The 115,343-nt window shown below is 69.9% G+C and carries 83 protein-coding genes and 1 pseudogene (2 of these 84 running past the window's edge); 55 read left to right on the top strand and 29 right to left on the bottom strand.

Annotated elements, in window-relative coordinates:
• Positions 1–1,245 carry the 5' portion of a DNA polymerase II gene (locus WMF11_RS31285; protein WP_437973341.1) on the bottom strand. Its footprint begins 1,092 nt before the window's first position, so only the first 1,245 of its 2,337 coding nucleotides appear in the window; its start codon is at positions 1,243–1,245; its stop codon lies off the left edge, out of view.
• Between the two features lie 483 nt (positions 1,246–1,728).
• Here WMF11_RS31285 and WMF11_RS31280 point away from each other — a divergent pair, with 483 nt between their 5' ends.
• Positions 1,729–2,364 carry a DUF4142 domain-containing protein gene (locus WMF11_RS31280; RefSeq protein WP_437973340.1) on the top strand — a complete coding sequence of 212 codons (636 nt, stop codon included), beginning with the start codon at positions 1,729–1,731 and terminating at the stop codon, positions 2,362–2,364.
• Positions 2,365–2,397: 33 nt separating this feature from the next.
• Here the strand turns inward: WMF11_RS31280 and WMF11_RS31275 are convergent, their stop codons facing one another.
• Together WMF11_RS31275 and WMF11_RS31270 are read right to left on the bottom strand one after the other, a co-directional pair.
• Positions 2,398–3,567 carry a zinc-dependent alcohol dehydrogenase gene (locus tag WMF11_RS31275; RefSeq protein WP_437542407.1) on the bottom strand — a complete coding sequence of 390 codons (1,170 nt, stop codon included), beginning with the start codon at positions 3,565–3,567 and terminating at the stop codon, positions 2,398–2,400.
• A 2-nt stretch (positions 3,568–3,569) separates the two neighbouring features.
• Positions 3,570–4,307 carry a hypothetical protein gene (locus WMF11_RS31270; protein ID WP_437902890.1) on the bottom strand — a complete coding sequence of 246 codons (738 nt, stop codon included), beginning with the start codon at positions 4,305–4,307 and terminating at the stop codon, positions 3,570–3,572.
• A 382-nt stretch (positions 4,308–4,689) separates the two neighbouring features.
• Between WMF11_RS31270 and WMF11_RS31265 the strand changes: the two genes are divergently transcribed.
• The 3 genes from WMF11_RS31265 to WMF11_RS31255 all read left to right on the top strand — a co-directional run bounded on the left by WMF11_RS31265 (position 4,690) and on the right by WMF11_RS31255 (position 8,405).
• On the top strand, positions 4,690–5,562 hold the full coding sequence (locus tag WMF11_RS31265; protein WP_437973339.1) for a CIA30 family protein: 873 nt from the start codon (positions 4,690–4,692) through the stop codon (positions 5,560–5,562).
• A gap of 222 nt (positions 5,563–5,784) precedes the next feature.
• Positions 5,785–7,308: a sugar ABC transporter ATP-binding protein gene (locus WMF11_RS31260; protein ID WP_437902887.1), complete on the top strand. Its 1,524-nt coding sequence runs from the start codon at positions 5,785–5,787 to the stop codon at positions 7,306–7,308.
• Positions 7,305–8,405: a sugar ABC transporter permease gene (locus WMF11_RS31255; RefSeq protein WP_437542402.1), complete on the top strand. Its 1,101-nt coding sequence runs from the start codon at positions 7,305–7,307 to the stop codon at positions 8,403–8,405. The genes WMF11_RS31260 and WMF11_RS31255 overlap by 4 nt, the downstream gene beginning before the upstream one ends.
• 60 nt (positions 8,406–8,465) lie before the next feature.
• Here WMF11_RS31255 and WMF11_RS31250 read toward each other — a convergent pair whose 3' ends face one another.
• The 4 genes from WMF11_RS31250 to WMF11_RS31235 all read right to left on the bottom strand — a co-directional run bounded on the left by WMF11_RS31250 (position 8,466) and on the right by WMF11_RS31235 (position 17,009).
• Positions 8,466–10,397, bottom strand: a complete 1,932-nt coding sequence (locus WMF11_RS31250) for an ABC-F family ATP-binding cassette domain-containing protein (protein WP_437973338.1) — start codon at positions 10,395–10,397, stop codon at positions 8,466–8,468.
• Between the two features lie 250 nt (positions 10,398–10,647).
• Positions 10,648–13,929: a CARDB domain-containing protein gene (locus WMF11_RS31245; RefSeq protein ID WP_437973337.1), complete on the bottom strand. Its 3,282-nt coding sequence runs from the start codon at positions 13,927–13,929 to the stop codon at positions 10,648–10,650.
• A 300-nt stretch (positions 13,930–14,229) separates the two neighbouring features.
• Positions 14,230–15,081, bottom strand: coding sequence for an ABC transporter ATP-binding protein (locus WMF11_RS31240; RefSeq protein ID WP_437542397.1), 852 nt, complete (start codon positions 15,079–15,081; stop codon positions 14,230–14,232).
• Positions 15,082–15,224: 143 nt separating this feature from the next.
• Positions 15,225–17,009, bottom strand: coding sequence for an SUMF1/EgtB/PvdO family nonheme iron enzyme (locus tag WMF11_RS31235; RefSeq protein WP_437973336.1), 1,785 nt, complete (start codon positions 17,007–17,009; stop codon positions 15,225–15,227).
• A gap of 102 nt (positions 17,010–17,111) precedes the next feature.
• On the opposite strand from WMF11_RS31235, the gene WMF11_RS31230 reads away from it, so the two are divergent.
• The 4 genes from WMF11_RS31230 to WMF11_RS31215 all read left to right on the top strand — a co-directional run bounded on the left by WMF11_RS31230 (position 17,112) and on the right by WMF11_RS31215 (position 22,078).
• Positions 17,112–17,900 (top strand): aldo/keto reductase, encoded by a 789-nt coding sequence (locus WMF11_RS31230; RefSeq protein WP_437973335.1) that lies wholly within the window; start codon positions 17,112–17,114, stop codon positions 17,898–17,900.
• A gap of 10 nt (positions 17,901–17,910) precedes the next feature.
• Positions 17,911–18,885 carry an NAD(P)-dependent oxidoreductase gene (locus tag WMF11_RS31225; protein WP_437973334.1) on the top strand — a complete coding sequence of 325 codons (975 nt, stop codon included), beginning with the start codon at positions 17,911–17,913 and terminating at the stop codon, positions 18,883–18,885.
• Positions 18,886–19,007: 122 nt separating this feature from the next.
• Positions 19,008–21,110: a sensor histidine kinase gene (locus tag WMF11_RS31220; protein ID WP_437973333.1), complete on the top strand. Its 2,103-nt coding sequence runs from the start codon at positions 19,008–19,010 to the stop codon at positions 21,108–21,110.
• A complete protein-coding gene (locus WMF11_RS31215; protein ID WP_437973332.1) occupies positions 21,107–22,078 on the top strand; it encodes a Shedu anti-phage system protein SduA domain-containing protein in 972 nt (323 codons plus the stop codon). Before WMF11_RS31220 ends, WMF11_RS31215 begins: the two co-directional genes overlap by 4 nt.
• A 273-nt stretch (positions 22,079–22,351) precedes the next feature.
• Here the strand turns inward: WMF11_RS31215 and WMF11_RS31210 are convergent, their stop codons facing one another.
• Positions 22,352–23,083: a hypothetical protein gene (locus WMF11_RS31210; RefSeq protein WP_437973331.1), complete on the bottom strand. Its 732-nt coding sequence runs from the start codon at positions 23,081–23,083 to the stop codon at positions 22,352–22,354.
• A gap of 136 nt (positions 23,084–23,219) precedes the next feature.
• Positions 23,220–24,440, bottom strand: coding sequence for an RNA polymerase sigma factor (locus tag WMF11_RS31205; RefSeq protein WP_437973330.1), 1,221 nt, complete (start codon positions 24,438–24,440; stop codon positions 23,220–23,222).
• A 331-nt stretch (positions 24,441–24,771) separates the two neighbouring features.
• On the opposite strand from WMF11_RS31205, the gene WMF11_RS31200 reads away from it, so the two are divergent.
• From WMF11_RS31200 to WMF11_RS31190, 3 genes are all read left to right on the top strand, one after another.
• Positions 24,772–25,710: a hypothetical protein gene (locus WMF11_RS31200; protein WP_437973329.1), complete on the top strand. Its 939-nt coding sequence runs from the start codon at positions 24,772–24,774 to the stop codon at positions 25,708–25,710.
• Between the two features lie 31 nt (positions 25,711–25,741).
• Entirely contained in the window at positions 25,742–26,869 is a 1,128-nt protein-coding gene (locus WMF11_RS31195; RefSeq protein ID WP_437973328.1) for a hypothetical protein, read from the top strand.
• 115 nt (positions 26,870–26,984) lie between these two features.
• Complete coding sequence (locus WMF11_RS31190; protein WP_437973327.1) at positions 26,985–28,097, top strand: hypothetical protein; 1,113 nt, start codon at positions 26,985–26,987, stop codon at positions 28,095–28,097.
• 45 nt (positions 28,098–28,142) lie between these two features.
• Here WMF11_RS31190 and WMF11_RS31185 read toward each other — a convergent pair whose 3' ends face one another.
• A complete protein-coding gene (locus WMF11_RS31185) occupies positions 28,143–28,340 on the bottom strand; it encodes a hypothetical protein (RefSeq protein WP_437973326.1) in 198 nt (65 codons plus the stop codon).
• On the bottom strand, positions 28,334–28,630 hold the full coding sequence (locus WMF11_RS31180) for a hypothetical protein (RefSeq protein ID WP_437902874.1): 297 nt from the start codon (positions 28,628–28,630) through the stop codon (positions 28,334–28,336). The genes WMF11_RS31185 and WMF11_RS31180 overlap by 7 nt, the downstream gene beginning before the upstream one ends.
• A gap of 533 nt (positions 28,631–29,163) precedes the next feature.
• Here WMF11_RS31180 and WMF11_RS31175 point away from each other — a divergent pair.
• From WMF11_RS31175 to WMF11_RS31120, 12 genes are all read left to right on the top strand, one after another.
• The gene (locus WMF11_RS31175; RefSeq protein WP_437973325.1) at positions 29,164–29,571 is read left to right on the top strand and encodes a hypothetical protein; all 408 of its coding nucleotides are present in this window, start codon (positions 29,164–29,166) and stop codon (positions 29,569–29,571) included.
• 80 nt (positions 29,572–29,651) lie between these two features.
• Positions 29,652–30,656: a hypothetical protein gene (locus WMF11_RS31170; protein ID WP_437973324.1), complete on the top strand. Its 1,005-nt coding sequence runs from the start codon at positions 29,652–29,654 to the stop codon at positions 30,654–30,656.
• A 372-nt stretch (positions 30,657–31,028) separates the two neighbouring features.
• Positions 31,029–32,648 (top strand): tetratricopeptide repeat protein, encoded by a 1,620-nt coding sequence (locus WMF11_RS31165; protein ID WP_437973323.1) that lies wholly within the window; start codon positions 31,029–31,031, stop codon positions 32,646–32,648.
• Positions 32,645–33,685: a sialate O-acetylesterase gene (locus WMF11_RS31160; RefSeq protein ID WP_437973322.1), complete on the top strand. Its 1,041-nt coding sequence runs from the start codon at positions 32,645–32,647 to the stop codon at positions 33,683–33,685. The genes WMF11_RS31165 and WMF11_RS31160 overlap by 4 nt, the downstream gene beginning before the upstream one ends.
• 9 nt (positions 33,686–33,694) lie before the next feature.
• On the top strand, positions 33,695–35,152 hold the full coding sequence (locus WMF11_RS31155) for an MBOAT family O-acyltransferase (protein ID WP_437973321.1): 1,458 nt from the start codon (positions 33,695–33,697) through the stop codon (positions 35,150–35,152).
• 21 nt (positions 35,153–35,173) lie between these two features.
• The gene (locus tag WMF11_RS31150; RefSeq protein ID WP_437973320.1) at positions 35,174–36,469 is read left to right on the top strand and encodes an alginate O-acetyltransferase AlgX-related protein; all 1,296 of its coding nucleotides are present in this window, start codon (positions 35,174–35,176) and stop codon (positions 36,467–36,469) included.
• A gap of 1 nt (position 36,470) precedes the next feature.
• Entirely contained in the window at positions 36,471–37,430 is a 960-nt protein-coding gene (locus tag WMF11_RS31145; RefSeq protein WP_437973319.1) for an NAD-dependent epimerase/dehydratase family protein, read from the top strand.
• Entirely contained in the window at positions 37,431–38,474 is a 1,044-nt protein-coding gene (locus WMF11_RS31140) for a TolB family protein (RefSeq protein WP_437902866.1), read from the top strand.
• Positions 38,471–39,550 (top strand): NAD-dependent epimerase/dehydratase family protein, encoded by a 1,080-nt coding sequence (locus WMF11_RS31135; protein ID WP_437973318.1) that lies wholly within the window; start codon positions 38,471–38,473, stop codon positions 39,548–39,550. Before WMF11_RS31140 ends, WMF11_RS31135 begins: the two co-directional genes overlap by 4 nt.
• The gene (locus WMF11_RS31130; RefSeq protein WP_437973317.1) at positions 39,547–40,266 is read left to right on the top strand and encodes a glycosyltransferase family 2 protein; all 720 of its coding nucleotides are present in this window, start codon (positions 39,547–39,549) and stop codon (positions 40,264–40,266) included. The genes WMF11_RS31135 and WMF11_RS31130 overlap by 4 nt, the downstream gene beginning before the upstream one ends.
• Positions 40,253–42,295, top strand: a complete 2,043-nt coding sequence (locus tag WMF11_RS31125) for an alginate O-acetyltransferase AlgX-related protein (protein ID WP_437973316.1) — start codon at positions 40,253–40,255, stop codon at positions 42,293–42,295. Before WMF11_RS31130 ends, WMF11_RS31125 begins: the two co-directional genes overlap by 14 nt.
• Before the next feature lie 20 nt (positions 42,296–42,315).
• A complete protein-coding gene (locus tag WMF11_RS31120; RefSeq protein ID WP_437542380.1) occupies positions 42,316–43,146 on the top strand; it encodes a transglutaminase family protein in 831 nt (276 codons plus the stop codon).
• 237 nt (positions 43,147–43,383) lie between these two features.
• Here WMF11_RS31120 and WMF11_RS31115 read toward each other — a convergent pair whose 3' ends face one another.
• Positions 43,384–43,929, bottom strand: coding sequence for a hypothetical protein (locus WMF11_RS31115; RefSeq protein ID WP_437973315.1), 546 nt, complete (start codon positions 43,927–43,929; stop codon positions 43,384–43,386).
• Between the two features lie 891 nt (positions 43,930–44,820).
• Here WMF11_RS31115 and WMF11_RS31110 point away from each other — a divergent pair.
• Positions 44,821–47,001, top strand: coding sequence for an FG-GAP-like repeat-containing protein (locus WMF11_RS31110; RefSeq protein WP_437973314.1), 2,181 nt, complete (start codon positions 44,821–44,823; stop codon positions 46,999–47,001).
• Positions 47,002–47,329: 328 nt separating this feature from the next.
• Positions 47,330–49,420 carry an FG-GAP-like repeat-containing protein gene (locus tag WMF11_RS31105; RefSeq protein ID WP_437973313.1) on the top strand — a complete coding sequence of 697 codons (2,091 nt, stop codon included), beginning with the start codon at positions 47,330–47,332 and terminating at the stop codon, positions 49,418–49,420.
• A 239-nt stretch (positions 49,421–49,659) separates the two neighbouring features.
• Here WMF11_RS31105 and WMF11_RS31100 read toward each other — a convergent pair whose 3' ends face one another.
• Positions 49,660–50,877 (bottom strand): RNA polymerase sigma factor, encoded by a 1,218-nt coding sequence (locus tag WMF11_RS31100; protein ID WP_437902859.1) that lies wholly within the window; start codon positions 50,875–50,877, stop codon positions 49,660–49,662.
• 233 nt (positions 50,878–51,110) lie between these two features.
• Here WMF11_RS31100 and WMF11_RS31095 point away from each other — a divergent pair, with 233 nt between their 5' ends.
• The 5 genes from WMF11_RS31095 (at position 51,111) to WMF11_RS31075 (ending at position 56,047) form a co-directional block, all read left to right on the top strand.
• Positions 51,111–52,181 carry a hypothetical protein gene (locus WMF11_RS31095; protein ID WP_437973312.1) on the top strand — a complete coding sequence of 357 codons (1,071 nt, stop codon included), beginning with the start codon at positions 51,111–51,113 and terminating at the stop codon, positions 52,179–52,181.
• A gap of 31 nt (positions 52,182–52,212) precedes the next feature.
• On the top strand, positions 52,213–53,325 hold the full coding sequence (locus tag WMF11_RS31090; RefSeq protein WP_437902857.1) for a hypothetical protein: 1,113 nt from the start codon (positions 52,213–52,215) through the stop codon (positions 53,323–53,325).
• Positions 53,326–53,443: 118 nt separating this feature from the next.
• The gene (locus WMF11_RS31085) at positions 53,444–54,556 is read left to right on the top strand and encodes a hypothetical protein (protein WP_437973311.1); all 1,113 of its coding nucleotides are present in this window, start codon (positions 53,444–53,446) and stop codon (positions 54,554–54,556) included.
• Positions 54,557–54,819: 263 nt separating this feature from the next.
• On the top strand, positions 54,820–55,785 hold the full coding sequence (locus WMF11_RS31080) for a hypothetical protein (protein WP_437973310.1): 966 nt from the start codon (positions 54,820–54,822) through the stop codon (positions 55,783–55,785).
• Complete coding sequence (locus WMF11_RS31075; RefSeq protein WP_437973309.1) at positions 55,775–56,047, top strand: hypothetical protein; 273 nt, start codon at positions 55,775–55,777, stop codon at positions 56,045–56,047. The genes WMF11_RS31080 and WMF11_RS31075 overlap by 11 nt, the downstream gene beginning before the upstream one ends.
• A gap of 274 nt (positions 56,048–56,321) precedes the next feature.
• Here the strand turns inward: WMF11_RS31075 and WMF11_RS31070 are convergent, their stop codons facing one another.
• From WMF11_RS31070 to WMF11_RS31055, 4 genes are all read right to left on the bottom strand, one after another.
• Positions 56,322–58,127 carry an FG-GAP repeat domain-containing protein gene (locus WMF11_RS31070; protein ID WP_437973308.1) on the bottom strand — a complete coding sequence of 602 codons (1,806 nt, stop codon included), beginning with the start codon at positions 58,125–58,127 and terminating at the stop codon, positions 56,322–56,324.
• A gap of 554 nt (positions 58,128–58,681) precedes the next feature.
• On the bottom strand, positions 58,682–59,167 hold the full coding sequence (locus WMF11_RS31065; protein WP_437973307.1) for a hypothetical protein: 486 nt from the start codon (positions 59,165–59,167) through the stop codon (positions 58,682–58,684).
• Between the two features lie 151 nt (positions 59,168–59,318).
• The gene (locus WMF11_RS31060) at positions 59,319–59,825 is read right to left on the bottom strand and encodes a hypothetical protein (RefSeq protein ID WP_437973306.1); all 507 of its coding nucleotides are present in this window, start codon (positions 59,823–59,825) and stop codon (positions 59,319–59,321) included.
• 36 nt (positions 59,826–59,861) lie between these two features.
• Positions 59,862–60,347, bottom strand: coding sequence for a hypothetical protein (locus WMF11_RS31055; RefSeq protein WP_437973305.1), 486 nt, complete (start codon positions 60,345–60,347; stop codon positions 59,862–59,864).
• A gap of 394 nt (positions 60,348–60,741) precedes the next feature.
• Here WMF11_RS31055 and WMF11_RS31050 point away from each other — a divergent pair, with 394 nt between their 5' ends.
• Positions 60,742–62,403, top strand: coding sequence for a hypothetical protein (locus WMF11_RS31050; protein WP_437973304.1), 1,662 nt, complete (start codon positions 60,742–60,744; stop codon positions 62,401–62,403).
• 72 nt (positions 62,404–62,475) lie between these two features.
• Here the strand turns inward: WMF11_RS31050 and WMF11_RS31045 are convergent, their stop codons facing one another.
• Complete coding sequence (locus WMF11_RS31045) at positions 62,476–63,693, bottom strand: MFS transporter (protein ID WP_437973303.1); 1,218 nt, start codon at positions 63,691–63,693, stop codon at positions 62,476–62,478.
• Here WMF11_RS31045 and WMF11_RS31040 point away from each other — a divergent pair.
• The 8 genes and pseudogenes from WMF11_RS31040 (at position 63,673) to WMF11_RS31005 (ending at position 70,887) form a co-directional block, all read left to right on the top strand.
• Positions 63,673–64,743, top strand: a complete 1,071-nt coding sequence (locus WMF11_RS31040; protein WP_437973302.1) for a hypothetical protein — start codon at positions 63,673–63,675, stop codon at positions 64,741–64,743. The two genes, WMF11_RS31045 and WMF11_RS31040, sit on opposite strands and share 21 nt — an antisense overlap.
• A 462-nt stretch (positions 64,744–65,205) precedes the next feature.
• Entirely contained in the window at positions 65,206–65,589 is a 384-nt protein-coding gene (locus WMF11_RS31035; RefSeq protein WP_437902855.1) for a hypothetical protein, read from the top strand.
• A 123-nt stretch (positions 65,590–65,712) separates the two neighbouring features.
• Positions 65,713–66,531, top strand: a complete 819-nt coding sequence (locus tag WMF11_RS31030; protein WP_437973301.1) for a PP2C family protein-serine/threonine phosphatase — start codon at positions 65,713–65,715, stop codon at positions 66,529–66,531.
• Between the two features lie 79 nt (positions 66,532–66,610).
• Positions 66,611–67,474: a helix-turn-helix transcriptional regulator gene (locus WMF11_RS31025; RefSeq protein ID WP_437973300.1), complete on the top strand. Its 864-nt coding sequence runs from the start codon at positions 66,611–66,613 to the stop codon at positions 67,472–67,474.
• 301 nt (positions 67,475–67,775) lie between these two features.
• Positions 67,776–67,898 (top strand): hypothetical protein, encoded by a 123-nt coding sequence (locus tag WMF11_RS31020; RefSeq protein ID WP_437902852.1) that lies wholly within the window; start codon positions 67,776–67,778, stop codon positions 67,896–67,898.
• Between the two features lie 356 nt (positions 67,899–68,254).
• Entirely contained in the window at positions 68,255–69,442 is a 1,188-nt protein-coding gene (locus tag WMF11_RS31015; protein ID WP_437973299.1) for a DUF6544 family protein, read from the top strand.
• A gap of 157 nt (positions 69,443–69,599) precedes the next feature.
• Positions 69,600–69,917 (top strand): annotated as a pseudogene (locus WMF11_RS31010) (RNA polymerase sigma factor); the annotation flags it as partial.
• Between the two features lie 502 nt (positions 69,918–70,419).
• Complete coding sequence (locus tag WMF11_RS31005; protein WP_437973298.1) at positions 70,420–70,887, top strand: hypothetical protein; 468 nt, start codon at positions 70,420–70,422, stop codon at positions 70,885–70,887.
• A gap of 70 nt (positions 70,888–70,957) precedes the next feature.
• Here WMF11_RS31005 and WMF11_RS31000 read toward each other — a convergent pair whose 3' ends face one another.
• From WMF11_RS31000 to WMF11_RS30985, 4 genes are all read right to left on the bottom strand, one after another.
• Positions 70,958–72,916 (bottom strand): sugar-binding protein, encoded by a 1,959-nt coding sequence (locus WMF11_RS31000; protein ID WP_437973297.1) that lies wholly within the window; start codon positions 72,914–72,916, stop codon positions 70,958–70,960.
• 168 nt (positions 72,917–73,084) lie between these two features.
• Complete coding sequence (locus WMF11_RS30995) at positions 73,085–75,907, bottom strand: cation-translocating P-type ATPase (RefSeq protein WP_437973296.1); 2,823 nt, start codon at positions 75,905–75,907, stop codon at positions 73,085–73,087.
• 13 nt (positions 75,908–75,920) lie between these two features.
• Positions 75,921–76,757 (bottom strand): PspA/IM30 family protein, encoded by an 837-nt coding sequence (locus WMF11_RS30990; RefSeq protein ID WP_437542370.1) that lies wholly within the window; start codon positions 76,755–76,757, stop codon positions 75,921–75,923.
• 53 nt (positions 76,758–76,810) lie between these two features.
• Complete coding sequence (locus tag WMF11_RS30985; protein ID WP_437542369.1) at positions 76,811–77,200, bottom strand: hypothetical protein; 390 nt, start codon at positions 77,198–77,200, stop codon at positions 76,811–76,813.
• A 400-nt stretch (positions 77,201–77,600) separates the two neighbouring features.
• Here WMF11_RS30985 and WMF11_RS30980 point away from each other — a divergent pair, with 400 nt between their 5' ends.
• Together WMF11_RS30980 and WMF11_RS30975 are read left to right on the top strand one after the other, a co-directional pair.
• Entirely contained in the window at positions 77,601–79,202 is a 1,602-nt protein-coding gene (locus WMF11_RS30980; protein ID WP_437973295.1) for a serine/threonine-protein kinase, read from the top strand.
• 1 nt (position 79,203) lies between these two features.
• Positions 79,204–80,595 (top strand): sigma 54-interacting transcriptional regulator, encoded by a 1,392-nt coding sequence (locus tag WMF11_RS30975; RefSeq protein WP_437542367.1) that lies wholly within the window; start codon positions 79,204–79,206, stop codon positions 80,593–80,595.
• A gap of 38 nt (positions 80,596–80,633) precedes the next feature.
• Here the strand turns inward: WMF11_RS30975 and WMF11_RS30970 are convergent, their stop codons facing one another.
• A complete protein-coding gene (locus WMF11_RS30970; protein ID WP_437973294.1) occupies positions 80,634–82,436 on the bottom strand; it encodes a monovalent cation:proton antiporter-2 (CPA2) family protein in 1,803 nt (600 codons plus the stop codon).
• 44 nt (positions 82,437–82,480) lie between these two features.
• Between WMF11_RS30970 and WMF11_RS30965 the strand changes: the two genes are divergently transcribed.
• The 3 genes from WMF11_RS30965 to WMF11_RS30955 all read left to right on the top strand — a co-directional run bounded on the left by WMF11_RS30965 (position 82,481) and on the right by WMF11_RS30955 (position 87,963).
• Positions 82,481–83,884 carry a B12-binding domain-containing radical SAM protein gene (locus WMF11_RS30965; protein WP_437902841.1) on the top strand — a complete coding sequence of 468 codons (1,404 nt, stop codon included), beginning with the start codon at positions 82,481–82,483 and terminating at the stop codon, positions 83,882–83,884.
• 465 nt (positions 83,885–84,349) lie between these two features.
• Positions 84,350–85,855, top strand: coding sequence for a hypothetical protein (locus WMF11_RS30960; protein WP_437973293.1), 1,506 nt, complete (start codon positions 84,350–84,352; stop codon positions 85,853–85,855).
• A 545-nt stretch (positions 85,856–86,400) separates the two neighbouring features.
• Positions 86,401–87,963 carry a hypothetical protein gene (locus WMF11_RS30955; protein ID WP_437973292.1) on the top strand — a complete coding sequence of 521 codons (1,563 nt, stop codon included), beginning with the start codon at positions 86,401–86,403 and terminating at the stop codon, positions 87,961–87,963.
• Positions 87,964–87,996: 33 nt separating this feature from the next.
• Here the strand turns inward: WMF11_RS30955 and WMF11_RS30950 are convergent, their stop codons facing one another.
• Positions 87,997–88,518 (bottom strand): hypothetical protein, encoded by a 522-nt coding sequence (locus tag WMF11_RS30950; protein ID WP_437973291.1) that lies wholly within the window; start codon positions 88,516–88,518, stop codon positions 87,997–87,999.
• Positions 88,519–88,968: 450 nt separating this feature from the next.
• Here WMF11_RS30950 and WMF11_RS30945 point away from each other — a divergent pair, with 450 nt between their 5' ends.
• Both WMF11_RS30945 and WMF11_RS30940 read left to right on the top strand, forming a co-directional pair.
• Positions 88,969–93,834, top strand: coding sequence for a hypothetical protein (locus tag WMF11_RS30945; RefSeq protein ID WP_437973290.1), 4,866 nt, complete (start codon positions 88,969–88,971; stop codon positions 93,832–93,834).
• A 492-nt stretch (positions 93,835–94,326) separates the two neighbouring features.
• Positions 94,327–95,457: a protein kinase domain-containing protein gene (locus WMF11_RS30940; protein WP_437973289.1), complete on the top strand. Its 1,131-nt coding sequence runs from the start codon at positions 94,327–94,329 to the stop codon at positions 95,455–95,457.
• Between the two features lie 151 nt (positions 95,458–95,608).
• On the opposite strand, the gene WMF11_RS30935 is transcribed toward WMF11_RS30940, so the two are convergent.
• On the bottom strand, positions 95,609–96,850 hold the full coding sequence (locus tag WMF11_RS30935) for a glycosyltransferase (RefSeq protein WP_437973288.1): 1,242 nt from the start codon (positions 96,848–96,850) through the stop codon (positions 95,609–95,611).
• 833 nt (positions 96,851–97,683) lie between these two features.
• Complete coding sequence (locus WMF11_RS30930) at positions 97,684–100,017, bottom strand: collagen-like triple helix repeat-containing protein (RefSeq protein WP_437973287.1); 2,334 nt, start codon at positions 100,015–100,017, stop codon at positions 97,684–97,686.
• A gap of 585 nt (positions 100,018–100,602) precedes the next feature.
• On the opposite strand from WMF11_RS30930, the gene WMF11_RS30925 reads away from it, so the two are divergent.
• Positions 100,603–101,133 carry a GNAT family N-acetyltransferase gene (locus WMF11_RS30925; RefSeq protein WP_437973286.1) on the top strand — a complete coding sequence of 177 codons (531 nt, stop codon included), beginning with the start codon at positions 100,603–100,605 and terminating at the stop codon, positions 101,131–101,133.
• A gap of 50 nt (positions 101,134–101,183) precedes the next feature.
• Here the strand turns inward: WMF11_RS30925 and WMF11_RS30920 are convergent, their stop codons facing one another.
• Together WMF11_RS30920 and WMF11_RS30915 are read right to left on the bottom strand one after the other, a co-directional pair.
• The gene (locus WMF11_RS30920) at positions 101,184–101,654 is read right to left on the bottom strand and encodes a formyltransferase family protein (protein ID WP_437973285.1); all 471 of its coding nucleotides are present in this window, start codon (positions 101,652–101,654) and stop codon (positions 101,184–101,186) included.
• Between the two features lie 59 nt (positions 101,655–101,713).
• A complete protein-coding gene (locus WMF11_RS30915; RefSeq protein ID WP_437973284.1) occupies positions 101,714–102,100 on the bottom strand; it encodes a hypothetical protein in 387 nt (128 codons plus the stop codon).
• Between the two features lie 197 nt (positions 102,101–102,297).
• Between WMF11_RS30915 and WMF11_RS30910 the strand changes: the two genes are divergently transcribed.
• The gene (locus WMF11_RS30910) at positions 102,298–103,092 is read left to right on the top strand and encodes a transposase (protein ID WP_437973283.1); all 795 of its coding nucleotides are present in this window, start codon (positions 102,298–102,300) and stop codon (positions 103,090–103,092) included.
• Positions 103,093–103,755: 663 nt separating this feature from the next.
• Positions 103,756–105,036: a phenylacetate--CoA ligase family protein gene (locus WMF11_RS30905; RefSeq protein WP_437973282.1), complete on the top strand. Its 1,281-nt coding sequence runs from the start codon at positions 103,756–103,758 to the stop codon at positions 105,034–105,036.
• Between the two features lie 361 nt (positions 105,037–105,397).
• Here the strand turns inward: WMF11_RS30905 and WMF11_RS30900 are convergent, their stop codons facing one another.
• Positions 105,398–105,823: a glycosyltransferase gene (locus WMF11_RS30900; RefSeq protein ID WP_437973281.1), complete on the bottom strand. Its 426-nt coding sequence runs from the start codon at positions 105,821–105,823 to the stop codon at positions 105,398–105,400.
• A 163-nt stretch (positions 105,824–105,986) separates the two neighbouring features.
• Between WMF11_RS30900 and WMF11_RS30895 the strand changes: the two genes are divergently transcribed.
• The 6 genes from WMF11_RS30895 to WMF11_RS30870 all read left to right on the top strand — a co-directional run.
• Positions 105,987–107,474, top strand: coding sequence for an oligosaccharide flippase family protein (locus tag WMF11_RS30895; RefSeq protein WP_437973280.1), 1,488 nt, complete (start codon positions 105,987–105,989; stop codon positions 107,472–107,474).
• 321 nt (positions 107,475–107,795) lie between these two features.
• The gene (locus WMF11_RS30890) at positions 107,796–108,869 is read left to right on the top strand and encodes a glycosyltransferase family 2 protein (protein ID WP_437973279.1); all 1,074 of its coding nucleotides are present in this window, start codon (positions 107,796–107,798) and stop codon (positions 108,867–108,869) included.
• A 575-nt stretch (positions 108,870–109,444) separates the two neighbouring features.
• Positions 109,445–109,747 carry a hypothetical protein gene (locus WMF11_RS30885; RefSeq protein ID WP_437973278.1) on the top strand — a complete coding sequence of 101 codons (303 nt, stop codon included), beginning with the start codon at positions 109,445–109,447 and terminating at the stop codon, positions 109,745–109,747.
• A gap of 909 nt (positions 109,748–110,656) precedes the next feature.
• On the top strand, positions 110,657–112,246 hold the full coding sequence (locus tag WMF11_RS30880; RefSeq protein ID WP_437973277.1) for a hypothetical protein: 1,590 nt from the start codon (positions 110,657–110,659) through the stop codon (positions 112,244–112,246).
• Between the two features lie 129 nt (positions 112,247–112,375).
• Positions 112,376–114,634 (top strand): hypothetical protein, encoded by a 2,259-nt coding sequence (locus WMF11_RS30875; protein ID WP_437973276.1) that lies wholly within the window; start codon positions 112,376–112,378, stop codon positions 114,632–114,634.
• Between the two features lie 95 nt (positions 114,635–114,729).
• Positions 114,730–115,343: the beginning of a HEAT repeat domain-containing protein gene (locus WMF11_RS30870; protein ID WP_437973275.1), read on the top strand. 1,297 nt of this gene lie beyond the right edge of the window; the window shows 614 of its 1,911 coding nt (coding positions 1–614); its start codon is at positions 114,730–114,732; the stop codon falls past the right edge of the window.

The following is a 115,343-nucleotide window of genomic DNA, read 5'->3' as shown; positions in this document are numbered from 1 at the left end:
GTAGAGCCCCGGCAGCGAATCGAGCACCAGGCCGCCGGCGATCTCCGCCCCTCCCTCCGGCCCCTCCCTCGACACCGAGGGCGCGACCTTGCCGCGGGCGCGGAGCGCGGGCAGGTAGAGCGAGTCGATCGCGGCGATCTGCGCCCCCACGCGGTCGACCTGCATGCCGGTGAGCAGGCTCCTCCGCACCGAGAGCTCGATGAGCCCCGTCTTCTCCAGCAGATCCCGGACGAGGCGCGCGTCCTCGAGGTTGTACTCCGCGAGCCGCGCCGGGTCGTCGCGGTACGACGCCTCGATCTGCTCGCCCCGGTCGTCTGGCCCGAACAGCTTGCCGCGCCCGAGGATCGTCCGAGCGGCGGTCTCGAGGCGGTAATCGTCCAGCCGCAGGAAGGCGCCGCGGAGGAGCGCGAGGCCGTCGAGCACCACCCGCCCCGGCAGGACGGCGCGCGCCTCGCGCGAGAAGCCCGGATCGCGCAGGATCGCGATCTCGTCATCGCCCCTCCCGAGCGCGCAGAGGAGCCCGGCGCGCCGGCAATAACGCTGGAGCGCGGGCAGATCGAAATCCGGGATGTTCCAGCCGGTCAGGACGTCGGGGTCCGCCTGTGCGACGAGCTCGAGGAAGCGCTCGAGGAGCGTCCGCTCGTCAGGGAAGCGCTCGACGAAGGCGGGGAGCCCGCCGGGCACCGGCGCCTCGCGGACGAGGAGGCAGCGCTCGCCGCCCGCCCCCGCGAGGCTGATCGCATAGAGGTGCTCGCCGTCGAGGCTCGTCTCGATGTCGAGCGAGAGCACGCGGAGGCGGGGGACGAAGCTCGCGGGGACGAGCGTGGGATTGCGGTACACGCGCCCGACGCCCGGGTGGAGCTCGAAGGGCCCGGAGACCGCGAACGCCCCGCGGATGCCGCGATCGATGAGAAAGCGGTAGGGAAAGCGCACGTCCGCCTCGAGGGCGTCGGCGCCGGCCTCGGCCAGCCTGTCGCGCAGCGCCGTGACGTCCCGCGGGAGCGCGGCCTCGACGCGCAGGACCGGCTCTCCGTCGAGCGTCTCGAGCGCCTGCGGAGAGACGCGGCGATCCGCGAGCCGCCGCGCGACGTCCTCGTCGCGGGCGCGCACGAAGAAGTAGGGCCTGAACCTGTCCTCGATGACGAGCGCCGGTGCGCCGTCCTCCATCACCGCGTGGAGGTGGATCTCCGGGCACCCGGCGACGACCCGGGTCGTGGGCGTGAGGATGAAGCCGCGGTCAGGCATGTGCGAATTCGCGGAGGCCCCCGGGCGAGCTCTTCGCCAGCGCGCGAGGCGGCACGGGGGCCGCTCCACGCTTCACTTGACCACCGGGACCCGCGCCCCGCAAGCCCCTCCCACCTCGGGGGGCAGGGGATTTCCCGGAGGAGCGCGATTGCCGAGGGAGCCGGGCCTCCGCCGGAGAGCGCGCCTTTCGTGGAGGCGAGCGCCTTTGGCGGGTTGCACGCTCGATTCAACGGGGGATGGCAAGCTTGATGGGTTTGACGTGGAATCCCGAGATGCGGCGGGGACGACTCCCCGGGTGTGCGTCGATCGCCCCGCGAGCGCGCCCGCGCGCAGCGCCATGAGCAGGGCAGTCCCTCGGTCTACGTCGAGAGTTACGTCGAGAGCGGGTCCGCGGCTTGCTTGACGTTCGAGACGTCGTGAGCCGCGGGCATCCACGGATCGGCCGGTGAAGCGCGCCGCGGAAATCCAGGAAGGGAATCCACCATGATGCACCATCATTTCAAGCATCGCGTCGCGGTGATCGCCGCGCTCGCCGCGAGCGTCATCGGCAGCTCCGCGCACGCGGGTGGGCGTGGAGGTCACGTCCATCAGGGCGCGCAGATCTCCCAGCTGCAGCAGCGGCTGGAGGAGGCGAGCCCGCGGTCCGAGGAGACACAGGTGTCGGACGGCGCCCTCGCCAAGGTGATCTCCGTGGCCAACAAGGTCGAGATCTCTCTTGCGATGATCGCCCGCAAACAGGCGCGGTCGCGCGAGGTGAAGGATTTCGCCAGGGAGATGCTCGAGGCCCACACCCAGGGGAACATCCGCCTGAGCGCGCTCCTCCGGCGCCTCCGGATCAAGGCGGAGCCGACGCGGGCGAGCGCGATGATCGCCGGGCACTCGGCCATCATCGCGGCGTACCTCCAGCAGCAGCCGGCCGAGAAATTCGATCAGACGTACATGGCCATCCAGGTGAGGATGCACGCCCATGCCCTGCGGATGCTGGACGAGCAGGCCATCCCGAGGGTGAAGAACCAGGAGATGAAGCGGGAGCTCCAGCGCATTCGCGACGAGACGGCGAGCCACATGAAGCGGGCGCAGGCCATCCAGGCGACCCTGGCGAAGGGGCAGGAGCGCTAGCGCTCGCGGTCGGGGGCGGCGGCCTCGCCAGGGTCAGGGGGCGAACACCGCGCGCACGCACGCCTCCGCGCGCGCCTCGAAGAGGCGGTATCCGCGCGGCCCGTCGTCGAGGCACATCCGGTGCGTCAGGAGGTACGACGGATCGATGTCGCCGCGCTGGATGTGATCGAGCAGCCGCGGGATGTACCGCTGTCCGTGCTGCTGGCCGGTCCTGACGATGAGCGCCTTGTTCATGAGCGCGCCGAGCGGGATCTTGTCGGCGAACCCGGAATAGACGCCCACGATGGACACCGTGCCGCCCTTGCGGCAGGCCAGCATCGCCTCGCGCAGCACGAGCGGGCGGTCGCTCTGCATCCGGAACGCCTGCTTCACCCGATCGACCGCGTGCTGCAGGCCCGTCCCGTCGGCTTCCATGCCCACCGCGTCGATGCAGGCGTCGGGGCCGCGCCCGCCCGTCATCTCGCGGAGCGCCTCCTGGACGTCGACCTCGGCGTAGTTCACGGCGTCGGCGCCCCCGTGCGCCCTCGCCATCGCCAGGCGGTCCGCGATCCGGTCGATCGCGATGACGCGCTCGGCGCCGAGGAGATAGGCGCTCTTGATCGCCATCTGACCGACGCCCCCGCACCCCCAGACGGCGACGACCTGGCCCGGGCGGATGTCGCAGAGCTCCGCCGCCATGTAGCCCGTCGAGAGCGCGTCGGAGGCGAACAGCGCGCTCTCGTCCCGCACCCCGTCGGGGACCTTGAACGCGCCGTGATCCGCGAACGGCACGCGCACGTACTCGGCGTGGCTCCCCGCGAAGCCCCCGAAAGCATGCGAGTAGCCGAAGATCGCGGCCGTCGTGTCGCCGAACACCCTGTCCGTCACCACGTGATGAGGATTCGAGTTCTCGCAGAGCGACCACAGCTCGCGCTGGCAATACGCGCACCGCCCACACCCGATGATGGACGACACGACGACCCGATCGCCGCGCTGCACCCGCTTCACCTCGGCGCCCGTCTCCACGACCTCGCCGAGGAACTCGTGCCCGAGGATGTCGCCCTGCTTCATCGTCGGGACGTACCCGTGGAGCAGGTGCAGATCCGAGCCGCAGACCGACGACAGCGAGACGCGGACGATGGCGTCGTGCGGGCTGATGAGCTTCGGCTCGGGCACCGACTCCACGACGATGTCATCCACCCCATTCCAGCAGATCGCGCGCATGGTCACTCCCTCTCACGGTCTGCCCGGCCGGACGGCTGCCCCGCCGTCGTCGGGATCTCGCCGATCTCGATCCATTGCCTCAGGCGCCGCAGCTCGCCCCGCAGCTGCCGCCTGGGCAGCTCCGCCAGCAGCTCGCCCGCCGCGCGCGCGAGCCGCCCCCGCGGCCGCGCGCCCGGCAACACCACCTTGATCTCCGTGCCCCCGTCGCCCGGCGCGGTCGCGAGCGAAACGACCCCTGCCGGCGTGCGCTCCGGGCCACCCGCGCGGGCCGCCCGGATCGTCGAGGCTTGCCTCTTCGCGCCGGCCTCCACGCGCCCGATGCTCGGCAGGAGGCGCCGCACGCCCGCCGCGTCCTGCAGCGCGTGCAGGACCGCCGCCCGCGCGCGGCTCACCGTGACGCTGCTCACGACCCGCGGGGCGCGGGCCCCGAGCGCCCGCAGCGCCGACGCCGCGAGCTCGACCCCGAGCGCCGGCCGCTCCTCGGACAGCCCGGCGACCCGCTCGTAGATGCGGTATGCCGCCGTCTCCAGCCGGCTCAGGAGCAGCCCCGCGATTCCCCTCCTCCCCGGCAGCCGCGCGCAGCTCGCGCGCTGCGCCGCGGCGCTCTGCCGCTCTCTCCGCGGGGCTCTCTCCTGCTCCGTCGGGGGCGCGCCTTCACCGCCGCTCTGCTCCCGGTCCGCGCTCTGCGCGCTCCTCTGCGCCGCGGCGCGCGCTCGCCGGCCAGCCTTCGCCCGTGCCATCTTTCCTCCTTCGAGCCTCGCCGAGAGAGCCCGCGAAGGCGCCTTGCAAGCAGGCGGCCACTCGCGCTGATCCAGGCGCTCACGTCTCAACGACGCTCCGAACATGCCACCGCCGTTGCGAGCGGCCCCAACAAGGACATTCGCGCGAGGCTCGCTTCCAGGGCGAACGACGGCGAACGATGGCGAACGATGGCGAACGATGGCGAACGATGGCGAACGATGGCGAACGATGACAAAGATGGATTGCAGCGAGGAAAGAAGAAGGTTGCAGGGCCTGAGCTTCCAGGCGATACTCGCCGCGCCAGGACGCTCCTCGATTCAATTGACGTCCGGCCCAGAGCGAGCGCTGATTAGAATAACGTAGATACGGAGATGTGAACGTATGACAACTAGAATTTTCCTGCGTGCTTTTAACTTGGTGGTCTGTGGACTGGCTGTCGCGGCGTTCGCCGCGTGCGGCGACGACGACGGTGGCGGGAGCGGGAGCGGGGGCGCGGGCGGCGCCGGCAGCGCCGGCAGCACGACCTCCGCGGGCACCGTGGACCCGACGACCACGACGACGAGCACGGGGAGCACCGACACCTCCACGGCCTCGACGGCCGCGAGCACCTCGGCGTCGACGGGCGCGGGCGCCGGCCCCCAGACGATCGAGATGATCGATGACATGGAGGACAACGACAACGCCATCCTGGCCGACGGCGGGCGTGTTGGTTACTGGTACACCTTCAATGACGCGACGGAGGGGGCCACGCAGACCCCGCCGCCCGATCCGGAGGGGACCGGGGCAGAGCCTTTCACGATGACGGCGCTCGAGCCGGCGCGCGGGCAGAGCACGTACGCGGCGCGCTCGTGGGGGACGGGCTTCACAGAGTGGGGCGCTGGCTTCGGCTTCGATCTGAACAGCCCCGAGGGGGTCAAGGCCACCTATGACGCCTCGGCGTACACCGGAATCACCTTCTGGGCGAAGCTCGGCCCGGGCTCCGGCACGAGCGCGACCGTCATGATCTCCGACCCGGGGACGGATGCTGCCGGCGGTGCCTGTTCAGACAAGTGCGACGCGTGGCAGAAGACCTTCGCTGCCACCGAGGAGTGGCAGCAGTTCACCATTCCCTTCGCGGAGCTGAAGCAGGGCGGCTGGGGCGATCCGGCGGGCACCGAGCAGATCGACGCGGCGAAGCTCTACTCGCTCCAGTTCCAGATCGGCAAGGCACCCAAGTTCGACCTCTACATCGACGACCTCGGCTTCTACAACTGAGCGCCGTCGCCCGGGTCGCTCCGGGATCACTCTCCGGGGGCTCTCATACATTCTTCGCCCCCCGCACCTCCCAGGAAACACGCGTGACGCGTGACGCGTGACGCGTGACGCGTGACGACCTGCGCGCCTGGATCCTCTGCGCGCTTCCAACAAAGTGCTTGCATCGCAGCCCCCTCCCAGGCGAACGTGGCCGCGCGCTGACGCCCCCTTGCGCCCAGGACAATGCCTCTCCTCGAGCTCGCATCGATCACGAAGCAGTTCCCCGGTGTGAAAGCCCTCGATGGCGTCTCGTTCGACCTCCAGGAGGGCGAGATTCACGCCCTCTGCGGCGAGAACGGCGCGGGTAAGAGCACCCTCATCAAGATCCTGTGCGGCTACTACCCCGCAGGCACGTACGGCGGCGAGATCCGCTTGAACGGCGGCGTCGTGCAGTTCAGCAGCATGCGCAGCGCCGAGGAGCACCGCATCGCGCTGATCGCGCAGGAGCTCGCGCTCGTGCCCGATCTCAGCGTCGCCGAGAACCTCGTGCTCGGGCGGGAGCCCGTCCGCGGTGGGCTCATCGACTGGGACGCGGTGCGGGCCCTGGCGCGGGAGGCGCTCGCGCGCGTCGGGCTCGACATCGATCCCGAGCGCCCGATCAAGGAGCTGGGCATCGGCCAGCAGCAGATGGTCGAGATCGCGAAGGCGCTGCTCAAGGACGCGAAGATCCTCGTCCTCGACGAGCCCACGGCGGCGCTCACCGAGTCCGGCGTGAAGACGTTGCTCGGCCTGCTGCGCGATCTGCGCGCCCGCGGCGTCTCCTGCATCTACATCAGCCACCGGCTCGAGGAGGTCTTCGAGATCGCCGACCGCATCACGGTCCTCCGTGACGGGAAGTCGATCACGACCCAGCCGCGGACGGCGCTCTCGCCCGACAACGTCATCTCGTACATGGTCGGCCGCGAGGTGACGAACCTCTACCCCTGCCCCCCGCCGCCGGAGGGCCCCGTCGCGATGTCGGTCCAGGGCTGGTCGGTCGAGGACGGCGGCCACCCCGGGCGGTTCGTGCTGCGCGACGTGAGCTTCGAGGTGCGCGCCGGCGAGGTGCTGGGCATCGGCGGCCTCATGGGCGCCGGCCGCACCGCGCTCCTCTCGACGATCTTCGGCGCTGCGACGAGCCGCGTCACCGGCGCGATCTCGGTCCGAGGCGGGCCCGCGACGCCGCCGTTCAGGGCGCCCGAGCAGGCGATCGACGCGGGCATCGCGCTCGTCAGCGAGGATCGCAAGCGCTACGGCCTCGTGCTCGAGGCGACCCTCCTCGACAACATCACGCTCGCGACCCTGCGGCGGTTCGTGAAGGGGCTCTTCCTCGATCACGCCGAGCGAGAGGTCACGGCGGTCGAGCAGATGAAGGCGCTCAGGACGAAGGCGTCTGGGCCGCTCGCGCTCGCGAACCAGCTCTCGGGCGGCAACCAGCAGAAGATCGTCATCGGCAAATGGCTGATGACGGGGCCCCGGGTGCTGCTGCTCGACGAGCCGACCCGGGGAATCGACGTCGGGGCGAAGGCGGAGATCTACCAGCTCATCCACAAGCTCGCTTCGGATGGGCTCGCCGTGGTGCTCGTGTCCTCTGATCTGCCGGAGCTGCTTGGCATGAGCCACCGCGTGCTGGTCCTCAACCAGGGCAGACCGACGGCCTGCCTCGACCGGAAGGACGCGACCGCGGAGCGCGTGATGGCTGCTGCAACGAGGAAGGTGACGGAATGAGCGAGGCCAAGCTTCGCGTGCGTATCCCCTGGCGCGCCCTCTCGATGGTGGGCTCGCTCATCGCGATCTGGATTGCCTTCTCCATCACGACCGATGGGACGTTCGTGACGCCGCGCAACCTGACGCTCCTCGCGCGGCAGATGTCGGTGACGTCGATCCTGGCCATCGGCATGGTGATGGTCATCGTCGCGGGGCAGATCGATCTCTCGGTGGGCGCGCTCGCCGGTCTGCTCGGCGCCTCATCGGCGATGATCTACGTGAGCCTCGGCTGGCCGCTGCCGGCCGCCTTCATCCTGCCGCTCCTGCTCGGGGCCGTCCTTGGCTTCGTGCAGGGGACCCTCGTGGCGCGGCTGCGGATTCCCCCCTTCATCGTCACGCTCGGCGGGATGCTCATCTTCCAGGGATCCATCCTGGGCTTGACAGGCGGTGTGTCCATCTCGCCGGCGCGTCCTTACCTGTTCGTGGGCCAGGCGTACGTGCCGCACACCCTCGGCTGGGCGGGCGCTGGCATCCTCTGCGTCGGGCTGCTGTACAAGGCGGCGCGCGCCACCGGCACGGCGCGCTACCCGTGGATCGGGCTCGCCGTGTTCTCCCTCGCGTTCGCCGCCCTGATGAACTCCTACGAGGGTGTCCCGTTCCCCGTGCTGGTCGTGCTCGTGCTCGCGACCGCGTTCACGGTGCTCGCGAAGCACACGACGTTCGGGCGGCACCTCTACGCGATCGGCGGCAACCGCGAGGCGTCCTTCTACTCCGGCATCAACATCGATCGTCACCTCATCGCCGTGTTCACGCTGATGGGGGTGATGGCGGGCATCGCGGGCGTGGTGCTCACCGCCCGCGTCGGCTCCGCGACCTCGGACGCCGGCCGGATGATGGAGCTCGACGCGATCGCGGCCGCCGTCATCGGCGGCACGTCGCTCCTCGGCGGGCAGGGCACCATCTGGGGCGCGCTGCTCGGCGCGCTCGTCATGGCCTCGCTCGACAACGGGATGAGCCTGATGAACACGGAGAGCTTCTGGCAGCCGGTCATCAAGGGCATCATCCTCATCCTGGCCGTCGGCATCGACATGGCCAGCCGCAAGACAAGAGGGCATTAGGCGAGCCCCCGCGCCGCGCGGCGGACCCCCTCTCTCGGGGCCGGGCAGCCCGGCAAGACCTCACTGCGCCTGGACCGCCCCGAGCTCCGCGATCTCCTGCTCGATCTGCTCCCACTCCGCCATGAGCGCGTCGATGCGCGGGCCGAGCGCCTCATCCTCGGCCTGGAGCGCCGCGATCTCGGCCTGTCCGGTGCGCTCGAAGAAGCCGTCGCTGCAGTAGAGGTCGTGGATCGCCTTCTTCCGCGCCTCGGCGGCCTCGATGGACGCGAGCACCTTGTCGCGCCGCGCGGGCAGCTCCTTCTGCCGGTTGCGACGCCGCTTCTGCTCCTCCCAGGAGCCGCCCGCCTCCGCAGGCGCGGACGCCTTCTGGTGCTCGCGCTTCGCCTTCAGCACCACCGTGTCGGCGTCGAGGTGATCGTCGCCGCAGCCGGCCAGGTACTCCTCGTAGGTGCCGGGGAAATCGCGCGGCCCGCTCGGCGTGACCTCGAGGATGCGCGTCGCCAGCTCGGAGACGAAGTAGCGATCGTGCGAGACGAAGAGCACCGTCCCCTCGAACGCCTTGAGCCCCTCGACGAGCCCCTCGATCGCCTCGAGGTCGAGGTGGTTGGTCGGCTCGTCGAGCACGAGCACGTTGGGCCGCTCGACGATGATGCGGCAGAAGATGAGCCGCGCCGCCTCACCGCCGGAGAGCGAGCCGACGCTCTTCTCGACGTCGTCGCCCGAGAACAGCGCCCTGCCGAGCTGGCCGCGGACGTAGCTCGGCGACTCGTCGGGGCACGCCGCCCACAGGAAGGAGAGCGGCGTCATCGATCCGTCGACGAGCAGCTCGCGGTGATCCTGGGCGAAGTAGCCGACGCGGGCCTCGTGCCCCCACGACGCGCCGCCCGCGTCGGCCGCGAGCCGGCCCACGAGGATCTTGAGCAGCGTCGATTTGCCTAGCCCGTTCGGCCCGATCACCGCGACCCGCTCGCCCCGCCGCACCGACAGCGACACGTCGCGCAGCACCTGCTTCGCGCCGTACGACTTCGAGATCCCCTTCGCCTCGAGCACGTCGCGCCCGCTCGGCCTCTGGATCGCGAACCGGAACAGCGGCGAACGCCGCGACGTGTCGGCGAGCTCCTCGACCTCGATCTTCTCGATCTGCTTGAGGCGGCTCTGCGCCTGGCGCGCCTTGGTCGCCTTCGCGCCGAACCGCTCCACGAACGCGCGCTTGTCCGCGATGATCTTCTCGGCGCGGGCGATCTCGGCCTGCTTGCGCTCGCGGATCGACCGCTTCTCGACGACGAAGGCGGCGTAGTTGCCCGTGTAGAGCGTGATGGTCTCGTAGTCGACGTCGAGGATGTGCGTGGCGACGTTGTCGAGGAAGCGCTGGTCGTGGGAGATGACGACCGCGCAGCCCTTGTAGCCGGCCAGGAACCGCTCGAGCCAGCGGATGGAGAGGATGTCGAGGTGGTTCGTGGGCTCGTCGAGCAGCAGCACGTCCGCGCCGCCGAGGAGCACCTGCGCGAGCAGCACGCGCAGCTTGAAGCCGCCCGAGAGCGTGGAGAGCGGCCTCCGGTGCGCCTCGACGGGGATGCCGAGCCCCTCGAGCACGGCGCTCGCGCGCGCCTCCAGCGTGTAGCCGTCGTGGGCGCGGATGCGATCTTCGAGGTCCGCCACCCGGCCGGCGTCGCCGCCGTCCTCCGCGAGGCGGCGCGACTCGACGAGCGCCTCCCACACGACGCGATCGCCCATCATCGCGAGATCCAGGATGATCTGGTCGTCGCTGAGGAACCGATCCTGCCGGAGCACACCCACGCGGGCGTCCTTCGGGATGCTGACGCTCCCGTCGCTCGCGGGCTCGTCGCCCGCCACGATCTTCAGGAAGGTGGTCTTCCCCGAGCCGTTCGCGCCCACCAGGCCGTAGCGGGATCCGGGGTTCAGCTTGAGCGAGACGCCCTCGAAGAGGGTCCGATCACCGAATGATTTCGAGAGGTTCGAGGTTCCGAGCATGGCGCTGTGGGGGCTTGGGTCGCGGCGCGTGGGGCGCGGGGTGCAGCGCGCCGGGGCGGCGCGCCTCGCGGGGCGCCGCCAGCGGCGCGGCGGGGCGCACAGGCATAGCACCGCGCCCCGGGCGGGAGCCGGTGAACGTGCGTCAGCGCGCGTCAGCGCGGCGCGCGGCGCGCGGCGCCGGCGTGGCGCGCGGCGCCGGCGTGGCGCGCGTCCGGCTGGCGGGGAGGCCCGCCGGCCGGACGCCGGCGCGTCAGTTGATCTCCGGGCACAGGAGCTTGTCCGAGGCCGCGTCCTTGTTGTTCCCGTCGTTGCACTCGTCGATCGCCCCGTCCGGATCGACGAGGGCGTAGATCAGGATCGACAGGTTCGACGGGAACTTCTCGATGGTGGCGGTGCGGTTCACGCTCGCCCCGGGCGCGATCGGCCCCGGGATGATCTCCTCGTGGAGCGCCGTCCCGCCCTGGCCGGGATCGCCCGCGTAGTACCGGATCCGCACGTCGCTGGCCGGCGCGGAGCCGGCGTTGGTGACGGTCGTCGGGACGTCGACCTGCTTCACGGCGCACTTGTTGGTGTTCACCCGGCCGATCTCGATCTGGAGGTCCGGGCGCGCGCTGCCGGCGTCGAGGGGCGCGGTGAGCGCGTTGTTGTCCTCGTGGCACTCGCGCTCGACGGCGTCCTCGTCCACGACGGCGCGCACGCGGGCGGGCAGCGTCTGCTGCGCGTTGTGCGCGGCGTTGTAGTGCACCGTGAGGAGCAACGAGCTGTGCGGCTCGATGCTGCTCTGGAGGACAAACTTCAGCGGGGCGAGGTCGTCACCGTAGAGCGGCTCATCAACGTCCGGCGTGTCCCACTCGCCGTAGAAGTTGATGGCGACGCCGGGGCCCACGCGGAGATCGCCGAGGTTCTCGACGCGCACGGTGATGGCGACCTCGTCGGTGAGCTCGCCGCAGGTCGCGTCCGGGGACGAGACCTGGATGCCGCTCAGCGCGAGATCCGGCGCGATGCCGTACGACCGCGGGTTCGAGCGGTAGGTGTTGTAGGCGCGGCCGCCGTACGCCTTCCAGCTCTCGGGCTCCTTCAGGGGGATGCCGCCGCTCTCGAGCACGTTCGTCACGTGGTAGCTGTGCTGGTTCCAGATGCGGCGCGCCGAGACCCAGAGGTCGTTCTGCGCGCCCCAGACCTCGAGGCCGTTGTTGTAGTCGGTGCCTTGCGAGCAATGCGTCGATTCGTTCGAGGTGCCGAACACGATCTCCGCGTTGCCGTCGTTGTCGACGTCGGCGACGATCGGGTACTCGGACCGGGTGCGGCTCGGCGAGGGCACCTTGAACAGGACGTCGGCCGTCACGCCGTCGTAGATGCGGAAGTAGCACTCGTCGTTGTAGATGACCTCGGCGGCGCCGTCGCCGTTGAAGTCGAACACGCTCGACCCGGTGGTGCGGCTCGAGTCGTCCTCGGTCAAGCGCTGCCAGCCGTTGTGGTAGCAGACGCAGGTGCCCCGCTGCTGGTTGCACGTCGCCGCGCCCGGGGCGCCGCATTCCTCGTCCGTTGTGCACGGCTTCCCGTTCGGGGTCCGCTCCGGGTTGCCCTGCAGCCCCGTGCCCGCGTCGGTGAACGCGTTGGGCCACGCCGGGCACTCGGCCGTCGGCGCCTGGAGATCGAACATCATGTAGCGGAGGCCGAACGCCGTGCCGACCTCGGGGAAGCCGTCGCCGTCGAAGTCGTCCACGTTCGGGGCGCCGCCGTCGAACGTGGTGCCCTCGGCCGTCATCACCTGGCGGCGCTTGATGGTGCCGTCCTGCCCGTTGAGCACGAAGAAGTACCCGTTGTTGAACAGGATCACCTCCGGGGCCTTATCGAGCGGGTTGCTCGGCCCGGGCGCGTCGTCCTGGTCCTCGCCGAGGACGTCGGCCACGGCGCAGAGGCCGTCGCGCTGCGCGTTCGGGATCCCGGCCGTGCCGTTGACGGCCTGCCCGTCCCAGAGCTCGAGGAGCTTGCCCTCGCAGAACGCCGTCGCGTCCTTGTCGGTGTAGGGCGGCGCGCACCCGGCCCTGCTCGTCACGCCGGGCGGCGGGCGGGGCAGAATATAGGCGGTGCTGCCCGCGACGATCTCCAGCCGGGGGTCGTCGTCGAGGTTCGCGACGCACGCGATGGGCCCGAGCCGGTTCTGCGGGTTCGTCGGAGACCCCTGTATCCCTTGAGCCTTGTCGCCCTTGAAGTGGTCGACGATGGAGAGCTCGCGGGTCGCCTCGTCGACGCGCAACGTGAACACGTTCGGCCCGACCACGATCTCCGGGAGCCCCTGTCCGTCGATGTTGGCGAGCGCGGGCGACGGCTCGTTGTAGCCCGTCCAGATCTCGTTCACGAGGACCCTGGTCTCGCCCGTGTTGCTGAAGATCTGGAGCCCTGTCTTCGTCACCTCCGTGGCCCCAGACCCCGTCACGACGGCGGTGATCGCGACGATCTCGGGGACGCCGTCGCCGTCGAGATCGCCGACGGCCAGCCCGGCGGTCGGCATCAGCGTCGCGTCGGCGCAGGCGTAGGGCGCGTCGATGGGGTCGCCCTCGTGCCAGACCTGCGCGCCGAGCACCGCGAAGTAGTTCTCTCCCTTGCGGGGCCCGCCGCCGTGGATCGCCCGGAGGACGCCCTGCTTGCCGAAATTCGAGCCGCAGAACGTCGTGAAGATGATCTCGGGGAAGTCGAGCTCGTTGATGAGCCCGTCGCCGTTGTCGTCGTCGAGGTTGGCGACGAGCGGCGTCATGACGGTCTGCGCCGAGGTCTTGAACGGGCTGTTGGCGGCGTCGGAGTTGGCGCGGTTCTCCCCTCCCCACTGGATCTCGTTCTGCGGCAGGGCGCCCGCGAACGGCTCCGGCGGCAAGAGGCACGTGGGCGCGGCGCCCGTGCCGGAGCAGGAGCCGACCTCGCAGGAGGCATAGGTGGGGCAGTCCCAGTCGTCCTCGCAGGGGCAGCTGGCGGTCCCGGCGCCGTCGTCGGTGCACGTGCTCTCGAAGTAGGCCGATCCGCCGCACGTGAAGAGCTCGCTCGCGGTGCTGCCGTTCGACACGCACAGCTGGAGGCTGTTGCCGTCGCACGTCCGCTCGCCGGCCGTGCAGGCATCGACGACGCAGATGGTGCCGTTGCAGAACTGGTTGAAGGCGCACTGGAGGTCGCTCTCGCAGGCGATATCGACGCAGCGCGCGCCTGCGTCCGGGGGCGTCTCGCACACCTCGGTCGCGTCGCAGGTGAGGTCGTCGCACGTGTTGTTGACGCAGGTGCCTTGTCCGTCCTCCTCCTCGCAGTGCTGGTCCGCCCGGCAGCTCACGCCCTCACAGCCACTTTCGCCGCCCGCGCCGCCCGAGGCGGCCATCGACCCGACGAACCCGCCGCCTTCGCTCGAGCTGCTGCTCGTGCCGCCGTCGCCCCCGCCGCCGTCGCCGGGTGGCAGGGCGGCATCCGGATTATCGCCGCAGGCCGCTGCAGCGAGCAAAAACCAAGGAAGGGCGCGGGGAAGCAACCGCCGGGGGCGCGTGGGCATGAGGCGATTGTACGAGCGCGCTGTCGGCATGGAAGCGCGTTCGCGCGCGGGATCGTGCGGCGAGTGGGAGCTCTGCCCACGATGGGCGTTGCGCGCGGCAGCGGTCAGCGGCAAGCGGGGGAGAGGGGGTGCGGGCCACGCGAGCCGTGGGGACGGCCGCGGTGGGGGCCGAGAGCTCCGGCGCACGGACGCTGTTGGAGGTGACCTGGGTGCGAGTGCCGATCGCGCTGCCCACGCTCGATAGCGAGAGTGTCGTGCAGCGCCGGAGTCCGACAGCGCGCTTGTTCTACCCGCGGGGCCTCACGCCCCGCCGCTCTCCAGCGCCTCTTGCAGCGCGCGCACCTCGCGGGCGAACGCGGGCTCGGTGCGCAGCGCGGCCGTCCGCTTGTCCGGCAGCGAAAGCGTGCGGTCGGCGACGACGCGCGCCGGCCGCGGGGACAGGACGACGGCGCGCTCGGCGAGGTAGGCGGCCTCGGTGATCGAGTGGGTCACGAAGAGCACCGTCATGCCGAGCTCGGCCCAGAGCGCGCGGAGCTCGTCGTCGAGCCGGCTCCTCGTGAGCTCGTCGAGCGCGGCGAACGGCTCGTCGAGCAGGAGCAGCCGCGGGCGCGTGACCAGCGCGCGGGCGAGCGATACGCGCATGCGCATGCCGCCGGAGAGCTCGGCCGGGTACCGCGCGCCCGCGTCGGCCAGGCCGACCTGGACGAGCGCGGCCCGCGCCGCCGCGCGGCGCTCGTCGAGCGGCGCGCCGGCGAGCTCGAGCGGCAGGGCGGCGTTCTCGAGGACGCTCCGCCAGGGCAGGAGGTGGGCGTCCTGGAAGACATACGCGAGGGGCGCGCGCACACCGCCTGCGCCGCCCGCGCGGCGTTCGCCGCCCGGCGCCTCCTCGGCCTCCACGACGGCCGCGCCGGCGTCGGCGCGGTCCAGCCCGGCGACGAGCCGCAGCAGCGTGGATTTGCCGCACCCGGAGGGCCCGAGGAGCGCGACGAACGCGCCAGGCGCGATGTCGAGATCGATGCCGTCGATCGCGATCACGCCGGGGGCGCCGTCCCCCGGCGCGCGGCCCGCGTCGTCCAGCACCGGGAAGACGCGCCGGACGCCGGTCAGCCGCACGCGGACGCCGCCGCTCGCCCTGGCCCTGTTCGTCTGCATCTGCGCCCGGCGTTCTATCCGCGCCGCCGCCGGTTGACCAGGCGCTCGTGCGCCGCGCGCCCCCGCCGAACAGCCGAGCCTGCGGAGCCGCCGAGCCCGCGCCGAGCCGCCGCACGTGCGCCGAGCAGCCGCCGCCCGCGCCCTCAGCTCGACGAGGCCGTTCGCACGCAGCGGAAGCCGCCGCCGGCGAAGCGGTAGTGCGCCTCGAAGCTCGTGCGCGCCCAGGTGCGGAGCGACTGCGCGCCGTACATCCACGAGCCGCCGCGCATCACGAGCAGCGGCCGATCCGAGGGCCGCGTGTTGCGCGGGTTGTGGGAGGGGCCGTCCGCATAGAAGTGCGGATCGTCGTAGTCCTCGCACCACTCCCACACGTTGCCGGCGAGGTCGAGGATGCCGTAAGGAGAGGCGCCCCCCGGCAGCGAGCCGACGGGCACCGTCCCGCCCTCGCGGTTGTCGTAGTTCGCGCGCGTGGGCCCGGGCTCGGCGCGCCCCCACGGGTATTTCCGGCCGTCGGTGCCGCGCGCGGCCTTCTCCCACTCGGCCTCGGTCGGCAGGCGCTTGCCGGCCCAGTTGGCGTAGGCCCGCGCGTCGTCCCACGACACGTACACAACGGGGTGGTCCTCGAGGCCCGCGGGGATCTCGCCGCGCCTGAAATGGGTGAGGAGCCGGCTCGCGTCGTCGTCGTCGGGGCGGTACCCGGTCACGTCGAGGAACGCCTTGAACTGGCGGTTCGTGACCGGCGTGCGATCCATGTAGAACGCGTCGACGTGGACCTTCCTGCGCTGCTGCCCGCTCAGGAACGGCCCGCCGGGGACGAGGATCATCTGCTCGCCGGTCTTCTCGCGGACCGTCGGCGCGAGCTCGCGCCCGTCGGACGAGGGCCGCGACGGGGCGGGCGAGAACTCCGAGAGCGCCTCGTCGAGCCGCGCCCGGAACTCCGCGCACGACGCCGGCCTCCCCGCCGGATCCTTCGAGAGCGCGTCGAGCACGAGCCGGTCGAGGGCCGGCGGGATGTCGGGGCGCAGCGACGAGGGGGGCGCCGGGGCGTCGGCGACGTGGGCCATCATCACGGCGAAATGGTTGGGGCTGTCGAACGGCACCTGCCCTGTCGTCAGCTTGTAGAGCGTCACGCCGAGAGAGTAGATGTCCGAGCGCCGATCCGCGGCGTGGGGGCTCTTCACCTGCTCGGGCGACATGTAACAGCACGTCCCGAGGAACGCGCCGCTCAGCGTGTACGTCGTCCCCTCCAGGATCTTGGCGATGCCGAAGTCGACGATCTTGGGGGAGAGGCCGTCTTTCCCGGTCGTGACGAGGATGTTGTCGGGCTTGAGGTCGCGGTGGATGATGCCCATGCGGTGCCCCTCGTCCATCGCGTCGAGCACGCCGCCGAACAGCGCGCGGATCTCCTGGAAGGGGATGCGCCCGCGCCACCGCTCGAGGTGCCGCACCAGCGTCGACCCGTCGACGTACTCCATGACGATCGCGAGCAGGTGATCGCGCTCGACGAAATCGTAGACGGCGACCACGTTCTCGTGGCTCCAGGAGCGGAGCACCCGCGCCTCCCGCGCGAACCGCCGCCGGATCTCCGGGTTGCCGCAGAGGTTCGAGTGCAGGCATTTGACGGCCACGACGCGCTCGCGCGCCCGGTCGTGAGCGCGGTAGACGACGCCCATGCCGCCCTCGCCGAGCGTCGACTCGATGCGATAGACGCTGATCTCCGTCCCGGGCAAGAGCCGCACCGGCGGCAGCGGCAGGGAGGTTGGCGGCAGCCCGACGGCGCCGAGCTGCGTCGCGGGGAACGCCGTCGCGGCGAGGGCGGGGCTGGGATCCGGCGCGGTGACGAGCTGGCCGCACGAGGGGCAGAAGCGGGCGTTCTCCGGGAGCGGAGCGCTGCAGCCGGCGCACCGGGGAGGGGAGTCCTGGCCCATCGGTGGCCCGGGAGTCTCGCACAGGTCGGGGCGGCCGTGGGCGGCGAATGTGCGGCGCGCGGGAGCCGGTGACGCCGACGGAGGTGATGTAAGATCCGCCCCATGATGGACGACTGGCTCCACCGCGCCCCGACCGCCCTTCGCGGCAAGCGCATCTTCCGGCTCGGGCTCGCGGCGAGCTACGGCATCGACGAGGACGGCGTGCGCGCGGCGATGGACCGGGGGGTCAATCTCTTCCTCTGGACGATGCGCTCGGGCGGGCTCGGCAACCCGCTGCGCGAGGCGCTGAAGGGGCGCCGCGACAGCGTCGCGGTGGTCGGTTACGCGCAGCTCGGCTGGTTCGGATGGGGCGTGCGCCGGGGCGCCGAGAAGCTGCTCCGGGAGCTCGGGACCGATCACCTCGATGTCTATCTGCTCAGCTGGCTCGGCGTCGGCTCTGCCTGGACGAGCGCGACCGAGCGCGAGCTCGTGCACCTGCGCGAGAGCGGCAAGGTGCGGGCGCTCGGGGTGAGCATCCACGACCGCCCGCGGGCGGGCGGCCTGGCCGAGTCGTCGCCGCTCGACCTGCTCATGATCCGCTACAACGCCGCGCACCCCGGCGCGGAGCGTGACATCTTCCCGCACGTGCGCGAGTCGAAGCCGAGCATCCTCGCCTACACGGCGACGGCGTGGCGCCGGCTGCTGAAGCAGCCGAAGGGCTGGGATCGCCCGGCGATGACGGCGGGCGACTGCTATCGATTCCAGCTCTCCAGCCCGCACGTGGATCTCGCGCTGACGGGGCCGAAGAGCCGCGCCGAGGTGGAGGCGAACCTCGACGCGCTCGCGAACGGGCCGCTCACCGCGGACGAGCAGGCCTGGATGCGGGAGTTCGGGCGCGCCGTGCACGGGTGAGGAGGCGCCGGTGGATCGGCTGATCATCGCGAGCACCGTCGTTCTGCCGGCGGAGGCCGCGCGCTCGCTCTCGGAGGGCGTCGCGCCGCACGCGCTCGACCTGGCCGCGGCGCGCTCCGCGAAGAACCTCGCCGTCGTCGCGCCGGATCCGCTCGTCCTTGGCGCCGAGGTCGTCTTTGGCCAGCCGCACCCCGACGACGTGTGCGCGGCCCCGCGGCTCCGCTGGGTGCACCTCAGCACCGCGGGGTATGCCCGCTACGACGTGGCGGCGGTGCGCGCCGCGCTCGCCGCCCGCGGCGCCGCCCTGACGACGAGCAGCGGTGTCTACGCCGATCCCTGCGCGGAGCACGCGCTCGCGTTCCTGCTCTCGGCCTCGCGGCGGCTGCCCGAGTGCCTCGAGAACCAGCTCGGCCCGCGCGGCTGGCCCGACGCGCACGTGCGGTCGAGGAGCGCGCTCCTGCGCGGCCGGCGGGTGCTCCTCCTCGGCTTCGGCGCCATCGGCCGCCGCCTCGCCGAGCTGCTCGCCCCGTTCGAGGTGGATCTGCGCGTCCTGCGCGCCCGCCCCCGCGGCGGGGAGCCCTTCCGCGTGGCGGTGAGGGAGGAGCTGGGTGACGCCTTCGCCTGGGCGGATCACGTGGTCTCGAGCCTGCCCGAGGCCGAGGGCACGCGGCGGCTGGTCTCGGCCGCGCTGCTCGCGCGGATGCGGCCGGACGCGTGGTTCTTCAACGTCGGCCGGGGCGTCACGGTGGACCAGGCCGCGCTGCTCGAGGCGCTCGAGGCGCGCCGGATCGCGGGCGCGTACCTCGACGTGACGGATCCCGAGCCGCTCCCGCCGGAACACCCGCTCTGGCGCGCTCCGGGCTGCACCATCACGCCGCACACGGCCGGCGGGCGGCGCGAGGAGCCGATGGCGCTGGTGGAGCATTTCCTCGCGAACCTGCGGCGGTTCGAGCGGGGGGAGCCGCTTGCGGACCGGGTGATCTGAGGGGACGCACGGACGTCCTCGCGCGGGGGAGGCGACCTCTCCTGCACCTCGCTTGATCGGCTCTCGGCACGCGGGGGTGTTGCGCATCCGAGCGCGTGCGTGCCATGGAAGGCGCGCAGCCCATGAACAAGGACGAGCACGCGCCCATGGTGGCGGGCGAGGAAGCGATCGCCGGCCTGTTCGAGGCGGCGGATTACGAAGTGTCGCAGGCCGCCGGTCGCGAGCCGGGCAGCGTGGATTGGTTCGCGACGCCTCGGAAGGGGCTGGTGCGGCCGAGGACGTACTTTCGCGTGTGGACGCGCTGCCCTGATGACATCGACATGGCGCTGGCGGAACTCGACGACAAGCGTCGGGCGACGGCGGCCGAGCGCGCGCTCGGGGTCGTGGTGGAAGGTGGCTTGCAGCCTGGCTACACCGCGGACCTGCGGGCAGATCTCTGCGCCGTGCTCACGTACCGCCGACTGGCGCTGGAGGTATTGGGGATTGCAGACAGCGTGCGCGAGCACGTGCTGGCATATACGGCACGTGGCGAGCCAGCGAGGTACTTGCCGCGGCGTATCGACGATCGTGAGCGGGCACATCCCGACGCTGTAGGTTGGATCAAAGAATGGGTGCGTAGCAGGCCGAGTTCCCCCATCATCTTGCTCTCGCGCCACGAGACCGACCGCTCCGCGGTCGTCGAACAGGTGATCTACGAGATCGGCGCGCGGTTCTTGCGCGAGCCGGACGACACGGTGGTCCTTTCGAGACAGGCTCCAGTCGGCGCGGCGAACCTGGCTTACACGCATGGATTTGCCGTACTGGTGCACGAGGACATCCGGCATCTGGAGAAGCACCAGCCGTCGTTGGCCTGTCTCGATCGTTTGGCGATCAAGGACCACGAAAAGGCCGTTCACAACCATCTGCCGGGAAAATATGTAAGACTGTCGACGCCGTTGTCGATCGATGTTGAGTGCTGGTTTGAGAGCCATCTGGGCTCGCCGGCCTTGAACGCTCGGTTTCTCTCCGCTCGTGAACGTGAGCCTGAGTTCAAAAGGCTGACCGATGCGTCTGCGAACGTGCAGCGAATGCTGGACTCCGTGCTCGATTCCCGGGGTGTCCCGTCGAGCGGCATCGCGCAATGGATAGCGTACGTGGTCCACGACTACATGTCCACGATCTTGCATGAAGCTATTGGGGAGGAGACGGCTTCCATGGCCCAGCTCGTGCCACTCGAAGAGGCGGCGCTGACCCAGTTCTCGCTCGGGTGGATCTCCATCGAACCTGGACGCCAGCTCGTCTCGCATCCAGCATGGGGACCTCTGCGAGAGCAGATCTGGGCGTGGTATGAGGAAGGCAGTCATGGCCGCTTCCTGATGAATACGCTGATTCGCGATTATTTTATCGCATGGAGGCTCGCGCGCGAGATCCTTGCCGGTAACGTCGGTTCTCTGAGTCGACACCAGTTCCCGAGAGAATACGTGTTCTTGTTTCTGTCGATCCTCTCCCCGGAGGCGTCGGCGCGGTTCGCGGAGGGGCGCGGCGCGGAGGTTCGAGCCGAGATCGAGGCCGAGGTAGAGCGCCGCCTCCAGCTCACGCTTGCTCATCAGCTCAAGCGCTCCGTCGGCGCGATCTTAATGAACGTGCGAAACATCCGGGAGAACCTCGGCACGGCAGACGTGGCGAAGCTTGAGTACGAGTTCCGTCGCATCGACGAGGAGCTCGCCTTCCAGTCGGCGCTCGCCGAGCAGACCGGGCGGTGGCAGGAAGTCCCGAACGATCCCCTGGAGGGCCTCGCGCTCCACGAGATCGTGGTCGACGCCGTCGCGCCACTCCAGCAGAAGTATCCGGATGTCGCCTGTGCGATCGCGGTCTCCGCGTCGCTCAGCGTGCGGGCCAACCGCGCGGGGCTGCGCGAGATTCTCCATTGCCTGATGGAGAACGCGTTTCACGCGGTCGCGCCCACCCCCACGCCCCGCGTATCGATCCGCGCGGTCTCCGAGGGCGACACCGTCCGCCTTGACGTCGTCGACAACGGTCCTGGCATTCGCACCGAGGATCGGGAGCGCATCTTCGAGCCGTACGTGACGACCAAGAAGGGCGGCGACCAGCCGCTCGGTACGGGGCTGGGGCTTGCCATTGCGCGGCGCTATGCGGTCCGGCTCGGCGCCTACGTGGGGCTTGACCCCGATCGCGAGGGAACCTGCTTCTTCGCACGGTTTGTCACGTGGAGGGATGCATCATGAACGAAAAAGGCGCTCCGAAGGTGCTTCTCGTCGAGGATAACAAGGCCACTGCCGGTGATTTCCTGCGCCTGCTCCAGCTCAACGGGTTCACCGCCGAGCACGCCCTCGACGCGGCAGACGCGCTGAGCAAGGCCGCCACATTCTCCCCCGACGTGGTCTTGCTGGACCTGCAGATCCCCTCTGCCCCGGGCCTCTCCGACGAGGACGTCGAGCACGGCTTCCGCGTGCTCGACGCGCTCCTCGCCGCTGACCCGTTTCGCCCCGTGTGCATCGTGACCGCCCACAACCAGCCCGAGCTCATCCGCCGCGCGATGCGGCGGACGCACGGCGCTCCGTTCGTCTTCAAGGACGACGATCTCCGCCGGGCCGTGCCGAGGGCTGTGAACGTCGCCCTCGCCAGCCCGGCCTTCAAGATGAGCCGCACCGTCCGCGAGTTCCGCGATCTCGTCGACCGGAACGAATCCGAGGACGCCTATCGCAAGTTCATCCATCAGCACTGGGGTGCGATCCTCGGCCCCGAGTACCAGGACGTCCGTTCGCCGTACCCGATCACGCGCGGCGGGGAGATCGATCTCCTCGCGATCCGCTGGGACGGCTTCCCCGACCTCTGGGAGCTCAAGCGTCCGAGCGATCCCGTGTTCAAGGACTACAACGGTTGGCTCCATCACAGCCTGGAGTGTGCCCGGGCCATAGGCCAGCTCATGTCCTACTACGATGCGGCGGAGAAGGAGCCCCGCGGGCCGCTCGGGTACGACGGGCGCCGGGGCATCACCGTGCACCTCCAGCGCCCCCGCGGCTTCGTCGTGATCGGGCGCTATCAGAGCGACGCCGAGCGCGAGCGCCTTCGCCTCGAGAACGGCTTCCTCGCCGGCCTCGCCATCCTGACGTACGACGATCTCATCGAGCGGGCCGAGCAGTTTCTCACGTTTCTCCAGCAGCACCGGAACGGCGACGATTCCCCCGCATAGCCCACTCTCTGCGTCGGCGACGCCATCCGCGGCTTGAAATCGCCTTCCCCGGCGCACAGTCACCCGCTTCAAGGCTTGAAATGCCCGACTCGGTCGCCGAGTCGGGCATTTCAAGCCTTGAAACGGTTCTCTCGGCCGCCGAGTCGACCGTCTCAAGCCTTGAAACGGCCCGCTGGGCCGCCGAATCGGCCGTCTCAAGCCTTGAAACGGCCAACTCGGCGACCGAGTCGCCCGCTGCAAGACTTGCATCAAGCCTTGCAGCGGGCCGCGGGCTCACGCGTCCGGCGAGGCCCCCGGCTGGGCGGACGGCGCGGGCGGCGCCGCCGGCTGGCCCGGCGGGAGGGCGTCGCTCACGCCGGTCGTGCGGTGGACCTCGGCGAGATCGTCGAAGATGTGCGGCAGGAGCTCGGGCTTGCCCAGGTGGGCGAGCAGCCCGCGCACGAGGCTCTTGTTGGCGTTGTAGACACCCAGCCAGGCCTCGCGCGCGGTCGACACCTCGGGGCCGAGCTCGACGCGCTCGACGCGCGTGGCGCGCTGCTGCCGCTCGACGATCCCGAGCTTCTCGTGCACCTCCCTGAGCTCGGTCAGCCATGCGTCCGCGCCCCGGACCTTCTCGCGCTGCCTCTCGAGCTCGTCGGCGATGTGCCCGACGGCGGCGGTGAGCTTGGTGATCCGCCGGCGCGCGAGGACGCTCGGCATCTCGCCGCGGAAGAACAGCCTTGGATCGACCGGCCTCCCCTTGAGCGAGTCGAGGTACGAACCGAACCGCACGATGACGTCTCGCGCCTCGTCGAGCACCTCGGCGGTGTCGAGCTCCGGCGCCGGCTTGGGCTGGCGATCGAGGACGTCGGACATCGCCTGATCGGCGAGGAGCTGCTTGCCCATCGCGAACTCGACCATGCCGTCGAGGGCAGCGACCTTGCCCATTAGGACCGCGGCCATCTGCTCGCGCGCGAACTTGCCATAAATGTTCGTCTCGAAAGGATCGATATAGGGGTCTGCCATAGGCGCCTCCTTGGGTTGAGCAAAACGCGCTGATGTTGGCAGAGCCCGAGGGGCCATGGCAACGCCTGACGGACTCAACGGGACGGAATGGCACGAATCGGACGCTCTCCGCGGCTGACCGGGCCGCGGCCGCGTATCAGTCGCGGTGCGCCGCCGCCCGCAGCCGTCGCAGGAGCTCTTCGCGGTCTCCTGCGTAGGCGCCTCGCGGGAAGTCGCGCCGGTGCTGCTCGAGCAGGAGCCGCACGGCGTCGTGGCGACCGGCGGCGAGCCCCGCGAATGCCTGTCGGATCAGCCGGACCTCGGAGGAGGGCAGTTGGATGCCTTCACCCCGATGAGGGCCGGGCGGGTATCGCGGGCTCGCCGGGGCACGGCGCGCGGTGGTGAGGGCGCCGCTCACGTCGCTTTCGGCCCGCTCCTCCGAGGGCACCTCCGGGCCGGAGGGGATGGCGCTGCCGCGCTGAGCGGGCCATGCGGCCTGCGGGGAGCGAAGCGCGACCGCATGGGCGCTCGGCGGCGGGAGCTCGCCGCGCCCGCCGGGGGCCATCAGGACGAGCGCGCCCGCCACGACGCCGGCTGCGGCGCTGGCCGTCGATCGGCGGACGGCACGTGGGGGTGCCAGCGACGCGTTCCACGAGCTCGCCGGCAGGCTGGCCGCGCCGTGAGACGGCGCGCGCCGGAGGGCGCGGCGAGCCAGGTCGAGCAGCCGCCGCAGCCGGCCTCCGTGGAGCGGCCCCGACGAGGCGCGCGCTTCGGTCGCGCCGAACGCGAAGGCGAGCGGCGCAATCAGGGCGCCACGGCCGCGTCTCCGCGCCCGCCAGCGCCGCGCGGCGGCGTCGAGGCTCAGCCGCGCGAGCCGGAGGTCGTTCCACACGGTATTGCGCGGCATCGCGAGCTCCTCGGCGATGTCCTGGACCGCCTCCTCCTCGAGGTCGTGCGCGACCAGGATCACGCGGCGTCGCGGAGGGACCTCCTGGAGCAGATCCGCGAGGATGTCGCTCTGTTGCGCCTCGATGAGCCGTGTCTCGGAATCCGGCGCTGCGCTGGAGAGGCCGTCCAGCGCCTCCTCCGGCCACAGCTCTTCGTGCCGGCGATGGGCGCGCTTGCGCTCGTTGGAAGTCAGGTTGAACGCGATCCGCAGGAGCCAGGTGCGCACGGTGGCGATGCGGGGATCGAACCGGGGCAGCGACCGCGAGGCGCCGTGGAAGATCTCCTGGACCAGGTCGTCCCGATCCGGGCCGCGGAAGCCCTGGCGCTCCACGTAGCGGCGGACCGTCTCCAGGTGCTCGGCCATGATCGCCTCGATTGTGAGCGGTGCTTCCTTGGCGGTGCTGTCGGTCGTGCGAGACGATTTCCCCATGCCTGCGTAGTTACCTGGCGAGCTCGTTCGACATTTGAAAATCGGCATGTCGGGCTGAGCCGAGGCAGGCCTGTGGCGTGAGCGCTCGGCGCGCCGCGCAGCAGGGCGAGCATCCTCGCGGCGCGACCAGAGTTGCCTGACAGTCGAGTCGATTCCGTCACTTTCTCCGGACCAAGGCGGCTTGACCGAAAAGAGACTCGTCACGTAATATGCCGCGGAAATGGCGTCCACAGGTCGGTTGCTCCTCGCCGTGGTCGCCGCAGCTGTCGTGTTGAGTCGCGCGGCGGTGGCCGTCGGGGAGGAATCTTCTGCTGGACTGTCCGGAGCGGCCATGATGCGCTCCGAGGCCGAGGAGGCGTTCGCGCGGGGCGAGAGGGCGCGGCGCGCGGGGCGGTGGCAGGATGCGGAGGCGGCGTATCGCGCGGCGTGGAAGTCGGATCCGCGGCCGGAGTTCGCGGGGGAGCTGGGGCTGTCGGAGCTCGCGCTCGGGCGGTCCCGGGACGCGGCGGAGCACCTGCGGGAGTCGCTGCTGGTTCCGGAGACGCTCCAGCCGGCGGTGCAGCGGCGTTTCCGGGCGGGGCTCGAGAAGGCGGAGCGCGAGGTCTCGTCCGCGACCGTCGCGGTGAGCCGGCCCGAGGCCGAGGTGTTCATCGACGGCCGGTCGATCGGCCGCGGACAGGGGATGTACTTCGTCTATCTCGATCCGGGGCGGCACGAGGCGCGCGGCAAGCTCGAGGGGTATGTCGACGACGTCTATCCGTTCGAGGCGCAGCGGGGGAGGGAGTCGATGATCGGCCTTCACCTGGAGCCCAAGCCCCCGCCGCCGGTTGCGCCTGCGCCGGTTGCGCCTGTGCCGGTTGCGCCTGTGCCGGCCGCTGCGCCCGGGGGTCCGTCGGCGGGAACGGTGTTCCGCGTCGGCGGGATCGCGCTCGCGTCGGCCGGGGTTGTGCTGGGCACGGGCTTCGCCGTGGCAGCGGCGGTGCGCGGCGGGGAGGCGGAGGCGCAGGCGGCCCAGATCCGCGAGCGCAACGGGGCGGCGGCGTGCTTGTCCGAGGCATATACGGAGCCGTGCGGTGTGCTGCTCGAGATGATCGACGCGCGCGACACGTTGAAGGCCGCCGCATGGGGGAGCTTTATCGGCACCGGCGTCGTCGGCGCGGTCGCGCTCTCGTCGCTGCTGTGGGCGCCGGAGCCAGGAAAGCGCGCTGTGCGCGCGGCGCCGCTCGCGACCGCGCAGGGCGGTGGCATCATCTTCTCGGGCAGCTGGTGAGGTTGCGCCGGAGCCGGAAGGAGCGGTGCTGATGCGGAGCGTGCGGCGGAGAGGGCTGGCAGGGCTTTGGCTCCTCGGCTTCGGAGGGGTGGCGGCGGCCAGCGGGTGCGGCGGCGCCGGGGGGTACGACTGCGCGGAGGCGGTCGCGTGCGAGATCCGGAACGACGACGGCACCAGCAACGGGCACTGCTGGGGGCAGTGCGTCCACGCGCCGCCGGACTCCTTCGGCGCGCCGGAGCTCGTCTGGACGGGGCCCGAGGTGCTCGCGCCGGCGTCGTGCGCCGAGCTCGTGCGGATCGTCCCCGGGACCGGCGAGCGAATCCCGTTCGGTGGCGCCACGCGGACGCTCTTCGCGCGGGCCATGCCGGAGCCAACGCACGGCTGCCCCGCTTGCGCGTGCACGGCGCCTGCGTGCGCGCTCCCGAAGACCGTGACGACGACGTCGATCGAGGCGTGCGGCGACGGCAGCGCAGGGACGCAGACGTTGTTCCTTCCGCCGGCAGGCTGGGACGGCTCGTGTGTGTCGCCCGGTACGGTGACGGCGGAGCAGCTCGGCTCGCTCTCGATCGGCCCGGCGATCTGGGAGCCGTGCACGCCGATCGTGGCCGACGAGCCCCCGCAGCCTCTCGCGGGAGGCGTGGGCGAGATCGCCGTCGCGTGCGACAGCGTGGTGGAAGACGAGCTGTGTCCGGGGCAGGGGGAGCTCTGCATGCTCGAGCAGCAGCCGGCTCATCTGCCCGACGGGTGGCGCCATTGCATCATCGGGGCGGGGAATCTCGGCTGCCAGCAGCCCGAGGGAGGGGCGGACCCTCGGAAGATCTTCTCGGACAAGCTGGGGGTGTTCTATGTGAACCTGGAGACCACGCCGGGTTGCTCGCCGTGCACCTGCGAGGCGCCGGCGACGAGCCGGTGCGAGGCGCTCGTGGTCGCGTGGGAGGACGGCGCCTGCAGCGACGTGCTCGTCGGCATCGATGTGAACGAGAGACAAGGGATCTGTGTCGATCCTGTGTCGGGCTCGACGTTGAGCAGCGTGAGTTCGACGTGGCTCTCGAACGAGCCCGGGACGTGCAAGCCGAGGGGTGGCGATCCCATCCACGACAAGGTGGTCGGCGACGCCAAGACGGTCTGCTGCCTGCCGAAGGCGCTGGAGGCGCCGTGATGGCCTGGTCGAGAACACCGGCGGGCGGCGGGCGCGCCGCGCGCGGCAGGAACCAACCGGAAGTACTGCGTGCATGGGCTCCTCGGGAGCACGCGGGGAAGGCGGTGAGGTCGCGATGATTTGGAACAGAAGGCGGTGGCTCCTGCGCGCGTTGATCTCGCTGTCGCTGGGGGGCCTGGGCGGCGTGCTGGTCATGGGCGGCTGCGGCAGCGCGGAGCCGCCGTGCGGCCTGCCGGGGAATCTCTGCCACATCACCAACGAGGACGGCACCAGCAACGGCGTCTGCGCCGGGAGGTGCGTGATACGACCGATGGTCGGTTTTTACGATCCGGTGCTGCTGTGGATCGGAGACCCTGACGAGCCCGAGCCGTCGTGCGGAGACCTCACCGGATACGACCTTCAGCGTCGCGACACGCAGAAGATCGCTCCGACGGTATTCTCCCGGCTGCGGTCGTTGCGGCCGGGCGAGGAGCCCTGTCCCAAGTGCGGATGCAGCGTTCCACTCTGCTACATGCCGGAGCTGGTTGCGGCGCACTCGCACGCCTCGTGCGAGAACACCCCGGCGGAGACGCTTCGGCCGTTCAATCCGCCCCGGAACTGGCGAGGCGAGTGCACGTCTCCAGGGACCGTGCCGGCAGACGAGTTCAGCGCAATCTGGATCGCGCCGGGGCCGGATGGTTCGTGCACGCCGTTCACCGTGGACGAGCCCTCTCCGCCGGCGGGCCCTGCCACGATCGCGATCGCGTGCAGTGGCGGGGTGGCAAACTTCGAGTGTCCAGTGGGCGGGGATGTCTGCATGCTCAACCAGCAAGAGGCCAACGTGCCCCCCGGGTGGCGCTACTGCATGATCGGGTTGGAGGGGGATCGCGGATGCTACCCGCCCGCCGCTCCGGGGGAGCCGCCCGTGTTCTCGGAAAAGTTCATCTTCTATAACCGGGACCTCACGCGGAGCTGCGAGCCGTGCGTCTGCGTGCCCAGCCGCACGCCGAGGGAGTGCGTCGCGCGGGTGAGCGCCTACTCGGATCGCGCGTGCAGCGAAGACGCGCTCCTCGGGACGACGACGGTGACTGCCGGCGAGGTCGATCGCTGCCTGCTTCCCGAGGAGGATGGTGCGGCGCTCGGCAGCATCCGCGCCGAATTGGAGGTCAATCATGTGGGGTTCTGCGACCCGGCCGGCGGCGAGGCGCGCCCGACCACCGTCTGCTGCCTGCCGGAGCCCGAAGGATGACGCGGCCGTGAACGGCAACGGCCACGCGGACGCGGTCCTCTTCAATCACCCCAGGCTGCACGCGGCGGCTTCCCCGGCCGCTTCAGGGGTTCTTGCTGGTGCGTCTTTGCCGAACCTTGAAGAGCTCTTGTCCCATCTGTCGGCATGGGTCGCGATCTCGAGCGTCCAGAGATGGACGGTGTCACGACGCAGCCTGGCATGGGCGATCGGGTCCGCTTCAGGACCCGACTCGATGATCACCATCTGGGGCGGAAGTCCGGGTCCGGGCTGTGCAGCCACAGCCGGACGCGATGCGGTCGGAGGCTCGCTCCCCGCAGCACGCGCCAGATCTCGGTGCGGCTCAGTTCTACCTTGGTCTCGAGCTTCAGGGCCTTCGCCAGCCGCTCCAGAGTCCAGACCTGTTCGAACGGGACCTTGTGCTCATCGGGGCGACTGCAGGCCGACTTGATAAGGTCGTAGTGCACTGTGGTGGCCACGCGCGGCGGTCGGCCCCTGCGCATCCTGTCCTGCAGCACCGCCTCGTCAGCAAACACGCGCGTGAGACCTGCCGAAGTGGCGGGACCGCGAGCGTCGTGACGCCTCGTTCATGGGTCGAAAGAGCGGGCCCCGGCCGGCGCGGAGTGAGACAAGGGGCGCGTCGGCATGCCGCGGGCACACGTCGCCCTCCGGGCGTTGATCTGGCCCGGGATGTTGCTGCGATGCGCTACGCGGCGTCGCCGAGCGCCTTTGGCGCAGGACTGTGCTCTTCCAGTACGACGGTCCCCGGTCGGGTGAGCGACCAGGAACGTCGGTCGGCTCGCCGAGCGCGGAGAGGAAGCAGGCGGTGCTGCTCAATTCAGTCACCATGGCGGCTCTCGTCTCGCGCACCCCGCCGTAAACTACCAGCGGTAGTGCCGCTCTCACGGTGGCCTCACAGTGGAAAGATGCCGACAGCCTGCAGCGAGCTCCGGTGTGGGTTGCTTGATTTCGAGGATCGGTGCTTGCCTTGTTGCAAGATCGACCTTTCTTGCCCTATTCTGCGACGATGATTCAATCAAGCCGACGCCACTTTGGTCGCCAAGTGTTGATGAGCGTGCTGCTGCTCGCGATAGCCGGTGTCGAGCGGAGCGCCCGGGCGGACGCGGGTGAACCCCTGGAAGTGACGGCAAAGCTCGTTGAAATTCCCTCCAAGATGCCCCCCGATGACCTGTACGATTACGCCTACGTGATGCGCTACCAGGTCGAGGGCGGGGCGCTCGACAAGCAGTTCATCCTTGTCGCGCACTACAAGCCGCTCGTGCCGCGCTCCAAGATCAAGGACAAAATGAAGGAGCAGGTCGGCGGAAAGCTGCGCAGCTTCAACCAGGGCGACGTTCACAAGCTGAAGTTGAAGGCCGATCTGAAGGCCATCTGGAAAGGTGCGCTCGTGGACGAATATGCCGCTACGGATCGCGGGAGCGTTCGCTACTGGTGCCTCCAGGTCGACCCGGCTTGACCTTGCGCTTGGGAGAGACTCGCTTGAACTTCAGACGACTACGTGCCCCGGGCGCCTGGCTGGTAACATGTAGTTTGGCCGTGGTCGCCAGCTTTCCGTTCATTGCGGCCGAGCGCGCGGCGCGGCAAAACGATGTGCGAGTGGCCCGCCTGGAGGCGACCCTCGGCGAGCGAGGCGACGCGCTCGCCGAGCTTGGACCAGCGCTGTCTTTACGAGTTTCACGGCTGGAAGGCCTGCTTTCGAGCTGGGAGACGATCGGCGGCTGCGGAGCCGGCAGCTCCACGGGCGCGGGGGGCGGAATCAAGTGGATCGGCCACAGCGTGACCGGGGGGCTATTCGAGCTGCAGACGCTCGGCACGTACACGCATCTGGGCGACGGCTACAACCTCAGCTTGAGTCCTCAAGTCTCGCGCAATTTGAACGAGAAGTGGAATGTGGGGCTCGTGGTCCCGCTGCTCTACAAGTACTACCGCGACTACTACGGCCTGCCCGTGGACGTCTCGAACTCCGGCGTGGGTGACGTCGCGGGGTTCGTCACGCGGCGCTTCGGCGAGATCAACTCCACCAGCCTGACGTTGCAGGTCGGTCTCCCGACCGGCGTGCACGACGCCCAGTACAAGAACGACTATCTCACGCAGGAAAAGCAGCTTGGCCTTGGCAAGGTGAGCGGCAGCCTGACGCTCGACCATACGATCGACAAGACGTGGGGGCTGATCGTGCTGGGCGGCTCGTTCGGCTACCGCGGCGGGGAGAACGAGCTGGGCAACTACCGCGCACCGGCGGCCGCGATCTACGGCTACTCGGGCTATTTCTGGGGGCCGCTCGTGCCGTCGCTCGGCCTGTCGCTGTCGCATTTCTTCGGTGCGGATCGTGACCGTGGGCTCGACCAGGAGGTGCAGCTGTGGGCAGTCACCGGCACGCTGGCCGTGGAGTGGTCGAACGCCTGGCTGGCGATCCTGGGGGGCGTGTCGCTGCCGCTCGGCTGGGACAAGCGCGGAGTCGTCGACGGCGCCGAGAGCAGCAGCCCGAGCGTGGGCCTGCAGCCGTGGACGGCAGGCATCGGCTTCACCGTCTCACCGTTCTGAGACGTGGTCATGTTGCCCGCCGCCGCCCTGCTCCGCCATCGCACGCCGCTCGTCGCGGCGTTGCTCGGCCTGGGTGCGGCCTCGACGGGGCTCGCGCCTTCGGCCGACGGTGACATCTGGTGGCACCTCGCGGCAGGCCGCGAGATGGTCGCTCGGCGTGGGCTCCTGTTCACCGATCCCTTCTCGGTCAGCGCGCAAGGGCGTGACTGGGTCGACGTGCACTGGCTCTTTCAGCTCGCGGTGTACGCGGTGCACCAGGCGGTCGGCCTCGTCGGGCTCGTTCTGGTCAAGTGCGCGCTGATCGGCCTGGGCGCGGGCTTCCTCTACTTCGCGCTCGAGGCGCGGCGCGGCTCGTGGGCGAGGGGGCTCCTCGTGACGTCGCTGGTCGCCGGGCTCCTGGCGGCTCGCTCGCTCTTGCTCGTCCGGCCCGTGATAGGCACGCTCGTCCTGCTCGCGTTCTTCTTGTTCGCGCTCGAGCGCTATCGGCGCGACGGCCGGGTCCGGTACCTGCTGCTATTGCCCTTGGCGCAGCTGGTCTGGGCGAATTTCCAGGGCCTTTCGGCGCTTGGCCCCGCGGTGATCGCGGCGTACGCGGTGGCGGCGCTCGGCTGGGCGAGCTTTGGCCAGACGCGTGCGTGGCCGTTTGCGCGCGAGCACGCCGGTGCGCCGGCGCCGTGGGCGCGGGTACAGCAGCTGTTCGTGACGCTCGGGGGGTGTTTGCTGGCGACGTGTCTCACGCCGTTCGGCTTGCGCGGCGCAGCGTTGCCGGCGCTGCTGCTCGGGCGCTTGTTGCCCGGCGAGCACCAGATCTTCGCCCACGACGTGGCGGAGAACCTGCCGCCCTTCGAGCTCGAACGCCTGTCCGACGGCGAGTTCTGGCACTTCAAATGGTGTTTGGCCCTGCTCGCTCTGTCCGTGCTCCTGGCCGGGCGCCGCTTGAGGCTGAGCCATGCGCTGCTGCTGCTCGGCTTCGCGGGGCTGGCCTTGATGAGCAACCGCAACGTGCTCCTGCTGTACTGGGTCGGGGCGCCGATCTTCGCGGTCAATCTGGCCCCGGCGCTCCGGCGGCTTTGCGTCTCGAGCTTTCGCCGCGCGGGCTTGCGCGTGGCGGTGGGTCTCAACGCGGCGCTCCTGAGCGCGCTGCTGCTCGTCTCGGCGTCGGCGGCGGCGCGCGAGCCGCCGCTGGCGGATCCGAGCCCGTTCCGGGTGCCGGCCGAAAGCGCTGTGCGCCTCGACGCGCTGCCCGGGGGCGACGTCTTTGCGGCCGATCATTACGGAGGCTACCTGATCTGGCGGCTCTATCCGCGGTTTCGGCCCTACATCGACACCCGGCTCGTGCTGCGCACCGCCGACGAATTTGCCGAGTACCTGAGGCTCGCGGACGAGCCAGAGCGTTTCGAAGCGTTTCAGGCGCGTCACTCCTTCGCCTACGTGGTCTTGCCGGTGATGTTCCCCGAGCGCTACCAGCGCTTGATTGGCCACCTCTACGCGAGCGCTGACTGGAAGCTGCTCTACACGGACGGGTCGGAGGTGCTGTTTGCTCGCCGCGACCTCACGCCCGGCGTCGCGGAGCAGCCGCTCCGTGAAGCCAGCGAGACGGACCGCACCTTGGTCCAGCTGGGGCAGCGCTTCGCGGACTCCCCGAAGGTGCACGCCGCGGCACGCCTGAGCCTGGCCACGTTGCACGGCGTGCTCGGTCAGCTCGAGCAAGCGGAGCGTACGCTCGCGAGCCTCGACACGCCGCAAGCCCGAGCCCTCGAGGCGCGTCTTCGCTTTGCAGCGGGTGAGCTCGATGCCGCCGAGCGGCTCGCCCGGCAGAGCCTGGTTTCCCAGCACGACGACGTCGGGAGCCTGAACCTCATGGCGTTGATCGCCCTGCGAAGGGGCGAATCGGCGCAGGGCCTGGGCTTTCTACGGCGTGCCTTGCGCGTCCGGCCTTTCGACCCCGAAGCGACGCGGATCTTGGTTAACTTGGAGGAGAGTCGACGATGAAAACACGTCTCAACGTGAGCCTGTCCAGGTCTCGGTGGGCGCTCGTTTCCTTGTTCGCGCTGGGCGGCGGGCTCGCCTGCGGGGTCGTCGAGCACCCGCACGACACGCAGGCCGCCGGGACGGGTGACGACTTCGGGCCTTCGAGCGGCGCTGGAGCGGGGACCACCACGGGTGGAGCTTCGGTCGGCGGCGCGATGACCGCGGGGAGCGGCAGCGGCGGCGGCGGGAGCAGCGGGACCGGCGACGCGGGGTCCGGCGGTGGGCCGGCGCCTTCGGGCGTGACCATCAACCTTGGAGGCGTCGACGTCCCGAAGGAGCGCGCGATCGCCTTCATTCACATCGGTCACTCCAACATGGCCGGTCGCGCCACGAGGCCCCAGAGCTCACGCCCGTACCATTTCACGGAGACCCATCCGCACGCCTTCATGTACCACCCTGGCTCGGCGCCGGAGCTCGCGATCGAGCCGAAGACCGCGGGTGACACCGCCGCCGGCGGGCCGGGTACGGCGCTGGTCAAGGAAGCCGCGATGCTCGCGCCCGACAACTATTTCATCTCGCTCGGGTTCGGGTGGCCCTCGGCCTACTGCTCCCAGTTCATCCCGGGCGGCCTCTACTACGACCAGCTGATCGCCGCGCCGAAGGCCATCAAGGGGCGGGTGACCTTCGGCGGTATCTTCATCTATCTCGGGATCACCGAGCGACACGGCACTGCCGCCGATCGCACCGGTTTTCCCGACTGCATCAATACCCTCGTGACCGCCATTCGCAACGACGTCGGCGAGCCAACGCTGCCTGCGTTGATGAACGACTACGAGGTGGAGAGCTCGGGCGAGTTCGTGGTCGGCGGCGCCGTGGCGAACGCCATCCGTCCCGAGATCGAAAGGTGCCCGAGCGTGGTGTCGAACTTCGCGCTCGTCTCGGCCGAGGGCGTGGGCATGCAAGACGACCATCACTTCAATCTGGACGGCCATCGCACCTGGGTGCAACGAGCGCTCGAGACGATGAAGGACAAGGGCTGGCGCCCGTGGGCCCCGTGAGCCGCTGAGATGGTCTTCTCCAGCCATATCTTCCTGTTCTACTTCTTGCCGCTGGTACTGGCCGCGTACTACGCCCTGCCGGGCCGGGCCCGCACGGCCCTCATCGCCGTGTCGAGCTACGTATTTTACGGCTGGGCGAACCCGAGCTGGGCCGTGATCATGTTCTTCGGCTCGAGCGTCGACTACGTGTGCGGCCTCTTGCTCCTGAAGATGTCACGGCTGCCCGACGTCGACGGCCTACCGCCCGTGATTGGCCCCGAGGTCGTGCGGACCCGCCAGATGAAGCTGGTGCTGGCGATCTCCATCGTCACCAACCTCGGGCTGCTCGCGGCGTTCAAATACACGGGCTTCGTCGCCGAGAACATCAACGCGCTCGGGGCGCTCTTCGGCAGCTCGACGCAGATCGTGCCGGTCTTGCACGTCGTTTTGCCGGTGGGCATCTCCTTTTACACGTTCAAGGCGATGAGCTACGCCATCGACGTGTACCGCGGCGACGCCCGACCGATGCGGCGCTTCACGGACTACATGTGTTTCGAGGCCTTCTTCCCCGACCTGGTGGCGGGCCCCATCATCCGATATGCGGCGATCGAGGAGCAGATGCGCGTGCGCCAGCACACGCTCGAGAAGTTCGCGCGCGGCGTCGCGTTCTTCTCGCTGGGAATGGGCAAGAAGATCCTGCTGGCCAACCCGATGGGGCACATCGCCGATACGGCGTTCGCCGGTGGAGCCAAGCACTTCTACGACGCGTGGTTCGGGCTGGTCGCCTACGCGTTCCAGATTTACTTCGATTTCTCCGGCTACTCGGACATGGCCGTGGGCTTGGCGCTGATGCTCGGCTTCGTGCTGATCCAGAACTTCGACTCCCCCTACAAGTCGCGCAGCATCACGGAGTTCTGGCGGCGCTGGCATATCAGCCTGTCCACGTGGCTGCGCGACTATCTGTACATCCCGCTCGGTGGCAACCGCAAAGGCCCCCTGCGCACGTACGCCAACTTGATGGCTGTCATGTTGCTCGGCGGGCTCTGGCACGGCGCCAGCTGGAACTTCGTGATCTGGGGCGGCATTCACGGTGGCATGCTCGGGGTGGAGCGCAGGCTCGGTAAAGCTCACCCGCTGCGCCGCCTGCCACCCGCTGTCGGCGTCGCCTTCACCTTCTTGATCGTGTGCTTGTCGTGGGTGTTCTTCCGCGCCAAGACGCTCGAGCAGGCGGTGACCTACCTGGGCTCGCTGTTCGGGCTCGCCGCCGTTTCGCCGGCGGCGGACGTCGTGGCGGGCGCATTCCACCAGCGGTACTACGTGGGGCTATTCGCCTTGGCCGCGGTCGTGATCTTCGGCATGCCCAACAGCTGGGAGCTCACGCGGCGCTTGTCCTTGCCCCGTACCGCGTTCGTGGCGGCCACGATGGCGCTCGCGACGTTGATGATGTGGACGCAGACCATCAACCCGTTCCTTTACTTTCAGTTCTGAGGCCGCGCGATGCAAAGTACCTTGCCTCCCTCGTCCTCTGCCATCGAACGCAGCGGCGGTCCGACCGACCCCACAGGCGACGAGCAGCTGCGCCGCGGTATCATCGCGACCGACGTGAGCCGCGGCGCGGCCTGGCTGCTCACGCTGCTGTTTCTGGGGGCGATCTACGCTGTTCCGCTCGCGCAGGCCTACCTCGAGAAGCGCGAGGATGAGGAGTCGCCTCTCGTGGATCTGGTGCGCCGCCCACCGACGGCCGAGAACCTGCGTCAGATCGAGAAGGGCATCGAGGATGCCTCGTACGCCAAGTCCTGGGTCCAGCCCCGCGTGCAGCTGCTGCTCACCCGTCTAGCTCGTGTGGGCAACAAGCTCGCGGTCGTCGGACACGGCGGCTGGCTCTATTATACGCCCGGTGTGCAGCACGTCGGCGGGCCCGGATTCCTGGAGCCCGAGGTGCTGCGGGGCCGCGCCAGGGAAGCCCTCGACGCAGGCCAGGAGCCCATCCACCCGGATCCGCGACCCGCCATCTTCGCGTTCCAGCAAGCGCTCGCGCAACGCGGGATCCGCCTCGTGCTCCTGCCGATGCCGGACAAGGCTGGGATCGAGCCGGGTCCACTTCTTGGGCGTGATGGGCGCGTCGAGATGGCGCAGAATGTCGACTACGACCGCTTCCTGAGCGAGCTTCGAGCAGCCGGCGTGGCCGTGCTCGACGCGCGCCGCAGCGTGCCCGAGCCCCGTACCGAGCCGCTCTTCCTGGCTCAAGATACGCATTTTACGCCCGGCTACATGGAGCGCATCGCCGCCGACCTCGGCCAGCTCGTGATCGGGCTTGGGGTATTGCCAGAGCTGGCAGAGAAGCCCGTGCTGCGCGGCGCTCCGCAGCCGGCTTCGCGCGTCGGTGATCTTGTCGACATGCTCAAGCTGCCCGACGATCAGAGCCTGTTTCAAGCGGAGAGCGTGGTCGTGCACCAGGTGCAGGACGCGGCCGGCACGCCCTGGGAGCCTGACGAGAGCGCCGACGTGCTCCTGCTCGGCGACAGCTTCACCAACATCTTCACGCTCGAGGGAATGGGCTGGGGCAACGCGTCCGGCCTGGCCCCGCACCTGGCCCTGGCGCTTGGTCGCCCCATCGACGTGATCGCGCAGAACGACTCCGGCGCCTTCGCTACGCGCCAGGCGCTCGCGCGCGCGCTGAACGCCGGCCAAGATCGCCTGGCGGGCAAGCGCGTGGTGGTCTGGGAGTTCGCTGCGCGCGAGCTGTCGGTCGGAGACTGGATTCCGCTGGATTTCCCGACTCCCAAGCCTGCGGGGGCTCCGTAGGATGCCGACAGCCCTGGTCACTGGCGCCGCCGGCGTGATGGGCGCCCGCTTGACGGCGCGGCTGCGCAGAGCGGGCTGGCAAGTGCGAGCGCTCGTACTGCCCGGTGATCCGTCGCGGGCGCGCGTGGATGCGCTGGGCTGCGACGTGCGCGAAGGCGATATCAGCGATCCGAGCACATTGGCCGGCGTGTGTCGCGGCGTCGACCTCGTCTACCACCTGGCCGCCATCATCATTACCCACGACCCCACGATGTTTCAGCGCGTCAACCGCGACGGCACGGCGCACCTTGTTGCGGAGGCGCGAAGAGCGGGGGTGCCGCACTTCGTGTACGTCTCGTCGGCCTCCGTCGTTTACCCCCGTCGGACGCGCTATGCCGAGTCCAAGCTCGAGGCCGAGCGTCTCGTCCAGGGCTCAGGGCTCGCCTACACGATCGTGCGGCCCACGCTGGTTTACGAGCAGGGCGGCGGTCAGGAGCTCCTGATGTTCCTCGACTACCTGCGGCGGTTTCCGGTCGTGCCGTTCATCGGCGCCGGTGGCGCGCTCAAGAGGCCCGTTTGGGCCGAGGATGTCGTCGACGGCCTCGTGCGGCTGGCCGATGCGCCGATCGCGCACGGCAAGACCTACAACTTCAGCGGCGCGGAGGTGATCTCGATTCGCGAGCTCGCGGAGCTGCTGCTGCTTCATCACGATCGGCCTCGGCCGTTCTTGCACCTGCCGGTGTGGGCGTGCCGGGCGCTGGCGGCCGTGCTCCCCGCGTTCATGAGGCGGCCCCCGCTCACCTCGAGCGCGATAGCCGGCATCGTCAACGACGCCGATCTCGACCCGACCGAAGCCATGAACGACCTCGGCTACGCGCCGCTCGGCGTGCGCGCCGGGTTGCGTCGCTGTTTTCCTTCACCCGCCGTCGAGGCGGCCACGCTCGCACCCCGCGCGAGTGAAGCTCGAGAAAGGACAATTTAGATGAGCCTGCGTTTCCCACTGCAGCAAATTGGTACTCTGTGCTGCTCGGCTGTGCTCGGATGCTCGGCCTTTTCGGGCGAGCCCCCGAAGGGGGCCGACGAAGCCCCGCCCGCGGAGGACGTCGCGCTGATGCGCGAGGTCGGCGGGAAGGCCAGCGGCACCATCGTCTGGTCCAGCTCCCGCGTGGGCAATCACGACCTGTTCACGATGAAGACCGACGGCTCGGACGTCAAACAGATCACCAAGGGCGACGAGGTCGACTGGTTTCCGAGGTTCTCTCCGAGCGGCGAGCAAATCCTGTTTTGCCGCAGCAAACAAGGCTGGGTGAGCGAACGCGACGCCAACGCCAGCGACAAGTGGGACATCTACACGGTCAAGCCTGACGGCGCCGAGCCGAAGAAGGTCGTCGAGGGCGCGAGCTGGGGGAGCTGGATCTCGGAGGATGAGATCCTGTTCGTGCGCGGCACGAAGGTCTTTCGCAGCAAGCTCGGCAGCGGCGAAGAGACGCAGTTGATGGACAGCGAGGGCGTATCCGATCTGGACGGCGCCTTGCTGCAGCAGCCGGAGATTTCGAGCGACGGCAAGTACCTCGCCATCACGCTGCGCGGCTCGAAGCGCGAGACCGGCATCTGGAACATCGCCAAGAAGGCCTGGACCCAGACCGGGCTGGGCTGCCAGGTGAACTGGACGCCGGATCAAACGGCCATCTACTGGGTTCACCCGACCGGGAACGGCGATAGCCGGGTGCTGCGCATGCCGATCGATGACGGCACGCCGCCGAAGGACGTCGACCTGGACAAGCTCCAGTTCATGGACCTGCCGGGTCGCCGCTCGCACGAGTACTTCCCGCAGCTGTCGCGCGACGGAAAATGGATGGTCTGGGGCATCACCCAGCGCGGTCACGACCACGACACCGCCGACTACGAGATTTACCTGTGGGAGGTGGGCACGCCGCCCGAAAAGGCCGCGCGCCTCACCTACAACTCGGCCAATGATCGCTGGCCCGACGTCTTCATTCCGTCCGGCGGGAGCGGCTCACCGTGAGGGAAACGCGCATCGCCGTGGTCGGCGCGGGCGGCTTCATCGGCTCGCACCTGGTGCCGGCTTTGCTTGAACGCTTCGCCTGCCAGGTCGACGCCGTCGACGTGGATCTGACCAAGCTCGAGTGTTGGGACGCGCGCGTACGGCGCATCGAGGCGCGCGTCGAGGCGCCGGGGCTCGTCGAGGACGTGACCGAGCGCTGTCAGGTCGTGATCTCGCTCACGGCGCTTTGCAACCCAGCCCAGTACTCGACCATCCCGCTGGAGGTCATCGACGCCAGCTTCACGCACCTGTTGCCGCTCGTGAAGCGCTGCGCGGAGCGCGCCGTGCGCTTGATTCATTTCTCGACCGCCGAGGTCTACGGGCGCGCCGCGCTGGACGCGCAGGGGCAGCCGGCCGCGCGTATGCACGAGGATGACTCGTGCTTCTTGCTCGGCCCGGTGGGGCGCGAGCGCTGGACGTATTCGTGCGCCAAGCAGCTGCTCGAGCGGGTGATCTGGGCGCACGGCCAGCACGGCGCGCTGCCGTTCACGATCATCCGGCCCTTCAACACCATCGGCGCGCGCATGGACTTCCTGCCCGGCATCGACGGGGAGGGGACACCCCGCGTACTGGCCAGCTTCATGAGCGCGCTGCTGCGAGGGGAGCCTTTGCCGCTCGTGGGCGGCGGCGCGCAACGGCGGGCGTTCATGGACGTGAGCGACATGGTCGAAGCCGTGTGCCGCGTGCTCGAGCGGCCGAAGCAGAGTAGAGGTCAGATCTTCAACATCGGTAACCCGGACAATGACGTCAGTATCGCGGAGCTCGCTCGGCTGCTGGCCGACGCCTTCGCTGAGCGGTTACCCGAGCGCGCGCCTGCCCAGTTTCGCGCGGTGTCGGCCGCCGAGTTCTATGGCCCCGGCTACGACGACACGCAGGAGCGCGTCCCCGACGTTCAGAAGGCGCAGCGGCTGCTCGGCTGGAAGCCCCAGCGACGCCTGGCTGCCTCCTTGCCGCCGATCGTGAACGACTACGTCGAGCGCTACGGCGGTCGCGTCGCCGCGGCATCCTCGCTCTCGCAGCTCGCGAGCTCCGCATGAAGGTGACGGTCGTCATCCCTGCGTACAACGCTGCCCGGCACATCGAGTCGGTGCTGGAGCGCGTCGGCGGCCTGGCCTCGTCGGGGCTCACCCACGTGGTGGTCGTCGACGACGGCAGTCGCGACGACACGGCCCGTCGGGTCGAGCGCTACAGCTCGCCGGCCTTTCGCCTTAGCTTGCTCCGGCGGCGCAGCAACGGCGGTTACGGCGCGGCGATGAAGGACGGTCTGGCCAAGGCGCGCGCCGATGCGCCGGACCTGGTCGCCTGTATCCACGCCGACGGTCAGTATGCGCCCGAGGCCTTGCCTGGGCTGATCGGGGAGCTCTCGCGTCGCGGGCTCGATCTGCTGCAGGGCTCGCGCATCGCCGCGGGCACGGCCTTGCAGGGGGGTATGCCCCTCTACAAGTACGTCGGCAATGCGCTGCTGAACCGCATCGAGAACCGGACGCTGTCGCTTTCGATGACGGACTACCACAGCGGCTACCTCCTCTATGGGCCGCGCGCGCTGGCGCTGCCGTTTCACGGCCTGTCTGACAGCTTCGATTTCGATCTGGAAGTCATCGCCTCGGCGCGGGCACGTGGGCTTTCGGTCGGCGAGGCGCCGGTGCCCACGCACTACGGGGACGAGGTCTCGCACCTGAACCCGCTGACGTACGGGCTCCGGGTGCTTCGCGTGATGTGGAACTACCGTCGAGGTCGCTATGACGCAGCGTAAGCGCGCGCTTGGGGTCTGGGGCTCGCTCGCCGCATCGGCGCTTGGCATTGTCGCTTGTCACGCCGGGGCTGCGAAGTTTCCCTGGGGTGATGCGACAGCGGGCACGCGCGTCGAGCACGCTCACGTCCGTACGCTGAACGAAGGCTATGCGCGAACGCGCTCGCAGATCTGGGTGCGTGAGGTGGCGCGCCCGACGCGCGCCGCGCTGGACTACGCCGCCTATCACAGCAACTTCATGATCGCCGACCCGGAGCCAGAGACGCCCATGTCGGCCGCGGGCACGCCCGATACCTCGCGCGCGTTCGCGGGGCAGCTCGACCAGGGCAGCCTGACGAGCGATCTCGCGAAGACGCCGCTCTCGCCGGCCGAGCAGCAGCAAGCGCTGGCCTTCGCGCCGCTTTCGGAGTTCTTGCAAGCGCGCAAGGTAGCGGGGGCCGAAGCGCTGGCCGAGGTTGGCTCAGCCGTGCGCAGCGAGCGGTGGGGCCTGCAGTTGCCGCCCGGCACCTCCGGCCAGCTCCTGAGCGAGGTGTTCGTTCATCAGGCCGCGTCGGGCGCGGTGGAGCTGTGGGCCAAGGTGGAGTTTCAGCCTTGGTTCAAGCCCTTTGCGGGCTCCGCCGATCAGGACGGGGACGGCTTTCCCGAGATCTATGGCCGAGTGGCGCCTGGCGTCGTCACTCCCGTGCTCGTGGCTGCGATTCAGAAGGACTACGTGGCGCCGGTGCTGTCGCCGAGCGAGGTGAAGGCCTGGGCGAACCAGCTCTCGTCGTATTGGTACCCGTCCTTCAACACCGATCTCATGCCGGTGGGACCGAGCTTTCCGGACGCGCAGACCGAGCCCTACATCAAGCAAGAGCTGGGCGGGCGCGCTTTTCCGGCGCCGACCATCGTGCTGCGCGGCAAGCCGCAAGGCAAGGCCACGTACAACGTCTTTCTGGTGCGTGGCGAAGGCGCGGCGCTCGCGGCCGCCGCGCCCGCGAAGCCGGCGCTTCGGCTGAGCAAGACACGTCCGTCGCCGAACCCCGCGCCGGGGCTCGAGACGGTGCAGCGCGAGCTGGCCGAGGCGGGCGGCTCTTGGCCGACGTGGATGGCCAAGCTCAGGCCGACCCATGACGCCCTGAAGAAGCGGCTCAAGGGCATGCCGCCGAAGGTCAAGGCGCTGGCTGGGCGAGATGGCTTTCTGTTCTACCGCAACGACCTCGAATACGTCAGCGGTGGTGATCTCGAGCAGCAACGCAAGGGAAAGAACCCGCTGCCGGTGATCCTCGAGTTCAAGAAGCTGCTCGACGAGCAGGGGGTCGACTTCTTGTTCGTTCCGGTCCCGACGAAGCTCGAGGTGTATCCGGAGAAGTTGGACCCCGCTTTCACGGCGCTCTCGGGTCAGGTCATCAATCCGGCTTTCCGCAAGCTGATCGAGAGGCTCGGCAAGGAAGGCGTGGAGACCGTGGACCTGCTGCCGGCGTTCCTGCAGGCGAAGGTCACGAGCGCAGCGGAGCCGCTTCTGTTCCAGCGCCAGGACACGCACTGGACCGACCGTGGGCTGCGCTTGGCCGCGGACCTCCTGGCCGCCCGCGTGAAGAAGTACCCCTGGTACGCCGAGCTCGCCAGGCAGAAGCGCGCTTACGACTTGCGCGAAGCCAGCTTCACCCGTTTCGGCGATCTGCATTCGCGACTGCCGGAAGCCGAGCAGAAAAAATACGCGCCTGAGACGCTCGTGGCGCACCAGGTCGTCGCCGACGGCAAGCCGTACGACGACGACCCGGAGAGCCCGGTCGTGCTCTTGGGCGACAGCTTCACCGCCGTCTATCAGCTGACGGACGCCGAGCACGCTGGCGTCTCGGCGCACCTCGCGCGTGGCATCGCCTATCCGCTCGACCTGGTCATGAGCTACGGCGGCGGCCCCAACGTCCGGCAAAAGCTGCTGCGCCGCAGCGTCGAGGCGCTCGGCACGAAGAAGCTGGTCATCTGGATGATGACGGCGCGTGATCTCTACAACTACTGGGAAGACTGGGAGCCGCTGAAGAAGCCATGAAGCGCCGCGCGCTCCTGCTCTTGCTCGCGGGCAGCGGCTGCTTTCGCGCTCCGCGCCGAGAGCTCGCGTTCGGCCGCGCCCTGATCGGCCTGGCCCGTGACACCGCGTTCGTCGACGAGAGCCAGGTGACCTGGAGCCTGACGGAGCTCTCGCGCCTCGTCGACGAGGCGGAGAGCGCGCTCGCTTCGTCTCCCCGGCGCTCACCTGCTACGGTGTTGAGCGAGCTCTTGTTCGGTCGTTGGAGCTTCGTGCGCGAGGTGGCCGACACGAATCTGGCCTTCGTGTGCCTGCCCGGCGTGCTCGAGCGCCGCCGCGGGAGCTGCGTAGGCCTTGGTACCTTGTTTCTCGCGCTGGCTGACGCGCTCGGCCATTCGGCGTCCGGGGTGATGATGCCTGGGCACTTCTACGTGCGGGTGCAGGAGCAGGGCGGCGCGCGCAACGTGGAGCTGCTGCGCGCCGGTGAGGCGATGCCGGACGCGTGGTACGGCCAGCGCTTTCCGGTGCCGGGCGGCTCGGCGCGCGAATACGCGCGTCCACTCAGCCAGTCCGAGGTCCTGGGCGTCGTCGAATACAACGTCGGCAACGAACGGCGCCGGCAGCTGCGGCTGACCGAAGCGCGAGCTGCCTACATCCGCGCCACCGGCTTGTTTCCGGAGCTGTCCGAGGCCCACGCCAGCCTCGGCGCCGTCGAACAGCTGCTCGGTAATCTCGAGAGCGCGGAGGCAAGCTACCTTCGCGCTTGCAACGCCAATCCGCACTTGCCCGGCATCGAGCAGAACCTTGCGCTCTTGGCAGCGGAGCGCACGACCGCGACGACCCCGCGGGCGTGCCCGCTGCCGCCGAGCTACTGATAGGCAGGGGAATCTCGCTAGTACCGCGTCGCCTAGGTTCCTCCCTGGTTCCGTGCGTCTGAAGCTGCGGATCGGCACAGAGGGGGCTGGGCAGCGGACAGGAGGCGCGCGGGCGCGCTCGCGAGGTTGCGGCGCACGGCAAACCGCAGAGAACAAGGTCCTGTCAACCCAAGGCAGGTTCCTCCGTGGGGGCGTGACGTCTCCGACCGGTTCGGGGTTCCTTCTTCCCGCGTGCGATCATTGGGTGAGCACGATGCTGTCGACCAGGCCTGTGGTGTTGCTGATGGGCGTGCCGAGCAGGCATCCAACGACGCTGCCGACATAGCTGACCCCGGAGGTGACCTTGGTGGCAGAGTCTCCGGCGTAGCGCCCGGCGGTGACCGTTCCGGAGAAGAGGGCGGTCTGGCCGACGACGGTGGGGGCTGACCAGGTGATGGTGCTGGTGCCGCCGGTGGCGTCGTTCCAGGTGACCGTCTCGGTCTCCGGCGGACCCGCGGTGACGGGCACGCAGCTGAGGGATACATTGATGGCGGCGGCGCCGGTGGCGCTGGGGCCGATCACGCAGGTGTCGTAGTCGAAGGCTTCGGTCACCGTGACGTTCTGCGGGGTGGCGGTGACGGCCGGGCTGAAGGCTCGGCTGAAGGATCCCACGCATTGAACGTCGATGATCGCTGCGCGCGCGGGCGCAGCGAGGGTGAAGCACACCGGGACTGCGGCGGCCATGAGGGTGGCAACGGTGAGCTGGGCGATTCGAAGCGCGTTGATCTTCGTGTTGCGGAGCATCGGTCATCCTTCCTGTGAGAATCGGGGAGAGCGGCGCGCCAAACGTGCAAGCTCATGGCGCCCTGCGAGCGCAGGCCGGCACACTACGCGTTGTCGCCGCCGCGAGCAAGGCGCCGAGGCCATAGCTCACTGACGCGTTGTACGATCCCCGGTCACGAGCCGCCGCGGAAGGCGAGCCGATGTGGTATCTGCTCACGGAGGTCGCTCCCGTCCCTCGCAGGCCGGCTGGACCAACGCTGTGGCGCCGTTCGGAGCGGAATCGCGTTCGGTCACCCGGGTCGGTTCAGCGTTCAGCGATATGTTGAGAGTCGTGTCGCCTATGCACCGACGTCACCGTCGGTGCAACCTACAAATGATGGTGCCTCTCCACGAGTGTGAATCACAGGTGTGAATCACAGGTGTGAATCACAGGTGTGAATCACATGGGCTGACGCGTTTTTTTATTTACGTGACTCGCCCAGTCCGTAGTATACGGCGGGCACTCTGCCGTCGTTCTCGACAGAGTGGTCGCCGTCGGTCACGACAGTGAGGGGCGCGGTCCGCGGCTGAGGCATTCAGGCAGCAGCAGTAGCAGCAGCGGAGCTTGACTGGGCTCGGGGCTGTTCGTGTCCGGTATCGAGGTGTGTGCGAACCCGTGCAAACGGGCCCGATGTGGCGGTGTTCCCGGCTTTTGGCGCGATTTCAGCGCGGGAGCCGGTGGCTCATGCAGCGGCGCGCGCGAATCGCGAAAGATGCGCAGGGGCATGCCTCGACATCACCTCCGCAAGGCGGCGTACTCACGCTGGCATCGATCTTGAACTGTTGAAGTGCATGACCTGAGGTTTCTTCAGCCAGCGCCGGCTCGGCATCGCGCGGCACCACTCCCGCTTGAACCAAAACAGAGGACAAACCATGCGCTCTCTCAAGAGCTCTCTTCTCGGCTACCTGGCGATCCCGGCTTTCTCCACCCTGCTGCTCGCGAGCTGCACCAGCGCGGGCCCCTCCGCGGACGACGGCGCTGACGACGAGGCCGCCGGCGAAGCCCATGGCGCTCTCACCCCCGACCAGTGCAACTACTTCGACGTCAACGGCACGGTCCAGCTCTGTCACAGGACCGGCTCCGCGAAGAATCCGTACACGATCATTCGCGTCAGCGAGCAGGCGTGCGTCAACGCGCACAGCGCCCACGCCGGCGACTATGTCACCAGCCTCGACCCGAGCTCGCCGACCTACGACCCGACCTGCGGCGGCCAGGGCTGCCTGGCTGTGAACGCGCCGTGCGACCCCACGGTGCCGTGCTGCGACGGCCTCACCTGCCAGAGCGGCATCTGCACCGATATCAACGAGTGTGCCCTCGGCACCGACAACTGCGACGCGAACGCTGCGTGTACCAACACGGCGGGCTCGTTCACCTGCGCCTGCAACGCCGGCTACTCCGGCGACGGCGTGACGTGCACGGACGTCGACGAGTGCGCTCTGGCTACCGACAACTGCGATGCGAACGCAGCGTGCACCAACACGTCGAGCTCGTTCACCTGCGCCTGCAACGCGGGGTACTCCGGCGACGGCGTCACCTGCACGGACGTCGACGAGTGCGCCGCCGCCACGGCCAACTGCGACGTGAACGCGACGTGCACCAACGCGGCGGGCTCCTCTACCTGCGCCTGCAACCTGGGGTATTCCGGCGACGGCGCCACGTGCACGGAGATCGACGAGTGCGCGCCCAACCCGTGCCAGAACGACGGGACCTGCACCGACGGTCTCAGCAGCTACTCCTGTGAGTGCTTGCCCACCTACGAGGGGACCAGCTGCGAGGCTTGCGAAGGCAGCCTCGCGGACTGCAACGGGCTCACGTCCGACGGCTGCGAGGTGAACCTCCAGAGCGACGCCTCCCACTGCAGCGCCTGCAACAGCGCGTGCGCGGCCGGTGAAATCTGCTCGAACGGTGGCTGCCAGACCCCGCCCTCCGGCCAGGTCCCCGGCACGCCGATCAGCGTCTCCGTGCCCCACAACCCGCTGGCTCCGGCGGTCGCGGATGTGAATGGCGACGGCAAGCTCGACGTCCTGGTGGCCAACGCCGAATCCGGGTCGTTGCTGTTCCCCTCCGGGTCGCTCTCCGTTTTCCATGGCAATGGCGACGCAACCGTCCAGTCGGAGCTCTACACCACGGGCGCCCCGCTCTCCAGCAACGCCGTCGTGGCGGTGGACGTGGACGGCGACGGGTGGCTCGACGCCGTCACCGTCGACGGCCAGACCAACCTGCCCCTCATCAGCGGAAGCATCAGCGTCTACCGAAACCTGGGCCCGAGCGCGCCCGGGACCTTCGGCGCGCCGACGAGCTTCACCACCGGCACCCCGGGCTCCGTCCACCTCTGTGCCGGGGACTTCGACAACGACGGGGTGGCCGACATCGCCACCACCAGCGTGACCCTGAACCAGGTGAGCGTGATCATGGGCACCGGCACGGGCAGCTTCGGCGCGCCCACGCTCACCACCATCGCGGCCACCGGCGGCGTGCAGTCGACCATCGCGTGCCGCGATCTGAACGGCGACGGCTTCTCCGATCTCGTGGTGACGAGCCCCGGCTCCGCGCGCCTGTCGATCCTCCTCAACCAGGGCAATGGCTCGTTCGCCGCGCCGGCCGCCTACACCAACTCCGCCAACGGCCAGACGGCGGGCATCGCCTTCGGCGACGCCGACGGCGACGGCACGCTCGACATTCTCTCGAACGGCGCGGCCGGCCGGTTCCTCTTCTTCTTCAGAGGGAACGGCGACGGCACGTTCGCGAGCGGCGTTCAGTCCACCGCGTCGTCCAGCGCGATCGCCAACTCGGCGCTGGGGGTCGTGGCCAGTGATTTCAACGGCGATGGGAAGCTCGACGCCTACATCCTGGTCACCACCTCATCGGGCGGCGTCCGCCCGATGACCGGCAACGGCAACGGGACGTTCTCCGCGGGCCCGGTCGTCCCGACCGGCACCTCGCCCGGCCCCAACGCCATCGCCGCCGCGGATCTGGATGCCGATGGGTACGACGATCTCGTCCTGACCAACAGGGGATCCGGCACCCTCACCGTGATCCCCAACGGACTCTGACCCGCCTTTTCGCCCTTTTTTGTTTACGTGGCTCGCCTGGTTGGAGCATCCTACGCGAGCTGAAAACTCTCCATCGACGGCGGATCGTGCGCAGTCGTTTCGCACGATGAGGGGCGCGCTCTGCAGCTGAGGCATTCAGGCAGCAGCAGTAGCAGCGGAGCGCGCCTAAACCCGGGGGGCTGCTCGTGCTTGAACCCGTGATGTGCGCGGTACCGGGCAAACGGGCCCGATCAGGTGGTGTACGCTGATTTTCGCGCGAGCTCAGCGCGGGATCCGGTGGCTCGCGCGGCACTCCCCCGGGGCTTCAACAAAAAACAGAGGACAAACCATGAGCTATCGCAAGAGCTCTCTTTTCAGCTGTCTGGCGATCCCGGCATTCTCCTGCCTGCTGTTCGCGAGCTGCACCAGCGCCGGCCCCTCCGTGGCCGACGGCGATGACAACGGGGACGCGGGCGGCCAGGGCTGCCTGGCCGTGAACGCGCCGTGCGACGCCACGGTGCCGTGCTGCGACGGCCTCACCTGCCAGAGCGGCATATGCACCGATGTGAACGAGTGCGCCCTGGGCACCGACAACTGCGACGCGAACGCTGCCTGCACCAACACGGCGGACTCCTTCACCTGCGCTTGTAACGCAGGGTACTCCGGCGACGGCGTGACGTGCACCGATGTGAACGACTGTGCCCTGGGCACGGACAACTGCGACCCGAACGCAGCGTGCACCAATACGGCGGGCTCGTTCACCTGCGCCTGCAACGCGGGCTACTCCGGCGACGGCGTGACGTGCACGGACAACGACGAGTGCGCCCTGGCTACCGACAATTGCGATGCGAACGCAGCGTGCACCAACACGGCGGGCTCGTTCACCTGCGCCTGTAACGCGGGGTACTCCGGCGACGGCGTCACCTGCACGGACGTCGATGAGTGCGCCGCCACGGCCAACTGCGACGTGAACGCGACGTGCACCAACACGGCGGGCTCCTATACCTGCGCCTGCAACCTGGGGTATTCCGGCGACGGCGCCACGTGCACGGAGATCGACGAGTGCGCGCCCAACCCGTGCCAGAACGACGGGACCTGCACCGACGGTCTCAGCAGCTACTCCTGTGAGTGCTTGCCCACCTACGAGGGGACCAGCTGCGAGGCTTGCGAAGGCAGCCTCGCGGACTGCAACGGGCTCACGTCCGACGGCTGCGAGGTGAACCTCCAGAGCGACGCCTCCCACTGCAACACCTGCGACAGCGCGTGTGCGGCCGGTGAAATCTGCTCGAACGGTGGCTGCCAGGACCCGCCCTCCGGCCAGGTCCCCGGCACGCCGACCAGCGTTTCCGCGCCCCACAACCCGCTGGCTCCCGCGGTCGCCGATGTGAACAAGGACGGTGAGCTCGACATCCTGGTGGCCAACGCCGAATCCGGGTCGTCGACGACCCCCTCCGGGTCGCTCTCCGTGTTTCACGGCAACGGCGACGCGACCGTCCAGCCGGAGCTCTACACCACGGGCGCCCCGCTCTCCAGCAATGCGGTCGTGGCGGTGGACGTGAACGGCGACGGGTGGCTCGACGCCGTCACCGTCGACGGCCAGACCAACCTGCCCACCAGCAACGGGAGCATCAGCGTCTACCGAAACCTGGGCCCGAGCGCGCCCGGGACCTTTGGCGCGCCGACGAGCTTCACCACCGGCACCCCGGGCTCCGTCCACCTCTGCGCCGCGGACTTCGATCTCGACGGGGTGGCCGACATCGCTACCACCAGCGTGACCCTGAATCAGGTGAGCGTGATCATGGGCACCGGCGGCGGCAGCTTCGGCGCACCCACGCTCATCTCCATCGCGGCCACCGGCGGCGTGCAGTCGACCATCGCGTGCCGCGATCTGAACGGCGACGGCTCCTCCGATCTCGTGGTGACGAGCCCCGGCTCTGCGCGCCTGTCGATCCTCCTCAACCAGGGCAATGGCTCGTTCGCCGCGCCGGCCGCCTACACCAACTCCGCCAACGGCCAGACGGCGGGCATCGCCTTCGGCGACGCCGACGGAGACGGCAAGCTCGACATCCTTTCAAACGGCGCGGCCGGCCGGTACCTCTTCTTCTTCAGAGGGAACGGCGACGGCACTTTCGCGAGCGGCGTTCAGTCCACCGCGTCGTCCAGCGCGATCGCCAACTCGGCGCTGGGGGTCGTGGCGAGTGATTTCAACGGCGACGGCAAGCTCGACGCCTACATCCTGGTCACCACGTCCTCGGGCGGCGTCCGCCCGATGACCGGCAACGGCAACGGGACCTTCGTCGCGGGCCCCGTCGTCTCGACCGGCACCTCGCCCGGCCTCAACGCCATCGCCGTCGCGGACCTGGATGCCGATGGGTACGACGATCTCGTCCTGACCAACGGGGGATCCGGCACCCTCACCGTGATCCCCAACGGACTCTGATCCGCCTTTTCGCCCTCACGCTGCGGTTCGTCCTGTAAGTCACCTGACGAGACCGGCCGGACTGGCACGTCACGAAGCAATCCCGGAAGCTCGACGGAGCGACTCACGGTCTCCCCCGCCAGCCGGCACGTTGTAGGATGTCTGTGAGGCGGGGGGAGAAGGGGAGGGGATCGCTTCCTGGACACCCGCCGCGCGGAGGCCGTCAGGGGCTCGCCTTCGCGCGCCGGCCTGCTTCGGCGTCACTCGTAGCGCGCAGCGGCCGATAGGCGCCGCAGGAGCTCCTCGCGCTCGCCCCTGTAGATACCCCGGGGGAACTCGCGCCGGTGTCGCTCGAGCAGGAGCCGCGCAGCGTCGTCTCGGCCGGCGGCCAGCATGGATATGGCCCGCCGCATCAGCCGGTGTTCGGACGTCGACAGCGCGCCGCCGCTCTTAGGAGCTCCGGGCATCGAGCGCTGGTTTGTCGGGTCGCGGAGAGCGGGTTCGAGAGCGCCGCCTGCGGGGCCGACCGCCGGCTTCTCCGACGGCAGCTCCGACGCGGAGGGGAGCGTCTGGCCTCCGTGAACCACCCACGTTGCCAGCGGAGCGCGCAGCGCCAGCGCGTGGGCCGGCCGAAGCGGGAGGTCGTCGCGCCCGCCCGGAGCGAGCAGCACGAGCGCGCCCGCCACGGCGCCGGCTGCGGCGCTGGCGGCCGATCGTCCGGCGGCCCGTGTCGCCGCCCGCGATGTGCGCCTCGAGCTCGCCGTCGGGCTGGCCTCGCGGTGGGATGGCGCGCGCCGGAGAGCGCAGCGAGCCCAATCGAGCAGCCGCCGCAGCCGGCCTCCGTGGAGCGGCCCCGCGGCGGCGCGCGCATGGACCGCGCCGAGGGCGAGGGCCAGCGGCGCGAGCAGGGCGCCGCGGCCGCGGCTCCGTGCGCGCCTGCGCTGCTCTGCCGCCTTCAGGGCGAGCCGCGCGAGACGGAGATGGTTCCACACGGTGTTGCGCGGCATCGCGTACTCCGCGGCGATCTGCTGGATCGTCTCCTCTTCGAGATCGTGCGCGACCAGGATGGCCCGTCGCGTCAGTGGCACTTCCTGGAGCAGCTCCGCGAGGACCTCGCTTCGCTGCGCTGCGATGAGCCGTGTCTCGGAGTCCGGCGCATCGCTGGAGAGCCCGTCCAGCGCCTCCTCGGGCCACAACTCTTCATGCCGGCGGCAGGCGCGGTTGCGTTCGTTGGAGATCAGATTGAACGCGATGCGCAGCAGCCAGGTGCGCATGCTGGCGAGGCGGGGATCGAATCGGGGCAGCGACCGCGCGGCCCCGTGGAAGATCTCCTGGACCAGGTCTTCCTGGTCCGCGCCCCGGAAGCCGTGCCTCTCCACGTAGCGGCGGATGGTGTCCTGGTGCTCCGCCATGATCGCCTCCAGGGTGAGCGGCGGTTTCTCGTTGGCAGGCCCGGTCTTGCAAGGAGATTTCCCCATACAATCCAGTTACGCGGCGAGCCCGTTCGACGTTTGAAAATCGTCACCTCCAGGCCGTGTCGCTTCAGGCTGCGCTGCGCTCTCGCCTGCGCGCACACGGCGCTCCCGCCAAGGGGGACGGAAGCATTGCGGGAAGTTCGTGTCGATTCCACGGATGGCGGCGCTTTTTCTGCCTCTTCTGGAGATTGGGGTGGCTTGAACCACGTGAGCGCGTCGTGTAGCGTGCGAGCGAAATGTGCAGCGGCGCCCGATTGCTGCTCGCGGTCGCCGTGGCGTCGGTCCTCTGGAGCCGTGCGGCGCGCGCTGACGACGAGGATCCTTATGCTGAAGACCGCGCGTCGGCGGCGCGCTCCGAGGCCGAGGAGGCGTTTGCGCGGGGCGAGAGCGCGCGGCGCGCGGGGCGGTGGGACGAAGCGGCGGTGTCGTACCGACTGGCGTGGGAGGCGGATCCGCGACCGGAGTTCGCGGGGGAGCTCGGCCTCTCCGAGCTCGCGCTCGGGCGGTTCCGGGACGCGGCGGAGCACCTGCGGGCGTCGCTGCTCGATCCGGAGTCGCTCGCGCCGGCGGCGCGGCGGCGCTTCTCCGAGGGGCTGCGCCGGGCGGAGCGCGAGGTGGCGCCCGCGACCATCGCGGTGAGCCGGCCCGAGGCCGAGGTGTTCATCGACGGCCGGCGGATCGGCCGGGGGCAGGCGAACTACTTCGTTTACGTGGAGCCCGGGCGGCACGAGGCGCGCGGCAGGCTCGAGGGCTACGCCGACGGCGTCTATCCGTTCGAGGCGCGTCGCGGTCTGGAGGCGATGATCGGCCTCCACCTCGAGCCGAAGCCGCCGCCGGCCCTCGCGCCGCGCGCGCCCGTGCCAGCCGCTGCCGCGCCTTCTCCGCCGCAGAGCCCCTCTCCGCGAGACCCTGCGCCGGACAGGGGGCCCGCGGCGGGCACGGTCCTTCGCGTCAGCGGTCTCGCGGTCGCGTCGGCCGGGGTCGCGCTCGGGACGGGCTTCGCGCTCGCGGCCGCGGCGCGCGGCGACAAGGCGGAGGCGCAGGCGAACGCGATCCACCGGCGCGGCGGGCTGGCAGCGTGCGTGTACCCCGAGCACGCGGACGCGTGCGCGGCGCTGGCCGACAGGAAGCGCGCGCGCGATACGCTTGAGACCGCCGCCTGGGCGAGCTTCATGGGCGCGGGCGTCGTTGGTGCGGTCGCGATCTCGTCGTTCTGGTGGGCACCTGCCCCGCGCGCGAGTGCCGTGCACCCGGTGCCGTTCGCGACGGTGGAGGGCGGGGGAGTGCTCCTCGCCGGTGTCTGGTAGGCGGCGGAGGCGACCGGGAGGAGCGGTGACGATGGGGAGCGGGCTGCGGTGGCTGGCGGGGGGAGCGCTGCTCGGTGCGGGCGGCCTGGCGGCGGCCGGCGGGTGCAGCGGCGGCGGGGACTACGACTGCGCGGAGGACCTCGTCTGCGAGATCCTCAACGACGATGGCACGAGCAACGGGCGCTGCTGGGGCCGGTGCGTGCCCCCGCCGCCCGGTAACTTCCATGCGCCGGAGCTCGTGTGGACGGGGCCCGACCTGTTCGCGCCATCGTGCGACGATCTCGTCTGGGCCGTCCCCGGGACGGTGGGCGAGGTGGTGCGGCTGGGCTACGAGCCCGCGAGCTTCCGGGGGAGGACGGTGTCAGAAGAGGACGCGACGTGCCCGACGTGCGCGTGCACGCCCCCGTCCTGCGCGCTGCCGTCCGAGGTGACGGCGAACTCGCTGCCCCTGTGCGGGGAGGGGCCCGAGGAGACGCGGACACCGTTCGGGCCCCCGCCGGACTGGGACGGCGCGTGCGTGTCGCCGGGCCGGGTGGCGCCGGAGCAGCTCGCTTCGCTCGCGATCGGTCCGATCCGCCAGCTGCCGTGCACGCCCGTGGTCGAGGAGGAGCCGGTACCGCGCGATGCGTTCACGTTCGAGGTCGCGGTCGCATGCGAGAGCCGCCTGGTGCCGGGCCTGTGCGCGCTGGGACGCCAGCTCTGCATGCTCTACCAGCAGCAGGACCACCTGCCCGAAGGGTGGCGGCACTGTGTCCGCGCGGAGGGGGAAGATGTCCCGTGCGAGGCGCCTGCGGAGCCGGGGAACCCCTGGCCGACCTACTCGGAGAAGGTGGGGGTGTTTTACACGGCGGTGAACGACACGCGCGAATGCGAGCCATGCTCCTGCAAGCCGCCCGAGAGGAGCCAGTGCGCGGCGTTCGTGTCGGCCTACCAGGATAACGCGTGCAGCGATCCGTTCCTCGTCATCAGCGTCCCTGAGGCAGGGAGCTGCGTGGACCCTGCGCCGGGGTTCACGCTCGGCAGCCTGAGCGCGACGTGGATCGTCAACGAGCCCGGCCCGTGCACGCCGGAGGGGGGCACGCCGGTGGGCGAGAAAAAAGGCGACGGCGCGGAGACGATCTGCTGCCTGCCCCGGGAAAGGTGATGGTTCCGGCGGAGCGTGGGCGCCGGGGCGACGGGTGCGTCGCGCCGGGCGCCGCCTGGATGGCGAAGGACGTGCGCGGGCTCGTAGCGGGCGGCCCGAGGGAGGCGGTGAGGTGGAGATGAGAGCGCAAAGAACGTGGTGGATGCTGCGCTTGCTGAGCGCGCTCGCGCTGGCCGGCCTGGCCGGCGCCCAGGGCGCGGCGGGCTGCGTCGTCCAGGAGGACCTATGCGGCCACCCGTGGGACCCCTGCCCGGTCGTCAACCCCGACGGAACGAGCAACGGCGTCTGCTGGGGCAAATGCGTTCCGCACGTGCCGTCGGACTTCGCCCATCCGATGCTCCTCTGGATGGGGCCCGAGGAGTCCGAGCCGTCGTGTGAAGACCTCGTGGCCGACAACCCTTTCACGGGCGAGCCCGAGCCCATCGCCCCGTCCACGTTCGTGACACTCCGCTCGATCCAGCCCGGCGAGACGGTCTGCGGCGAGTGCAGCTGCGGCGAGGGCGACTGCTCGTTGCCGCAGATGGTCGCGGCGAACTCCCTCTCGTCCTGCGAGCAGATCCCGGAGGCGACGAACACGCCGTTCAATCCGCCTCCCAGCTGGGGCGGGGGCTGCATCTCACCAGGCACCGTGCCGTCTTCGCAAGTCGGATCGATCTGGATCGGGCCTGTGATCGAGTCGTACTGCAAGCCCAGGGTCCGCGAGGTGCCCCCGATCCCGGAGGGGCCTTCCCAGGTCGTGGTCGTGTGTGCCGGTGGCGTGGCCCCTGCCTTCTGCCCGGGGCCCGGTGATCCATGCATGCTGAACCAGCAAGAGGCCCATCTGCCCCCGGGCTGGCGCTACTGCGTCGTCGCGCAAGACCAAGGTGTCCTGGACTGCCACCCGCCTGCCTCCCCGGGCAAGCCTCCGCTGTTCTCGGAGAGGTTCCTCTTCTATCAACGCGATCTGTCCGATTCTAAGAACTGTGAGCCGTGCGGCTGCGCGTCCGATGGCCTGAACCGGTGCGAGGCGCGGGTGAGCGCCTACGCGGACGGCGCGTGCAGCGACAGCGCGCTCATCGGGACCGCGGAGGTGGCCCGCGGCGCGGAGGACACCTGCCTGCACGTCGAGCCCGGGCCGGCGCTCGGCAGCCTGAGCGCGGAATGGGTGGCAAGGGAGGACCCGCAGTGCACCCCGTTCGGCGGGCAACCGCGCCCGCGTACCGTTTGCTGCCTGCCAGAGCCCGAAGAATGACGATGCGGTGTGTGTCCACATCAAGGGAGCGGCACGCCCCCGGAGAGGGGGGTCGTGGGGACAGACCGTGTTTGAGCCCAACAGGAGCAGCGGGTAGTGTCCTCATTTGCTCTGTAAGCATGGGAAATCACTGTGGCGAAATGGCCAATTTAGGACTCCGCCCGCGCGAGCGCCGTGCGCGCGGTGCGGCTCGCGACGGCCGAGGGCGGGGGCGTGCTCCTCGCCGACGTCTGGTAGGACGGAGAGGGCAACGGGAACGAGCGATGGTGATGCGGTCTATGCGGAGCTGGGTGGCGGGGGGGCTGCTCCTCGCTGCGGGTGGCCTGGCGGCGGCGGGAGGGTGCGGCGGCGCCCGCGACTGCGCGGAGGAAGTGACCTGCGAGGTCGTGAACGCCAACGGCACGAGCAACGGCGCCTGCTGGGGGCAGTGCGTGCCCGAGCCGCCGCGTGGTTTCGATGAGCCGATGCTCGTATGGACGGGCCTCGAGACGCTTGCGCCATCGTGCGACGAGCTCGTCTGGGCCATCCCCGTGACGAACGAGCTGATACGGATTGCCGACGGGCCGCCTGCGTTCGTGGGACGGACCCCGGGGGAGGCACCTTCTTGTCCCGTGTGCGCGTGCACCGCGCCGTCCTGTGAGCTGCCTTTGGACGTCACGACGAGCTCGCTGCACGTGTGCGAGGGAGAAAACGCGGGGACACGGACGCCCTTTGCGCCGCCTCCGGGCTGGGATGGCTCGTGCGTGTCGCCGGGCTGGGTGCCGTCCGAGGGGCTCGGCTCGCTCTACATCGGGTCCATCACCGAGCAGCCGTGCGCGCCGGTGGTCGAGGAATCCCCCGCGCCTCCGGATGCGCTCGCTGCCGAGGTGGCGATCGCCTGCTCCGGCGAGGTGTCGTCGACGCTGTGCGCGCAGGACGGGCAGCGCTGCATGATCGACCAGCAGCAGTCCCGCCTGCCCGAGGGGTGGCGGCATTGCATTCTCGCGGACGGGGCCGACCGCGAGTGCCAGGCGCCCGTCGCGGCGGGGGACCCTTGGCCGAGCTTCTCCGAGAAGCTGGGGGTCTTCTACACTGAGGTGGACCATACGCGCGACTGCGCGCCGTGCACCTGCAAGCCGCCCGAGGGGGGGCCGGTGCGAGGCGTCCGTGTGGGCTTGGGAGGACCGCGCGTGCACCGATCCGCTCGTCGGCATCGATTCCCTGCGGGCGGGGGTCCGCGTGACTCCTGAGCCGGATTCCACGCTCGGGAGCCTGAGCCTGGCGACCGTATCGGCCTACGAGGACAGCGCCTGCGGCGCGTCCAGGCGGATCGGCGGCATGGCGGTTAACCTCGGCCAAGAAGGCGCCTGCCTCCCTGCCGCTGCCGAACCCGCGCTCGGCAGCATCGGTGCCGAATGGGACGTGAGCGAGCCGGGGGACTGTACGCCGGTCGGGGGCGCGAGCGCGGAAGAGACGATGACCATCTGCTGCCTGCCGGAGCCCGCCGGGTGACGGCGCGACCATCCCGCCGGCCCATCGCCTCCGACACCTTCCCCGGCCGGCGCGCGGAGGCGAGCCCCTGACGGCCTCCGCGCTTCCGGGATCGCTACATGCTGCGGTCGAGCTGGATGCTCCCGTCGTTGAGCTGGCTGAAGCCTGGCGCTGCTCAGGTACGGATGTCGTGCCGAGTAGAACGGCGAACGTGCCTCGACGCACGGTCGCCGCACCGAGCGCCGCGCAGGCTCGTACAGCGCTGCGCGGCGTCCGATTGGCAACGCCGTCCCAGCTAGAACGACTGGTTGATCAGCACGCTCACGGTATTGTCGAGGAAGTTGGTCGTGGCGATGTCGAGCTTGCCGTCGCCGTCGAGGTCCACCTCCGCCAGGCCGTAAGGCCTGTTGTTGCCAGTGGAGAAGAGGGCGACGGGCTGGAAGGCGCCGGCCCCGTTGCCCAGCAGCACGCCCACCGCGCGGTTGTTGAAGCTGGTCGTGGCGATATCTGGCCTGAGATCGCCGTTGAGATCCGCGATCGCTACGTCGAGGAGAAAACCGCCGCCGACGGGATACACGACGGGGGCCTGGAAGGTGCCGTCGCCGTTGCCCAGCAGCACGGTCACGCTGGCAGAGTTCTGGTGGGCCGCGGCGATGTCGGGCTTGCCGTCGCCGTTGAGGTCCCCCACGGCCACGGCTCCGACGCCGGATGCGCCGGAGGGGAAGACGCTGGCGGGCTGGAAGGTGCCGTCACCGTTGCCGAGCCACACGCTCAGGTTCTGGCCGTTGAAGTTGGCCGAGACGAGATCGTGCTTGCCGTCACCGTTGACGTCCGCCACCGCCACGTCGTTGGGGGTGGCGGCGCCGAGGGCGATGTAGTCGACGGCGGGCTGGAGGGTGCCGTCGCCGTTGCCCAGCAGCACGCTCAGGCTGCTGCCGACGAAGTTGGCCGTGACGACGTCGAGCCTGCCGTCGCCGTTGAAGTCCGCCACCTGCACGCCGACCGGTTGATTGCCCACGGCATAGAGGACGGGGGCCTGGAACGTGCCGTCGCCGTTGCCCAGCAGCACCCGGAGGCCGCCGATGCCGGGGACGTTGAAGCCCCCGACGAGGAGATCGAGCCTGCCGTCGCCGTCGAGGTCCCCCAGCGCCACGCCGCCGGGGTTCGTGCCGATGCCGCCGACGGGGGCGGCGGCCGTGAGGGTGCCGTCGCCGTTGCCCAGCAGCACGCTCGCGCTGGCACCGCTGACGTTGATCACGATGAGGTCGGGCTTGCCGTCGCCGTTGACGTCCCCCGCCACCACGCCCTGGGGGCGGTTAAAGCCGGCGTAGTCCTGATTCGCCTGGAAGCTCAGGGTGGGCATGTAACATGCCCCGGTCTTGCAGATCCCCGTGCTGCAGTAGATCCCATCCGGAGCGCTGGGGTTGGAGCAGACGCCGCTGGAGGCCTCGCAGGAGCCGGCCACGTGGCACTCGTCGCTCGCGGAGCAGGTGACCGGGTTGCCGCTGGTGCAGGTGCCGGCCTGGCACGTGTCGGTCTGCGTGCAGGCGTCGCCGTCGTCGCAACCGGTGCCGTCAGGGGCGACGGGGTTCGAGCAGAGCCCGGTCTGCGGGTCGCAGGTGCCGGCCGCGTGGCACGGGTCGGACGCCGCGCAGGTCACCCCCGCGCAGAGGTCCTGGCAGGTGCCGTTGATGCACTGCGTGCCGTCGCAGCACGGCACCGTGGGGTCGCACGGCGCGTTCACGGCCAGGCAGCCCTGGCCGCCGCAGGTCGGATCGTAGAGCGGCGAGCTCGGATCGAGGCTGGTGACGTAGTCCTGGCCGTGGGCGCTGTGCGCGTTGACGCACGCCTGCTCGTTGACACGGATGATCGCGTATGGCTTCGTCGCGGAGCCGGTCCTGTGACAGATCTGGACCGTACCGTTGACGTCGAAGTAGTTGCACTGCTCGGGGGTGAGCGCGCCATGGGCTTCGCCCACGGCCTCGTCGTCATGATCGCCGCCGGTCACGGAGGGGTCGGCGCTGGTGCAGCTCGCGACCAGCAGGGTGGAGAAAGCAGGGATCGCCAGATAGCCGAGAAGAGAGCTCTTGCGATGACGCATGTCTTGTCCTCTGTCTTTTTTGCTCAAATAGGGTGTGCCGCGCGCTGCGGAGCCTGCGCTGGCTGGAGATGCATCAGGTCAGGCACTTCAACAGTTCAAGATCGATGCCAGTGTGACTCCGCCGCTTGTGGAGGTGATGTCGAGGCAGGCCACTGCGCGTCTCTCGCGTTTCGCGCTCGCCGCCGCGCGAGCCACCGGCTCCCGTGCCGAGATCGCGCCGAAATCAGGGCACACCGCCGCATCGGGCCCGTTTGCCCGGGTTCGCGCACACCGCGCTGCCGGGCATCAGCCGCCCCCGGGCCCAACCGCGCTCCGCTGCTGCTGCTGCCTGAATGTCTCAGCCGCGGAGCGCGCCCCTCACCTTCCCAATCGACCGCGAACACTCCGACTACATCGACGACGGAGTGCTGGTCTGCATGCTACTGACCGGGCAAACCAAGTAAATCGAAAAATGGGTTCTCGCACCTTCTTTCCATTCGCGGAGAGGCGCTGTCGTCAGTGCACGGTTGTGCACAGGCGGTGCCGTTTGTGCAAAGGCGCCATGGAAAAGGCGGTCACGGGCTCGGCTTCGCGCGCCGGCCGGTGAAGGTGTCGGAGGCGATGGGCTCGCCGGTGTCGGTCGAAGGATCGAGCGGATCTTCGCCGTCCTCGAAGGTGCGCACGACGAGAGAGCCGGTGATCTCGTCGCAGCCCTGACCGACCGTGTCGAGGACGATATCGATCCGGGCCGTCGTCATCAGGGTGTTGTCTTCGTCGTAGACGAACGCGAACAGGGCGCCTCGAGCGCCGCTGTTGCCGACCTTCTCCCAGCTTCCCTGCTGGTTCGAGAAATTGTAGAGGGGCTGCGTCGAGGTGGTCCCGAAGAAGGTCCCGTCGGCCGCGAACGTCCAGAAATCCCTCGCCCCGCCCGCTTCCGAGATCAGGTAGGTCCCGGCGCAGCGGTGGGGGAAGCCGCCGGCCAGGGTGGGCGCCGGCCGCAGGGCGAGCCCGAGGGCCGCGAGCGGGAGCAGCGAGAGAGCGAACAGGAGCCTTTTGCGCATACCGGTTTCGATCCTTTCCACGGACCGGTGCGCCGTGCTCTCGGCGCGTCCTCACGCCGGTGCCCCGTGACAGGTCCGTTCCAACGAACGTGAAGAAACTATTTCTTATCTCATGGCGGTGACGCCGCCGGAAGCCTTTTCGGCGCGGGAGCTACGGCGCGGGAGACCGATGGTAGAGAACCCCGTTCAGGTAAGCGCAATCGAACTCCGTGAGCGGCGTGGCGCCGGGATCGAGCGGGTCGACGCCTGTGGCGAAGATCTTGCCCTGGCAGCTCGCCGTGAACGTGTCCTTGTTCGGCGCGAACACAAGGACATAGTCGACGACGGCGATCCCGGAGAACGCGGGCGCTGCGCCGGTCAGATCGAAGTTGAGGTTGAGCATGCGCACGGAGATCGTATGGTTCCCCGCGCGCCTCCAGGAGCCCAGGCTGTCGCTGAACGTGAACCCGCCGGCGCCGAACGTGACCTGATCCGAGAGGGTCATCCCGGCCGTGCCGTCCCGGTGGAGGTGCATGATCTCCGCGCGATCCGGGAGGCTCGCCACGTAAGTCCCGGCGAAATCAGTGCCCTCCGCGAAGGCGCCCCCGGCGCCGGCGAAGAGCCCTCCTATCGCCGCGGCGAGCGCCGTGGCTGCAAGATGAATTCGAGAGATACGCATCGCTGAAAGCTCCTTTGTGTTGAAATATTCATTCAATCACATCCGTGCACCGGCCGTCGACGGGCAGTGAAGGAGCGCGGAACCCGGGATCCCGGGATCGGGGCCTGATCGAGCAGCGAGGCCGAGAGCCCGGGCTGCGTCTCGCGGCGCGCGGCGTGCGGCGTTGAAGAACGCGACCGGATCGACGCCCCAGAGGGCGAGACCCGAGCCGACGCCCCGAGCGTCGCGACGGCGCGCCTCGCATACCTCGCCCATCACCTCGCGCGGGAGCGCGCCCCCGCCGAGCGCGCGGAGCGCCGGCGAGGCCAGCCGCGTGTGCCGGCGCACGTCGCGCTCGATCTCGTTCAGGAGCGCGCTCCACGCCGGATCGTCGCCCCGCGCCTCCACCCGCCTCGCGCTGAAGGTGAGGCCCAGGCTCGCGAGCCCCTCGAGCGCGACGTTGACGCCGAGCACCAGGGTCACGAGCTGCCCGCGCCAGGCGGCACCGAGCAGGTCGACCCCGGGGCGGCCGGCTCGGCACACGCGGCAAGGCCCAGCGCCGTGACGGCGAGGGCGGACGCGCCTCTGAGGGAGCTCGATGTGTTCATGATGGAGGGGTCCTCCTTGGCGGCCTCCCGGCCGGAACGTCACCTTCGGTGCGATTCATCGCGGGCCCCGCGTTGCCCTCTTGACGGGGCGGAGGCGCGCATGCCGTGGGCGCCCACCGTAGAGGTCAGCCCCGCGGGCTATCAGGTTGTTTCACTGTGAATTCGCTGTGAATCGCACCGCCGGGCCGGCGCTCGCGCCGCCCCTCGCGCGCTCCGCGGCGGAACGGCCGGGCGTGGGGCGAGGTGCCCCCGCTGTCCTCCGGGGTGCGAAGTCGGTCCGACGCGCGCTGTTGCGTCCACAAGGGCCACGGGTGAGGATGTGCACACGAATGAAGCGTTCTCCGCAAAGCGCCCAGCAAGCGGCCGTCGCGGCCGAACTGGAGCGGGTGGTGGCGAGTCCGGTGTTCGGTGGGTCGGCGCGGCAGATCCGGCTGCTCCGTTTCGTGGTCGGCGAGGCCCTCGCGGGGCGCGGCGCCGAGCTGCGCGCACCTCTCCTCGCCACCCGCGTCTTCGATCGGCCCGACGGCTTCGACTCCGTCGAGGACTCGATCGTACGCGTCGAGATGAGCAAGCTCCGGCGCGCCCTGGAGCGCTGCTACGCCGCGAGCCCCGCTGCCGCCGTGCGCATCGAGCTGCCGCGCGGCCGCTATGCCCCCGTCTTCGCCATGGGGCCGGCCGCGACCGACCCCGCCCAGCCCCCCGTCTCCCCGCGCCCCTCGATGGATTCGCAGCCTGGGGACTGGTCGGGTCCGATCTCCCCCAGATCGGGCTCTATCCCGGACAGCGCCGAAGGGCCCGTGGTCGCGATCCTCCCCTTTACCTCGATCACCGCCGTCTCCGCCTCCTTGAACGCGGGCGCGTCGGCGAGTGAGCCGCCGGTGCCGGGCTCGACCGGCGCGCGGAGCCGCGCCGTCGCCCACGGCCTGACCGACCGGCTCGGCGACCTCTTCGTTCGCGCCCCGCGCGTGCGCGTGCTCTCGCGCGCCGCCACCCTGGAGGAGGCCGAGGCGCGGGGCGCGCGCTACGTGGTCGAGGGGAGCGTGCGCCTCATCCCCGGCGCGCTCCGCGTGACGGTCAAGCTCCACGACACCGCGTATGGGATCCAGGTGTGGGGCGAGAAGTTCGACCGCTTCGGCGTCGACGACCGTCTGTTCGCCGTCGAGGACGAGATCGCCCACGAGATCACCATCCTGCTCGTCACGCTGCCCCTCGGCGTGGTCCATGCCATCGAGTCTGAGGAGCGCTCCGTCCATCCGCCCCGCTCGGCGTACGAAGTGCTCCTGCGCTTTCCCCGGTGGCTCGCCACCTTCGATCGCGACCTGCAAGCCGAGCTCGCGAACCACTGCACGCGCTTCCTCAACATCGACCCCGATGATGGGGTGCTGCTGGTGTATTCCGCGTTCTTTCAGGTGCTCTCGTCGTGGACGGCGGCCGGAAGGGATTACGACCTTCGCCGGGCCGCTGATCATGCGCGCCGGGCCGTGGCGATCGAGCCCGAGCTGGCCAATGCCCATCAGGTGCTCGCGTTCGTGCTGCTCGACGCCGGCGATGGTCCCGGGGCGCTGGCCGAGGCCGAGATCGCCCTGAGGCTCGGCGGGCCGCGCATGCTCACGGGCTTCCTCCTCGCGCTCGCCGGCGACTGGGAGCGCGGCACGAGCATCCTCCGCAAGCACGGGGGCTGGACGAAGCGCTATCCCGGCGCCATCCGGCACGCCCTCGCGCTCGACGCCTGTCGTCGCCGCGATTACGCGGCTGCCCTCATCGAGGCCGAGTCTATCGTCCCCCTCCACCTCGCCTGGAGCGCGCTCGACCGCGCCGTTGCCCTGGCTCGCCTCGGCCTCATCGCCGACGCCCGCGCCGCCGCCCGCGAGCTCGCCGCCATCCTGCCCGAAGCCGCGCGGGATCCCCGGGCCGTCGTGAGTCGGCTGACAGCGGACCAGGCCCTGGCCTGTGACCTCGTGGAGGCGCTCGCGCTCGCAGGGCTCGGTTGAAGCGGGGAGGCAGCGGCCGGGTGCCGCCGGCGCCCACGTCCTCGGCTCTCCGGGGGATGCTCGGGTGCGAGCTCATTTCAGCGCCGCCGCGCCCGCGTGGCGCCGGGCCCCAGGATGCTGTCGGCCGCCCAGGGCAAAGGCCAGCGCGGCCGCGAGCGCGACCAGCGGCGCGACCTGCAGCGCGCCGAGGAGGCCGATCCGGTCGGCGAGGACGCCGGTCACGAGCGGCGCCAGGGCCAGGCCGAGCAGGTTGTTGGCCAGCGCCAGCGTCGCGAACGCGGTCGCGTGGATCGACGCCCCGGTCATGCCGGCGACCATGGCGCTGGCCGGGCCGGCCGTGCCTCCGGCGAACAGCGTCCCGGCCCCGATGAGCGCGAGCTGCATGGGGCCTGCTTCGAGCCGGAAAGCCACGCTCAGCAAGGTGCAACAGGTCAGGCTGTAGGCGAGCGCCATCCGCCACGGGCGAGCCGGCTGGCCGCGACTCAGCCGATCGGTCAACACACCGCAGGCGATCATGCCGGCGCCGCCGATCAGGACGAAGACGGCCGCGGCGGCGCCCGCCCGATCGACCGACATGCCGTAGTAACGGTTCAGGTAGCTGGGCATCCAGGTCAGCACGGCCCCCATGACGAACAGGTGCAGGCCGCTGCCCACATAGACACAGACGACCGAACGCGTCGGAAACAGCCCCTTCAGCACGGAGCGGAACGTCATCGGCTGGCGCGCAGGGGGCCGTGGGACAGCGGCGCGCTGGCCCTCCTCCAGCGCTGGTCGCAACCGCTGTTCGGTGACGGCAAAGCGATAGATCACAGCGAGGACGAGGCCGAACAGGGCCATGACGCCGAACGACCAGCGCCAGCCCAGCCTCGCCGCCACGTGGCCGCCGAGCGCCATGCCCAGCACGGCGCCGAAGGCGCCGCCGGCCGTGAACGCGCCGCTCAGGCTGGCCCACTGGTGCCGCGGGAACACCGACAGCACCACGGCGATACCGACGCTGCCATAGGCGGCTTCCCCGACGCCGATGATGAAACGAGCGACGAGCATCTGGCCGAAGTCGGCCGACAGCGCGCATCCAAGCGTCGCCACGCTCCACAGCGTCGCCATGAGGGGCAGGCTCCGGACGCGGCCCAGGCGATCCGCCAGCAACGACAGCGGAATGGCGAGCACACCGACCGTCAGCGCCACGACGCCGCTCAGCGCCCTCAGCTCGGTATCGGACAGGCAGGAGAGATCCCGCTGGTGGTGCGCGGAGGCGGAGCTGAGGCGACCGTGCGCGTCGAGGACGTGCACGTGCAGGCGCGCGGGATCGAGCCGGATGACGTGGAACTGGCGGGAGCGTCGTCGATCGCGGCGGTGGCGGAAGACGTGAACGTGGAGCTCGCGCGGTGCGTGCTGGAGGCGGGGGATGCGGCTGCAGGAGTCGAGGGAACTGCGTACGAGACGAGCGCGATGGGGGGAGTCGAGGGAAAGAGCGGCGGCGAGGCCTGCTCGGCGGAGATCGTCGTACCAGGCGGGAGCGTGAAGAACGACTGCGGCACGCCGGAGGACGCGAGCGACGATTCGCGCGGTGGCTCGGGTGGAAACGGCGAAGTGGATATCGGCGGTCCCGGCGTCAAAGGCTCGCCAGGCGCCACGGTGAACGGCGGCACGGGTGAGGGGGAGGAAGTGGCGATGGTCTGCACCGATGGGACCGCAGGCGACAACGGCACCGCCGGCATGCCCGGCGCGGGTGCGAGCGGTCTCGGCGAGCTCAGCGCGTCCGGTTACGTCGGCGCCGCAGGTGGCGACGGAGCGAAGGGCACCACCGCGCAGGGCGGCGGCGGAGGCGGCGGAGCGAAGGGCGGCGCGGGTGCAGACAAGTGCCCGAGCGAAGCGTCGGCGGGCGGAGCGAGCGGCGGCTCTGGCGGACCTGGCGGTTGCGGTGGAGCCGGCGGGAGGGGCGGCGGCGCGGGCGGTTCGAGCATCGCGTTGATCAGCCTGAACGCGGAGCTGAGCTTCGATCAGGTAACGCTGAAGACGGGGCGCGGCGGAGCGGGCGGGAAGGGTGGAGCCGGGCAGGAAGGCGGCGATGGTGCGGCGGGCGGTGTTGGAGGCACGAAAGCTGAAGGCGCGACGATGCTGCACGACGCATGCGCCGGGGGCGCCGGTGGCAAGGGAGGCCTCGGTGGTCAAGGAGGAGGCGGTCGAGGCGGTCACGCGCTGGGGATCGCGTACCAGGGGGCGGCGCCGCCTGTGGAAGGAGCGACGGTGGAGCTGGGCGAAGCGGGCGCCGGCGGTCCTGGAGCGACTGCGGAGGGCGAGGGAGCAGCGGGCGTGAAGGCCGAGGTGCAGGCGTTCTGACGTGAGGTCGTGAGCGCTGCGGCTGCTGCGGCAGAGCGTGCGCCGCCGCAGCGTCACGAAGCTGGGCGGAGAAGACGACGTGGAGACGACGCGCGGTGGCAGGCGCGACGAAGGGCGGACGTGTGCGCGCGGCGCGAGGCCGAGCGCGGGGCGCGAGCGAGGAGCGAGGAGCGAGGAGCGCGCAGGTGGATGGCGGACATTGCGTGGACGAGGGAGCGATCGTGAGGCGAGAGCTGCATGCGGGGTGGTTGGCGATGTCGTTGTTGCTCGCGAGCACGGCGGCGACGACGAGCGTCCACGGAGCCGAGCGCTCGGAGGCGATGCCGAGCGGGGAGGGCGAGCGTGAGCGCGCGGGGCGCGACTTCGAGGACGGGCGGAAGGCGCACGTGGCGGGTCGCTTGGAGGAAGCGGAGCTCGCGTACCTGCGTGCGTGGTCGCGGTTGATCTGTGAAGATGAGCGCGATGAGAACGCCGAAGGACACGAGCGTCTCGCCCAACACCCGGGAAGCCTCCGTCGGCCGGTGGACCGATCCGGTGTGGTGCGCGATGACGCCGGAGGCGGAGAAGAAGCGCATCGCGCAGGTGGAGGCGCGACGGGCGATGGCAGCGCACGGGATCGATGACGCCCGGCTGGAGGCGACGCTCGTGCAGCTGGCGGGTTGGGTGGAGAAGTGGGCCGCCGAGGAGCGCGAGACAACGCAGGCCGACGACGACGTGTGGGTAAGGGCGGTGCCTGTGAAGGGTGAGGTCGACCAGCGCAGGTCGCGCCTGGCGCTCGTCGGCGCGGTGCTGTTCGTGCTGGGGGTCTTGTGCGGGGTGGTGCTGGCAGCGCTGCGACTGCGCTGAGGTAGCGACGTAGCGAAGGCCGCGCGCGGCGCGGCCTGATCATATTCAGGGGAACGCGCGCCGCTGTCTGCGGCGCGCCATGGCTCGGCTCGTCCCGAAGACGAGCGCGCGAGGAGGACGAAGGTGTATCCACAGCTCGCCATCGAGGCAGCAGCGCAGTCGGACGTGGGCCGGCGCCGTAGCCACAACGAGGACAGCTTCGCAGCGCTGCCGTGCCTGGGGCTGTTCATGGTCGCCGACGGTCTTGGCGGCAACGCGGCCGGCGAGGTCGCGTCACGAATGGCCATCGAGGTGGTCAAGAGCTGCTTTGAAGAGGACGAGGATCTCGAGGAGACGTGGCCGTACGGCACGGGGAGTCCGCACGACCGTGACGAGGTGCGGCTGGTGATGAGCGTGCGGCGCGCGAACCGGGCGATCTACGAGGCGAGCCAGAAGAAAGAGGAAGTGCGCGGCATGGCGACGACGTTCGCGGGCGTGCTGCTCGGAGCGGGGATGGCGTACATGGCGCACGTGGGCGACTCGCGGGTGTACCGGATGCGTGGCGGCAAGCTGGAGCGGCTGACGCGGGACCACACGCTGCTGGCCGAGCTGCTCGGGGACGGCGACGGAGCGCGGGAGGCGGTCGAGGCGCTGAGCAAGCGGGCGAGGACGATCACCCGCGCGCTGGGGGCCGACGAGAACGTGGAGATCGAGTCGCGCGTGGCGGCGACGAAGCCGGGCGATCTGCTCCTCGTGTGCTCGGACGGGCTGTGGGGCCCGGTGCCCGAGCGGCGCATCGCCGGGATCCTCGAGGCCCACCGCGACCTGAGCTTCGCCGCAGAGTTGCTGGTCGATCTCGCCAACGAGCACGGCGGCCCGGACAACGTGACGTGTGTGCTGGCGCGGCTGGGAGGCGGGGGCGAGACGGCGCGCCGTGGCAGGCGCGACGAACGGCGGATGTGAGGGGATGCCTTAGGTCGGGCAGCACAAGGGCTGGCTCCGCGGTGCATCGGACAAGAAGGCTCACGGTTCAGGAGGGAAGATGGAAGACATGGTGGGTGCAATGTGGCTCGTCTCGCCGCTCGGGCTCGCGATGATCGCATGCGTTGCGATCGGCTTCGCGGTCACCGCGCGTGAAGCGCTGGGACGAGAGCGGGGGGTTCGCGAGGCGCGCGAGCACGCGCACGATGAAGAGGAGGCAGCCCTCACCGATGCGAAGGAGCAGGCAGCGGGGGAGCGGGACCGTTACCGGCGCCTCCTGAACTGTCACGTCGATGCGGCGCTCGCCGAGCTGAGAGACGCCCGAGGGCGCCCCGTCCCCTGGCCGGGAAGGGTCCTCGAGTCGTTCTGCGCGACGACGCCTTCGTGGAGGAGGAAGCTGGGCGAGAGCACGGGGCTATCGCCGAGGGAGGTGGACGCGCTGCTGAGGAGCGACCTGCCCATGACGCCCGGCCTCGCGCGGCAGCTGGAGACCTTCACCGGCACGCCGGCGCGGTACTGGGAGCGCCTGTGGCGGCTGCACGACGACCGCCGAACGGACGCGGAGGATACCGTGGTGGTCCAGGTCGGCGAGCCCATCACCAGGCGTGAGAGCCCGGCGTCGCCGGCTCCGGCGACGGTACCTCCCCGCGCGCTCGACATTCCACCTCCCGTGGTGCCGTCTCCCGAGCTCGCGGCCAGGAGCCCGCAAGCGAAGCTCCCGCCGCCTCCCCTGCCGCAGCTCCGGCCGCCGCGCCCTGTCCGCGCCGTCGCGGGGGAACAGCTCGCCCGTCGCGCTGCCACCCTGACGAGCTTCCCGCTACAGCCCGAGGAAGGGGGGACGAGCGCTGCCAGTGCGTCCGATTGGGAGGAAGTAGAGCGCTCTCCCCTGAACACGACACTCCCGGGCGTGGGGCGCCATGGGTGAAAAGATCTCTGCCTCCGGGCTCCCTGGCCGGACGCCTGGTCGCTGGGAGGTTGGCGGACCAGACAACGTGACGTGCGTGCTGGCGCGCCTCGGAGGCAGGTGACATGACGGGCGACAACACCGGCGTACGCAGGGGCACCCGGTGCACGTAGGGTGCGGCTCGGTCTGCTTCTGCTTTTCAAGACCGCCTGGCTGACGCCATGATCCCGCGGAGGGCACAGCAGCCCCGCCCCTCCCAGAACCTGGGGGAGCCGACGGTTCGCGACGGTTCGCCACGGCAAACTCGTCCTATGAGGACCTGGTGACCGCGTTCGCCAGCAATATCCGCGCCGAATGGGAGGTCAACGAGCTGGGGCTTTGCGAGCCGGCCGGCGGCGAGCCGTACCCGACCACCGTCTGCTGCCTGCCGGAGGCCGAAGGATGATGCGGCCGTGAACGGCCACGGCCACGCGGACGCGGTTCTCGTCAATCCCACCGGGCTGCACGCCTAACGCCTCGATTGAGAGCTTCGTCAGCAGCGTCCGCAACACCTCGTCGAAGTCGAGCCCAACAGGTGCAGCAGCGACGGCGAACGGGGCGCGCAAGATCTGCGTGCACGACGGCCGGGCTGCGCTTCTCGGCGCTCGGTTCCGCGCGAATCGACCGCGCCCTCTGCGTCGCTCCCGGTTTGGCACGTGGGCTGCAAATGCAAATGAAAAAGAGCTCGTGAGAGACGGAGTCGGCTGCAGACGACCCGGCGACGGCTGGGCGCAGCAGGCGATTCCGAGAAAGAGACACGTCATGCGGCTCGGATTGGCCCTCCTGATCGCGCTCCACGGCGCGATTCACCTCGTCGGATACCGCGAGTGGTCGAAGCTCGCCGCCGGTCAGCCGAGCGATCGCACGCTCTTGCCCCTCTCGCCCGCCGGCAGTCGGGCCTTCGCCCTGCTCTGGCTCGCGGCGGTGATCGCGCTGCTCGCGGCGGCCGCGCTCCAGGTCCTACGGCGCGACGCGTGGTGGGCGCCGGCGCTCTTCGGCGTGCTCCTGTCCCAGGGCCTCATCGTCCTCGCGTGGCCCCAGGCGAAGTTCGGCACGCTCGTCAACGTGCTCCTCCTCTTGCCGATCGTGGCTGCTGCCGCACACGCACGCTTCCGCCATGAGGTCGATTCGGAGGTCCGAGCGCTGCTCGCGCGCCCCGCGGAGCCGCGCGCTCCCCGCGTCGACCCCTCCGAGCTCGAGCGCCTGCCCGCGCCGGTGCGCACCTGGCTGGAGGCCTCGGGCGTCGTCGGCCGGGAAAGGGCTCAGACGGTCCGGCTGAAGCAGCGCGGCGAGCTCCGGACCCGCCCCGACGCCGCCTGGATGTCCGTGGAGGCCGAGCAGTACTTCTCCGTCGACGAGCCTGCGTTCGTCTGGAAGGTCACCACGACGATGATGGGCATCCTCCCGATCGAGGGCCGCGACAAGTACGCCTCCGGCAAGGGCCAGATGCTCATCAAGGCGGCGTCGCTCGTCAACCTCGTCGACGCGGCCGACGAGAAGATCGACCAGGGCGCCATGCTGCGCTTTCTGGGCGAGATCGTCTGGTTCCCGTCAGCGGCGCTGAGCCCCTACATCGCGTGGGAGTCGATCGACGCGACGAGCGCGAAGGCGACGATGCGCCACGCAGGGAAGGTGGCATCGGCGGTGTTCACGTTCGATCCTCGGGGGCGCATGGTCGGGCTGCAGGCGGAGCGTTATCTCGGCGGCGGCGCGGACGCGAAGCTCACGCCCTGGTCCGTGTCGTGCTCGGACTGGCGCACGTTCCGGGGTATCGGGGTTCCGAGCCGAGGGGAGGTCCTGTGGAAGCTCGAGAGCGGGAGTTTCAGCTACTACCGCTGGGAGATCCTCGACGTGGAGCACGACCCCGCGGGGCCATACCGCCGGGAGAGCGGCGCTCGCACTCTCTCCGATCCAGGGCCTTCCGGGCCAGGGTCGAAGAAAGCCCGATGACCCCTCTGTCCGGCCCGCGCGGACGGCGCCGCGAGCTGCCTCGCCCGAGCACGCCGGATGTCATTGCGGTAGAATGACAATGACGATGTAGGCGCGGTCCTCTCCTGAAAGGATCTCCCCGCGCCCCGCAAGCTCGCGTTATTCTGGGCACCCCACAATGCCTTCGTCGGATCCACATTCGTCCGATCCACGGCGCCGCTTCCCCGAGACATCCTGGGGCCTGGTCGGGAGGGCCGGCCTGCCGCTCACCCCGGAGGGGAGGCAAGCGCTGGCCGCGCTCTGCGAGCTGTACTGGTATCCCGTCTACTTCTTCGTGCGCCGCTATGGCGCTACGGCCGACGAGGCGCAGGACCTGACCCAGGGCTTGTTCGCCCGCCTCCTCGAGAGGAACGACCTCGCCACGGCCGACCAGGAGCGCGGCCGGTTCCGGTCGTGGCTCATCGCGTGCGTCAAGCATTACGTCGCGAACGAGCGCGCGCGCGCCCGCGCCCAGAAGCGTGGCGGCATCAGCAATGGCGGCGGCGCGCTCCGCGGATTCGACGCGGAGCGCGCGGAGCGTTGCTATCAGGCAGAGCCGGCGCACAGGCTCACGCCGGAGAGGCTCTACGAGCGACGCTTCGCCCTGCAGCTGCTCGAGCGCACGCTCGCCACGCTGAAAGCCCAGTATGAGGAGGCCGGACAGGGGCCGCTCTTCGAGGCCCTGAAGGGGCGCCTGTCCGGGGAAGGGGACGAGCGGCGGCACAAGGAGGTCGCAGCAGCGCTGGGGATGAACGTGGAGGCAGTGAAGACAGCGACCTCCCGCCTTTACGACCGCTACGAGCGGCGTCTTCCGGTCGGAGACCGACCACCAGCACAAGTTCGCCCTGGCGGCCCCGATCCGCGGCGCTTCCGGCGAGTTCGCCGGGGCGCTCATCGCCACCATCGCGACGGACTCCCGGCTCGGTGCGCTCCAGCTCAGCGACGGCCGTCGGTTCGCCGTGCTTGCAGCGCGCCGCGATCGCGAGCGCGGCGGTCCGGCTCCGGCGAGCGACGAGTTCACGGTGCTCGTCCACGATGGCGTCGGTCATGGCGAGAGCGCGGCGCTGCGCAGCGCGATCCTGAGCGACCTCCTGCCAGCGGCTCCGGCCTCCGGCGCGCCTGCGCTGGCTCAGCTTCAGCTCCCGCCGCCCGACCGGGTGGCCTCGGTGGACGACTGGCGCGATCCGCTCGCCGAGCGAGATCCCGCGAAATACGGCGGCGTGTTTCTCGCCGGGGTGGCGCCGGTCGGCCACACCGATCTCGTGGTCATCGTCCAGAGCCGCGCCGACGAGGCCACCGCGCTCGATGCGGACCCACGCCTCCGGGTCGTCGCCTGGAGCGGCGTCGCCTTGACCCTGCTCGGCCTCGCCTTCGCGGCTGTCTCGGCGGCCCGGCGCCGTCGCCGCCGTCTTGCCTACGAGCGGTAGCCCTCGGGCGACCGCGTCGAGCCCGCCGGGCGCCTGTCCGTCTCCAGGCGCCGCGGCGACCTCTTCCCGCCTACCTGGCGAAGATCGACCCGTTCCAGACGTACCGCGCCGGCTGCGCGCCCCCCCACGGCAGAAGCAGCGGCTCGAAGCCGCCGACGGGCGCCTTGTCCTGGTTGAAGGGGTACGTCTGCTCCGTCCACTCGACGGCCTTCCCCGGGGCGAGCTCGATCCCCATCTTGTCGCCCACGCGCACGAACTTGAGCTCGCCGGCGATCTTCTTGTCGCCGATGCTGCGCGCGACCTCGGCCGCGAAGATCCGCTGGATGCTCTCGCCCTCGACCCGGAAGATCTGCACGACGTCGCGGTCCACGGTCCCGCCGCCCGCCTCCTTGGGCGCGGCCGCGCGGACGGTGCCGTGGACGATGATCTCCGCCTTGCCGTCGCCGGTGAGATCGAGCGCGCGCACCGAGCGGATGTCGGCCGGGGACGCGAACTGCGCGAGCGTCATGAACGCGTAGCCCGCGCCGCCCCGGAACCCCTTGCCGAACACGACGATGTCGCGGTCGTGCAGGAGCACCCGCTCGGGCTCCTTGCCGCCGGCCACGTCGGCGCCGAGATCGAACCGCGGCTTGCTCGACGAGGCGCTCCGGTCGCGCCGGTAGAGGGCGTACACCTTGTCGAGCATCTCGGCCGGCGAGAGGCCGGCCGGCTTCGGCGCGACCCGCGCCTCCTCGGCCTTGGCCGGCGCCGGGCGCGGCCCCGCGGCGCCCGCCTGTCGCTGCTCGCTCGCCTTGGTGAACACGCCGCCGTTCAGCTTGTAGAGCTGCGACTTGATCGACCCCCACGGCAAGAGCAGCGGGTCGTACGTCGTCTCGACCCCCTCCGCGTAGTTGCTCGCGTCGTACTTGGTCGCCTTGCCCGGCTCCACGCGGATCGCCACCTTGTCGCCGTCCGCGACGAAGTCGACGTCGTTGACGACCGAGCCCTTGTCCGTCGCGATCGCGATCTCGTGCTGGAAGATCGGCTTTGGCGTGTCGCCGGCGCCGAACTGGAGCACGTGGATCACCTCGCGGTACTTCGTGCTGCTGCCGGAGCGCTTCCGCAGGATGAGCTCGGCCTGGCCGTCGCCCGTCAGGTCGCGCGCCGTGAGCGACGGCACCATCCCGTCCTTGGCGTCGACCCCGAGGTCCTCGAAGTAGTACTGCGCGCCCTTCCGGAACCCGGGGCCGAGGACGACAAGGAACCGCTCGTGGACGAGCACCCGCTCCCGCATCGCGTCGCCGGCCACGTCGGCGACGAGGTCGTAGCTCGCGCGGCCCTGGATGCCCTTGCTCCGGAGGAGGCCGTCGGTGAGCGCGAGCTCCGGCTCGGTCGCGAGCGGCGACAGCGACCCGTACGCCTCCGAGGCGGCGCTGCCGACGACGGCGTCGACCCCTCCGCCGTCGTCGTCGTGGACGAAGAGCCCCGCCCGCAGCCCGACCCGCGTCGTCGCCGCCTCGGGGAACGCCTTCCAGGGGACGCTCGCCTCCAGGGTGTACCCGCCGCTCCGGGGGGCCTCGATGACCCTCGCCCCGGGCACCGCCTTGCCGCCCGGGACCTTGACGCTGCCCGCGGTCTTGCCCGGCTGTCCCGGGTAGAGCGCGACCTCCTGGACCTTTCCGCCCGGGAACCCGATCACGACCTTCACGTGATCGGCGCCGCCTCGCAGCGTGTCGTCGGTCACGTCGGCCGCCACGTAGATCTGCGCGTCGTCGTAGGCGATGGCCACCTGCGCGGCCAGATCGGGCTTGCCGGGCTTGCCCTTGACCTTGAGGCCGAGGGAGGTGAACGCCACCGGCCACTCCTTCGGGATCCCGTCGAGCTTGAGCCATTTCGACTCGACGAGCGGCACCGCGATCGGCGCGCCGGCGGCGAGGGCAGGGGACGGGGCGGCGGTCAGCGCCGCCAGCGCGACCGGCGCGAGCGCGGCGAGGCGGGAGCCGGAGGCATGAGCCCCCGGCGCACGGAGGTGGTGTGATTTACGTCTCATAAGCTCGGGTTTGGACGCCTCTCCGCGCCCGCTTGTTCTTACCACGAGCACTTTCTTTCCGGATCGGTCCGCGTCGCCCACCCGGGGCGGCATCGTGGACGCCGCGAGGCGGCCGTCTCGACGTGGCAGGCGAGGGGGCTCGGCGGTGCCGAGGCCCTCACCCGGCGGTCATCCGTGGGGCTTGGAGGCGGGCGTGAGGCGGGCGGGGCCGGCGCCCTCGGGGCGGATCCGGCGGTACACGAGCTTTGCGATCTCGACGGCCGGCACGATGAGCGCCGAGAGGATCAGCAGGAGCATCCACTCGTCCGACGACATCGCGTACGTGCGGAAGACCGGGCGCAGCGCGGGCACGAGCAGCGCGATCAGGTGGATCGCCGCGCTCGCCATGACCGCCAGGAGGAGCGGGAGGCTGATGAGCGGCTTCGACGCGAAGAGCGAGATGATCGGGCTCCGGCAGCTCCAGGCGTGGAAGAGCGGCGACAGCGCCAGCAGCGAGAAGGCGACGGCGCGCGTGCGCAGCAGCGCGTCCTCGGTCTGGTCCGACGTCGCGTAGAGCGCGACGGCGGCGAGCCCCATGAACGCGCCGACGTACAGGATCCCGAGGTAGTCGCGCTTGATGAGCAGGCCCTCGTCGCGCGGCCGGGGCGCCTCCGACATGAGCTGCGGATCCGGCGGATCGATGCCGAGCGCGAGCGCGGGCAGGCCGTTCGTGACGAGGTTGATCCAGAGGATCATGAGCGGCGTCAGCGGCGGCCACTTGCCGAAGAACGAGACGACGAACACGGCCACGAGGAGGCCCATGTTCGACGAGAGGAGGAAGAAGATGAACTTCTGGATGTTGCGGTAGATGGCGCGCCCCTCGCGCACCGCCTCGACGATGGTCGCGAAGTTGTCGTCCGCCAGCACGAGGTCCGCCGCCTGCCGCGCCACGTCGGTGCCCCCGCGCCCCATCGCCACGCCGATGTGGGCCTCCCGGAGCGCGGGCGCGTCGTTCACGCCGTCGCCCGTCATCGCCACGATGTGGCCGTGCGCCTTGAACGCCCGCACGAGCCGGAGCTTCTGCTCCGCCGTCGTCCGGGCGAAGACGCGCAGGTGCATGATCCGCCGCGCCAGCTCCTCGTCGCTCATCACCGCGAGCTCCGCGCCGCTGAGCGCCTCGTCCCCCTCGTCCCAGAGCCCGATCTCCTTGGCGATCGCCGTCGCGGTGAGCCGGTGGTCGCCGGTGATCATGACGGCGCGGATGCCGGCGCGGCGGCACTCGGCCACCGCCTCCTTCACCCCCTGCCGCGGCGGGTCCATCATCCCGACCAGGCCGAGGAACGTGAGCTCGCGCTCGACGTCGTCCTCGTCGCGGCTGACCCGCACCCGGCGGCAGATCGCGAGCACGCGCAGCGCGGCCGCGCTCATGCGATCGGCCTCGGCGACGATCGCGACGCGGTCGTCCTCGGACAGCGCGCGCACGCCCTTGTCGTCGGCGAACTTCACGCAGAGCGGCAGGAGCACGTCGACGCTCCCCTTCACGTGCGCGATCTCGCGGCCGCGCTCGTCCCGCGTGATCACCGTCATCCGCTTGCGGTCGCTGTCGAACGGCAGCTCGTGCACGAACGCGTGCGACGGCGCCACCGACTCGCGCGAGTAGCTGCCCTTCGCGGCCAGCGTCAGCAGCGCCCCCTCGGTCGGATCGCCGACGATGTTCCAGCGGCCCGTCGCGCGGTCCTCGTCGAGCGACGCGTTGTTGCAGAGCGCGACCGTCGCGAACAGGTACGTGAGGGGCGCCGAGTGCTCCACGACCTCCGCGCCGCCCTCGTCCCGCAGCGCGCCCGCCGGGTTGTACCCCTCGCCGGTCACCGTGTAGCGGCGGCCGCCCGCGTACACGTTGCGCACGGTCATCTCGTTCTGGGTGAGCGTGCCCGTCTTGTCCGACGCGATGATCGTCGCGGCGCCGAGCGTCTCGACCGCGGGCAGCTTGCGCACGATCGCCCCGCGCCGCGCCATGCGCTGCATCCCCAGCGCCAGCGTGATCGTCGTGATCGCGGGCAGCCCCTCGGGGATGGCGGCCACGGCGAGGCTCACGCCCTCGAGCAGGAGCTCGTGCCACGGCCGTCCGCCCCGGATGAACCCCCAGCCGAGCAGCACCGCGGAGAGCGCCAGGCACACCCGCAGGATCACCGAGCCGAAGCGATCGAGCCGCTCCTCGAGGGGCGTCTTCTGCTCGCCGACGGAGCGGATCATCTCGCCGATCCGGCCGAGCTCGGTGCTCACGCCGGTCGCGGTCACCACCGCGCGCCCCTTGCCGCGCACGACGCTCGTGCCCGTGAAGACCATCGTGACCCGGTCGCCGAGCGGCGCGTCGCGCGCGACCGGGGCGAGCGCGTCCTTGACCGCGGCCGCGCTCTCGCCCGTCAGCGCCGCCTCCTCGGTCGCGAAGCTGATCGTCTGCACGAGCCGCGCGTCGGCCGGGATCGAGTCGCCCGCCTCGAGCTCGAGGATGTCGCCGGGCGCGACGTCCTCGGCCGCGATGATCACGGTCTTGCCGCCGCGGCGCACGCGCGCGTTCGGCGCGCTGAGCTTCTGGAGGGCCTCCAGGGCCGCCTCCGCGCGGCGCTCCTGGTAGTAACCGAGGAAGGCGTTCAGGATCACGATGAGCAGGATCGCGATCGCGTCGCCGAACCGGTGGAGGAAGCTCTCGTGCTGGTCGGCCGTGAAGCCGACGACCACGGCGATGGTCGCCGCGGCGAGGAGCGTGAGCACGAGCGGGTTCGCGAACTGCTCGAGGATGCGGACGAGCGCGCTCTTCTTCTTCGTCTCGGGCAGGCGGTTCTTGCCGTGCTCCGCGAGGCGCTGCTGCGCCTCGGCGTCGGAGAGCCCGCCGGACGAGCTGACCCCGACGCGCTCGAGGAAGGCGCCGACCTCTTCGGCGTGGACAGGGATGGGAGCGGCGGGAGGGGCGTTCGGTCCGGCCGTGCGGAGCGCCGTGGCGGCTTGGCTCATGGGCAGGCGTGCTCTAGCGCTTCATCCTGGCTTGTTCACGTTGTTCTTCGGCCTCGAGCTCCGCGATCGCCGCCGCGAGCTCGTCCTGCTCGGCCTGGGGCGCGGCGGCCGGCGCGCCGCCCGCGCCGGCCACGCGCACCTGCGGCGGCGGCGCCGCGGCGGGCGGCGGCTCGGGCGGGAGCACGCCCATCTTCCGCTTGAGCGCGAGCAGCTCGTCGTCGGCGCCCGCCGTCGCCTCGAGCTGCCCGAACTTGTGCGCCAGCGTGTCGCCCGTGTACTGCTCGGCGATCTCCCCGGCGGCCTCGGCCTCGGCCTCGATCTGGTCGATCTTGTTCGACATCCGGTCGAACGTCTCGAAGGCGGAGGCGTTGTTCAGGCCGCTCATCGTCTCCTGGATGGCCTTCTGCGCCTCGGCCCGCTTCTTCCGGGCGATGAGCACGTTCTTCTTGCGCTTCGCCTCCTCGATCTTGTTGTTCAGGAGGCGCAGCGCCGTCTTCAGCTGGTCGACGGCCTGCTTCTGCTTCTGCCACTGGTCCTTGTAGGAGGTGGCGAGCTGGTCGTGCTCCTTCTTGCGGTTCAGCGCCTCCTTGGCCAGCGCGTCGTCGCCCGCCTTGATCGCGAGCATCGCCCTGCGCTCCCACTCCGCGGCGTTGGCGGCCTCCTGCTCGGCCTGCTTGGCCAGCCGCTTCTCGTCGGCGATCGAGACGGCGACCTGCTTCTTCGCCTCGATCAGCTGGTTTGCCATGTCGATGACGACCTGGTTCAGCATCTTCTCGGGGTCCTCCGAGCGGCTGATGAGGTCGTTCAGGTTCGACTTGATGAGGGTCGCAAGGCGCGCGAAAATTCCCATAGATCAGCTCCAACTCTCGGGGTGCGCAGGGTCGAAAGGCGCGGCGGGTCTGCTCAGCTGAGCGCGAGATCGTGCAGCACGGGGACGTGGCGGGCGAGCGCGAGATCGATGTCGCTCAGGATCGCCTCGAGCTCGTTCATGTCGAGGTTCTCGAGCTCCAGCGCCGCCGACAGGACGACGGTGCCCGCCTCGATCCCATACGAAGCATGCATCAGATCCGTGGCGTTGTACTCGAGCAGGCGGCGGAAGAGCCTGGTCTGGTGTGCGTCGTCCCCGGGGACGGGGCCGATCGAGACCCGCACCGCCACGATCGGCGGGTCGATGCGGATCGCGATCGGCGGCGCGTCCGGGCCCCCCGAGACGAGGTAGGTACCGGCGTCGTTCTCGAACCGGCGATCGAGCTGCAGGAGGTAGGTTTCGACATCCTCGGCTGTACGCGGCATGGCGCGGCGAGCCTACAGAATCATGTCGCATCGGGCTAGTGCCGCGTCCCTCGGATTCTTTCCGGGATTCCGCGCGCCCCGGGCTGCGGCTTACGGCCCCCCACCCTCGAGGGCGCGCGGCTCGCCGTCGTCCTCCGCGTGGTCTTCCGAGTGGTCTTCCGAGTGGTCTTCCGAGTGGTCTTCCGAACTATTGCGTCCCCTTCGTTGGGTTCGTGCTCCGATCGCACCGGCGCGCTGTCACGTCGTGAGCCCGCAACACGCGCCGCGAGCCGCAAAGCGCGCCGCGCGCTGCGATCCGCAATCGGTTCCGCTCGCTCCCGGAATCACCGCGTTTCCCCGGACGCTCGCTTTTTTCTCGCCCGTTCGAGAGTCGCGGTGGTACGGTCCCGATCCAGGTTACGTGGCGATCCACCCGGGCGACGTCGTTGCTGGCTACCGTGTCTCCCGCCTGCTCGGGCGGGGCGGCATGGGCGAAGTCTGGGCAGCAACACGGGAATCGGACAATCAGCAGGTCGCCATCAAGGTCCTGCTCGCGCGCGCCGCGATGAAGCCGGATCTCGTGCGGCGCTTCGACCGCGAGGCGAAGATCGCCTCGGCCATCCAGAGCCCGTACGTCTGCCAGCTGCTCGAGGTCGGCCAGACGGACGAGGGCGAGCACCTGCTCGTGTTCGAGCAGCTCGACGGCGAGTCGCTGGCGGATCGGCTGAAGCGCGAGCAGTACCTGCCGTTCAGCGAGGTCGGCCCGATCATCGATGACGTGCTCCAGGGGCTCGTGGCGGCGCACGCCGCGGGCGTCATCCACCGCGATCTGAAGCCGGGCAACATCTACCTCGAGCACCTCGGCCTGCCGGACCGGCGCGAGCGCGCGAAGATCCTCGATTTCGGCATCTCGAAGCTCACGCGGCGCGAGAAGGAAGAGCCGACGCTCACCGCCTTCGACGCGACGCTGGGGTCGTTCGCGTACATGGCGCCGGAGCAGGTGCGGGGCGCCGCGCGGGCCGACGAGCGGGCCGACATCTACGCGGTCGGCGCGGTGGCCTTCCGGGCCCTGTCCGGGCGGCTGCCGTTCGAGGGGGCGAACGCCGCGGTGCTCGTCGCGATGAAGCTCGACCGCCCGGCGCCGTCGCTCGCCGAGGCGACCGGCGAGAAATGGCCGGTGGGCATCGAGCGCTTCCTCGAGCGGGCGCTCGATCGCCGGCGCGAAGGGCGCTTCGGCTCCGCGGCAGATGCGCTGTCGAGCTGGCGCGCCATCCAGCCGGCGAACATCACGCGCGCGACGCGCCGCACGCAGCGGAGCAGGTATCCCTCCGAGCTGCCCGACGCGTTCCTGGAAGACAACCCCACGGTCGTCGACGGCCCCCCGACGATGACGGAGAACGGCGGCTTCAGCGACGCCGGCCACAGCTCTCCGCCCCCTGCTTCGCTCGCCCCTCCCAGGGCCAGCACCGTGCCCCCGCCGCCGCCGAGCCGGGCCGGGAGCACCGTGCCCCCGCCGCCGCCGAGCCGGGCCGCCGCGCCGCCGGCGTCGCCGAGCAGGACCGGCGTGGGCGCGCCGCCTGCGCCGCCGAGCAGGACCGGCGTGGGGGCGCCGCCGGCGCCGCCGAGCAGGACCGGCGCGGGCGCGCCGCCTGCGCCGCCGAGCAGGACCGGCGTGGGGGCGCCGCCTGCGCCGCCGAGCCGGGCGGGCGCGAACGCACCGCCGCCACCGCCGAGCAGGGCGGGCGCGGGCGCGCCGCCGGCGCCGCCGGCGCCGCCGAGCAGGGCGGGAGCAAACGCGCCGCCGCCACCGCCGAGCAGGGCGGGCGCGCCGCCGCCACCGCCGAGCAGGGCGGGCGCAGGCGCGCCGCCGCCACCGCCGAGCAGGGCGGGCGCAAACGCGCCGCCGCCACCGCCGAGCAGGGCGGGCGCAGGCGCGCCGCCGCCACCGCCGAGCAGGGACGGCGGCCCAGAGATTCCCCGGCCGGAGGGTCCGCCTTCGCGCCGCAAGACAGAGAGGCACTGAGTTGCTCGACGCGACGGTAGGCACGAAGAACCGGGTCGAGGTGCGCGGCGGGCGCATCCGCCTCACGAAATCGTCGGCCGCGCGCGGCGGCGGATGGATCGAGATCGGCACCGATCCCGTCATCGTGGGCCGCAACGCGGCCTGCCAGCTGGTCCTCGACGACGCCAAGGTCAGCGCTGTGCACGCCGAGTTCGTCGCCACGGAGCAGGGCGTCCGCGTGCGCGACCTCGACAGCAGGAACGGGACCTTCGTCGGCGGCGTGCGGGTCGGCGACATCTACCTGCTCACGAGCACGAAACTTCGGCTCGGCGAGACCGAGATCCAGTTCGAGCCCCTGCGGCCCGAGCGCATCACGGTCTCGGCGATCCCGTCGTTCGGCCCGCTCGTGGCGAGCAGCCCCGGGATGCGGGCCATCTTCGAGCGCCTCTCCAAGATGGCGCCGACCGACCTCACGGTGCTCATCACGGGCGAGACCGGCACGGGCAAGGAGCTCGTCGCGCAGGCGCTGCACCTGGCGAGCGCCCGCTCGAAGAAGCCGTTCGTGGTCGTGGACTGCGGCTCGATCCCGCCGACCCTGGCCGAGGCGACGCTGTTCGGCCACGAGCGCGGCGCGTTCACGGGCGCTGTCGACAAGCGCCTCTCGCCGTTCATCGAGGCGGACGGCGGCACGATCTTCCTCGACGAGCTCGGCGAGCTGCCGCTCGAGGTGCAGCCGAAGCTCCTCCGCGCGCTCGCCGAGCGCCGCATCAAGAGCGTCGGCGGGTCGAGCTACCGCGAGGTCGACGTGCGCGTGCTCGCGGCGACGCGCCGCGACCTCGTGCGGGCCGTGAACGGCGGCAACTTCCGGAGCGACCTCTACTTCCGCGTCGCGCAGATCAAGATCGAGCTGCCGGCGCTCCGGCAGCGCGTGGAGGACATCCCCGTGCTCGTCCGCCGGATGCTGAAGGATCTCGGCGACGAGAGCGCCTACGAGCGCGTCTCGAACATGACGCTCGAGCGGCTGATGCGGCACGACTGGCCGGGCAACGTCCGCGAGCTGCGGAACGCGGTCGCCGTCGCCTTCGCGCTCGCCGCCGAGGGCGAGGAGATCGACATCGCGGCGCACCTCGGCGCCCTCACCGAGACCCCGATGCACCCGAGCTCCTCGCCGTCGATCCCCCCGGGGGCCGGCGGCGGCGCGGCCAGCAGCTCGTTCGCGTCGATGAAGGGCCGCCAGTTCCAGGAGGCGAAGCGCGACGTGCTGGCGCGGTTCGAGCGCGACTACTTCGCCGCCCTGTCCGAGGACGCGAAGGGCAACGTGAGCGAGATGGCGCGGCGCGCGGGCATGGAGCGGGCGCACGTGCGGGCTTACCTCCGCCGCCACGGCATCGGCGCGAAGCAGGAACAGGAGTGAAGGCGTGAGCGGGCCGGCGGCGGCCCGCTCGCTCCGCGTCACACCGCCGCGGCCTTGTCGTCCCTGCCGGACGGCGCGATCTCGTCGGACTCGAACAGGCCTTCGAGCTCCTGCGCCGCCTGCTTCGCCGCCGCGATGAGCTTGACCTCGTCGTTGTGCACCGCGTGCCCGCGGAGGAGCACCTTCTCGTCGTGGGCCCTGAACCGCTCGATGGTCGCGCGGGCGTCACGCTGCCGCATCCCGAGGCCCTCGAGCACGCGCCCCGCCACCTCGAGCGACGACAGGAACGTCTCCCGCTCCAGCACCGTCACGCCGATATCCATCAGCTGATACGCGTGCTGGCGGTTCCTGGCGCGCGCGTAGATCAGGAGGTCCGGGAAGTGCCGCTTCACCACCTCCGCCGTCTTCACCGACGACGCGACGTCGTCGATCGCCAGCACGAAGATCTTCGCCTTGTCGGCGCGCGCCGCGCGGAGCAGGTCGAGCCGGGAGGCGTCCCCGTAGTAGATCTTGTTGCCGTACTTGCGGACGAAGTCGACCTGCGTCGGGCTCGCGTCGAGCGCGGTGAAGGGGATCTTCCTCGTGCGGAGGACGCGAGAGACGATCTGGCCGAAGCGGCCGTATCCGGCGATGATGACCCTCGGGTCGTCGTCGTCGATGGCGTCGAACTCGCGCTCTGGCGCGCCCCCCTGCCATCGCTTGACGAGCGCGTCGCCGAGCGCGATGACGAGCGGCGTGACCGCCATGGACAGGGTGACCACGACGACGAGGAGGTCGGCGAGGAGCCTGTCCATGAGGCCCTGTCCCGCGGCCATCCCGAAGAGGACGAAGGCGAACTCGCCCCCCTGCGGGAGCGCGAGCGCGAGGTCGCGCGCGGAGCCCTTCGCGTGCCCGGCCGCCCTGCCCAGGACGAAGAGGACGGCGGCCTTGAGCGCCATCACGCCAAGGACGAGCCCGAGGACGAGCAGCGGCCGCTCGATGACGAGGCCGATGTTCGCCGACATCCCGACGGCGATGAAGAAGAGCCCCATGAGCAGGCCCTTGAAGGGCTCGATGTCCGCCTCGAGCTCGTGGCGGTACTCCGAGTCGGCGAGCAGCACGCCCGCCATGAAGGCGCCGAGCGACATGGAGAGGCCCACCTGCATCATGAGGAGCGCCGTGCCGAGCACGACGAGCAGGGCCGCCGCGGTGAAGATCTCGTGGGCGTGGGTGGCGGCGATGGCCCGGAAGACGGGGCGCACGAGGTAGCGGCCGCCGGCGACGACCGCGAGCAGCACGGCCACGGCCTTGAGCGACGAGGCGACGGCGCTCCCCTCGGCGGGGGCCGCGCCCGCGGCGCCGAGCAGGGGGAGCACCGCGATCAGCGGGATCACGGCGAGGTCCTGGAAGAGCAGGATGGCGAACGCGGAGCGGCCGTGCTGCGACTGCATCTGGCCCTTCTCGGCCAGGATCTGCAGGACGAACGCCGTCGACGAGAGCGAGAGCCCGACGCCCGCGATGGCCGCCGTGTCGGCGCGCAGGCCGAGCGCGGCGCCGATGAGCGCGATGAGCGCGCCCGTGACGGCGACCTGCGCGCCGCCGAGGCCGAACACGGCGCGGCGGAGCACCCAGAGCCGCGACGGCTGGAGCTCGAGGCCGATGAGGAAGAGGAGCAGCACGACGCCGAGCTCCGAGAAGTGGAGGGTGTCTTCGACGTTGGCGATGATCCGCAGCCCCCACGGGCCGAGCAGCGCGCCCGCGACGAGGTAGCCGAGCACCGCGCCGAGGCCGATCCGCTTGAACAGCGGCACGGCGACGACGGCGGCGCCGAGAAAGACTGCGGCGTCAGAGAGCAAGCTCATTCGTCGTGGGTCTCCTTGGGGCTCCGTGATAAGCACGATCCGCCATGCAGATCGAGCTCATCGCCACGGCAAGCGAAGATTCCGCGTACCTGCCCCGTGTGGGGCTCGGCACCCTCGCGGCGCTCACGCCCCCCGAGGATGAGATCATCTACACGGATGACGTCGTGCAGCCGTTCGATCTCGAGCGCGACGTCAAGGACGTCGACCTCGTCGGGATCAGCGTCGACAGCAAGACCGCCCGCCGCAGCTACGATATCGCCGCCGCTTATCGCAGGCGCGGCGTGAAGGTGGTGCTCGGCGGCATCCACCCGACGGCCTGCCCCGACGAGGCCCTGCAGCACGCGGACGCCGTCGTGGTCGGCGAGGCGGAGGACGCCTGGCCGGCCCTGCTCGCGGACGTGAAGCGCGGCGAGCTCAAGCCGTTCTACCGCCCGGAGCTGCCGGACCTCGCGGGCAGGCCTGCGCCGCGGCGCGACCTGTTCACCTCCAAGAAGTACATCCCGTTCCAGGTCGTGCAGACGATGCGCGGCTGCCCGTATCCGTGCGAGTTCTGCAGCGTGTCGACGGCGAACGGCACCACGATGCGGTTCCGCCCGACCGACGAGGTGCTGAGCGAGCTCCGGTCGCTCGGCAAGCTCATCATGTTCGCGGACGACAACGTGATGATCCACCGGGCTTACTCGAAAGAGCTCTTCACCCGGATGATCCCGCTGAAGAAGCACTGGATAGGCCAGTGCTCGCTCGCCGCGGTCAAGCGCCTCGAGAACGTGAAGCTCATGGCCGAGAGCGGGTGCAAGGCGCTTTTCATCGGCTTCGAGAGCATCGACGAGGAGACGGTGAAGTTCACCGGAAAGCGGCAGAACCGTCCCTCCCAGTACAAGGACACGATGGCGATGCTCCACGATCACGGCATCTCCGTCTGGGGGAGCTTCGTCTTCGGCTTCGATACGGACGATCCCGAGGTGTTCGATCGCACCGTGGAGTTCGGCATCGACATGAAGCTGACGATGGCGCTGTATGCCATCCTCACCCCGTACCCCGCGACGCAGCTGTACCGCCGCCTCAAGGCGGAGGGGCGCCTCACCGACGAGCGCTGGTGGCTGCGCCGCGACCATGACGCCGGCTCGCCCTATTTCGTCCCCAAGCAGATGTCGCGGGAGCGGCTCCGGGAGGGGTGGGTGTCCGCGTGGACGAAGTTCTACTCGCCGTCCTCGATATGGCGCAGGTTCACCCTCACACGGCAGTCGAGCTGGATCCAGCTGGCGGGCTTCTTTCCGCTGAATTTCATGCAGCACACGCTGGCGCACCGCAAGATCGCGGGCGGCGAGCAGCGCTTCCGCTCCGGCGTGCACATCGAGGAGACGGCCGCTTCGTCCGTGGCGCAGCCGCAGCCGGAGCCGCAGCCCGCGAGGGCCAAGGGCCCTCGGCAGCTCCCGATCATCGGATAGGCGATCCCTGGCGCCAGCTTCGCGCCCTGTGCGTGCGTGGGCGCTGTCCTGCACGCTGCGGGGCAATGGTACGCCGCGGCGCAATGGCGCCGCGCTCCGCTCGCTGGCAATGAGGCGGCGCCCTGGCGCGGCGCCATGGGGAGCGCGCGCCGCAGGACGCCGCGCCTCGGCCGCTTGGGCGCCCGCGGCAGGCCAGGCGCGCCGCGGCTCGCGGAGCGCCCGCGGCAGGCCAGGCGCGCCGCGGCTCGCGGAGCGCCCGCGGCGCATCGGTGGATGTGGGCAGTCGACCGCTCGCGGATTGACAGCGGCGCACGGTGAGCGAGCGACATTCTCCTGTTGCTCTTGCAGTGCGATTGTCGCTTGCTGATTTTGCTACACTCGCGTGAGCTCCTGGAATGCCGGGGTGTCGAGCGGGGTGTGAGCCCGCTTTGTCGCGGCATAGAGCGTCCCTCAATCGGAGGTGTCATGGGTCGACGTCGGTTCTCCTTCTCGCTCCTCATCGTGGTTGGCGCCGCCGTGTCCAGCGCTGGCTTCGCGGCCAGCTGCAGCGCGACGGGTCCGTCCAACGTGCTCGACTCGAGCGGAGGTGGCGAACCAGGCGTGGGAGCGGGCGGCACGACCGGCGGAGTCGACGGGCAGGGTGGGTTTCTCGACATCGATGGAGGGCGGGAGCCGCACAGCGATGTGACGGTGAACTCTTGTGGGAGCGCGTGCGGCGACAGGGAGCTATGTACCGGCGCGACCCTCGGCCTGGACGACGACTGCGATGGTTCGATCGACGAGACGTGCGCCTGCATCCCCGGTCAGGCGCACTCCTGCTTCCGCGGCGATCCGTCGTTCCGGAACAGCGAGGGCTGCTTTCCTGGCACCCAGCTCTGCGACGAGACCGGCACCTGGGGCCCGTGCGTCGGCGGCGTGCACGCCGACGAGAACTGCCATATGGATAGCGGCGCTCCGTGCCGCCCGATGCAGGCGTCGCCCTTCGCGAACCTCGACCTCAAGGCGGGCACTGGCGCGTTCCGCGCGGACGCGGTGGCGGGATCCGAGGTGTGGACGGTGGACTGCCCCGATGGCGTCGACCCCTGCCCCGGCGTCAGCGGCGCCGATCCAGCGGACGATTTCAAGCCTCTGCAGTCGGGCGAGTACACTGTCACGTACACGAAGCGCGTCGCGGGCGGCGCTACCCAGAGCTGCCAGTACCCGCTCTTCGTCAGCGCGGGCGGCCTGCGCGTCGAGCTCGAGTGGGAGCACGACGTCGGTATCGTCGATCTCGATCTGCACCTCCACAAGCCGAACGACACGCAACCCTGGAGTATGTCGGGCTCGGCGGCGGACTGCGGCTATTACAACTGCACAATCGACCAATTCTCGTCAAAATCCTCGGATATTCGCTGGTTCTTGAACAGCGCGAGGCTACCGGATCCCGTGAACTGGTATCTCGACCCGGTGCCGGGCAACAATGGCTGCTTCAACGCCCCTCGGGGCGTGGGGAAGCAATGGGAGGCCCACGGTCTTGGCTGCCACAACCCGCGGCTCGACCTCGACAACTATGAATGCGAACCCGGCGTGAAGGACCCCGACCACGAAGACTTCTGCGCGCCGGAGAACATCAACCTCGACTATCCGCCGAAGCGCCAGTGGATGCGCATCGGCGTATATTACTACAATAATGACGGGGTGACCCAGGATATCCACCCCCGGATCAAGATCTTCTGCAACAGCGCCCTCGGGGCCGATCTCGGGCCCGCAGGGTTCTATAGCCCGGAGCGGCCCGTCGCGTTCGCGCCCGCGGACCGACGCAAGCGGTTCTGGCTCGTCGCCGACGTGCTCTTCCCCGAGCCGGACGAGTGCGGCCAGGCGGCCTGCATCGTGCAACCACTCTATGAAAACGCCAGCGCGAAGACGCCGCTGCTCACCACGCGGGACGACGCCGAGGCGAGCTTCGGTCCCGCCTACCCCTCGCAGCCGTGAAGGGCGCGCGCCGCGCGCCCTGATCCGTATCCCGTCCAGCTCACCAGCCAGGCCTCGCGACGTCAGCGCGCACGAGCGCGCCGGCGCGAGCGCACGAGCTCTGCCGGCGCCACCTCGCCCCGCGCGCGGAGGCCGTGAGGCGCAACGCCACACCGGCCAGCAAGGCAAGCTCCGTGGCGATCTGTCTGAGGATGATTTGTCTGACTCCTTGGCTGAGCTGGTGATTCGCCTGACTCCGCGTCTGGCGAGAGCGCGCCTCGCCGGCTGAAGGCGGCTCATTGTGGCCATCGCCGGCCGGAGTCCGTGCTAGGGAGTCCTCCTCCAGCGACTCACCCTGCTGAGTTTGCATGGCAGTAGTCCTTGTTACTCGATGAGGGTCGGGGCTTCGTGATCTGGCGTCCCGAGCCGCGCGTCCGCGCGCGCTGGGGACACCGGTATCCGCTTTGCCTCACGCCGTAGTGCCTGGTGCACGGCGCGCTTCGCCGTCGCGCGGAGCGGGCGCAGGCCGCCGCGACACCGCGTCTAGGTCTCCAAGTGGAGGTATCATGTCTCGTCTTCGTGTCTCCTCCGTGCTCCCCGTCGTGATCGCGATCGCGGCGTCGGGCGCCGGTTTCGCGGCCGGCTGCAGCGCGGAAGGCAAGCGGCTCACGTTCGATCTGACGACGGGCGGCAGCTCGCACGCCGGCGGGGCGGGCAGCGCCGGCGGGGCCGGGGGCGCCGACGTGGCGACCCCCCAGCCTGGCGACTCGGAAGGCTACGGCGGCTTCCTGGGCGATATCGATGGAGGGGCGCACGAGGGCCTGCCGGTGACGATCAACCCGTGCGGGAGCGCCTGCGGTCCGACGGAGCTGTGCGGCGTGGATGAGCTCGGCGTGGATCACGCCGGGCTGGACGACGACTGCAACGGGATGATCGACGAGAGCTGCGGGTGCATCGCCGGGCAGGCGCACTCCTGCTTTCGCGGCGATCCGTCGTACCGGCGCAGCCCGGGGTGCTTCCCCGGAACCCAGATCTGCGACGAGACGGGCACGTGGGGCCCCTGCGTCGGCGGCGTGCACGCGGACCAGGACTGCCACCGGAACGACGAGGCGGGCTGCCACCCGCTCCAGGCGGCGCCGTTCGCCACCGTCGATCTGAAGGAGGGCACCGGCTCGTTCAGCGAGGACGCGCGTCCGGACTCCGAGGTGTGGACGGTGACGTGCCCGCCGGGCGTGAACCCGTGCCCCTCGGTGGCCGGGCAGGGGCCGGCGGACGATTTCAAGCCGCTCCAGTCGGGCGAGTACACGGTCACGTACACGAAGACCCTGGAGAGCGGTGAGACCGCGAGCTGCGTTTACCCGCTGTTCGTCGGCGCCCGCGGCCTCCGCGTCGAGCTCGAGTGGGAGCACGAGCCGAGCAGCGTGGATATGGACCTCTACCTCCACAAGCCGGACAACATGCAGCCCTGGACGGTCGGCGGCTCCAGCGCCGCGTGCGGGTACGGGAACTGCACGCTCGACAGCCTCTCGGGCGGCTCGGCCATCACGTGGTTCAGCGACACGGCGACGCCCCCCGAGCCGGTGAACTGGTACCTGGATCCGGAGGAGACCAACAACAGCTGCTTCTACGCGCCTCGCGGGGTGGGAGACGACTGGCGCGACCACGGCAAGGGGTGCCACAGCCCGCGGCTCGATCTCGACAACATCTCCTGCGCCCACCGCACCACGGACCCGGACGACCCGACCTTCTGCGCGCCCGAGAACATCAACGTCGATTTCCCGCCCAAGGCCAGCTGGATGCGCATCGCCGTGCACTACTTCGGCGGCAGCGTGTCGTTCGACGTGCACCCGCGGATCAAGGTCTACTGCAACGGCGAGCTCGGGGCCGACCTCGGGCCCACCGGTTTCTACGACCCCGAGGTGCCCGTCGCCTTCGTTCCGGAGGACTCGGGCGACAGGTTCTGGCTCGTCGCCGACGTGATCTTCCCCGAAGCGGGGGAGTGCGGGGGCGATACGTGCGTCGTCAGGCCGATCTACCGGGACGAGACCGTGAAGACGCCGTACCTCTCGACGGTCCGCGACGTCCGCAACGACTTCGGTCCGGCCTACCCCAGCCTGTCGCGGCCCTGACGGCGCGGCGCTGGCCGGCGGCGGGCGCGCCCCTCACGCCTCGACGCCGGCCCGCCTGAGGAAGGCGAGCGCGGGTCCGAGCGCGTACGCGGGCGCCCTGCCCAGGCGCAGCTGCTCCCCGGTCGACAGGTGGAGGAGCAGCCAGCGCGGCGCGAGGCCGGGCTCGTCGACGTCCGTGTCCGAGGCGGGCGGGGTCGAGACGCCGACGATCGCCTGGATCGGCAGGATCCGCCGGAAGCCACGGCCGTCCTGGATGAGCTCGTCGCGCTCGAAGTCGAGGCGGAACAGCCCGTGGAGCCGGCGGCGCCGGCGGACGGCGAGCAGCGCGGCGGCGGCTCCGGCGGTCCACGTCCCCGCGATGAAGAGGATGGGGAAGGGGGCCGCGCGCGCCGCCACGATGCCCGCCACGACGAGCGAGGCGACGAGCGCGAACGCGGCGACGCGACGGACGGCGAGGTCGAGGTCGTCGCCAGGGCACTCGCAGACGAGCACGGTGGGGCCTTGCGCCAGGATGGTGCCGTCGGTGTTCGAGAGCAGGACGTCTCCGTCAGGCACGGTGTTCCTCCCGATCGGGTGAGGGGGTCGAATACCGCAGCCTCGCGAGCGAGGCGAGGGGGCGACGGGAGAGAAGGTCGCGCTGAGCCTGCGGGGCCTACGGCGAACGACTGGAACAGCCGAGCCGCTGGCCGCTTGGAACAGGCCATTTCCGTCCCCGCCCGGAGACGGTCGGCGAAAAGGCGACAGCGGCCGTCAATCGCCTAACGCCCGGCGGCGCGGCGCGGCCGCGCGGGGAGCGGGGAGCGAGGCGGAAAAGGCATTGAATGCCCCTGGATTGGCCAGGAATGGCGAGGGGGTGATGCGCGTGGTACGTGGTATGCCGCGGTGCCGGCGAGGGCGAGCAGGCCCGCCCCTCGCGCGACCGGGGCGGTCGTCGCGGCGACTCGGGTCGAGGTTCTCATGGGGGCATGCGCGCTCGGGACCGAGCTGCCAGAGGAGGACTCTGCGATGAGGTGGATTGTGAGACAGGCATTGCTCGCGGCGGCGGTGTGCTCGATCGCGGGCTGCGCCGAGGAGCGGCCGGCCATCAGCCAGGTTCAGGCGAACGCGCTGGCGAAATCGTTCTTCGTCGGCGCCGATCTGCAGAGCAGGGAGGACGATCCCGAGTTCTGGGCGCGGACCACGGTGGTCGACGTGGGCTACGGCGCCTCGCAGGACGGGCTCTTCTCCTCCTCGTACGCTCAGGCCGACGTCGCGCGCATCAAGTGGATCATCCAGGAAGACCTCCTGCTCGGGCGCCTCACCTACGAGCGCGTGAACGACAGCGACGGCAAGGGCGCAGGCGCCGCCACGGACGATGGCGTCGTGGTCGTCGCCTACAAGATCCTCTCCCACTTCGACGTCCAGCGCGATTACAACCGAGCGACGGGGGAAGAGAGCAACGTCGTCGTCGAAAATACGACCGACCGTCCATGGTACGAGCGCGAGTACATGCGGGTCGACTGGTCGAAGAACCTGAACGTCGACTCCTACGACTTCGACACGCTGTCGCTCATCGGCGTCTACGGCGGCGTGCAGTACGAGCCGCTCTCCTACTACGTCAGCGACCCGAGCCACGCCGACGCGCCCCATTTCGACGCCGAGGAGGGGTATTTCGACGTCACCAACAAGGCCTTCGCGGTGCCCCAGCTCGTCGATCTCAGCCACCTCGGGTGGGGCATCGACAGCTTCCCGGCCTGCATGCTCGACACGGACTTCGCGGGCGGCACCGCGCCGGTCGGATCGTGCAACCCCGTCGAGATCACCCTCCGGCAGTCGTTCCGGCGCGTCGTCGATCGGGACTACGAGCCGGCCGAGTGGGACGGCTACCGGTTCCGGGCGTTCGGCGCCTTCGTGCGAGAGCGCTTCGGCTACGCCCGCAACTACGGCATGAGCGACGCCAAGTGGCACCGCATGATCTCCCGTTACAACCTCTGGGAACGCAGCCACTACTACGACGATCCGGAGAGCATGACGGGCGAGATCCCGTGCTTCACCCCCGAGACCACCCCCGCCGGCGCAGATCCGCACCGCGACCAGGACCGGAACGGGACCGAGGACGAGTGCGAGGCCGTCACAGGGGCCTCGATGGCCCGGGATGGCGGGATGGAGGCGGTGGGGCCCGGCTCGCGGTGCGACACCTTCAAGCAACGGTGCACCCTGCCTTACCAGCGGCGCGAGGCCGTGCCGCAGGCGTGGTACGTGACCTCGGACAGCAACCCCGATTATTTCGTCGCCACGGACATGGCAGCCCACGAGTGGGACGTCGCCCTGCGCAGCGCCGTCGTCACCGCCAAGTACGCCGAGTGCGTCCGGACGCAAGGGGACGCCGCGCGCTGCGGCGAGGCGTTCCCTGTCTACGACGGGCAGATGGACGATGACGCCGACGCCATCGCGCTCTCGCGCGAGGTCGACGCGTGCCGGCGCGGCGCGGCGCCCGGGGGGCAGCCCTGCGAGGCCGTCGCCGACGAGATCGGCGCGCGGCGCGGGTACTCGATGGGCGTCATCGCGCTCGCGAAGATGCCCGAGATGATCGTGCTCTGTCACAGCCCCGTCGAGGCGGCCGACCCCGAGGCGTGCGGCGGTCCGCGGCTCCCGGAGGGCGTGACCGCCAGGATGTGCAGCGACGAGCGCCGCAAGGAAGCAGGGCGGGACCCCGCGCTGATGAAGGCGTGCCGCGAGGCGCTGAACGCCCGGATCGGCGACCTGCGCTATCACCAGATCAACAACTTCGAGGCGCCGCAATCGCCGTCCGCCTGGGGCATCTACAGCGACTCGGAGGACCCGCTCACCGGAGAGAAGGTCGCGGCGAGCATCAATGTCTGGACGCACGTCAGCGACATCTGGAGCCAGGGCGTCGTGGACACGGCCCGGTACATCAAGGGAGAGCTCAAGACCGAAGACGTGACCGACGGCGATTACGTCCGGGACTGGGCGCAGGCGAGCGAGAGCGCGTCGAGGGGCGGCGCGCTGCCGCGGCTGACGCGGGAGGAGCTGGCGCGGCGGATCGCCCGGTCCGCCGGGGTGGACGAGGCGGCCGTGTCCGAGGGCACCGGCCAGATGGCGCAGAACCCGGCGCTGCGCGAGAGCCTCCGGCGGCTCTCGAAGGAGGTGCGCGGCATCGCGGCCGACGCCACGGCGCCCGACAGCATGCGCGGGGTCTACGAGGCGCGCCGCAGGGCCGCGGCGGGCACCGAGCTCGAGGCCGAGCTCACGACGAAGGCGATCCAGCAGCTCACTGGCGTCGAGGGGCTGCCGCTCACGGACGAGGTGATGCGCTTCGCGTCGCCGCTCCGAGGGGCGAACCCGAGCGTGCGGCGCGAGCTCGGGAACCTGAAGGAGATCGCGCTCGCCGAGCGCGGCGCGTGCGTGATGCACGAGGCGCCGGCGCCGCTCGCGACCGCCGACCTGGCGGACCTCCTCGAGGAGAAATTCGCGAGCAAGCACGGGCGCTTCGGCGAGGGGGACGCCGCGCAGAAGGCGCGGCGCGCCGAGGCCATGCGGCGCTACCTCGCGCAGCGGGCGCACACCTCGGTGATCCTCCACGAGATGGGCCACTCCGTCGGGCTGCGGCACAATTTCGTGAGCTCCTCCGACGCCTGGGGCTACCGGCCGCAGTACTGGCAGCTCCGCACGAGCAATGGACGGGTGAAGACGCCGTGCGAGACGCTCTCGGAGGACGGCGAGGCCTGCGTCGGGCCGAGGTATTACGACCCCATCACCGAGAACGAGCGCAAGAACCTGATCTGGATGTTCATGCAGTCGTCGACGATGGATTATGCCGGCGAGCCCACGCAGGACCTCATCGGGCTCGGCGCCTATGATTTCGCCGCGGCCCGCCTGTTCTACGGCGATGCCGTCGCCGTGCACGCCGACCCGAGCTACAAGGCGACCACCCCGCGCGGCAAGGGCGTGCTCGCGAAGATCGACGACTTCGGCGGCGTCCTCGGCATCCAGCCCGAGTACGACGACGAGGACATCCATTACTCCGAGCTGCAGAGCAAGTACGAGCTGATCGCGCCGCGCAGCTGCGTCGAGGTCGACCCGAGCGCGTTCGTGCCCTCGGACTGGGACGAGGAGCTGGACGGCGTCTGGCACCCCTTGCTCGACGGCCAGCTCGTGTCGATCGGCGGCAAGACCACGCGGTGCCGGCAGCAGAAGGTCGATTATGTCACCTGGCGCGCGCTGGAGACGCCGAGGGACGTGAAGGGGCCCTCGGTGGACCCGGCGGGGCGGACCCGCCTGCCCTACGGCTTCGCGACGGACCGGTGGGCCGATCTCGGCAACCTGAGCGTGTACCGGCACGACAACGGCGCGGACGCCTACGAGCTCTTCAATTTCTTCGTCACGCAGCAGGAGGTGAACCACATCTTCGACAACTACCGCCGCGGCCGGCAGGCCTTCAGCGTGCGCGCGGCGTCGGAGCGGACCCTGAACCGGTACAACGCGAAGATGCGCGACGGCGCGAAGGGCCTCGGGCTCATCATGAACATCTACCGCGAGTTCGCGCTGGACCGCGGCTACGATTTCGACACGTTCTGGGTCCAGGCCGCGAACAGCCTCTTCAAGGAGAACACGCTCGCGGCCGGGATCGCGTTCGATCACTTCTCGCTCCAGATGGCGCGCCCGCAGCCGGGGGAGCACTTCCTGCCGGACGGGGACGCCGTCCTCCGGTCATCGAACGATGTCTTCGGCGATCCAGGGGAACCGCTGGTGGTCGTCCCGAACGGCGCGACCGGCTATTTCGGTGACATCGCCGTCGGGGGCAAGCCGCTCGAGAACGCGCTCGCGGCGGACAAGGGCGAGTACGACTCGTCGTACACGATGAACGCCGGGGCCTATTACGACAAGGCGTGGGTGTCGATGCTGATGACCGAGTCGGTCGACAACTTCATCAGCGACTCGCGGCACGACTTCCTCGACGCGCGCTACCGGGCGGTCTCGCTCGCCGACGTCTTTCCGGAAGGGTACCGCCGCTGGCTCGCCAACAACCTCACGGGCGACGACGCCCTCAAGGGCGTGCGCGTCGAGGCGGACCAGCGCGGCCGGCCGGTCCGGGACGCGAGCGGGTATCCGGCCGGCGCGCTCGGCTGGACCTCGTGGTGGGCCGAGAGCGGGCCGGAGAGCTGCTTCCCCGCGGCCGGGAGCATCGTCTGCAGCTCCTATGGCGCGCCCGACAGCGCGCCGTGGAACCCGCGGGCCCCTTCCAAGGTCGCCATCCTCGACCCGCAGATCGGCTGGGAGCAGCAGAAGTTCCTCATCGCATGGACCCTGCTCTACCTGCCCGAGAACGAGAAGCAGAAGTGGCTGGACATGATGCACGTCTGGGAGGCCGGGGCGGACACCGATCCCGGCTTCCCGGACCGGATCGAGCTCCACCACCCGTCCGGGAAGGTGTTCGTGGCGAAGGCCTACGGGACCGAGACCGTCTTTGGCAAGGTCGTGCAGAAGGGCATCGGCGCGCGCGTCCTGGAGTACGGCAATGAGCTCCTGGCGAAGGCGTATGTCACCGAGCCGGGGCCCGACCTCGACGGCGACGGCAAGGCGGACTGGCACAAGGTGAAGCCGAACCCGGAGACCGGGCGGCCGATCGTGCGGTGGGATCCGACGATCGCCGCCATCGCGGACGACGGCGAGGTCCTGCGGGAAGGCGTGGACGGCTGCAAGGCGGACGCCGACGCGGACGACGACGATGTCAGCGATTTCTACAAGTGCACGTGCTCCTCGAACCGCGCTTGCGTCGCGCTCGAGAGCTACCTCTCGGTGCCCGCCTTCATCCGGCAAGCGCTGGCGGCGTTCAAGCTGGGTGACCCCACGATGAAGGGCCTCCACTGAGCCCGCGCCGTCGCGAGCGGGCCCGGCGCGGAGGACAGGAGGCCACGTCCGAGCACATCCGTTCCTGTCCGATTGCGGCCCCATGATTCCGAGCACATCCGAGCACATTCGAGGGGGGTCTCACGAGGATGAGGCGGAGGCCGGGGGAGGCCACAATGGTCGGGGCATCTTGCCGCATGGGGCGATTCGCCCCACGCGGCCGCGCGTTCACCGCGGCGCTCCAGGTGTGCCGGCGTGGCTCGGGTTTTGCTGAACTTTTCCATGAAATGACGTGCTGCTGGATACCGCCCAGCCCATGCGGTTCCTGTCTCGATGACGCAGGACGGCCGGGCGGGTCGCGGAGCCGACGAGCTGCAACCCGGGCCTGCCGTCGTGGAGCGCGGATTCGATCGTAGCGCCGCCGCCAGGACACGGGAAACGCAGAGCAGAGTGGCTCTCCTGCGCCGCGAGCGCCGGGAGGGCCGCTGGCTCGAGGTACGGAGAGGACCAGCGATGGAGTTCGAGAATGTCACGCACGTCCAGAGAGCGCAGGCGCGGGTGGGAACGTCGCTCAACGGCGCGTGGCGGCTGGACGCGCTGATCGGCCTCGGCGGGATGGCGGCCGTCTATGCCGCGACGCACCGGAGGGGCCAGCGGGTCGCGATCAAGCTGCTGCACCCCGAGCGGGCGAGGGATCGGGGCGATCGCGCGCGGTTCCTCCGCGAGAAGGCCATCGCGCAGACCGTCGATCACCCGGGGGTCGCCGCGGTGATCGCGGACGACGTGACCGAGGATGGATGGCCGTTCCTCGTGATGGAGCTCCTCGAGGGAGAGAGCCTCCTCCAGCGATGGAAGGCGCAGAGGGGCCCGCTCCCGCCGGCCGAGGTCCTCTCCGTGAGCGAGCAGATCCTGGACGTGCTCGCGGCCGCGCACGCGAGGGGCGTCGTTCACCGGGATCTGAAGCCCGACAACATCTTCCTCACGCGAGAGCGCGAGGTGAAGATCCTCGATTTCGGCATCGCGCGCCTGCGGGCCCCCTCGGGGCAAACCTCCCTCGTGGGGCTCCGCGCGATGGGCACGCCGGCGTACATGCCGCCCGAGCAGGCCCGCGCGCGCTGGGATCTCGTCGATGCGCGGACGGACCTCTGGGCGCTGGGCGCGACGATGTTCTCGCTGCTGACGGACCGATACGTCCAGGAGGCGCCGACCGTCAACGAGCTCTTCTTCCTGAGGATGACCTGCCCGATTCCGTCGCTCGCGCGGATCGCGCCGTCGATGCTTCCGGCCGTGGTGCGGGTGGTGGACCGCGCGCTCGAGTTCGCGCAGGCGGATCGCTGGCCGGATGCGCGGTCGATGCTGGCCGCTGTGCGCGAGGCGCACGCCGCGCTCGCGCTTGCGCCACCCCGGAGCACGCTGGTGCCGCCGCCCCGGAGCACGCTGGCGCCGCCGCCCCGGAGCACGCTGGCGCCGCCGCCCCGGAGCACGCTGGCGCCGGCGACGGACCTGCGCGACCTCGGCGCGCTGGACGAACGGCCGCCTTCGGGTCGTCCCCAGGCGCGGCTTTCCCGGGCAGCGGCGCTCTCGTCGCCGCCGTCGCTCGCGACGAACGCGCGCGCGCGCTCGACGCTCCCTCGCGCGCCGTGAAGCGGGCCGGAGGCAGCGACGGCCTGCCCCCGGCGGCGGGCAACGCGCTCGCCGCGCCGTTTGCGTTTCGCCCTGGGTGTGTGGAGCGTGAGGCGAGCCTGCGAGCAGCTCGCCGGAGGATGGGGGGCGAGCCTGCGAGCAGCCCGCTGGGTTATGCGTTCAGGCCTGCGAGCAGCTCGCTCGGCCGCAGCACGGCTCGCCGCTCCGACTCGCGCCGGGCGAGCAGGGTCTCGTAGATATCCATGTAGCTCGCCATCATGCGTTCGGCCGAGTAGCGCCGCAGCGCGAGCTTCCTTCCGCGCTTGCCCATCGCCGCGGACTGCACGGGATCCCCCTTGAGCGCGGCGAGCTTGGCGGCGAGCGCGCCCTCGTCGTCCGACGGCACGAGGAAGCCCGTCTCCCCGTCGGCGATCAGGGCAGGGATGCCACCCACGGCGGTCGAGACCACCGGCAACCCCGTGGCCATGGCCTCCACCATGGAGAGCGGCAGGCCCTCGGACGTCGACGACAGGACGAAGACGTCGCTCGCGGCGAGGAGCCCCGGCACGTCGTGCCGTTCGCCTGCGAAGACGACGCGGTCGCTGATGCCGAGCTCTTCGGCGAGGGCGCGCAGCGACGCGGCCTCCGGCCCGTCTCCGACCAGGAGGAGGCGCGCGTTGTCCGAGTTGCCCGACAGGATCCCCGCGGCCGCGGCCGCGCGGAGCAGGAGCGCGTGGTTCTTGACCTGCGACAGGCGCCCGACGGCCCCGGCGACCCACGCGTCCTGGGGGATTTCGAGCTCGGCTCGGATGCGGTGCCGCGCCGCGGCGTCCGGCCTGAAACGGGAGAGGTCGATTCCATTCAAGATCACATGAAGCTTCGAGCTCGGTACCTCTTTGTGCTTCAGCATGAAGTCGGCCGTGGACTGCGACACGGCCACGTGCGCGTCGGCGAGCCTGGCGGCCATGTGCCGCAGCCACGCCCTGCGTCCCTGATCGAACATGGCGCCGTGCAGCGTGTGGCACACAGGCACACGGTGCAGTCGGCCCGCGGCCGTGGCGTAGACGAGCGGCAGCTGATTGTGCGAGTGCACGATGGAGACACCGTGCTTGGCGAAGAACGCCGCGAGCTTCCCGGGGAGCTTGAAGTCGAAGCCGGAGCGCTTCGGCAGCATGTGCACCGCGACGTCGCGCTCTCGGAGCTGTGCCGCGCGCGGCCCGTCGGGATTCATCGCGATGCCCACGACCATCACCTCATGTCCCGCGGCGCGCTGCAGCCCGGCCAGATCCACCACGACCTGCTCGGCGCCGCCCACCTGGAAGGAGTTCAGTACGTGTGCAATCACGAGACGGTTGTGGCGTGCTCCGGTCATCGTCGCATGCTCGGTGGTCTTCATATCGTAATCTATGCTCATGGTTCCCCTCTGGGGTGCGCTTCGGGCGCATGTGGTCCGACCTGAGAGAAACCCCTCCTTCGTGTCCGCGTCCCCAGGGGGGCAAATTACCACAGCATTTACGGAGCGAGGAGATTTCTCGGTGTGTCTCCTCGATATGCCGGGTACCGCTGGATTGACGTGAGGGGATGTCTTCATCGGCCCGTCCGCTGACTACGTGCAACCGCGCCTGTGGCAGATGGCAACAGCTGTGACAAACAGCGTCGCGGCGGCTTCACGCGCGTGCCAGGGCGGCTCTCCCTGATCCAGGACAGCAGCGATGCCACGCCGACATTCCGGCAGAAATGCCGGAAGCCGCGCATTTTTTTCGGAGCGTGGAAGCGTGCGATGTTCACACAGGCCACCGGTCAGGAATTCATGCGAAAAGCGTGCAAGCTGCCTCACGCGTGCCGGCGGGACATCTGCACCTCCGATGCCGCGACGGCGAGGGGTGTCGTCTTTTGTGGGTAAATGTGCGTGTGGCGGCGTCCCTGGTGAACGCGGGCTGCTGATCCGGCGCTGTACCGGCGGTGTAAGGGATTCAGGGGAGGGCTGCGACTGGGCCCGGCGGCGTCGCTGGCCGTGCTCCTGGGGAGCACGGGCGGACCGCGGTGGCCTGTGCAGGCGGGGCGGCAGGTGGGGGGCTGTGCGGTGATGGCACGGCGTGCTGCGGTGCGGCGTGCGGCGTGCGGAGAGCACCATGAGGTGCGGAGCCAGCTGTCCCCCGCCCTCGCGGTCACGGTGGACGGGCGGGAGACAGCTGCTCGATAGATGGGCTCGTGCTCACGCGAGCATGGCCCGCCGGTCTTTCGGGATCAGCGCTCGGACAGCTCGGCGCACACGGCGAAGGTGGTCAGCGACACCGTCTGCGCCTTCTTGCCGAAGCCGCTCTCGAACACGGCGGTCGATGTCCAGCCCGCGCGGCCTTCGGTGGGGTCGAACGGCGAGTTCTCGACCACCCTGCTCGTCGCCTGGGCGCCGCCGGAGATCGAGAATCCGCCGCTGATCACGACTTCACCCGCGTCGCAGAGCGCCTTGACGTTGACGAACGCGCTCGTGGGTGACGCCTCGCGCGTCACGGAGACCACGTGGATCTTCACGAGCCCAGGCGTTCCGGCCGGCCCCTGGGGGCCACGCTCGCCCCTGGGTCCAGCGAGGCCCTGAGGACCGCGCGTGCCGTCGATGCCCTTGAGGCCCTGGAGACCCTGGAGACCGACGGTCCCCGCGGGGCCCGCGGGGCCGCGCTCGCCGCGCTCGCCCTTGGGTCCGGCCGGCCCCTGGGGACCCGCCTCGCCCTTGGGTCCAGCGGGACCTTGCGGCCCGCGCGCGCCGTCGGCGCCCTTGAGGCCCGGAGCGCCGTCAGCGCCCTTGAGGCCGTGAGCACCGTCGACGCCCTTGAGGCCCTGGAGGCCCTGGAGGCCCTGAGGACCGACGATGCCCGCGGGGCCGCGCTCGCCGCGCTCGCCCTTGGGTCCGGCCGGCCCCTGGGGACCCGCCTCGCCCTTGGGTCCCTGCGGACCGCGCGCGCCGTCAGCGCCCTTGAGGCCCGGAGCGCCGTCAGCGCCCTTGAGGCCGTGAGCGCCGTCGGCGCCCTTGAGGCCCTGGAGGCCCTGAGGACCGACGATCCCCGCGGGGCCCTGGAGGCCGCGCTCGCCGCGCTCGCCCTTGGGTCCCTGGGGACCGACCTCGCCCTTGGGTCCAGCGAGGCCCTGAGGACCGCGCGCGCCGTCAGCGCCCTTGAGGCCGTGAGCGCCGTCGGCGCCCTTGAGGCCCTGGAGGCCCTGAGGACCGACGAGCCCTGCGGGGCCCTGGAGGCCGCGCTCGCCGCGCTCGCCCTTGGGTCCCATGGGCCCCTGGGGACCGACCTCGCCCTTGGGTCCAGCGAGGCCCTGAGGACCGCGCGCGCCGTCAGCGCCCTTGAGGCCGTGAGCGCCGTCGGCGCCCTTGAGGCCCTGAACGCCCTGAGGACCGACGTGCCCCGCGAGGCCCTGGGGGCCCGGCTCGCCACGCTCGCCCTTGGGCCCCGCCGGCCCCTGCGGACCGCGCGCGCCGTCAGCGCCCTTGAGGCCCTGGGGACCCATCTCGCCCTTGGGCCCCGCCGGCCCCTGCGGACCGCGCGCGCCGTCAGCGCCCTTGAGGCCCTGGGGACCCATCTCGCCCTTCGGTCCTACCGGTCCCTGGGGACCCATCTCGCCCTTGGGTCCTACCGGCCCCTGCAGACCACGCGCGCCGTCAGCGCCCTTGAGGCCCTGAGGACCGATGAGCCCCGCCGGCCCCTGAGGACCCATCTCGCCCTTGGGCCCTTGCGGACCCTGCGGACCACGCGCGCCGTCAGCGCCCTTGAGGCCCTGCGGACCGATGAGCCCCGCCGGCCCCTGAGGACCCATCTCGCCCTTGGGCCCCATGGATCCCGCGGGTCCCTGCGGACCGCGCGCGCCATCGACGCCCTTGAAGCCCTGGAGGCCCTGAGGACCGATGTGCCCCGCCGGCCCCTGAGGACCCATCTCGCCCTTGGGCCCTTGCGGACCGCGCGCGCCGTCGACGCCCTTGAAGCCCTGGAGGCCCTGAGGACCGATGAGCCCCGCGGCGCCTGCCGGCCCCTGAGGACCCATCTCGCCCTTGGGCCCTTGCGGACCCTGCGGACCCCGCGCGCCGTCGACGCCCTTGAAGCCCTGGAGGCCCTGGGGACCGATGAGCCCCGCGGTGCCTGCCGGCCCCTGCGGGCCCGGCTCGCCGCGCTCGCCCTTGGGCCCTTGCGGACCCCGCGCGCCGTCGACGCCCTTGAAGCCCTGGAGGCCCTGGGGACCGATGAGCCCCGCGGTGCCTGCGGCGCCCGCCGGCCCCTGCGGGCCGGGCTCGCCGCGCTCGCCCTTGGGCCCCTGCGGACCGCGCTCGCCCTGCGGCCCAGCGGGCCCCCGCTGTCCCATGGGCCCCTGGGGACCACGCTCCCCCTTCTGATACTGCTGATACTGCTGTCCCACGAACCCCTTGCCCTTGCCGGGCACGTGGTGCCCGACCTCGTCGGACGCGCCGGCCTCCGCCTTGACGTCTCGCGAATCGCCGGCCCAGCTCGCGCCTGCGCTGGCCATCACCCCGGCAAACCCGGCGAGGATTCCAGCAGAAACCGCACTCGCTCGATACTTTCGCATGTGACTCCGCCTTTCTATCGATTCCGAGCGTCAATGCGCTCGATCCCGCAGACAGCCGCGTTCAGATGAGGTGGAGCCCAGCAGGCGAGTGATTCGGGCGAAGGCCGACTCCGGGACGGATCTCCGCCCGTGCCCCGCACCGACTTCTCGATGAGAGTCCCACCAATTGCCGGCACGAAAAGTCAGGGCGATTCGTCGATGCGGCACCCGACAGGCCACGCCACGATGCGGGCGTGGCCAGGTGCAGCCAGCGCTCGAAGGCTCCAGTCGCCAACCCGCTGTGTCTGGAGCGATCCTAAGTTAATGGGGGCGGTTCACCAAGCCCCTGAAGAGGGGTTGACAGCCGCGACCCCTGTCGAGCAATCGGCGTTCATTCGCGCTCGCGCCGGGGGAGGGCCGCGCCCGCATGCGAAGCCGGGGTATTTGCGGGCATCGAGCGCAGAGCAGGGCGAACGCGTGGAAAGGCAGCAGCTCGCGCATGGGAGCACGCAATGGCGCGAAGGGAGCACCAGCGCGAGAATCAGGAGACGGCCGCGCTCGGGACAGGAAATGGCGAACACGTGGCGGACCTGGTAAGATCGCCGGGTGCCCGGCCTCGACACCGACGACGACGCCCTCCTCTCGACGGAGCGCCTGCGCCTCCGCCCCCACCGGCTGTCCGACGCCCCGTTCATGATGGAGCTGAACTCGGATCCCGAAGTGGTCCGCTACACCGGCGATACCGCGTTCGCGTGCGAGGACGAAGCGCGCGCGGTCGTCGCGCGGCTCGCGCGCCAGTTCGAGGATTTCCGCATGGGCCGGTTCATCGTCTCAGACCGGAAGACGGCGGAAAAGCTGGGCTGGTGCGGCCTCAGGTGGCACGAAGACCTCGAGGTCGCGGACCTCGGGTACCGCTTCTTCCGCAAGCACTGGGGCAAGGGCTACGCCACGGAGGCGGCCGCCGCGTGCATCCGGTACGCGGTCGAGGAGCTCCGGCTCTCACGCCTCGTCGCGCACGCGATGATCGAGAACGTCGCGTCGGTCAGGGTCCTGGAGAAGCTAGGATTTCGCCGGACGGGACCGACCGTGTTCAAGGGGCTCGTGGCCGAAGGGTTCGAGCTCCTCCTGAAGGCTTGAGCCGACGCGTCGATGAAGTGCACCGTCATGCCGGCCATCTCGGGCTTGCCCTAGTAAAGCGCCCAGAAGATCCCGTCCGAGCCGCGGTAACACGGGTTGATCCCTCCGTGCAGGTTGACGATCCCGACTCGGCCCATCTTCAGGAGTTCTCCGTTGATGAGCGAGCTGTCCATGACGGTGATGATGTCCGGCTTGTGACGGCGGGCGAGCTCGAGCACCTCCGGATCATTGATGTGGGGCACGACCCTCACCAAATCCTGCCGATCGAGGTGCGGCTGCGCGTCGCTGAAGAAGAAACGGGCCTCCCGGCCGGCCGTGTTGCGGTAGCGGTCCCGGAGCGTGCGCCACACCTTGGCGGTGATCTCGCTGCGACGCAGCTTCGAGCGCACTTTCTGGTAGCTCCATCGTTGCCCTGACTCCTGCACGATCACCACGGGAGCGACAGACTGGCAAATTCGGTTGGCGACATAGAGGTGCCGAGGATGACGCCCACAGATGAGCATCACCGAAGATCGAGCCATGTGCTCCCTTTTATGGAAAGTGGGAAGTTGTGTTCACTTTCTTTTGATGCCGGCCCGCATCAAATTCGCGCGCTTTGCTTGGGGCGTATGGATCGGCCGTACACCCCGCGACGATCGTGGTGAACGGCGGCGCTCTTGAAATCGCACTTGCTGAACACATCCGGGCTTCGAGCCCGCTGTCCCCAAGGCTTCGAGAACACTTGGCGGCCCGCACGGATCACGTCGTGAACGACGGGACTATTCGCGTAGGCGCGATCGATGTGGAGCTCGACGAGGCGCAGCCGCTGACGCTGAACGTCCTCGGCGATCGGTGCGGCCCCCTCTTCTTCGGGCCGATTCGCTGGCGTGACCGCGCACGCGACAATGCCGGGAAGGTCAAGGTCGCGCGCGATGTGCTCCTTGTCGCCGTCGAACCGCTTCGAGCGGCTCTTGCGGCCGTGGCGCATCTCGGCGTCCTCGATAGAGACACGGCGGTCAGGCACAACACCTCTTCGACACGACCTGTACGATGCTGCGTGCAGCATGGCCGAGCAGGTCGATCGTGTGTTGATAGCCACCCCGATCCGCAGATTTCTGCCCCTCACCTCGCGACGCCTGGGGCGAGCGCGGCCGGCAGCAGGAGGAAGGCGCCCCCCCGCGCGTCGTGGAGGTCGACGATTGGGCGATCCGGCGCGGGCACACCGACGGAACGATCCTCGTCGATCTCGAACGGCGTGCGCCCATTGACCTGTTGCCCGATCGCACGGCGGACACGTTGGCGTGCTGGCTGAAGGAGCGCCGCGGAATCGGGGTCGTCGCGCGGGACCGCGCTGAGACCTACGCGCAAGGCATCCAGGAGGGGGCGCCGAACGCCGTGCAGGTGGCGGATCGCTGGCACCTGCTCAAGAACCTCGGCGACGTCCTCGAACGGCTGCTCCAGCGTCATCGCGGCGCCCTCGAGCGAGCCGCGACATTGGCCTCTGCGACGACGTCGACCCCGGCCTCCGTGACGGCGCCGGCCTCGGCGCCCGCATCATCTACATCACAGCCGCACGCGGATGGGGCGACCATCGTTCACGACCCGGCCGAGGATGCGGGTGCGTCGAGCTCTCCCGCAGAGGCACCGCGCGCCGCGATATCGCGTACGAAGCGTCAGAGGCTCTATGAACAGGTGCATATTCTCCATGCTCAAGGCTACTCGACCAACGCAACGAGCCAGCGGATGGGGCTTTCGCGGCAAACGGCGCGCAAGTACCTCCACGCGGATCGGTGTCCGGAGCGCGCAAAACGGCGGACCAAGATCGGCATCTGGACCGAACACGACAGCTTTCTGCGCACGAGTTGGAACGAGGGCTGTCGAGACGCGGTCGTGCTCTTTCACGAGCTCGCAATGCGGGGCTTTCGAGGCACCTTCGCCAAAGCGCGCCAGTCGGCTGAGCGCGACGCGCGCCATCGGTGAGAGCATGGCCGGTGCATGCGATGACGAGCAGAAGGGTCGCACCGTACAGAAGCATGAGGAGATCGGCGCCGCGCCCGAGTAGCGCCGCCGCGGCCTCCGGACTGCTCGTCATCAAGTGCAGATCGACGCCAGCGCAGAACCGACCCGGTCGGCGAGGGCCATCGCGCTCGCGTCCTCCTCAGCCATCGTGGTGTGAAGAAACTCACACGGACGAGTGAACCCGCTTTGCGACCAAGGCGGCCCCGCTGGACATCTCGGAAGCGAAGCGCCGCCGCCGTTCCGGCCGGACGCATGCAACGAGTCAGCTCCGGTCGCAGAAGCCACATGAAATCGGCTTTGCGTATACGGAGCTCGTGCGAGCGACGCTGATCGTGAGATCCACCGATCGCGTGTTCTACTGGGCATCCGATCGGGCTCATGGAATCGCGCCGGACGTACGCTATCGCACCTGGGCAGTGCGGAGGGCTATTTTACCATATGCGGCTTGACAGCATCATATATGAAACAATAATGAAAAATATGTATGGAAACATATTTCGAAGTATTTTGTTTCCGTTGTACGAAACCCACCTGCGGGGGCGGTCGACGCTGACGCGACTGCGAGAAATCGAACAATCGCAGTGGCGTCCGGAGCGCGAGCTTCGTGAGATGTCCTTTCGGAGGATGCTCGACGCTCTCCATTTTGCCGAGCAGAATGTGCCTTTCTATCGGCGCCGCTTCGCCGAGTACGGGGTGCGCGCAGCGGACGTGAAGGCGCCAGAGGACCTCGTGCGGGTCCCCATTCTGACCAAGGCGGACATTACTGCCCATGGGCGCGAGCTGATCGCGGAGGGGTACACGGGCAAGTTGCTCGCGAGCGCGACGGGCGGCTCCACCGGGGAGCCGCTGCGGTTCTACCTGGACCACGTCACCTACGAGCATCGGATCGCCGCAGCGATGCGCTCGGACGGATGGGCCGGAGCGAGGGTGGGGGACAAAGAGCTCCACATCTGGGGGATCCCCCTCGCTTACGAGGGCCCCCTCAAAAGGAGGAAGCGAGAGTTGCACGAGGCCATACTCCGCAAGAAGTACGTGTGTGCGTTCGACCTGTCCGAGCGACGGCTCGCCGCGGTCGTCGACGAGATAGTACGCTATCAACCTCGCCTGATCATCGGCTATACGGGCCCGCTCTACCACACAGCGCGTTTCGCCCTCGAGACAGGTCGCAAGCTTCCCGCGCCCAGGGGCCTCGTGTGCAGCGCCGAGCGGCTCTTCGAGCACCAGCGCAGGACCATCGAGCTCGCCTTCAACGCGCCCCTGTTCAACCGATACGGATGCAGGGAGGTGATGCTGCTCGCCGCGGAGTGCGACCGGCACGAAGGACTGCACATCAACATGGAGGGGGTTTACCTGGAGCTGGAGCGCGGGGGCCGGCCCGCCGAGCCGGGCGAGCCGGGTGAGGTCATCGTGAGCGACCTTGTCTCCCGGTCGATGCCGCTGCTCCGCTACAAGAACGAAGACGTCGCCATCGGGTCCGCGTCGACGTGCTCGTGCGGGCGAGGCCTGCCGCTCCTCGCCTCGGTCGAGGGGCGGATGCTCGACATGGTCGTGGGACCGGATGGGCAGCTCCTGGCGGGCGAGTTCTTCCCTCAGCTGCTCAAGGAATACCCCTCGGTGAGGCGCTTCCAGGTCCGTCAGGATCCGAGCAGGGCCATCAAGATCAAGATCGTCCCGGCAAAGGACTACCAGGACGAGCACGCGCGCCTCATCGAGCGGGCGCTCCGCAGGTACCTCGGCGACCGAGCCGTCATCCGGATTCAGGTGGTCGACAACATCGCGCCCACGCGCGGCGGCAAGCACTGCGTGACGGTCTCCGACGTGCCGATCGAGCTCGGCGTGCGGAAGGATCCACCGCACGCGAGCGCGCATGCGGCCTCCGGGGGGAAAAGCTTAGCGTCTGGTTAGGGCCGCGAGAAATCTCGAAGCGAGTGGCATGAAGAGCACGAACGAGATGCGAACCGACTGTACCCTGAGCAGCCTCGGGGTCGGAGGCACCCATCGGGCGTCTCGCCCGAGAGGAGGACCGTTCCGGCTCGCCGAGATCGCTCATGCACCCTGCGACGAGCTAGCCCGACCGGCGCGCGCGGCCGCCGCCCCGCGCGATGCGGTCCACGAGCCGAGAGGAGGCGTGCTTCCCGAGGCCGCGGCTTCCACCCGTGACGAGCGCGATCTTGTCGTTCGCCTGCGCCTCCGTCTCCGTCGCGCTAGATGGAGACCCGCGGGAGCGCTCCACCTGGACGATCTTGGCGGAACACGTCAGTCAGCGTCAGCCCTCAGGCTGCGACCCGCTGGCTGTCCCCGAATGCCGCCGGCGCGAGCAGCCGATACAGCTCGTCCGCGCTCTCCTCCCACGACGTCGGTGCCGCCTCGGCGAACGGGCCTCATCCCACGGCCGCGCGAGCGCCTCGCGGAGCGCCTGGCCGAGCGTCCCTACGTTGCGCGGCGAGACGGGCAGGCCCGTGCGACCGTGAGTGACCACGTCCGGGATCCCCCCGATGCGGCTGGCCACCACCGGGCGGCCAACGGCCCGTGCCTCGAGCACCACGTTGAGGGTGCCGGCTGCCCAGCTCGGGAGCGCCGGCAGATCGGTCGCTGTGGCGGCTTCGTCTGCGAGGGGGCGCTGAAGGAGCCGGGGCCGCGCGCGCTGCCGCGGATTTGCACGTTCGATCCAGGATTCTCTCCCGCCTCTCATCGCGCCATGCTCATCGACATTGCGCGATTATCCGCCCTGAGGTAGACCCTGGGGCCGAATTGTCCGGAAGCCCGGTAGACCGGATGTTGGGGCCATACACTCTATGGGAAAGCCTGCTAGTTCGGCCCCATTGGCGTCGATAACGCCCGCAGATGCAGCTGTGGTGGACGTCCCGGCCACCGCCGAAGATCCGCGGACGTCCCTGCTCAAGAGAGCAAGTCGCGGCGCCGCCTGGAGCGTCGCTGGCAGCACGATATCCCGGATCATCGCCCTTGCCGGAACGTTCGTCCTCATGCGGTGGATTAGCACCGTCGAATACGGCAGCCTGGCGGTCGCGACGTCTCTGGTCCTGTCGGCCCAGTACTTCTCCAATATCGGGGTCGGTACATATATTATCGCGAACCCGTCCGCCGGCCGCGATATTGTGTTCCACGCCACCATCATTCACCTCCTCGCCGGCGTTGTCGCGCTCGGCTCGCTCGTCCTTCTCCTGGACCCGCTCGCGCGGGTGTTCGATACGAGCGAACTCTCCATGTATATACCGGGGCTCGTCTTTGCCGCCTTGGTCGAGCGGGTCGCGGCCATGCCAGAGCGCGTGCTCGCGCGACAGCTCCGGTTCGGCGTTATCACTCGCGCGGGGGTCCTGGGCGAGCTGTCGTTCACGGCGGCGTCTGTGACGCTCGGGGTCCTCGGCTTCGGCGCGATGTCGCTCGTCGCGGCAAACGTGGTTCGCGCGGTCCTCAAGGCAACACATATGATCGCGACCCTGGGCTTCAGGGACTGGATCGAGCCGCATCCGCTGCGGCGCGAGACGCTGAACCGGCTACTCCGCTACGGCTTCGCGGTATCGCTCGGCAACTGGGCCTCGTTCGCTACGCGCCGGTGGGACAACCTCCTCATGGCGCGCCTGCATGGGCCGGTGATTCTTGGTTATTATGACCGAGCCTACACGCTCGCGGAGGTGCCTGCGACCTACGTTGCCGAGCGCATCATGGACGTGCTGACAGCCTCCTTCCCGCAGATAGACGCGACCAAGCGGCCGGCGGCGCTGCTGCGCGTCGTCCGGCTCCTCGCACTTATCATGTTCCCCATGGCGCTCGGGCTCGGCGCGATCGCGGAGTCGCTTGCGGCGGCGATCCTACCCCCTCACCTGGGCGACGTGGCCCCGTTTCTGCTCGTGCTGGCCGGGTTTTCCCTGGCGCAGCCCATCGGAGCCGCGATGAGCGTGTTCTTCCAGGCGCAGCTCCGGCCCAGGACCATCGCTAAGGTCGAGTGGGTCACACTGATACTGATGCTCCTCCTCGTGTTCGCGCTCGGGCACATCACGCCGGTGTGGGCTGCAGGCGGCGTCGGGCTCGCTTACGGCGCGCGCTATCTGCTTTACCTGATGTTCCTCAAGCGCGACGAGGGAGTAGCGATCCTTCCGTTCGTCGGTGCGCTTCTGCCGCCCCTTGCGGCGTGCGTCATCATGTTCGTCGGCATCTTCGTATTCCGCCGTGGCTTTGTGTCCTTCAGCGGAGCCTCCGCTGGGATCCAGCTCTGCGCGGAGATCGCCTTCGGGGCAGCGGTTTACGTGGCCGCGCTGCTCCTTCTCGCCCGCGACGCTTCACGGGACCTCCTCGCGATGGCGCGCGGGCTTCGCCGTGGATAGTGCACGGGACGAGCTCGTGAGAGTGCGCTGCGCGACCGATCAGGCCGCACAGGCATGTGTCCGGTGACATCGAGGTGGCAGATGAGGTAACAGGCAATTTTAGCAGCCAGAAAATCAGAAAATATTGCGGAGAATGCTGCTTTCGGGTACTCTTCTGCATCTCGGATGCAGACCCGTCGCATGCGGTCCGGCCCGAACGACCGGTGGTGCGGTGCTCCGGAATCCAGACGAGGTCGTCTGGTGACGATAAGCTAGAGGCTTTCGCTTAACGCGCTTCTGGCGCGTCCATGGATTCGTATTTGCAGCAAGGGGGGACAGCTCATGTATCAGCATGCCGATTCACGTCGAGGCAAGCTCATCGAATTTTCGCAGCTTTCAGAGCAGCCTTTTTGTACCGTCATCATTCCTTGTTACAACGAGGAGCATTATATCGAGTCGACGCTCCGGAGCGTGCGCGCCCAGCGGTACCCGGGTGACCGCATCGAGATTCTCGTCGTGGACGGCGGCTCGATCGACGCGACTCGCGAGATCGTGGCGCGCATCTCGGCCGAGGACCCGCGCGTCATTCTCCTCGATAACCCGCGGCGGATCCAATCGGCTGCGATGAATATCGGCATCTCGCGTTCGCGCGGTGATGTGATTATTCGGATGGATGCGCACGCCGAGTACGCCGAGGATTACGTGATGGCTTCGGTCGACGCGCTGCGCAGGACCGGGGCGGCGAACGCCGGAGGCGCCGCGCGCCCGCGGAGTCGGAACAACTTCCAGCGGGTGCTGTGTACGGTTCTGTCGAGTCCACTCGGGGTGGGCGGATCGGCCTACCGGGACGCGTCTCGAGAAGGATTCGTGGAGTCGGTGTTCAATGGCGCCTTCCGCCGTGAGGTGTTCGATGTCGTCGGACTCTACGACACGAACGCGGTGACTAACGAAGATGCCGAGTTGAACCAGCGGATCATCGAGGCCGGAGGCAAGATCTACCTGTCACGGGACATCCAGGTGTACTACTACCCACGCTCATCACTCTCTGAGTTTACGAGGCAGTACTTCGCCTATGGTAAAGGGCGTGCGCGAACGCTGTTGATTCATCGTCGTCTCCTGTCTATGCGCCCGCTCGTTCCCTTCCTGACGGTGACGAGCTTCGCGCTGCTCCTGGCGGGCTCTGTGGTCACGCCGCTGCTTTGCCCACTGCTCGCGGCGCAGGCGACTGTCTACGCTGTCATCGTCCTTGTCGAATCGGGTCGTGCGGCGCGGCGCGGCGCGCTGCGGGACCTCCCGCTGCTTTGCGCGATCTTTCCGATAATGCATTTCGCCCATGGCCTGGGCGTCTGGGCGGGGCTCATCCAGCATGCGCGCACCGTTGGCCTCGAGCCGCGCGAGCACCAGCCGGCGCGGTGAGCGCGCCGGGGGCGCGCGCCACCTTGTGAGCCGCAGGCCAGCTCGGCCATGCCATCGCGCCCGACCTGGTTCAGGACTGTCGACGTGCATCAGAAACCGCGGAAATTTGAGCGCGGAATTTGAGTACCACCCGAGGTTCGGAGTCCCTGCCGGAGGCCCGCTTGCCCATCGCCCGAGGTCCCGCGCCGGGAGGGTGGAGCGCGGGTCAAGGGCGGCGCAGCCGGCTCGCGTGGCGAGCGGACCCTTGGTGCGCCCGGCATGGGCGCGGAACTGGAGGTGAAAGTCCTCTTGGGACCTAGGCGGAAAGGAACCCAATACCGAAGCGACAAGGCAAGGTGGTGAAGGGACGGGAGGAGTCGGATAGTTGCGCAGTACCAGAAGGCCGCTGAACGGCGGTCCCAACCGTCGCGACGCGGGGCGGGAAGGCGACCACGGCTATTGAACGGGCAGGACAGCTCGAACTGTTCCGAGCGACAGCTGACAACCCGCAAGGGGCCGACGGCGGAGTCGACGCGGGCCGGCCCGTGCCTGCGCCACGCGTGGCGCCGAAGGCTCGGAACACGGAGGGACCGGCCTTGCCGGCAATGACGATGGAAGAGCTGGCGTCCGAGGACAACTTGATGCGTGCGTTCGAGAAGGTGGCGCAGAACGACGGCGCCCCTGGACCGGATCGGCAGAGCGTGGACGAGGTGCGCGCGCACCTCGACGTCGTGCTGCCGGCGCTGCGCCGCGAATTGCTGGAAGGGAGCTACCGTCCCGGCCTGATCCGCCGGGTGTGGATCCAGAAGGCAGGGGGCGGTTTGGCCTCGTGCCCGCCGGCGCCGCCCTGCCCGCCCGCGTCCCCGGAGGGATCCGACGGAGAGCAGACACCGCGATGACGCCGGCACAGGCGACCAGCCCGGCGGCCGTCAATCACGGAAAACGCGGCGTCATCGATCGAGCTCCCCCGACCCGAACGCCCCTGAAATAGGTGAGACCCGGGACTGTAGCCTAGTCCCGGGCCTCGGTTTGCCGCCATCTGCGCACACCCACACGTTTAAGGTCGAAGGTCAGTCCTTACACCGCCGTGTTCTGCCATTGAACTACCGGCCATCATGGACCGCGCGCCGGGGCGGGAGCGCCCCGGCGCCGCGCGAGGAGAGGCGACGCCTCACCACGGCGCGGGCTGGCCAGGCTGGAATTGAACCAGCATCCGACGATTCAAGCCTCCTCCCGTTCGATTGGGTGATCGGCGGCGAATGCTCGAGCCTGGAGTGAGAGCTTGAGACCATTGAACGGGCCAGCGCTGCCTCTTCCAAGTTGGGCTACCCCGCCGCGAGAGAAAATGAGGTGGCGGGGGCAGGATTCGAACCTGCGCTTGGGCGCCGAGCCCATCAAGCTGAGCTTGAGCTTCAACTTGCACTCCGCGGCCACGATATCGCTCCGCCGGCCGCGGCGCAAGCGCGGCCGGGGCAGGGGGCGCGCGTCTGGCGCGCGCCACCCCTGCACGACTGGCTCCCGCGCATGCCGACCGCAGCCGCGCAACCGGACACGTCGGAGGAGCCCCGCCGCCTGCGAGGGCGGCGCCGCGCTCGCGCGCCTGAAGGCGCTTCGCCCCGGGCGCCTGCAGCGGCCTGGGCCCGATGCGGCCGGCGCCTGCACGGCGGCGTGGGCGCGCGCGACGGTGAGGCCTCGCGAGACCTCGTCAGAAACGCACGAGCGCCTGCGTATCTGTGGGGCGAGGGGAGACGACGCCTCGGCGACGCGCCGAGCGGCGTGGATCTCCGTTCCCGAACCAGGAGCCCGTCATGCCTACGCATCGGTTGATCTCGCTGTCCGCGTTGTTGACGTCACTCGCCGTGGCCCCCGGCTGCGCGTTCTCACCCGAAGAAACGGACGCCGAATCCACCGACGAGGACGCGGCGCCGCTCACGTTCACGGCCACCCCGGCGCTTGGATCGCCCATCCTCGTGCGTGATCCAGCGGTCGCGTCCACCGTCACGATCCAGGGCAAGCTCACGCGCCTCTCGATCGGGCGCGCATCGACCACCGGGCAGAACGGCGGAAACCGCTACTTCGTCACGGGCAGCGATCACAAGCTGCAAGAGGTCGAGATCAGCGCGACGGTCGCCGCGCAAGCCGGTGGCTTCGACGCGATCCTCGGCCGGACGGTCGCCGTGACGGGCAGCACGTATTCTGCGCGCGGCGGCCTCGTCGCGACGCAGCTCACCGCCCCGGCCTCGGCGGTCGCCAGCCTCGCGAGCCTCGTGTCCGGGAGCACCACGGGCAACAAGCGCTGGCTCTTGATCCCGTGCTCCTTCACCGATCTGGCGAATCCGACGCCGCACACGCGCGCCTACTTCGAGGGGTTGATGGGGAATACGCGGCCGGGTCTCGGTGACTACTGGTCCACGGCGTCGCACGGCCGCCTCTCGATCGAGACCACGGTGCTCGACTGGCAGTCGATGCCGAACCCGGCGAGCTTCTACAACCTCCAGACCTCCAGCGAGAAGCTCGATGATCTCGTGAACGACTGCCTGAGCGCGGCGTTCGTCGGCGGCGCCAACGTCTTCGACTTCGACGGCTTCGCGCTCGCGTTCAGCCACAACCTGGAGAACCAGGTCGTCGCCGGCACGTTGCAGACGCCGGAGCGGACGCACGGCTTCTCCGTGCTCTCGCCGGTCGAGTTCAGCCACCAGGCGAGCGTCGCGCGCGCGATGGGGGCGGGCATCGATCTCACGTATTCGGGGACGGCCGCGCTGAGGTTCGACTCCCCATGGGACGTGATGAGCCAGGGCTTCGCGCTCTCGCCGAGCGGCCTGTCGTGCAGCTCGCTCACGGCCTCGTTCGGCTGCGGCGCGGTGTTTCCGGCCGCCGAACACACGGCGCTCGCGGGCTGGCTCACGCCCTCGCAGATCCTGAGCGTCCCCACCAACTCGAGCGCCACCGCGGATCTCGATTTCGTCGGCACGCCGCCGCTGCCGGGCCACCACGGCGTGATCCGCGTGCCCATCGACGCCACGCACTACTACACCATCGAAGCGCGCAGGCAGTCTGCCTCGACGTACGACGCCGGTGTGCCGCGGAGCAGCCTCGTCATCCAGCGGATGGACGTCTCGCCGCTCCCGGACGAACCGACGGCGCAGCAAATCACCGAGTCGGCGACCCGCCTGCGTCTGGTGGAGGCTCCCGCGCCGGGCGTCACGACCTGGAGCGGGGGATCCCGCTTGACGGTCAGCTTCACGCCTCAAGCGACCGGCTACCGCGTGATCGTCGACCGCTTGCCGCCGCCGCCTCCTCCGCCGCCCGAGCCCGAGCCCGAGCCCGAGCCTCTGGACTGCTGGGACCGTTGCCGAGGGCCCGTCTACAAGTGCGAACAGATCTGCGGCGGTTTCTGAGCTGCCGTCCCTGACTCCCTGGCTCGCGGACGCCGGCGCCATGCGACGGGGGGCGCGTCCCCCTTCTTTGACCGGAGCAGCTCGCGCTCGTCGGGCCTCATTACCCCTCGTTCACGAAAGGTCATCCCCATGAGAACCCGAACCCGCGTATCGATTTCATCCTTCGTCCTGGCGGCGCTCGCGACCACCAGCGGCGCGATGGCGCAGCCGTCGTGCCCGACGCCGACGGTCGTCCAGTGTCGAGATCCCGCCTACCTGGCGACGGCGTGCGGCCAGGCTTCCGTCGCGAGCGAGGCGAGCGCGTGCTCCGTGCTCATCCGCACGGCGTACGACGCGGAGATGCAGCGCCCCGACGTCAGCGTCGAGGAGGTCGCGTCGCCCGACGACCCCGAGACCACCGTCGCAGCAGGCGTGAGGCCCTACAGCTTCTTCAAGCACATGACGCAGCATTTCGAGGGGCAGTTCCTCGGCGTCGAACAGAAGAGCCAGCTCTACAACGCCGGCGGCGGATCCATCAACCTGTTCGCCGACGGCATCACCCGCACCGGGCTCGATTCGCTCCGCGCGCAACGCGAGCGCTGGCAGGCGAACGGCAACGTCGTGCAGTCGTGCACGGAGTACGTCCAGGAGCGGTTCCACGACTACACCCGCTTCCGCGATCTCGCCGACGTGTCGTTGCTGAGCGATGAAGTCCTGTTCGATCAGGCGTTCGACACCAGCACGGGCATCGCGAACCGGACCTTGTACAGCAAGTCCGGAAAGAGCGCGCTCCCCGCGGTCGTGTGGCCTTCGAACGGCCAGATCGGAACGATCCTCGTCGGCGGCGTACCCAAGCCGCTCATGGATCCGAAAGCGCCGAAGAACGGCTACTTCAAGGCGTACAAGTCGCTCGCGCGCGGCAGCTTCTTCGGCCCCGCCGACGCGGCGATCCGGAGCAAGCTCCAGGCCGGGACGTCCCACCACGTGGTGAACTGGAGCTGGCACGCGCAGATGCAAGACGCGCTGTCGGATGAACACCCGGAGACCCTTCGCTACCACGAAGATCAGCAGCAGGACTTCCTGAAGCTCACCGCCGAACGCGACAAGCTGCTCGACCTCATCGCGAAGCACGGACCGACCTTCACGTCGACGGATCACTGTACGGGGCAGCCCGGCTGCGCGCCCGTGACGCGCGATCTGCAAGCCGAGCTCATCGCGCTCGAGGCCGCGCTCAAGGCGCAGCTTTACCAGGCGGACGCGGACGGATGCATCGACGCCGTGAACGTCACGAAGTGCGACTGGTCCTACCGACAGCTCCGCGATCAGGTGGCGGCGTTCTATTCGAAGCACATGGAGGCCGCGTACCAGACGTGCGTCGCCAACACGGGCGCGAATTTCGCGCCGGGCTCCCCGGTTCGCAACGCCGTGAGCGCCTTCGGCGCGCCGAAGAACGACTACACGACGACGGCGGAAGACATCGAGGGCTTCGGGGCCGTCGTCAACAACTGGGTCGCGAGTCAGCCTTTCCCCAAGACGCCGGACGGAAGACCGTACATCGGTGACCGGAAGAGCGATCACGGCACGCTGGGATCGAGCGACCTGTCGCTCGATTGGTCGTACGACACGGGCTGGGAGGTGACGGGCCTGTCGCCGCAGGCGCAGGCGTGCAGCGCCAACCTGAGCGTCGACGGCGCGTTCACGGCGGTCGGCCACGCCTACGGCACCACCGTGGAGGTGATCGACGCTGCCGCCAAGATCTACACCGAGCAACCGGCGGGCAAGGCGAAGGTCCGCCTCGAGGTGCTCGACGTCAAGATCTGGAACCGCTGGGACAACCCGTACAGCGCGGAGCTCCAGACCGGCCTCGTCAAGGAGATGAAGAGCGGGACGAAGAAGGAGTTCACGACCACGGTCTACCCGTTCGGCGTCCCGGTCACGCTCGGCGCAGGGGTCGGAATGTCCGTCGGTATGAAGATCGACGCGAAGGCGCGGATCGGCGGCGCCTGCTCGTCGACGCCGAGCGGATCCGGCATCGATCTCGCCACGATCACCGGCACTGTCACGCCCTTCGCCCAGGCCGATGCGTTCGCGTCGGCGGCGGTCGGCGTACCCGGCTTCCGCGCGGGCGTGAAATGCAACCTGGTCCTCGTGCGCGGCGAGATGCCGATCAGCGCGGGCGCCAGGATCACGATGAGCCCGAGCAGGGCCGTCACGGCGTCGCTCTCGTTCGCGGGGAAGCAGAAGTTTCGCATGCTCGACGGCAACGTGAAGGCGTTCGTCGACGGCCCGCTCTCCTTCCTCGACTCGGAGTGGACCTTGTTCTCGTGGCAAGGCCCGTCGATCGACGAGGAGATCTTCAGTTTCGAGAAGAGCAACATCCCGCTCGATCTCATCAAGAACTATCTCTGACGTTGGTCCGGGTGGGTCGGGGCTCGGCGCCGTCACGCCGGGCCTCGGCCCGAGCTTCGTCTCTCGGAGTTTGTATTCGTCGTTCAGGAGGTTGTATGTCCTCGCCCTTCGCCCAAAGGTTCCTGCGCCGTCGCCGCTCGATCGCCGTCGCCGCCGCGCTGCTCGCGCTCGGCGTCCCCGCCGCTCGCCACGCCATGCGCGCGGCGGAGCCGGTCTACGTTACGCCGCGGGTCCATGCGCTCTCCCTGCGGTTCGAGCCGGGCTCGGTCCTCCATTATCACGTCGCCTGGTCGGGTGAGCAGCGCGGACGCCTCTTCGCCGCGGGCGTCGGCGCGACCGAGACGCATACCTCGAGCGCGACGGACATGGCGCTCGACATGGCGCTGTTCGTCGAGTCCGTGGAGGAAGACGGGGCGACGCTCGTGCTCTCGTTCACGGACGTGCTTCGCCACCGGCTCGACGTGCTCGGCACCGAAGCGTTCCCGGCGCGAGAGCACGCGACGACTGCGCTCATGGGACGGCACGCGCGGGTGCGCGTCGGCACGGACGGCGTGAGCCGGGACGTCGCCTTCGAGGCCGGCGCTCCGGACGTGTTCATGAACCTCGTCCAGTGGGTCGTCGCGCAGTCGAGCGTGTCACTCGGCCCGAGCGCCACGGGCACGTCCTGGGAGGCGAACGAGCGGGGGCCGTTCGGCGCGTCCGTCGTTCG

Source organism: Sorangium sp. So ce295 (assembly GCF_051527405.1).
Classification (GTDB): domain Bacteria; phylum Myxococcota_A; class Polyangia; order Polyangiales; family Polyangiaceae; genus Sorangium; species Sorangium cellulosum_B.
Note: the sequence above shows the minus strand (reverse complement) of the source record. Positions and strands in the feature narration are given on the sequence as shown.

Bases quoted from the DNA above. Each gene is read 5' to 3' on its own strand.
- WMF11_RS31280 (WP_437973340.1), top strand. From the start codon at position 1,729: ATGATGCACCATCATTTCAAGCATCGCGTCGCGGTGATCGCCGCGCTC.
- WMF11_RS31275 (WP_437542407.1), bottom strand. From the start codon at position 3,567: ATGCGCGCGATCTGCTGGAATGGGGTGGATGACATCGTCGTGGAGTCG.
- WMF11_RS31270 (WP_437902890.1), bottom strand. From the start codon at position 4,307: ATGGCACGGGCGAAGGCTGGCCGGCGAGCGCGCGCCGCGGCGCAGAGG.
- WMF11_RS31265 (WP_437973339.1), top strand. From the start codon at position 4,690: ATGACAACTAGAATTTTCCTGCGTGCTTTTAACTTGGTGGTCTGTGGA.
- WMF11_RS31260 (WP_437902887.1), top strand. From the start codon at position 5,785: ATGCCTCTCCTCGAGCTCGCATCGATCACGAAGCAGTTCCCCGGTGTG.
- WMF11_RS31255 (WP_437542402.1), top strand. From the start codon at position 7,305: ATGAGCGAGGCCAAGCTTCGCGTGCGTATCCCCTGGCGCGCCCTCTCG.
- WMF11_RS31250 (WP_437973338.1), bottom strand. From the start codon at position 10,397: ATGCTCGGAACCTCGAACCTCTCGAAATCATTCGGTGATCGGACCCTC.
- WMF11_RS31245 (WP_437973337.1), bottom strand. From the start codon at position 13,929: ATGCCCACGCGCCCCCGGCGGTTGCTTCCCCGCGCCCTTCCTTGGTTT.
- WMF11_RS31240 (WP_437542397.1), bottom strand. From the start codon at position 15,081: ATGCAGACGAACAGGGCCAGGGCGAGCGGCGGCGTCCGCGTGCGGCTG.
- WMF11_RS31235 (WP_437973336.1), bottom strand. From the start codon at position 17,009: ATGGGCCAGGACTCCCCTCCCCGGTGCGCCGGCTGCAGCGCTCCGCTC.
- WMF11_RS31230 (WP_437973335.1), top strand. From the start codon at position 17,112: ATGATGGACGACTGGCTCCACCGCGCCCCGACCGCCCTTCGCGGCAAG.
- WMF11_RS31220 (WP_437973333.1), top strand. From the start codon at position 19,008: ATGAACAAGGACGAGCACGCGCCCATGGTGGCGGGCGAGGAAGCGATC.
- WMF11_RS31215 (WP_437973332.1), top strand. From the start codon at position 21,107: ATGAACGAAAAAGGCGCTCCGAAGGTGCTTCTCGTCGAGGATAACAAG.
- WMF11_RS31210 (WP_437973331.1), bottom strand. From the start codon at position 23,083: ATGGCAGACCCCTATATCGATCCTTTCGAGACGAACATTTATGGCAAG.
- WMF11_RS31205 (WP_437973330.1), bottom strand. From the start codon at position 24,440: ATGGGGAAATCGTCTCGCACGACCGACAGCACCGCCAAGGAAGCACCG.
- WMF11_RS31200 (WP_437973329.1), top strand. From the start codon at position 24,772: ATGATGCGCTCCGAGGCCGAGGAGGCGTTCGCGCGGGGCGAGAGGGCG.
- WMF11_RS31195 (WP_437973328.1), top strand. From the start codon at position 25,742: ATGCGGAGCGTGCGGCGGAGAGGGCTGGCAGGGCTTTGGCTCCTCGGC.
- WMF11_RS31190 (WP_437973327.1), top strand. From the start codon at position 26,985: ATGATTTGGAACAGAAGGCGGTGGCTCCTGCGCGCGTTGATCTCGCTG.
- WMF11_RS31185 (WP_437973326.1), bottom strand. From the start codon at position 28,340: ATGGTGATCATCGAGTCGGGTCCTGAAGCGGACCCGATCGCCCATGCC.
- WMF11_RS31175 (WP_437973325.1), top strand. From the start codon at position 29,164: ATGAGCGTGCTGCTGCTCGCGATAGCCGGTGTCGAGCGGAGCGCCCGG.
- WMF11_RS31160 (WP_437973322.1), top strand. From the start codon at position 32,645: ATGAAAACACGTCTCAACGTGAGCCTGTCCAGGTCTCGGTGGGCGCTC.
- WMF11_RS31155 (WP_437973321.1), top strand. From the start codon at position 33,695: ATGGTCTTCTCCAGCCATATCTTCCTGTTCTACTTCTTGCCGCTGGTA.
- WMF11_RS31145 (WP_437973319.1), top strand. From the start codon at position 36,471: ATGCCGACAGCCCTGGTCACTGGCGCCGCCGGCGTGATGGGCGCCCGC.
- WMF11_RS31140 (WP_437902866.1), top strand. From the start codon at position 37,431: ATGAGCCTGCGTTTCCCACTGCAGCAAATTGGTACTCTGTGCTGCTCG.
- WMF11_RS31130 (WP_437973317.1), top strand. From the start codon at position 39,547: ATGAAGGTGACGGTCGTCATCCCTGCGTACAACGCTGCCCGGCACATC.
- WMF11_RS31125 (WP_437973316.1), top strand. From the start codon at position 40,253: ATGACGCAGCGTAAGCGCGCGCTTGGGGTCTGGGGCTCGCTCGCCGCA.
- WMF11_RS31115 (WP_437973315.1), bottom strand. From the start codon at position 43,929: ATGCTCCGCAACACGAAGATCAACGCGCTTCGAATCGCCCAGCTCACC.
- WMF11_RS31110 (WP_437973314.1), top strand. From the start codon at position 44,821: ATGCGCTCTCTCAAGAGCTCTCTTCTCGGCTACCTGGCGATCCCGGCT.
- WMF11_RS31105 (WP_437973313.1), top strand. From the start codon at position 47,330: ATGAGCTATCGCAAGAGCTCTCTTTTCAGCTGTCTGGCGATCCCGGCA.
- WMF11_RS31100 (WP_437902859.1), bottom strand. From the start codon at position 50,877: ATGGGGAAATCTCCTTGCAAGACCGGGCCTGCCAACGAGAAACCGCCG.
- WMF11_RS31095 (WP_437973312.1), top strand. From the start codon at position 51,111: ATGTGCAGCGGCGCCCGATTGCTGCTCGCGGTCGCCGTGGCGTCGGTC.
- WMF11_RS31090 (WP_437902857.1), top strand. From the start codon at position 52,213: ATGGGGAGCGGGCTGCGGTGGCTGGCGGGGGGAGCGCTGCTCGGTGCG.
- WMF11_RS31085 (WP_437973311.1), top strand. From the start codon at position 53,444: ATGAGAGCGCAAAGAACGTGGTGGATGCTGCGCTTGCTGAGCGCGCTC.
- WMF11_RS31080 (WP_437973310.1), top strand. From the start codon at position 54,820: ATGGTGATGCGGTCTATGCGGAGCTGGGTGGCGGGGGGGCTGCTCCTC.
- WMF11_RS31070 (WP_437973308.1), bottom strand. From the start codon at position 58,127: ATGCGTCATCGCAAGAGCTCTCTTCTCGGCTATCTGGCGATCCCTGCT.
- WMF11_RS31065 (WP_437973307.1), bottom strand. From the start codon at position 59,167: ATGCGCAAAAGGCTCCTGTTCGCTCTCTCGCTGCTCCCGCTCGCGGCC.
- WMF11_RS31060 (WP_437973306.1), bottom strand. From the start codon at position 59,825: ATGCGTATCTCTCGAATTCATCTTGCAGCCACGGCGCTCGCCGCGGCG.
- WMF11_RS31050 (WP_437973304.1), top strand. From the start codon at position 60,742: ATGAAGCGTTCTCCGCAAAGCGCCCAGCAAGCGGCCGTCGCGGCCGAA.
- WMF11_RS31035 (WP_437902855.1), top strand. From the start codon at position 65,206: ATGAGAACGCCGAAGGACACGAGCGTCTCGCCCAACACCCGGGAAGCC.
- WMF11_RS31025 (WP_437973300.1), top strand. From the start codon at position 66,611: ATGGAAGACATGGTGGGTGCAATGTGGCTCGTCTCGCCGCTCGGGCTC.
- WMF11_RS31015 (WP_437973299.1), top strand. From the start codon at position 68,255: ATGCGGCTCGGATTGGCCCTCCTGATCGCGCTCCACGGCGCGATTCAC.
- WMF11_RS31000 (WP_437973297.1), bottom strand. From the start codon at position 72,916: ATGAGACGTAAATCACACCACCTCCGTGCGCCGGGGGCTCATGCCTCC.
- WMF11_RS30995 (WP_437973296.1), bottom strand. From the start codon at position 75,907: ATGAGCCAAGCCGCCACGGCGCTCCGCACGGCCGGACCGAACGCCCCT.
- WMF11_RS30990 (WP_437542370.1), bottom strand. From the start codon at position 76,757: ATGGGAATTTTCGCGCGCCTTGCGACCCTCATCAAGTCGAACCTGAAC.
- WMF11_RS30985 (WP_437542369.1), bottom strand. From the start codon at position 77,200: ATGCCGCGTACAGCCGAGGATGTCGAAACCTACCTCCTGCAGCTCGAT.
- WMF11_RS30970 (WP_437973294.1), bottom strand. From the start codon at position 82,436: ATGAGCTTGCTCTCTGACGCCGCAGTCTTTCTCGGCGCCGCCGTCGTC.
- WMF11_RS30965 (WP_437902841.1), top strand. From the start codon at position 82,481: ATGCAGATCGAGCTCATCGCCACGGCAAGCGAAGATTCCGCGTACCTG.
- WMF11_RS30960 (WP_437973293.1), top strand. From the start codon at position 84,350: ATGGGTCGACGTCGGTTCTCCTTCTCGCTCCTCATCGTGGTTGGCGCC.
- WMF11_RS30955 (WP_437973292.1), top strand. From the start codon at position 86,401: ATGTCTCGTCTTCGTGTCTCCTCCGTGCTCCCCGTCGTGATCGCGATC.
- WMF11_RS30945 (WP_437973290.1), top strand. From the start codon at position 88,969: ATGAGGTGGATTGTGAGACAGGCATTGCTCGCGGCGGCGGTGTGCTCG.
- WMF11_RS30940 (WP_437973289.1), top strand. From the start codon at position 94,327: ATGGAGTTCGAGAATGTCACGCACGTCCAGAGAGCGCAGGCGCGGGTG.
- WMF11_RS30935 (WP_437973288.1), bottom strand. From the start codon at position 96,850: ATGAGCATAGATTACGATATGAAGACCACCGAGCATGCGACGATGACC.
- WMF11_RS30930 (WP_437973287.1), bottom strand. From the start codon at position 100,017: ATGCGAAAGTATCGAGCGAGTGCGGTTTCTGCTGGAATCCTCGCCGGG.
- WMF11_RS30920 (WP_437973285.1), bottom strand. From the start codon at position 101,654: ATGGCTCGATCTTCGGTGATGCTCATCTGTGGGCGTCATCCTCGGCAC.
- WMF11_RS30915 (WP_437973284.1), bottom strand. From the start codon at position 102,100: ATGCGCCACGGCCGCAAGAGCCGCTCGAAGCGGTTCGACGGCGACAAG.
- WMF11_RS30905 (WP_437973282.1), top strand. From the start codon at position 103,756: ATGCTCGACGCTCTCCATTTTGCCGAGCAGAATGTGCCTTTCTATCGG.
- WMF11_RS30900 (WP_437973281.1), bottom strand. From the start codon at position 105,823: ATGAGAGGCGGGAGAGAATCCTGGATCGAACGTGCAAATCCGCGGCAG.
- WMF11_RS30890 (WP_437973279.1), top strand. From the start codon at position 107,796: ATGTATCAGCATGCCGATTCACGTCGAGGCAAGCTCATCGAATTTTCG.
- WMF11_RS30880 (WP_437973277.1), top strand. From the start codon at position 110,657: ATGCCTACGCATCGGTTGATCTCGCTGTCCGCGTTGTTGACGTCACTC.
- WMF11_RS30875 (WP_437973276.1), top strand. From the start codon at position 112,376: ATGAGAACCCGAACCCGCGTATCGATTTCATCCTTCGTCCTGGCGGCG.